This is a genomic window from Pseudomonas huaxiensis, assembly GCF_003231275.1.
Lineage (GTDB): Bacteria > Pseudomonadota > Gammaproteobacteria > Pseudomonadales > Pseudomonadaceae > Aquipseudomonas > Aquipseudomonas huaxiensis.
Window position 1 is genome coordinate 288,358 of record NZ_QKVL01000002.1, and the last position, 83,921, is coordinate 372,278.

At 62.8% G+C, this 83,921-nt stretch carries 79 protein-coding genes and 1 pseudogene (1 of these 80 running past the window's edge); 40 read left to right on the plus strand and 40 right to left on the minus strand.

The genetic code is table 11. The features are described 5' to 3' along the window. The 4 genes from DM374_RS04500 to DM374_RS04515 all read left to right on the plus strand — a co-directional run. On the plus strand, positions 1-668 hold the 3' portion of the coding sequence (locus DM374_RS04500; RefSeq protein WP_110968800.1) for an aldo/keto reductase. The gene continues 322 nt to the left of window position 1, outside the view; 668 of the gene's 990 nt are visible here — the last part of the coding sequence; its start codon lies beyond the left edge, outside the window; the stop codon is at positions 666-668. A gap of 6 nt (positions 669-674) precedes the next feature. Beyond that, positions 675-1,466: a carboxymuconolactone decarboxylase family protein gene (locus DM374_RS04505; RefSeq protein WP_110968801.1), complete on the plus strand. Its 792-nt coding sequence runs from the start codon at positions 675-677 to the stop codon at positions 1,464-1,466. Beyond that, positions 1,463-2,530, plus strand: coding sequence for an alpha/beta hydrolase (locus DM374_RS04510; RefSeq protein ID WP_110968802.1), 1,068 nt, complete (start codon positions 1,463-1,465; stop codon positions 2,528-2,530). Before DM374_RS04505 ends, DM374_RS04510 begins: the two co-directional genes overlap by 4 nt. A gap of 74 nt (positions 2,531-2,604) precedes the next feature. Then, positions 2,605-3,498: a LysR family transcriptional regulator gene (locus DM374_RS04515; protein WP_110968803.1), complete on the plus strand. Its 894-nt coding sequence runs from the start codon at positions 2,605-2,607 to the stop codon at positions 3,496-3,498. Here the strand turns inward: DM374_RS04515 and DM374_RS04520 are convergent. Continuing rightward, positions 3,486-4,466: a D-2-hydroxyacid dehydrogenase family protein gene (locus DM374_RS04520; protein WP_110968804.1), complete on the minus strand. Its 981-nt coding sequence runs from the start codon at positions 4,464-4,466 to the stop codon at positions 3,486-3,488. The two genes, DM374_RS04515 and DM374_RS04520, sit on opposite strands and share 13 nt — an antisense overlap. Positions 4,467-4,703: 237 nt before the next feature. On the opposite strand from DM374_RS04520, the gene DM374_RS04525 reads away from it, so the two are divergent. Beyond that, a complete protein-coding gene (locus tag DM374_RS04525) occupies positions 4,704-5,012 on the plus strand; it encodes a hypothetical protein (protein ID WP_110968805.1) in 309 nt (102 codons plus the stop codon). A gap of 1 nt (position 5,013) precedes the next feature. On the opposite strand, the gene DM374_RS04530 is transcribed toward DM374_RS04525, so the two are convergent. Next, positions 5,014-5,919 (minus strand): LysR family transcriptional regulator, encoded by a 906-nt coding sequence (locus DM374_RS04530; RefSeq protein WP_110968806.1) that lies wholly within the window; start codon positions 5,917-5,919, stop codon positions 5,014-5,016. A gap of 152 nt (positions 5,920-6,071) precedes the next feature. Between DM374_RS04530 and DM374_RS04535 the strand changes: the two genes are divergently transcribed. Further along, positions 6,072-6,530 carry a hypothetical protein gene (locus DM374_RS04535; RefSeq protein ID WP_110968807.1) on the plus strand — a complete coding sequence of 153 codons (459 nt, stop codon included), beginning with the start codon at positions 6,072-6,074 and terminating at the stop codon, positions 6,528-6,530. 85 nt (positions 6,531-6,615) lie between these two features. Here the strand turns inward: DM374_RS04535 and DM374_RS04540 are convergent, their stop codons facing one another. Further along, positions 6,616-7,167 (minus strand): hypothetical protein, encoded by a 552-nt coding sequence (locus DM374_RS04540; protein ID WP_110968808.1) that lies wholly within the window; start codon positions 7,165-7,167, stop codon positions 6,616-6,618. A gap of 208 nt (positions 7,168-7,375) precedes the next feature. Between DM374_RS04540 and hxsA2 the strand changes: the two genes are divergently transcribed. The 6 genes from hxsA2 to DM374_RS04570 all read left to right on the plus strand — a co-directional run bounded on the left by hxsA2 (position 7,376) and on the right by DM374_RS04570 (position 11,915). Then, the gene (gene hxsA2 / locus DM374_RS04545) at positions 7,376-7,681 is read left to right on the plus strand and encodes a His-Xaa-Ser repeat protein HxsA2 (RefSeq protein ID WP_110968809.1); all 306 of its coding nucleotides are present in this window, start codon (positions 7,376-7,378) and stop codon (positions 7,679-7,681) included. Continuing rightward, a complete protein-coding gene (gene hxsD / locus DM374_RS04550; RefSeq protein WP_110968810.1) occupies positions 7,681-7,986 on the plus strand; it encodes a His-Xaa-Ser system protein HxsD in 306 nt (101 codons plus the stop codon). The genes hxsA2 and hxsD overlap by 1 nt, the downstream gene beginning before the upstream one ends. Next, entirely contained in the window at positions 7,979-9,436 is a 1,458-nt protein-coding gene (hxsB, locus tag DM374_RS04555; RefSeq protein ID WP_110968811.1) for a His-Xaa-Ser system radical SAM maturase HxsB, read from the plus strand. Before hxsD ends, hxsB begins: the two co-directional genes overlap by 8 nt. Beyond that, positions 9,430-10,608, plus strand: coding sequence for a His-Xaa-Ser system radical SAM maturase HxsC (hxsC, locus tag DM374_RS04560; protein WP_110968812.1), 1,179 nt, complete (start codon positions 9,430-9,432; stop codon positions 10,606-10,608). The genes hxsB and hxsC overlap by 7 nt, the downstream gene beginning before the upstream one ends. A gap of 207 nt (positions 10,609-10,815) precedes the next feature. Further along, entirely contained in the window at positions 10,816-11,220 is a 405-nt protein-coding gene (locus DM374_RS04565; protein ID WP_110968813.1) for a hypothetical protein, read from the plus strand. Between the two features lie 71 nt (positions 11,221-11,291). Then, a complete protein-coding gene (locus DM374_RS04570) occupies positions 11,292-11,915 on the plus strand; it encodes a glutathione S-transferase family protein (protein WP_110968814.1) in 624 nt (207 codons plus the stop codon). 173 nt (positions 11,916-12,088) lie between these two features. Here the strand turns inward: DM374_RS04570 and DM374_RS04575 are convergent, their stop codons facing one another. The 3 genes from DM374_RS04575 to DM374_RS04585 all read right to left on the minus strand — a co-directional run bounded on the left by DM374_RS04575 (position 12,089) and on the right by DM374_RS04585 (position 16,068). Beyond that, positions 12,089-14,506 (minus strand): TonB-dependent siderophore receptor, encoded by a 2,418-nt coding sequence (locus DM374_RS04575; protein ID WP_110968815.1) that lies wholly within the window; start codon positions 14,504-14,506, stop codon positions 12,089-12,091. Positions 14,507-14,587: 81 nt separating this feature from the next. Further along, positions 14,588-15,535 (minus strand): FecR domain-containing protein, encoded by a 948-nt coding sequence (locus tag DM374_RS04580; RefSeq protein ID WP_110968816.1) that lies wholly within the window; start codon positions 15,533-15,535, stop codon positions 14,588-14,590. Next, a complete protein-coding gene (locus tag DM374_RS04585; RefSeq protein WP_110968817.1) occupies positions 15,532-16,068 on the minus strand; it encodes a sigma-70 family RNA polymerase sigma factor in 537 nt (178 codons plus the stop codon). Before DM374_RS04585 ends, DM374_RS04580 begins: the two co-directional genes overlap by 4 nt. A gap of 199 nt (positions 16,069-16,267) precedes the next feature. Between DM374_RS04585 and DM374_RS04590 the strand changes: the two genes are divergently transcribed. The 3 genes from DM374_RS04590 to DM374_RS04600 all read left to right on the plus strand — a co-directional run bounded on the left by DM374_RS04590 (position 16,268) and on the right by DM374_RS04600 (position 20,292). After that, positions 16,268-16,783, plus strand: coding sequence for a sigma-70 family RNA polymerase sigma factor (locus DM374_RS04590; protein ID WP_110968878.1), 516 nt, complete (start codon positions 16,268-16,270; stop codon positions 16,781-16,783). Continuing rightward, complete coding sequence (locus tag DM374_RS04595; RefSeq protein ID WP_110968818.1) at positions 16,770-17,759, plus strand: FecR domain-containing protein; 990 nt, start codon at positions 16,770-16,772, stop codon at positions 17,757-17,759. The genes DM374_RS04590 and DM374_RS04595 overlap by 14 nt, the downstream gene beginning before the upstream one ends. A 121-nt stretch (positions 17,760-17,880) precedes the next feature. After that, entirely contained in the window at positions 17,881-20,292 is a 2,412-nt protein-coding gene (locus DM374_RS04600) for a TonB-dependent siderophore receptor (RefSeq protein WP_110968819.1), read from the plus strand. An 88-nt stretch (positions 20,293-20,380) separates the two neighbouring features. Here DM374_RS04600 and DM374_RS04605 read toward each other — a convergent pair whose 3' ends face one another. Together DM374_RS04605 and DM374_RS04610 are read right to left on the minus strand one after the other, a co-directional pair. Further along, positions 20,381-20,677, minus strand: coding sequence for an AzlD family protein (locus DM374_RS04605; protein ID WP_110968820.1), 297 nt, complete (start codon positions 20,675-20,677; stop codon positions 20,381-20,383). Then, a complete protein-coding gene (locus DM374_RS04610; protein ID WP_110968821.1) occupies positions 20,674-21,384 on the minus strand; it encodes an AzlC family ABC transporter permease in 711 nt (236 codons plus the stop codon). Before DM374_RS04610 ends, DM374_RS04605 begins: the two co-directional genes overlap by 4 nt. 119 nt (positions 21,385-21,503) lie before the next feature. Here DM374_RS04610 and DM374_RS04615 point away from each other — a divergent pair, with 119 nt between their 5' ends. Both DM374_RS04615 and DM374_RS04620 read left to right on the plus strand, forming a co-directional pair. Next, positions 21,504-22,415 (plus strand): LysR family transcriptional regulator, encoded by a 912-nt coding sequence (locus DM374_RS04615; protein ID WP_110968822.1) that lies wholly within the window; start codon positions 21,504-21,506, stop codon positions 22,413-22,415. Further along, a complete protein-coding gene (locus DM374_RS04620; protein ID WP_110968823.1) occupies positions 22,405-23,106 on the plus strand; it encodes an alpha/beta fold hydrolase in 702 nt (233 codons plus the stop codon). Before DM374_RS04615 ends, DM374_RS04620 begins: the two co-directional genes overlap by 11 nt. A gap of 67 nt (positions 23,107-23,173) precedes the next feature. On the opposite strand, the gene DM374_RS04625 is transcribed toward DM374_RS04620, so the two are convergent. Further along, complete coding sequence (locus DM374_RS04625; RefSeq protein WP_110968824.1) at positions 23,174-24,106, minus strand: LysR substrate-binding domain-containing protein; 933 nt, start codon at positions 24,104-24,106, stop codon at positions 23,174-23,176. Positions 24,107-24,196: 90 nt separating this feature from the next. On the opposite strand from DM374_RS04625, the gene DM374_RS04630 reads away from it, so the two are divergent. Both DM374_RS04630 and DM374_RS04635 read left to right on the plus strand, forming a co-directional pair. Continuing rightward, the gene (locus tag DM374_RS04630) at positions 24,197-25,141 is read left to right on the plus strand and encodes a DMT family transporter (RefSeq protein ID WP_110968825.1); all 945 of its coding nucleotides are present in this window, start codon (positions 24,197-24,199) and stop codon (positions 25,139-25,141) included. A gap of 101 nt (positions 25,142-25,242) precedes the next feature. Beyond that, on the plus strand, positions 25,243-25,581 hold the full coding sequence (locus DM374_RS04635; RefSeq protein WP_110968826.1) for a hypothetical protein: 339 nt from the start codon (positions 25,243-25,245) through the stop codon (positions 25,579-25,581). A gap of 197 nt (positions 25,582-25,778) precedes the next feature. Here the strand turns inward: DM374_RS04635 and DM374_RS04640 are convergent, their stop codons facing one another. After that, positions 25,779-26,006, minus strand: coding sequence for a hypothetical protein (locus tag DM374_RS04640; RefSeq protein ID WP_110968827.1), 228 nt, complete (start codon positions 26,004-26,006; stop codon positions 25,779-25,781). Between the two features lie 25 nt (positions 26,007-26,031). On the opposite strand from DM374_RS04640, the gene glsB reads away from it, so the two are divergent. Beyond that, entirely contained in the window at positions 26,032-26,952 is a 921-nt protein-coding gene (gene glsB, locus DM374_RS04645; RefSeq protein ID WP_110968828.1) for a glutaminase B, read from the plus strand. Between the two features lie 42 nt (positions 26,953-26,994). On the opposite strand, the gene DM374_RS04650 is transcribed toward glsB, so the two are convergent. After that, positions 26,995-27,924, minus strand: coding sequence for a LysR family transcriptional regulator (locus tag DM374_RS04650; protein ID WP_110968829.1), 930 nt, complete (start codon positions 27,922-27,924; stop codon positions 26,995-26,997). Between the two features lie 280 nt (positions 27,925-28,204). Here DM374_RS04650 and DM374_RS04655 point away from each other — a divergent pair, with 280 nt between their 5' ends. Continuing rightward, positions 28,205-29,641, plus strand: coding sequence for an NAD-dependent succinate-semialdehyde dehydrogenase (locus DM374_RS04655; RefSeq protein ID WP_110968830.1), 1,437 nt, complete (start codon positions 28,205-28,207; stop codon positions 29,639-29,641). Positions 29,642-29,702: 61 nt separating this feature from the next. Then, a complete protein-coding gene (locus DM374_RS04660) occupies positions 29,703-30,695 on the plus strand; it encodes an NAD(P)H-quinone oxidoreductase (protein ID WP_110968831.1) in 993 nt (330 codons plus the stop codon). On the opposite strand, the gene DM374_RS04665 is transcribed toward DM374_RS04660, so the two are convergent. Both DM374_RS04665 and DM374_RS04670 read right to left on the minus strand, forming a co-directional pair. Then, positions 30,692-33,676 (minus strand): autotransporter outer membrane beta-barrel domain-containing protein, encoded by a 2,985-nt coding sequence (locus DM374_RS04665; protein ID WP_110968832.1) that lies wholly within the window; start codon positions 33,674-33,676, stop codon positions 30,692-30,694. The genes DM374_RS04660 and DM374_RS04665 overlap by 4 nt on opposite strands. An 89-nt stretch (positions 33,677-33,765) precedes the next feature. Continuing rightward, positions 33,766-34,683 (minus strand): LysR substrate-binding domain-containing protein, encoded by a 918-nt coding sequence (locus DM374_RS04670; RefSeq protein ID WP_110968833.1) that lies wholly within the window; start codon positions 34,681-34,683, stop codon positions 33,766-33,768. A 135-nt stretch (positions 34,684-34,818) separates the two neighbouring features. Here DM374_RS04670 and DM374_RS04675 point away from each other — a divergent pair, with 135 nt between their 5' ends. From DM374_RS04675 to DM374_RS04685, 3 genes are all read left to right on the plus strand, one after another. Then, positions 34,819-36,117 carry an NAD(P)/FAD-dependent oxidoreductase gene (locus DM374_RS04675; protein WP_110968879.1) on the plus strand — a complete coding sequence of 433 codons (1,299 nt, stop codon included), beginning with the start codon at positions 34,819-34,821 and terminating at the stop codon, positions 36,115-36,117. Between the two features lie 58 nt (positions 36,118-36,175). Continuing rightward, the gene (locus tag DM374_RS04680; protein ID WP_110968834.1) at positions 36,176-37,264 is read left to right on the plus strand and encodes a polyamine ABC transporter substrate-binding protein; all 1,089 of its coding nucleotides are present in this window, start codon (positions 36,176-36,178) and stop codon (positions 37,262-37,264) included. Between the two features lie 152 nt (positions 37,265-37,416). Beyond that, entirely contained in the window at positions 37,417-38,640 is a 1,224-nt protein-coding gene (locus DM374_RS04685; RefSeq protein ID WP_110968835.1) for a hypothetical protein, read from the plus strand. A gap of 24 nt (positions 38,641-38,664) precedes the next feature. Here DM374_RS04685 and DM374_RS04690 read toward each other — a convergent pair whose 3' ends face one another. Together DM374_RS04690 and DM374_RS04695 are read right to left on the minus strand one after the other, a co-directional pair. Then, positions 38,665-39,306 (minus strand): DUF1109 domain-containing protein, encoded by a 642-nt coding sequence (locus tag DM374_RS04690; protein WP_110968836.1) that lies wholly within the window; start codon positions 39,304-39,306, stop codon positions 38,665-38,667. Then, positions 39,293-39,880, minus strand: coding sequence for a sigma-70 family RNA polymerase sigma factor (locus tag DM374_RS04695; protein ID WP_110968837.1), 588 nt, complete (start codon positions 39,878-39,880; stop codon positions 39,293-39,295). Before DM374_RS04695 ends, DM374_RS04690 begins: the two co-directional genes overlap by 14 nt. Before the next feature lie 654 nt (positions 39,881-40,534). Here DM374_RS04695 and DM374_RS04700 point away from each other — a divergent pair. From DM374_RS04700 to DM374_RS04745, 10 genes are all read left to right on the plus strand, one after another. Beyond that, positions 40,535-40,822, plus strand: coding sequence for a BufA1 family periplasmic bufferin-type metallophore (locus DM374_RS04700; RefSeq protein ID WP_110968838.1), 288 nt, complete (start codon positions 40,535-40,537; stop codon positions 40,820-40,822). A 16-nt stretch (positions 40,823-40,838) separates the two neighbouring features. Next, positions 40,839-41,672, plus strand: a complete 834-nt coding sequence (bufB, locus tag DM374_RS04705) for an MNIO family bufferin maturase (RefSeq protein ID WP_404821286.1) — start codon at positions 40,839-40,841, stop codon at positions 41,670-41,672. Further along, positions 41,669-42,424: an HvfC/BufC N-terminal domain-containing protein gene (locus DM374_RS04710; RefSeq protein ID WP_110968839.1), complete on the plus strand. Its 756-nt coding sequence runs from the start codon at positions 41,669-41,671 to the stop codon at positions 42,422-42,424. Before bufB ends, DM374_RS04710 begins: the two co-directional genes overlap by 4 nt. A gap of 9 nt (positions 42,425-42,433) precedes the next feature. Continuing rightward, positions 42,434-42,901 carry a DoxX family protein gene (locus tag DM374_RS04715; protein ID WP_110968840.1) on the plus strand — a complete coding sequence of 156 codons (468 nt, stop codon included), beginning with the start codon at positions 42,434-42,436 and terminating at the stop codon, positions 42,899-42,901. A 113-nt stretch (positions 42,902-43,014) separates the two neighbouring features. Then, positions 43,015-43,437: a nuclear transport factor 2 family protein gene (locus DM374_RS04720; RefSeq protein WP_110968841.1), complete on the plus strand. Its 423-nt coding sequence runs from the start codon at positions 43,015-43,017 to the stop codon at positions 43,435-43,437. Then, positions 43,434-44,186: an SDR family NAD(P)-dependent oxidoreductase gene (locus tag DM374_RS04725; protein WP_110968842.1), complete on the plus strand. Its 753-nt coding sequence runs from the start codon at positions 43,434-43,436 to the stop codon at positions 44,184-44,186. Before DM374_RS04720 ends, DM374_RS04725 begins: the two co-directional genes overlap by 4 nt. A gap of 5 nt (positions 44,187-44,191) precedes the next feature. After that, positions 44,192-45,439, plus strand: a complete 1,248-nt coding sequence (locus DM374_RS04730; protein ID WP_110968843.1) for an NAD(P)/FAD-dependent oxidoreductase — start codon at positions 44,192-44,194, stop codon at positions 45,437-45,439. Beyond that, on the plus strand, positions 45,436-46,248 hold the full coding sequence (locus DM374_RS04735; RefSeq protein ID WP_110968844.1) for a DUF1365 domain-containing protein: 813 nt from the start codon (positions 45,436-45,438) through the stop codon (positions 46,246-46,248). Before DM374_RS04730 ends, DM374_RS04735 begins: the two co-directional genes overlap by 4 nt. After that, entirely contained in the window at positions 46,223-47,482 is a 1,260-nt protein-coding gene (locus DM374_RS04740; RefSeq protein ID WP_110968845.1) for an SAM-dependent methyltransferase, read from the plus strand. Before DM374_RS04735 ends, DM374_RS04740 begins: the two co-directional genes overlap by 26 nt. Before the next feature lies 1 nt (position 47,483). Then, complete coding sequence (locus tag DM374_RS04745) at positions 47,484-47,972, plus strand: DUF2878 domain-containing protein (RefSeq protein ID WP_110968846.1); 489 nt, start codon at positions 47,484-47,486, stop codon at positions 47,970-47,972. On the opposite strand, the gene DM374_RS04750 is transcribed toward DM374_RS04745, so the two are convergent. The 9 genes from DM374_RS04750 to DM374_RS04790 all read right to left on the minus strand — a co-directional run bounded on the left by DM374_RS04750 (position 47,922) and on the right by DM374_RS04790 (position 57,836). Next, complete coding sequence (locus DM374_RS04750; RefSeq protein WP_110968847.1) at positions 47,922-48,092, minus strand: DUF2256 domain-containing protein; 171 nt, start codon at positions 48,090-48,092, stop codon at positions 47,922-47,924. The genes DM374_RS04745 and DM374_RS04750 overlap by 51 nt on opposite strands. Next, a complete protein-coding gene (locus tag DM374_RS04755) occupies positions 48,089-49,627 on the minus strand; it encodes a cryptochrome/photolyase family protein (RefSeq protein WP_110968848.1) in 1,539 nt (512 codons plus the stop codon). The genes DM374_RS04750 and DM374_RS04755 overlap by 4 nt, the downstream gene beginning before the upstream one ends. After that, positions 49,620-50,162 (minus strand): DUF3833 domain-containing protein, encoded by a 543-nt coding sequence (locus tag DM374_RS04760; protein WP_110968849.1) that lies wholly within the window; start codon positions 50,160-50,162, stop codon positions 49,620-49,622. Before DM374_RS04760 ends, DM374_RS04755 begins: the two co-directional genes overlap by 8 nt. A gap of 1 nt (position 50,163) precedes the next feature. Then, entirely contained in the window at positions 50,164-50,712 is a 549-nt protein-coding gene (locus DM374_RS04765) for a chalcone isomerase family protein (RefSeq protein ID WP_110968850.1), read from the minus strand. Between the two features lie 221 nt (positions 50,713-50,933). Then, positions 50,934-52,541, minus strand: a complete 1,608-nt coding sequence (locus DM374_RS34045; protein ID WP_095155326.1) for a GMC family oxidoreductase — start codon at positions 52,539-52,541, stop codon at positions 50,934-50,936. 54 nt (positions 52,542-52,595) lie between these two features. Beyond that, positions 52,596-53,813, minus strand: a complete 1,218-nt coding sequence (locus DM374_RS04775; protein WP_110968851.1) for a mandelate racemase/muconate lactonizing enzyme family protein — start codon at positions 53,811-53,813, stop codon at positions 52,596-52,598. 1 nt (position 53,814) lies between these two features. After that, on the minus strand, positions 53,815-55,134 hold the full coding sequence (locus tag DM374_RS04780; RefSeq protein ID WP_110968852.1) for an MFS transporter: 1,320 nt from the start codon (positions 55,132-55,134) through the stop codon (positions 53,815-53,817). Between the two features lie 126 nt (positions 55,135-55,260). Next, a complete protein-coding gene (gene aldA / locus DM374_RS04785) occupies positions 55,261-56,685 on the minus strand; it encodes an aldehyde dehydrogenase (protein ID WP_110968853.1) in 1,425 nt (474 codons plus the stop codon). Positions 56,686-56,903: 218 nt separating this feature from the next. Then, entirely contained in the window at positions 56,904-57,836 is a 933-nt protein-coding gene (locus DM374_RS04790; RefSeq protein ID WP_110968854.1) for a LysR substrate-binding domain-containing protein, read from the minus strand. A 195-nt stretch (positions 57,837-58,031) separates the two neighbouring features. Here DM374_RS04790 and DM374_RS04795 point away from each other — a divergent pair, with 195 nt between their 5' ends. Further along, a complete protein-coding gene (locus tag DM374_RS04795) occupies positions 58,032-59,210 on the plus strand; it encodes a hypothetical protein (RefSeq protein ID WP_110968855.1) in 1,179 nt (392 codons plus the stop codon). Between the two features lie 173 nt (positions 59,211-59,383). Here the strand turns inward: DM374_RS04795 and DM374_RS04800 are convergent, their stop codons facing one another. The 5 genes from DM374_RS04800 to DM374_RS04820 form a co-directional block, all read right to left on the minus strand. Beyond that, positions 59,384-59,575, minus strand: coding sequence for a DUF1737 domain-containing protein (locus DM374_RS04800; protein WP_110968856.1), 192 nt, complete (start codon positions 59,573-59,575; stop codon positions 59,384-59,386). A gap of 45 nt (positions 59,576-59,620) precedes the next feature. Then, entirely contained in the window at positions 59,621-61,432 is a 1,812-nt protein-coding gene (locus DM374_RS04805) for a glycoside hydrolase family 15 protein (RefSeq protein ID WP_110968881.1), read from the minus strand. Positions 61,433-61,519: 87 nt separating this feature from the next. Continuing rightward, a complete protein-coding gene (locus DM374_RS04810; protein WP_110968857.1) occupies positions 61,520-63,910 on the minus strand; it encodes a TonB-dependent siderophore receptor in 2,391 nt (796 codons plus the stop codon). Between the two features lie 85 nt (positions 63,911-63,995). Then, positions 63,996-64,913, minus strand: a complete 918-nt coding sequence (locus tag DM374_RS04815) for a FecR family protein (protein ID WP_110968858.1) — start codon at positions 64,911-64,913, stop codon at positions 63,996-63,998. 5 nt (positions 64,914-64,918) lie between these two features. Further along, positions 64,919-65,425 carry an RNA polymerase sigma factor gene (locus DM374_RS04820; RefSeq protein ID WP_225422444.1) on the minus strand — a complete coding sequence of 169 codons (507 nt, stop codon included), beginning with the start codon at positions 65,423-65,425 and terminating at the stop codon, positions 64,919-64,921. 212 nt (positions 65,426-65,637) lie between these two features. Between DM374_RS04820 and DM374_RS04825 the strand changes: the two genes are divergently transcribed. From DM374_RS04825 to gabP, 4 genes are all read left to right on the plus strand, one after another. Continuing rightward, the gene (locus DM374_RS04825; RefSeq protein ID WP_110968859.1) at positions 65,638-66,123 is read left to right on the plus strand and encodes a sigma-70 family RNA polymerase sigma factor; all 486 of its coding nucleotides are present in this window, start codon (positions 65,638-65,640) and stop codon (positions 66,121-66,123) included. Next, positions 66,120-67,061 carry a FecR domain-containing protein gene (locus tag DM374_RS04830; protein ID WP_110968860.1) on the plus strand — a complete coding sequence of 314 codons (942 nt, stop codon included), beginning with the start codon at positions 66,120-66,122 and terminating at the stop codon, positions 67,059-67,061. Before DM374_RS04825 ends, DM374_RS04830 begins: the two co-directional genes overlap by 4 nt. A gap of 97 nt (positions 67,062-67,158) precedes the next feature. Then, a complete protein-coding gene (locus tag DM374_RS04835) occupies positions 67,159-69,606 on the plus strand; it encodes a TonB-dependent siderophore receptor (RefSeq protein ID WP_110968861.1) in 2,448 nt (815 codons plus the stop codon). A 569-nt stretch (positions 69,607-70,175) separates the two neighbouring features. Next, a complete protein-coding gene (gabP, locus tag DM374_RS04845; protein WP_110968863.1) occupies positions 70,176-71,579 on the plus strand; it encodes a GABA permease in 1,404 nt (467 codons plus the stop codon). Positions 71,580-71,769: 190 nt separating this feature from the next. Here the strand turns inward: gabP and DM374_RS04850 are convergent, their stop codons facing one another. The 11 genes and pseudogenes from DM374_RS04850 to DM374_RS04900 all read right to left on the minus strand — a co-directional run. Beyond that, complete coding sequence (locus DM374_RS04850; RefSeq protein ID WP_110968864.1) at positions 71,770-72,906, minus strand: OmpA family protein; 1,137 nt, start codon at positions 72,904-72,906, stop codon at positions 71,770-71,772. Positions 72,907-72,929: 23 nt separating this feature from the next. Then, positions 72,930-73,370, minus strand: a complete 441-nt coding sequence (gene tssE, locus DM374_RS04855; protein WP_110968865.1) for a type VI secretion system baseplate subunit TssE — start codon at positions 73,368-73,370, stop codon at positions 72,930-72,932. Between the two features lie 3 nt (positions 73,371-73,373). Next, positions 73,374-73,909: pseudogene (tssJ, locus tag DM374_RS04860) on the minus strand (type VI secretion system lipoprotein TssJ). Beyond that, positions 73,890-74,987: a type VI secretion system baseplate subunit TssG gene (gene tssG, locus DM374_RS04865; protein WP_110968866.1), complete on the minus strand. Its 1,098-nt coding sequence runs from the start codon at positions 74,985-74,987 to the stop codon at positions 73,890-73,892. Before tssG ends, tssJ begins: the two are co-directional and overlap by 20 nt. After that, on the minus strand, positions 74,951-76,720 hold the full coding sequence (tssF, locus tag DM374_RS04870) for a type VI secretion system baseplate subunit TssF (RefSeq protein ID WP_110968867.1): 1,770 nt from the start codon (positions 76,718-76,720) through the stop codon (positions 74,951-74,953). The genes tssG and tssF overlap by 37 nt, the downstream gene beginning before the upstream one ends. 24 nt (positions 76,721-76,744) lie before the next feature. Beyond that, positions 76,745-78,331, minus strand: coding sequence for a type VI secretion system protein TssA (tssA, locus tag DM374_RS04875; RefSeq protein WP_110968868.1), 1,587 nt, complete (start codon positions 78,329-78,331; stop codon positions 76,745-76,747). Further along, the gene (locus tag DM374_RS04880) at positions 78,328-81,669 is read right to left on the minus strand and encodes an ImcF-related family protein (RefSeq protein WP_404821288.1); all 3,342 of its coding nucleotides are present in this window, start codon (positions 81,667-81,669) and stop codon (positions 78,328-78,330) included. The genes tssA and DM374_RS04880 overlap by 4 nt, the downstream gene beginning before the upstream one ends. Further along, complete coding sequence (locus DM374_RS04885) at positions 81,653-82,768, minus strand: hypothetical protein (RefSeq protein WP_110968869.1); 1,116 nt, start codon at positions 82,766-82,768, stop codon at positions 81,653-81,655. Before DM374_RS04885 ends, DM374_RS04880 begins: the two co-directional genes overlap by 17 nt. Continuing rightward, the gene (locus DM374_RS04890) at positions 82,765-83,022 is read right to left on the minus strand and encodes a PAAR domain-containing protein (protein WP_110968870.1); all 258 of its coding nucleotides are present in this window, start codon (positions 83,020-83,022) and stop codon (positions 82,765-82,767) included. The genes DM374_RS04885 and DM374_RS04890 overlap by 4 nt, the downstream gene beginning before the upstream one ends. Then, a complete protein-coding gene (locus tag DM374_RS04895) occupies positions 83,019-83,549 on the minus strand; it encodes a DUF3304 domain-containing protein (RefSeq protein ID WP_110968871.1) in 531 nt (176 codons plus the stop codon). Before DM374_RS04895 ends, DM374_RS04890 begins: the two co-directional genes overlap by 4 nt. Then, the coding region (locus DM374_RS04900; RefSeq protein WP_157969659.1) for a DUF3304 domain-containing protein at positions 83,546-83,921 on the minus strand (376 nt) is incomplete at its 5' end. The genes DM374_RS04895 and DM374_RS04900, both read right to left, overlap by 4 nt.

The window sequence follows — 83,921 nt, forward strand, 5'->3', positions numbered from 1 at the left end:
AAGGTTCCTTGCGCAGGTTGAAGACCGATGTCATCGATCTGCTCTACCAGCACCGGGTCGATCCTGACATTCCCATAGAGGACGTCGCAGGCGCGGTGAAAGAGCTGATCTGGGAAGGCAAGGTCAAGCACTTCGGTCTCTCGGAAGCCGGCGCGCAGACTATTCGCCGCGCCCACGCGGTGCAGCCCGTCACCGCGTTGCAGAGCGAGTATTCGCTGTGGTGGCGCGAGCCGGAGCAGGAGACTCTCCCAACCCTCGCCGAGCTGGGTATCGGCTTCGTGCCGTTCAGCCCACTGGGCAAGGGCTTTCTCACCGGGGCGGTAGCGGCGGACGCCTCGTTTGGCAGCGACGACTTCCGCAGCATCGTGCCGCGCTTCAGCCCGCAAGCCCTGCAGGCCAATCAGGCGCTGGTGACCGTGGTCCGCGAACTGGCGGCGCAGAAAGCGGTAACACCCGCGCAGATCGCCCTCGCCTGGCTGCTCGCCCAAGCGCCCTGGATCGTGCCCATCCCCGGAACGACCAAGCTGCACCGCCTGGAGGAAAACCTCGGCGGCGCGGACATCACCCTCAGCGAAACCGACCTGCAGGCCATCGATTCGGCGCTGTCGCAGGTGCGCATCCTCGGCGACCGCTATCCCGAGGCGCTCAAGGCCCGCGTCGGGCGCTAGCGGAGGATGACGATGAACAACGCTCGTAGTTCGCGGCCCCGCACGGCGCTCTCCGCGCTATTGGCGATAAGCCTGGGGCTGGGAATGGCCCCGGGCATTGCCGCCCAAAACACCGAGGAGTCGCCAGCCATGCCCCGCACACAGCCTGCCCTGACGAAGCTGTCAGCCAAGCAACAGGCCATTCCACTGATCGCCGCGTTCATGGCCACAAGCGACATGCCCAGGCTCAACACTGCGTTGGAGCAGGGCCTGGACGCGGGTCTGACCATCAGCGATGCCAGAGAAATCCTGGTGCAGCTTTACGCCTATGTCGGTTTTCCGCGCAGCCTCAATGCCTTGAACGAACTGATGACCGTGGTCGAGGCGCGCAAACAGCGTGGCCTTCAGGATGCGCCAGGGCGTGAACCCAGCCGGACGATCGCGACCGGCGACGCCTTGCTGGCGGCCGGCACGGCCAATCAGACACGAATCTCGGGTGGTCCGGTAAAGGGCCCGGTGTTCGACTTCGCCCCGGTGATCAACCAGTTCCTCCAGGCTCATTTGTTCGGCGACATCTTCGAACGCGACAACCTGGACTGGCAAAGCCGGGAATTGGCCACAGTCGGGGCGCTGGCGGCAACGCCAGGCGTCGAACCCCAGTTGCGCTCGCACATGAGTGCGAGCCTTCGGGTCGGGCTGAGCGCAGAACAGTTGCATCACCTCTGCGCAGTGCTAGCCGAACGTGGCGATGAACAGTCAGCCAGGCGGGCGAGTACCGCGCTGGCCCAGGCACTTGCGTTATCAGGAGAAAAATCATGAGAAATACCCTTTTGAAAGCCTCGCTTATGGCCGCAATGGTCGGCCTCTCGACAGGCGAAGCCAGCGCCGCGGACTACAAGGCCAACCCGTTTACCCTGGCCTACGACGGCGCGATTGGGAAAAACCAGCCGGGCCAGGTCAACATCCATCCCGTCACCTACAAACTGAATGGCCTGGACATCGCCGCCAACGTCTACACACCAGCCGACTACGACCCGAAAAAGGCCTACCCGACGGTCGTCGTCGCCCACCCCAATGGCGGGGTGAAAGAGCAAGTTGCCGGCCTCTACGCGCAGCGCCTGGCTGAGCAAGGCTACATCACCATCACCGCGGATGCCGCCTACCAGGGCGCCAGCGCAGGGCAGCCGCGCAGTGTCGACAAGCCGGCGAACCGGATCGAGGATATCCATGGCATGGCGGACTTCATCACCCGCTATGCCGGGGTCGATGGTGAGCGTCTGGGGTTGCTGGGTATCTGTGGCGGCGGGGGCTATTCGCTGGCGGCCGCCGAGACCGACAAGCGCTTCAAGTCGGTGGCCACCATCAGCATGTTCAATTCCGGGCGGGTTCGTCGCAATGGCTACAACGACTCGCAACTGGACACCGTCCAGCAACGCCTGCAGCAGGCTTCCGCGGCCCGCGCCCAGGAAGCCGCCGGCGGCGCGGTGATCTACTCGGGCGACGTCAACCTGACGGATGAACAGGTCGCCAAACTGCCCTTCGACCTTTATCGCGAAGGCTACGCGTACTACGGGAAGACCCACGCGCATCCCAACTCGACCTTCAAGTACACCACCAGCAGCCTGCTCGACCTGATGCGCTTCGACGCCACCGACCAGATCGAACTGATCGACCAGCCCCTGCTGATGATCGCCGGCAGCAAGGCCGACAGCCTGTATATGACCAAGGACGCATTCGCCAAGGCGACCGGCACCCAGAACAAGGAACTGTTCATGATCGAGGGCGCGACCCATATCGAAACCTACTGGGTGCCGCGCTATGTGGACGCGGCGCTGGGCAAGTTGACGGCGTTCTACGCTAAAACCCTGTCTGATCCGCGTTGAGCGCACTTCAGCTTCGCCATGCGGGACCGGGCTGCATCGGATAATCTCGGGCGTCTCATGAGAGGTTTTCACCCATGTACCGTCCCAACCTCAACGACCTGCAAGCCTTCGTGGTGATTACCCGCGAGGGCAGCTTTACCCGCGCGGCGGCGCAGCTCGGGGTTTCGCAGTCGGCCCTGAGCCACACCCTTCGCGCCCTCGAAGCGCGGCTCGGGGTGCGGCTGCTGACCCGCACCACCCGCAGCGTCTCGACCACCGAAGCCGGTCAGCGCCTCTACCTGTCCATGGCGCCGCTGTTTGCCGAGATCGATCAGGAACTGGCGGTGGTCAGCGAGTACCGCGACACCCCGGCCGGCACCGTGCGCATTTCGGCATCCGAGCATGCGGCGAACAACATCCTCTGGCCCGCATTGCAGAAGGTGCTTCCCGACTACCCGGACATCCACGTCGAAATCACCGTCGACTATGCCCTCACGGACATCGTCGCGCAGCGCTATGACGCCGGCGTGCGGCTGGGCGAACAGGTCGCCAAGGACATGATTGCCGTGCCGATCGGCCCGTCGTTGCGCATGGCGGTGGTGGGTTCGCCCGGGTACTTCGAAAACCGCCCTGCACCGCTGGTGCCGGGCGACCTTGCCAGCCACAACTGCATCAATCTGCGCCTTCCCACCCACGGCAGCCTGTTGCAGTGGGACTTCGAGAAGGACAACCGCGAACTGAAAGTCCGCGTCGAAGGCCAATGGACATTCAACAGCAGCCTGCCCATCCTGCGCGCCGCGATTGCCGGGTGCGGGCTGGGTTTCCTGCCGGAGGACATGGTGACCAAGGAAGTGGCCGATGGGTCGCTGGTGCGGGTGCTCGAGGACTGGTGCCAACCGTTTGCCGGCTACCACCTCTACTACCCGAACCGCCGCGAGCATTCCTCGGCGTTCCGGGTGGTGGTGGATGCGCTGCGTTACAGCCGCTGAATGCCCAGGGCCTGCGGGTTCGCGACGTTCTTCGGTTCACCGGCAAAGAACGCCCGCACGTTGTCGAAGGCATCGCCGAAGTAAAGCGCGTAGCCGTTTTTCTCCACGTATCCCAGGTGCGGCGTGCACAGCACACGGGAGTGGCGCAACAGGGGGTGGCTCGGGTCGAGCACCGGTTCTTCCTCATACACATCCACGGCGGCAAAGCCCGGCCGCCCGGCATCGAGCGCCTGCAGCAAGGCGCCGGGGGCGATCAGTTCGGCGCGGCTGATGTTCACCAGCAAAGCGTCGGCCTTCATTCTCGACAGGTCGTCGAGGGTCACAATATGCCGCGTGCGCTCGGACAGGCGCAGGTTGAGGCTGATGATGTCCGACTCGGCGAAGAACGCCTCGCGCGACGCCGCAGCACGATGTCCGTCGGCTTCGGCAGCGGCGCGGCTGCTCTCACTGCCCCACACCAGCACCGACATGTCGAACGCCTGGGCATAGCGCGCCAGCCGCTGGCCGATCTTGCCGTAACCCCAGATCCCGAGAACCTGCCCCGCCACCGCCTGGCCCAGATTGACCTGCCATTGACCACGCCTGAACCCCTCGATGGCCGGCACGAGCTGACGCCGCGCATTGAGGATCAGCGCCCACGCCAGCTCCGCCGGCGCCACCGGCGAGCCACGCCCCTCGGTCACGACGATGCCGCGCGCGGTGCAGGCGTCCAGGTCGAGATGGCCGGCGACTTTGCCGGTCTGGCTGATCAAGCGCAGTTTCGGCAGCCGGTCCAGCAACGCGGCATCGATACGGGTGCGCTCGCGGGTGAGCACCAGCGCGTCCGCCTCGGCGAAGCGTGCGGCCAGCTCGTCCAGCGAGGCCGGTTGTCGCTCATGAAAGACCGTGACCTCATGCCCGGCCAGCAGCCTGTAACAGTCGAGGGTGCGGATCACGTTCTGGTAGTCGTCGGGGATGACAATGCGCATGGTGATGGGAGCCTGCCGGTTGTGTGGGGTTAGACGATAGCTGAATGCCGAAGGATAACGGGAGATGTGGGAAGCGCGGCGACCAGCCCGCTAGACTCAATGGCACAATCCTTGGTACTGATTTGGTCGACAGTGAAGTAAAGGAGATCGCGACATGACCCAACGGCTGCTGAACCTGCGCCTGACGCCAGGGCCTGCCTTGGACAGAGAGGCGACAATGCTGGCGGAGAACCGCTTATGAGCTTCGCGGATGTGCTGTATCGCGGACCGGTTGACCTGACGCTGACCTATGGCGAGGTCGGCGGCCTTGGCCGGGAGGCGCAGCGCCTGGGGGCCGATCTGGTGCTGAGCCGCCGCACCAAGGATCGCCCGCTCGCCGTGCTGTTGCCCAAAGCGCTGTACCTCGATGTGCTCAAGGGGCCCAGCCGCGCTCGCCTGACCCTGCCAGACGGACGAGTGTTCGCCGGGCGTGTGACCGAGCGCACCGGTAATGGCGAGTATTTCGAACTGGTCGAGGACGGCGAGTGCGTGCAGAGCACTGATTGACTCAAGCGCTGGCCTCGCACAGCGCGCGAATCTTGCGCCGCAGCCACTGGTGCGCGGGATCGTTCTGGAAACGCGGGTGCCACGCCTGGGTGAACAGCACGGTTTCCAGCGGCATGGGCAAATCAAACAGGCGGATGCGCAACCCGGCCGCCAGCGCACTGCGCGCCAGATGCTCGGGCAATGGCAGCAGCAAGTCCGAATCCTGCAAGGCGAACAACGCGGTAAACGGCGTGGAGACCACCAGCGCGACATGCCGGCGCAACCCTTCAGTCTCCAGCGCAGTGTCGATCGGGCCAACGGTTTTGCCGCGCCGCGAGACGCCGATGTGATCCCAGCGGGTGAGCCGTTCAGCAGTGATGTCGTCATCGAAAATCGGATGGTTCTCGCGGGCGATGCCAACAAAGGTCGTGGTGAACAGCGACTGCACGCGGATTTCCGGCCCGAGCTTGCGCGAGGCACTGATGAACAGATCAATGCGGCCACTGCGCAGCGCCTCGTCGTCCACGTCATCCTCCTCGGGTGAAAAACGCAGCATCGCCCGTGGCATCTCGGTTGCTATCGCCTCCAGCAACCGGCCCGAATGGAGACCCACGAACGCGTCGTTAGCGCGCACGTTGAAACGCCGATCCAGCGTTTTCAGATCAACATCGGCGGTGGGCTTGAACACCTGGGTCGCCTGCTCGACCGCCGCGCGCACCTGCTCGCGCAACGCCAGCGCCCGCGGCGTCGGCACCAGCTTGCGTCCCGCCTGCACGAACACCGGATCACCCAGAGTCTCGCGGATACGACTGAGGGTGCGGCTCATCGCTGGCGGACTCAGATTCATCCGCCGAGCCGCGCCGACCACACTGCCCTCCTCCAACAGGATGTCCAGCGCGAGCAGCAGGTTCAGGTCGGGGTGCTCCATCGAGGGTCTCATCTCAGTTGCGTTAAACGGAATGTCAGGGCAATACCAATGCACCAAGTGGCATGCAAATACCAGTGCGGTGTGCGCATGGGTGAAGTGCGTGGGAAAGCATTTACCGCTCAGGGGCTCGAGATGAGGATGGCTCCTCACCTATGTCGCACCTTTCCGTTCTGGAGCTGATCGTGTCGAACTTCACCTTGTCGGTCCATGCCACCGATACCTATCCCGTCATTCGTTTCCTTCCGCAGGCGGCCTTGCCCGGTTACGCCTCCCGATGGTTGGAGGACATGGGCAAACTGCTTGCCGCCGGGGTGCCTTTCGCGGTGGTCTACCCGGAAGGCTCGCAGCAGGAAGGCCATGAGGATCGCAAGGTTCGGGGGCTGTGGTTGAAGCAAAACCGCAATGAATTGGCGGCGCTGTGCAGGGTGCTGGTCAGTGTTGAGCCTGATGTGCAGAAGCGTGAGGCGATTCAGGGGCAGTTGGCTGGGGTTAGTAAGGCTTTTGGTGTGCTGCAGGTGGTTGCTGCAACGGAGTTGGAGGCGTTGGGGGTGGCTCGGTCTTATGTCGCGGGTTGCGCGGTGGGGGGTTCTATGACGGCGTCCAGTATGTGATGTTCATTCGAGACGACGCTCGCCACTGCCGAAGGGCACCAGACAGCGCACAGAAGCGGGACGAGCGACTGGCCAACGTCGTACGTTATTGTTTTGCAATCTCAGCAGGTTTTTTTAGCGGGAAGATCACTTCATGAGTTTCCATATTTCGAATCTCGGAATTGATAGTGATCTGGCTCATGCCATCAAAGGTAGAGAAATCCACGATGTAGCGTTGGCCAGCCTGGAACTCCAGGTCGCGAACACCAAAATCGCATTTACCGCCACCAGTGCCCAGTGCATTCATGGATACCCAACACCAGCGCAGCGAATGCTTGCCTGGCGTCAAACGCAGTGCCTGCTTGCCAGATATGTCGAGGATCGATCGCCGCCCGGCACCCTCCAGCAGTTGGTCATCTACGTGAGTGGCCAGTAACAACCGATGAAATTTCACTCCCAGACCGCGATAACGGATGGTGGCGAAATACACCACCGGCGCATCGACCGCGTTATTGGACAGGTCATACGGCCTCATCAGTTCAGGTGCCCAATCGCCCTGATAATCCTTGTAGTGGTAGTTGGAGCACGCAGTTGTCAGACCGGCAATCAACAAGATAGTCGGGAGCCTGAGGCACGACAAAAATGACGACGAGTACATTGTTCTTCCTTGATTTTCTGGTCTGCAAGAATACAGGAGTGTGAGCCAGCAACTCCTCAAGCTGGCGGAAATCCAGAGGCCGGCAGCTGAATCCCAAGAGCTGCGCCTAGTCCAGTGAGTGTGTGCAATCTCGACTAGTGGCACTTTGACTCACACAGAAACGTCTATATAGTGCCTACATAACCACACCAACTACAGGGACGTTGAGATGAAAAAGCGTGAATTCCTGCTGCCGCTTGCCGCTCTTACTGCTGCCGTAACCGCCAGCCCAGCAACGGCCTCCATTGCCGCGCCCCACACCGATATAGCAGAAGAAAGCCTCGCCATTGAGACCGAAGCCGCGACACTCCCAATCATCCACGTTGGGGAGCAGATGGTCACCGGTCGCCAAGGTGACAATCTCTTCAGCTTCATCCTTAAGCGTGGTGAAAACGGCCAAATGTTCGCCGCCCACCACTCACACAGCTCGCATGCTTCCCACAGCTCTCACAGCTCGCATTACTCGAGCCGATGATGGCTGGCCTCACTGAACTGACCTTCGACAGTAAGCTGTATAGGGCTGAAGCAGTCCAGAAGGCGGCATACCGCGCTATGCACGCTTTTACGCTTGACTTGAAAATTGATGGCGAAAATATTCTCTGCAGATTGGTGGGCAACATCACAACCGAACAGGGCGCCTTCGAACGTGCCGTCGAGGAGTTCAGGAAGGACGTACTCGATTACGAATTGCGCGCACAGTTGCAAGCTGAAACCGCCCCCATTCGCAACCTCATCATGGGGTTGGCATTTTCCAACGCCAAGTTGAACCGAGGTGAGTAAGTTCCAAGGGCTGGATGCCTACACTCGGCAAGATGGGTACGAACTGCTGCCGCTCAAGTTCGACCGCCTTACAGGCAATGATTACGTTATCACCAACATGACCGGCGAACACCTGGTGGTACCGACGCCAGAGTTACATGCCCTTCTCTCAAAAAGCCTTCCAAAAGAGCATCCGCTCTACGCATCGCTCCGTGCCAAACATTTCATCCGGTATGCCGATGAGCAGGCGCCACTTGATCTACTCGCTTTGAAACTGCGTACGAGGCTATCGCGACTGACGGGGTTTACCAGCCTACACATCTTCGTGGTGACACTGCGATGCGACCACAGTTGCCCTTATTGCCAAGTTTCACGGCAAATGGACAACGAGATCTCTTTCGACATGACGCCCGACATGGCTGAGAAGGCTCTGGATTTCGTCTTCCGCTCTCCCAATCCTGCGATCAAGATAGAGTTCCAAGGCGGCGAGCCGCTCTTGAATTTTGAGATGGTGCGCTTCGTGGTGGAGGCTGCCAACCGAAGAAATCTAGAAGAGAAACGTGATCTAGAGTTCGTCATCGCAACCACGTTGTCGTTAATCACCGACGATGTTCTCGCGTTCTGCCACGATCACGACATCATCCTTTCGACGTCACTCGATGGCCCAGCAGATCTGCACAATGCGAATCGTCCTCGTGTCGGCCGTGATAGCTTCGAACGCTTCGAAACAGGTCTAGCCAGAGCCCGCAACGCACTAGGGGTAGATAGGGTCAGCGCTCTGATGACAACCACGGATAAAAGTCTGTCTCGTGTCCGGGAAATCATCGACGAGTACGTTCGACTAGGCTTCAACGGTATTTTCCTACGCACACTATCTCCGTATGGATTCGCGATAAAGACCCGCAAGTTCATGACTTACGATACTGAGCGGTGGTTGGAATTTTATAAGGAAGGCCTAGCTTATATCCTTGAACTAAACAAGGCCGGCATTCCTTTTGTTGAGCACTACGCATCACTGATACTCAAGAAGATGCTAACCAGTAATGACCCGGGCTATGTCGACCTAATGAATCCTGCGGGCGCTGGTATAGCCGCAATCGTCTTTAACTACGACGGTTCCGTATATGCCTCGGACGAGAGCAGGATGCTTGCAGAGATGGGGGATCAGACGTTCCGGCTGGGCGATATCCTTACTGACAGCTATGAAGACATCATTCTCTCTGATGTGTTGCTCGATTCTCTGGAGCAATCTTTTACTCTAAGCGCGCCAATGTGCTCTGACTGCGCCTTTGAACCCTATTGCGGCGCCGAACCTGTATTTCATCACGCCATCTTCAAAGATGTCTTGGGCAGAAAGGCTGACTCCCCATTCTGTAAGAGAAACATGTCGATTTTCAAACACCTGATTGGCCTGATGCAGTCAAGCGCATCTATTCGTCGTCTGTTCATGCAGTGGGCTAACGCATGCTGAAACTCGCCGGAAAAGTCGGAAGAATCCAACTAATCGAAGCCCAGAGTCGACCATTGTTGCTGCAGGTCAGCACCAATCCGGCGCTCCCAATGGTGCTGCGCGCGACTAGAGCGTTCTTGGTTTCTACTCGGAATTTGCCTGAAGGCTATCAGCACTATCTGATCCCTGAGTCTCTTGAATTGCATGCGAGAGAACTAGAAGGGAAGAACTCATTCACCCTGCTGCCCAACGACTATCACTACCTGGGACACGACGACATCATCCGTCTGGAAGGCCAGGCAATTCGGGTACTTTTCAGAGCCAACTCCGGTCATAACTCACTGCTGGTGACCGAACAGTGCAACCATTACTGTCTGATGTGCTCCCAACCCCCGAAAAAAATTGATGACAATTGGATCCTCACTGAACTCGAAGCGCTTATCCCTCTCATCCCCAGGGAAACACCCGAGGTAGGTTTCTCAGGTGGCGAGCCTACACTGGCCGGGGATCGATTTATTAATCTCATCCGAATGATGAAGTCGTACCTGCCAAGAACTGTCGTACACGTTCTATCAAACGGCCGTACGTTCGCGGATGAGCGCTTTGCTCGACAATACGCGAAGATTAATCATCCTGACATCATGATCGGAATCCCGCTCTACTCTGATGACCCCAGCTTGCACGATTACATCGTTCAAGCGCCGGGGGCATTTCAGGAGACCGTTCTGGGAATCCTCAACCTTAAGCGCCTCAGTCAAAAGGTTGAGATTCGGATAGTGCTGCACAAACAGTCAATCAGCCGCTTGCCACAGTTGTGCGAATACATTGCGCGAAATCTTCTGTTCGTTGATCACGTGGCACTGATGGGCCTGGAAATGACTGGATTTACGCGTGCCAATCTTGACGCCCTGTGGATCGACCCCGCGGACTATCGAGAAACTCTAAGTGAGGCCGTAGGCATTTTGGCAGCCTATCGCATGAACGTGTCTGTTTATAATCACCAACTGTGCCTTGTGAACGAAGACGTACTCCCCTACTACCGCAAGTCCATAAGCGATTGGAAGAATGAGTACGTTCCAGAATGTGAAGGCTGCGCGCGCAAATCTCAATGCGGTGGTTTCTTCTCTTCTGGCGTCCGCAATGGATACAGCAACGCGATCACCCCTTTTCCTTCTGTGGTGTCCGCCCACTGAGTAGCTTAGGCCCGACTCGCTCCTAATATAGCGCTTTGCAAATAAACCTTATGAAGACCCGAGCATCGCTTTAACACACACGCGGCTTAGTGACGTGTCTCAACTTAGGCATAGTCCGCTCCCCTTATTCCATGTAAGCGCGCAACTTCGGCAACCTCGCACGATGTCCGATACCATACCCACCCCACCTGACCAACAGACAACCCAGTGCCACACCCCTCCCTCACCATCAGATCACTTTTCGCCCTCTGCCTCCTCGTCGCAACAGCCAACCACCTACATGCCGTCATCGAACACGGCTGGCTCTGGGACTACGGCTACGGAGCAACCACCGGCCTGCCAAGCCGTCTGTTCTGGGGCGGGCTCACGCTTCTCGACCCGATAGCCGTGCTGCTGTTGTTCATCAGACCAAACACCGGCATTGCACTGACCGCAGCGATCATAGTGGCCGATGTCATTCACAACTCGTTTTACGTGGCCTCGCATCAACAGTGGCTGGAGCCTTTCTATATTTCCCAGGTCGCATTCCTTGTCGCGGTGTTGCTGTTGGCACCCCTTGCCTGGCATCGCACTGCCTCAGACTCAAGCCCCGCTCGCTCAGCCGGCACATAAACGACACGCCATCCTTGACCGCATTATTTCCGCCGTAGAGGATTACCGCTCCCCGAAACAAGGACGAGAACATGGTGCGGATATTAGGCAGAGCGTCTTCCATCAATGTGCGCAAGGTGTTGTGGACCTGTGCCGAAATCGGCATCCCATTCGAGCGAGAGGACTGGGGCAACGGTTTCAAGCCGGTCAACACGCCGGAGTTCCTGGCCCTGAACCCCAACGCCATGGTGCCGGTCATTCAGGATGGTGATTTCACACTGTGGGAGTCCAACACCATCATTCGCTATCTGGCGACGCGCTATGGCGAGGCCGCGCTTTATCCGGCCGAGGCGCGAGCGCGGGCGGGCGTCGATCAGTGGATCGACTGGCAAGCCTCCGATCTGAACAGGTCCTGGAGTTATGCGTTCATGTCGCTGGTCAGGCAATCGCCTTCGCACCAGGCTCCTGAAGCGCTCGCCGCCGGGCTCGCGGAGTGGGCACGCTACATGGGGATACTGGATCGGCAACTCGCGAAAACCGGCGCGTATGTCGCCGGCGAACACTTTTCACTGGCGGACATTCCCATCGGCCTCTCGGTCAATCGCTGGTTCGAAACGCCCTTCGATCATCCGCACTTGCCGGCGGTGAGCGACTATTACGAGCGGCTGAGCGAACGCGCCGGGTTCCGCCTGCATGGACGAAACGGAACGCCTTAGGTAATGCCAGTCAGTTCCCTTCGCGAGCGAGCTCGCTCCTACAAAAGCGGCGCGCCTGTAGGAGCGAGCTTGCTCGCGAAGGGCCGCAAAGCGGCCCCAATTGATTTAACTGAGTGATCCTTGGACTCAGCGCCCACCACAGAGTGAGCGCCCATTGCTCTCTCGCCCTCCCCTTACCAGTCGTGACTCAACGTCGCGATCACGTTACGGCGATTTCCGTACAGCACCGAATCCTCATAGAAGCCGGGCTCGAAGTAACGCTTGTCGAACAGGTTGGTGCCAGTGATCGAAATCTTGCTGCCGGTGAGCCCGACCTTGCCCAGGTCGTAGCGCAGCGTGGCATCGGTCAGGGTGTAATGCGCGACTTTCAGGGTGTTCTGGATATTCTGCGAAGACCCCATATACCGCTGACCAATCCCCGCACCGACACCGTCGAACACGCCTGCATCGATCGTGTAATCAAGCCAGACGCCAGCCGTATGGCGCGGAATGGCCCGCGGGGTGTTGCCTTGGTAGCTGGTGTCTTCAGTGATCTGGGCATCGGTGTAAGCGTATGACGCGAGCACATTCAGGTTGCTTGTCAGGCTGGCCTTGCCTTCGACTTCGATGCCACGGGAACGCACTTCGCCACTCTGCACCGAATAGCCCGAATTGAGCGGATCTGCGGTGGTGACGTTTTTCTGGGTCAGGTCGAACGCCGATACCGTGACCGAGCTGTTGTAGCCGGGCGGCTGGTATTTGATCCCGACTTCGTATTGCTTGCCTTCGGTGGGTTTGAACAGCGTGCCGGAAATATCGGCATTCGGGTTGGGCTGGAACGAGGTGCTGTAACTGACATAGGGCGTGATGCCGTTGTCGAACAGGTACGCCAGGCCGATACGCCCGGTGAATTTATGGTCGCGCTGCCGGGTGTCGGTCTTCTCGGTGCCGAAGTACAGGCCCTGTTCATGGCCCTCGGCCCAGTCTTGGCGGCCGCCGATGGTCAACGTCCACTGGTCCAGCTTGATCTGGTCCTGCAGGTACAGGCCGACCTGCTGCATCTTGCTGCGCTCATCGCGCTGCAAAGGGTCGTACCAGATCGCCCCGCCGCCATAAACGGGGCGGTACAGGTCGATCATTTCGAAGTCGGGATCCGGGTCACCGTTGCGGCGGGTTTCTGCGGCTTTGTAATGGGAATAGTCGATACCGGCGATCAGCGTGTGCTGTATCGGTCCGGTGTTGAAGCTGCCCTGGATATTGTTGTCGACCATGAACGTGTCGCTGTTTTTCGGGCGGTACTGCAGCCCGACATCCTGCGTACGTCCGTCGTCGTTGAGCACGGCATCCGGGCCACTGGAAAGGTAGCCGACCCGGGAATGCATGTAGCGCAGGTTCTGCTGGAACTTCCAGCCGTTGTCGAACAGGTGCTCGTAGATCGAGCCGACCGAGGTGGTTTCGACGTGGTAATAGCTGCCCTTCCAGCCCAGGTTGATATCCGAATCGATATGACCGTTGGGGCTCTTGAGCACCGTACCTATTGCTGGAAAACTCTGTTCCGAACCGCCAGTTTTGGTCTTGTTGTAACTGGTGAGCAGGGTCAGGGTGTTGGCGTCGTCGGGTTTCCAGGTCAGCGACGGTGCAATGTAGGTGCGATCGTCAGGTGAATGATCGACCTGGGTGCCACTGTCGCGCTGCAGCATCACCACACGCCCGAACAGGGTGCCGGCGCTGTCCAGTTGGTCGCCGATATCCAGCCCGAACTGGCGACGCTCGAAACTGCCCCCTTGCACTTCCACATGGCGGATCGGCGTTTCCTGTGGCCGCTTGCTGGTCATGTTGACCACCCCGCCCGGCGCCATCTGCCCGAACAGCACCGAGGCCGGCCCCTTGATCACATCGAGGCGCTCAAGGCCGAAGGTCTCGAAATTGGTGTCGTACTGGTTGAAGCCTGAACGCAGCCCGTCCTGATAGATACCGAACAGGTTGAACGCGCGAAAACCGCGCATGAAGATGTCCGGCGCGCCCTGGCCGCCTGCGTAGTCGAGCACCCGGATGCCCGGCGTGTAGGCCACGGCGGAGTTGAAGTCCTGCACGCCGCGCTGGTCCATTTCGTCGCGGGTGATCACCGAGATGCTCTGCGGAATTTCATTGATCGGGGTATCGGTCTTGGTGCCGACCGTCGTGCGCTTGGCCACGTAACCGGCCACCGGCCCCGTGCCGTTTTCCTGGGCCTGGCGGCTTGCGTCGATCTCGACCGGCTCGATCTCGATCGAGGCGTCGCTGCGCGGCAAGGGCTCCAGCACATACACGCCATCGCCCTGGGACACCGCGCGCAGCCCGCTGCCCGACAACAGCCGGGCGAAACCGGTGGCAAGCGCAACGTCGCCTTCCAGTCCCTGGCTCTGCCGCCCCTGCACCAGCGCAGGATCAATGGCGAGGTTGATGCCCGCCGTCGCCGCAAAGCTCGAAAGTGCTTGCCCAAGCGGGCCCGCCGGGATGGAGAAATGCTGAGAAGACGCCGCCATCAACGCCGGGCTCGCGAGCACACTCAGCGCCAGGGTGGCACCGCGCACCGCGCAGGCAAGGGAAGAATAACCAGATGAAAAACCCATGAACGCTCCGTATCGATAAGACCTGTTTGCTGAAAGGACACGCCAGCGTTGAAAAACAGGACAGGCGATACGAAACTTTTTTCAGACCGACCGGGGCTGCAGCGTGACCCAATAGCGCGTCCGGTACACCACACTGACCGGCAGGGCCCGAGCCACGGCGCTGAGCACCAGATCGGTATCACTCAATTGAAAGGCGCCGCTGATAAGCAGGTCGGCAATCTGCGGGTCACAGCGCACCCAACCGGGCCGATAACGGTTCAGTTCCCGGGTGAACACCGCAAGCGGCATGCGTTCTACCCGCAGCACGCCCATGCTCCAGCCATCGGTGCCGGGCACGAGCGGCTGCGCGACCATCACCTCCTGGCTGTCGAAACGAGCCTGGTTGCCGGCGCTCACGCGGGTGGCCTCGGCGCGGCTGTTCGGACAGATGTCGACCGCACCGCCAAACACACAGACCAGACTGTCGTCGTCTTCAAGGCGAACGCTGAAGCGTGTCCCGACGGGGTACACGTTGCCCTGCTCGGTCTGTACCCGCAGCGGCCGGTTGAGTTGATCCTGCCCCGTGGAGACCAGCACTTCTCCCGAACGCAGGCGGATCAGCCGCTGCTGGGCATCGAAGACGATATCGACGGCACTGCCGGTGTTCAGGTTCAGACGGGTGCCATCGGGAAGGTCGATCTGTCGCTGCTCGCCGACCAGGGTTCGCTCGTCCGCCGACCAGGCGCCATGGCGCCAGACCATCAACGCGGCAGGCCCCGCAGTCATCAGCAGTATCAGGGCCTTGAGTCCGGCGCGGCGACTCAGTCGGTCGGCGCGATCGAGCGTGCGCACCCCGACACCTTCCGGAATTCCCTTCCATTGCTGGCTGACTCGCTGGGCAAGCTGCCAGGCACGTTCATGATCGGGGTGCTGAGTGCGCCACTGCTCGAAGCGCTTTCGTTGCGCGGCATCAGGCCCAGCCTCGTGCAGGCGGATGAACCAGCGCGCCGCCTCGCGAACCACGCTTTGCTCCAGTGGCGCCTCGCTCATAACGCCTCGGTCATCGCCAGCACCATGCACTGCTCCATCGCCTGGGTTAGATAACGCTGCACGGTCCGCACCGTGACATTCAGCATCTGGGCGATTTCGGCATAGGTATGGCCATCGAGTTGCGACAACAGAAACGCACGGCGCACCGCCGGCGGCAGGCCATGCAGCAGTGTGTCAACCGCCTGCAGCGCTTCCCGGATCAGCCATTGCTCCTCGACCGACAGCCCGGTTTGCTCGGTGTATTCAGCCAGCGTCTGCAGCCAGGCCTCCTCGACAGAACGCCGCCGGTGCAGATTGAGCATGAGCCGCCTGGCCACCGTCGCCAGATAGGCTCGCGGCTGACGAAGGTCCGGCGCCAGTGGCGTGGCTGAAGTGCGAAACAGGCGCAGAAAGGTGTCCTGCGCCAGATCGGCGGCATCGCTGCGGCAGCGAATACGCCGATACAACCAGTTCTGCAGCCAGGAATGGTGATCGACATAGAGAACCGTGAAATCGCGATGCAATACCGACTCGCGCGACGATGCGCCATCCATTGGAAGACTTCCTGATATTTAGATGCAAGTGCAGACGGTAATTGGTCGCAAATGTTAGCAACGTGCCGGAGCACTGACAACGGCCGGTGAGCAGGCCGAGCTAACCTCCGCAAACACTGGGCACACCCGCATTTGCCTGACGCCTATTGGCGTGAGTAGAATGCGACTAATTATCAATCATGTACTTTTCGGGATGCCGATGCGCAGCGACGATACGCTAGGTACTGCAGATCTGGGGCTGCTCTATCGCACCCACCACTCGTGGTTACACGGCTGGCTGAGCCAACGCACGGGATGCCGCGAACACGCGGCGGACCTGGCGCAGGACACGTTCGTGCGTCTGCTCAAATCCCGTCAATCAAGCCCCTTGCGCGAACCACGTGCCTACCTGAGCAGCATCGCCCGCGGACTGATGATCGATCAGTATCGCCGTCGCGAACTCGAACGCGCCTACCTGGAAAGCGTCGCGTTGCTGCCTCAACAAGAGGTGCCCTCGGCAGAAAGCCGGCTGCTGATTCTTGATGCGCTCGAGCGGATAGACCGAATGCTCGACAGGCTTAAACCAAGGGTTCGCCAAGCGTTTCTGCTTGCCCAGCTCGACGGTTTGAGCTGTACGCAGATCGCCGCAAAGCTGGGCGTTTCCCGCGCGACGGTGGAACGCGACCTGGCCAAGGCCCTGCAACATTGCTATCGCTTGCGCTATGTCGATGCGTGAGCCGAAGGCGCTGGATCAGGCGGTTGTCGACCAGGCGATCCACTGGCTGGTGTGCCTTCGCTTCAATCAGGCCGATGAGCAAACACAACGCACATTTGAACAATGGCTGCTGCAGCGCCCGGAGCATCTGTTGGCGTGGCAGCGTGTGGAAACGCTTGGGGATGAATTCGCCGGCATCCCGGCGAAACTGGCCCGACAAACCCTCAATGGCACCCACCGGGGAATGCGTCGACGGCAAAGCCTGAAACTCCTGGGCCTGTTGGCCACTGTTGGCGGCGCGGCCTGGCTCGGCCGGGATTACACACCACTGCCGGCCATGCTTGCACAGCAGCACAGCAACACCGGCGAGCAACGACACGTCCAGTTCGATGATGGCAGCCTTATTCAGCTCAATAGCGACAGCGCGGTCGACAGCGATTACGACGCCCAGCGGCGCCTGATCATTCTGCGCCGTGGCGAAATCATCGTGAATGTCGGCGCCGATCAACACTCGGCGCAAGCCCGGCCGTTCTGGGTACAAACACGCGACGGGATCATGCGCGCCCAGAGCACCCGCTTCCTGGCGCGCGAGCGTGATGACGGCACCCTGCTCGCAGTGCAGGGCGGCGACGTCACGGTGTTCCCTGGCTCCAGTCACACCCTTGCCGGCAGCGACAGCAACAGCGTCCAGGCCGGACACCAACTGCTGTTCACCGCCAACGGCGCCCGTGAGTTCAGGGATAACGGCCTCGATGTATGGAGCTGGAGCGACGGGGTGATCAGCGCGCGCGGTATGCGCCTCGGTGATTTCGTTGTGGAGTTGTCGCGCTACCGCCCCGGCGTTTTGCGCTGCACCGAAGCGGTTGCTGATCGTCAGGTCTCCGGTACCTTTCAGCTCGCCGACAACGATCAAGTCCTGGCATTGGTCGCGCAGTCACTGCGCTTGCGCGTCGATTATCGGACCCGTTATTGGGTGACGTTGACCGCTGCCGGCTGAGTCCTTCTTCACCTCATTCCTGACTGGAAAAATAAATGAGGTGATTTCTTATTCTCGCTCGACCTGTAAGGAAGGCCGAAACACAGGCCAGTCTGCCAATACCCTTCCATGGAGCGAAAAAATGAGTTCGTCCCCGGTTCCACAGCGCCATCCCTTAAATATTGCCTTACGCAGTGCGATCCTGGGTTTGGTCGTGAGCAGCTACGCCCTGCCGTCGCTGGCGCAGTCTTCAACCGCTGAGCCGCGCAATCAGGTCCAGCACTGGAACATCGCGGCCGGCCCACTGGCCCCGGCGCTTGATCGCTTTGCCCGCGAGGCTGGTATCAGCCTTTCCTTCGATGCGGCGAGCGTAGCGAACCGTACTACCTCGGGCGTGAACGGCACATTCGACACCGCAGCAGCCCTGTCATCGCTGTTGCAAGGGAGCGAGTTGCAGATCGAGCAGCAAGGCCCGAATGCCTACCTGCTGATCCCTCAACCAAAGGCTGCCGGCCCGCTCGAACTCGGTGCCACCGACGTCGAGGACTTCCGCCTAGCACCCCTGATCGTGAATGCCAAGGTCAAGGTGAATGCCGACGACGACACCAACTCGGTGGTCGCCAAGGAACTCTGGGTCGGCGGCAAGGTGGCGACCAGCATTCTCAACACGCCCGCCTCCGTTTCGGTGGTTACCCGCAAGGAAATGGAGCAACGCAGCGTCAGCACCACGGAAGAAGCGTTGCAATACACCCCGGGCGTGATCAGCGACTTTTATGGGTCGGATGACCGCAACGACTACTTCCAGATCCGCGGTTTCCAGGCCACTACCTACCGTGACGGCCTGACCTTGAGTTCGATGCGCGGCGTCCGCGAAGATCCTTTCGCCTACGAGCGCATCGAGATCCTGCGCGGCGCCAACTCCACTCTATTTGGCCCGGCGGATCCTGGTGGCTCGGTGAACTTCGTGAGCAAACAGCCGCGCTTCGAGCAGTTTGGCCAGGGCTATGTGACCTACGGTTCCTTTGATCATATCGAGACAGGCGTCGATGTCGGGGATGCGCTCAACGACGATAAAACCGTAGCCGGCCGCTTTACCGCCAAAGTGCAAAACAGCGACCGCGAGTACGACCACTCGCAGGACGACAACCGCTTGGTAATGGGTGGTCTGACCTGGGCGCCCACCGATTACACCTCGGCGACCATGGTCCTGGACTACCTGAAAACCGAAAGCTCGCCGAACAGTGGCGGCTACCCGCTGGACAAGGAATACGACCGCAGCGACTTCTATGGTGAGCCCGGCTTCAACTACCACAATGTCGAGCGCACCAGCCTCAGCGGCAACGTCACCCACGACTTCGACAACGGCTTCGTGCTGCGCAGCAACCTGCGTTACAGCAAGCTGACCGACGATTATGGCTACGTTTACCTGAGCGATAACGCCTCGCGCGTCGGCACCACGATTCCCCGTTATCTGCTGGGAACGGACAGCGATGCCAACCAGTTCAACGGCAACCTGATGCTGCAATACGACGCCCGCTTCGAGAACATCGACAGCAGCACCCTGGTAGGCGTTGAGTATCTCGACTCGTCGACCAAAGAGCGTTCCGTTTACGACCTGGCGTCCTCGATCGACATCGCCAACCCAGTGTTCACCGGCGTTTCAAGCGCACTCACGCCGTACACCGCGAAAAAGAGCGACACCACCACCAAGGCGGTCTTCCTCCAGCAGAACCTGTCGTTCTATGAGCGTTTCATCGTTACCGCCGGTGTGCGCAACGACTCAATGGAACTGTCCAGCAAGGGTTACAACCAGTTCTCCAGCCCTGTGCAATTCGATGATAACGACAACTTCTCCGAGACCTCCTACCGCGGTGCGCTGACCTACATCGTCAACGATGAAGTTTCCACTTACGTGAGCATGGTCGAGTCCGTCTCGCCGCCCCAGGTGGGTGTTACACCACAGACCGGCAAACAGTACGAAGTGGGCGTGAAGTATTCGCCGATGGGGATGGATGCACTGTTCTCGGCGGCGATTTACGACCTGACCCAGGAAAACGTCACCATCGCCGTGGTGCTGCCGAGCGGCATCATTGAACAGCAGACAGTGGGCGAATCGCGGATGCGCGGCCTCGACCTGGAAGCCAAGGCGCAAGTGACGCAGAACGTCAGCCTGGTTGGCGGCTACTCGTACATGAAGTCAGAAGTTCTGCGCGGTTCGTTGTACGACGGCAGCTCCCTCAAGGGCAATGAGTTCACCACCGCACCGAAGCATTCCGCTTCGCTGTGGAGTTACTACAGCGTGCCCGGCACGGACGTCAGCGTCGGCCTCGGCGCGCGCTATGTCGGAGCGTATTACCTGAATGCCGCCAACACCGGCAAAAGCGACGGCACCACGTTGTTTGACGCTGCTTTCAACTACCAGATTGCCAAGGGTACCGAGCTTGCGGTGAATGTCAGCAACTTGCTGGATGAGCAGCATGTGGTGGGTTCAGGTACGGCGAACTTCTATAACCCGGGGCGGGAGGTTACGGCGAAGGTGAGTTACAACTGGTAAGGCGTTTTCCCGGTAGGAAGTGGTGCCCGCTGGAAAGCGGGCACTGCTGACTCGAGCTTTCATAAAAACAGACAATTAAAGTTGACACCTACAGCACCCACCGAAGCCCCGCCAGCGCTCCCACGGCAATCGCGACAGTGAACAGCATCGGCAAGCGCCAGGCGGCAACCAGTGTGATGGCCAATGCGATCAGCTCTTCAGGATGAGGTGAAACGAAGTGTGGCGCGATCACCGAAATCAGCACGCATCCCGGTGCTGCCTCCATTACCGCGCGGGCACGCGGCCCGAGCTTGCGTTTGCGCAGCAGCAGATAACCCGCGAGGCGTGTCGCATAGGTGGCTGACGCCATGCCCCCAATCGTCAGCAAAGCCGACATGCTGATCATGACGCTATCGCCCGAAGGTAAGTGAACAGCATTCCGGCAATGACGCCGGCAAATACGAACCAGGCACCAGGCACCGTGAGGTAGACAAGAATCGCAACCCCCAGGCTGATCAACCAGGAACAAGCCAACCGCGGCCCTTTCCACATCCCCCTGAGCAGCACGATGAAGACCGCCGGGAACGCCATCGCAAAGCCATAGGCTTCGATGTTGCCCAGTGCCGGTCCGACCGCAGCGCCGATCAAGGCAAAACCGACCCAGACCGGGTAGAACGGCAAACAAGCGCCACAGTAGTAGGGCCAACTGAAAGCTGCTTGCTGTTGCGCCGAGGACCTCCTCAGGGTATCGGCATAGCTGATCGCCCAACCCTCGTCCGCCATGAAGAACAAGGCCGGAATCACCTTGCGCTTGGGCAAGTGCTGGAGATAAGGCGCCAGCGCCGCCCCCATTACGATATGGCGGCTGTTGATCAACAGGGTAATGAGCACGATCGTCAGCATCGGCGGCACCGCCCCCCATAACTTGATGGCGGCGAACTCCGAGCCGCCGGCAAAGTTGAGGCCGGTCATCGCCCCCACTTCAACCAGTGACAAGCCGACCTGCGAAGCTTGCGCACCGAGAACCATTGCATAAGGGGCAACCGCGAACATGACCGGGAGGGCATCCCTCGCCCCTCGCAGGATCTCGCTTCTATCGTAGGGGTCGGTCATGGGCGGCTACTCACTGCATCACTGTCGTTGTGGTTGCAAGGAGTGTGAATGCGGACGGATCACCCAGAAAAGCGAATATCTGTTATACAGCGCATTCGATTCTCGAATGACTGAATACGATGATTCATTCCAAGGATTTGCAGATCGATTGGTTGCGCACGTTTCTGGCGGTCGTGGATACCGGTTCCATGACTGCGGCGGCGCGCCAGGTCGCCCGATCACAGTCAGCGGTGAGCATGCAGTTGAAAAAACTGGAGGACAGCCTCGGTCGTCCGCTGTTCAAGCGCGAGCCGAGGCAACTGACGTTGACTCCTGCCGGGTATGACCTCCTCGGCCACGCCCGCAAGCTGCTCGAAGCCCACTCGACGATGGTCGATGCGATGCACGGCGGTGCGGTCTCCGGGCGCGTTACTTTGGGTGCGCCGGTTGACTATGCACTGACGTATCTGATGCCCGCCCTGCGCAGCTTCATGACCCGCTTTGGCGAGGTCGAGGTCACATTGGTCTGCGAAGACTCTGCAAGCCTCTGGGCAAAGGTCGACCGTGGCCAGGTCGATCTTGCCTTGGTAACCCGCGATGGCCCTTCGCGGGGCGAACTGCTGTTCAGAGAAGCGTTGGTATGGGGCGCCGCCGAGCAACATGAAGCGTGGAAGCGCAGCCAACTGCCAATAGCCGTGCACGGGCTCAGCGAGCGCTTGCGCACGGCAATCCTTGCCGCTATTTCGGGTTTGGGCCGTGAGTATCGAGTGGTCTACAACAGCCCCAATGTGAGCGGCCAGTTGGCAGCGATGGAAAGTGGCCTCGCTGTGGCCGTGGTCACTCGTTGCAGCTTGCCAGCGCACCTCAAGGTGCTGGATACCCGGCACGGTCTGCCAGAATTGCCGGTGGCGGATGTCGTGTTGACCCGAAGCCGAGACTCGAAAGGCTCACGCGGTGTAGATGCGCTGTACGCACATGTTGCAAGCGCGTTGCGCGATCCACTCCGCGATGGACCTGCCCACGCCCCCAGGGATGATAAATATGCCCTGTGAAAGTGCTCTGCCATTGGTGCTGATTCCCGGCTTCATGCTCGACGAGTCGCTTTGGAACGAGGTAGTTGAACACCTGCCATTCAAGCGCAAGGTTCATCGGGCGAACCTGCTCCAGGGGCATACAATTGCTGAGATTGCTCAGAACATCGCAGCCGACGCACCTCCAAGGTTTGTCCTGATCGGTTTTTCACTGGGCGGCTATGTTGCAAGATCCTTGGTACAGCAGTTCCCAGACCGGGTGGCGGGCCTTGTGTTGATTGCAACGTCACTACGCCCGGACACACCTGTGCAGCAGCGGCTCAAGCAAACTGCGGTGAAGGCATCTGCACAAGGGCAGTTTCGTGGTTTGAGTTCGGTATCGATTAGCCAATCGGTTAACCCACTCCGGGCAAACGACAACGCGTTGATTGGCCGCATTCGTGAAATGGGTCAGCGAATGGGCCACGACGTTTTTGCCAGACAATCCCTGCTGGTCAGGAACGAAATTTCGTCCTGCACTATCCATTGCCCGACCCTGATCATTGCCGGTGCGCAGGACAAACTGAGATTGCCTGAAGAGGCACGGGAGCTGCGTGACGCAATCCCGGGAGCCCGTCTCGAAGTCGTGGAAGAGTCAGGCCACATGATTCCATTGGAACAGCCTGAAAAACTCGCCCTGTTGATATCGCACTGGTTGGATTCGATGGGCTGAAAGTACGAGTAGCCTGCGTATGATTGCCCTCTTCCGAGTGACACCTGTGACCGCTTGCCTTGGCTGGTCAGTCGCCCATTGATCCGAGGAGCCACTGCCGAAAAATCTCGGCAGAAGCTGAGCGCTTGCGATGCTTGAGCGATACCAGGAATTCTCCATTACCCGTCACGCATTCGAAAGGTGTCACCCGCTGCAACTCGCCCTTCGCCAGCGCTTCCTCTGCCATGAACGTCCAGGCCAGGCCGATGCCCATACCCTGCTGAACGGCTCGATAAGCCAATGTCAATTGGTTGAAGACCGGAGCTTTGTCGCGCGCAGCATAGTCGATGCCAAAGTGGCCGAACCATTGATGCCAGTCCAGGCACTGCCAGGCGCACGTATCGATCTGCACCAAATTGGCCTGAGCCAATTGTTCCAGGGTGTAGATTCCAGACACGTCCAATGAAGGATGAGCCACGGCGTAGACGATTTCCGGGAGCAGGAAATCGCTATCCAGCGAGGGCCATTCGCCAGAACCATAGAGAATGCCCACGTCAAAATCATTGAGGCTGGCTTCATCGAATTCGTTGATCGCGTGAACGTGCACGGCGATGTCCGGGTAGGCCTTGTTGAATTCGATCAGCTTCGGAAACAGCCAGAATTGGGCCAGTGCATGGGTCGCCAGCACCGAGACGGCGTTGGACTGATGCACGTTGCGAATTCGCGTGACGCTTTGGTACATCGTGGTGAGGAGCACGTTGACCGTCATCAGCAGCTCATCGCCTGCACTGGTCAACTTGACGCCTCTCGGTTTTCGCTCGAAGAGCGGGACGCCCATACACTCCTCAAGCTGGCGCATCTGTTTGCTCACCGCGCTCTGGGTAAGAAACAGTTCGCCGGCGCCCGTGAAGCTGGCATGCCGTCCCACCGCCTCAAACGTGATCAGGGTTTCCAATGGAGGCAAAGTACGCAGGTAACGGTTAATGGGGGTTCTCCAGAGCGGGTGATTGCACCTACCCATTCCTCACAGGAATGGGTAGCCAACTTCTTATCGCAGGTTGCGCCTACAGACCATGGCTAGAATGCCGCTAAATGGCTTGTCAGAGCAGCGATGATGAACAGTGGAATTGTATTTGCGATTTTGGCGGGTGCCATCTGGGGAGGGGTGATTATCGCCCCTTCGTTACTGCCGGAATTCAATGCTGTGCTGATCAGCAGCGTCCGGTTTGCGCTGTACGGACTGATCTCGCTCCTCGTAGCCTTACCGATTGCATCCCGCATGCTCTCGAAGTTGACGCGCCGCGACGCCTTGACGCTGCTTCGCCTTTCATTCACCGGGAACATCCTGAACTACGCGCTGCTGGGTGCTTCCGTACAACTGAGCGGGGTGACTGCCGCCGCCCTGATCAACGGCATGATGCCGGTTGCCATTACCTTTCTGGGGCGTGGCGATGCAGGATCCCTGCCCCTGACCAAGCTCAAACTGCCCCTGTTGATGATATTCCTGGGCATCGTATCGGTCAGTCTCGAACACTCAACTGCCGGGACAGCGAATACCTCACTGTCTTCTCAGTTGCTGGGGCTGGCCTGCGGGTTCAGTGGGGTGGTCTGTTGGTCTTGGTACGCGACTCACAATGCCCGTTATTTAAAGCAAAGCCATTTCAACAGCAGCGAGTGGTCGACGCTGTTGGGCATCGTAACGGGCGTCGTGGCGGTGGTGTTCAGCATCGCGGCCCTGATCCTGTTCCCGAAACTGCTACCCACCCGTGTGGAAAGCAGTCGCTGGATGGCTCTACTGTGGGTCTGTCTGTTCCTGGCACTCTGCGGTTCGTGGGTTGCGAATGGGCTGTGGAATGCCTGCTCGCGCCGAATGGCCACATCATTGAGCGGACAGATGATCGTGTTCGAAACGCTGTTTGCCTGTGTATACGGTTTTCTGTTCAGCCAGCGAATGCCAGGCTTGATGGAGGTGACATCAATCGTATTGTTGGTGGGTGGGGTCGTCTGGGCGGCGAAGCGTCACCGAACGGTGCCGTTGGAACATGCTGAGCCGTAGCCGCTGGTATCAGGTGGGCGAGTGGTCCACCATTTCCAAGCCGCGAAATCACTTGTGGTACTGACAAAACACTCTGAACACCTTAAAAGTCCGGGAGCTGCATGAGTTTCGATATCGTCCTTTTGAAACCAGTGAACCTGAATGCATCCGACTTGGCTGACATAGAGGAAGTAACTGAGGTAGGCCCCAGTGCCGCTGTTCTCGCACTGCTGGAACAAGTATTCCCGGGATGCACCCAAGAGGTATTTACCAAAGGGGAATCATTTTCGGTCGAGTCAAGCCTGGCTGGAGATCCCGTAACCTCCATCCACATGACGCTCAGATTTGGCTCGGCTTGGTCCGAGTCAGATCATGACGACTTCTTTGCGCCTCTTTCCAACCTCTGCAAAGTGCTTGAGTTGCAGGCGTATGCCATGACTGACAACTCACGTATTGCATGACATCGGTCATTTCGGGAAAAGCGGCAATCGCGGTTCACCCCCTGAACGCGCCCGGTTGCTGATTATTGAACAGGTGCTCGGCGGAGACCTAACCCCGAGCGCCCTGCCCGCTCAAGCCCGATGTGGATACCCTGCCCACCAGCCGCCAAAGCGCTGTAGCCTCATCCCGCTCAATAACCCCCTGCACTTCAAGCCGCTCAAGCGTCTCCACCGCCCGTTGATAACCAAACAACGCGATCCTGAACCATCGAGATGCCAAACGTCTCATGCGCTTTCAAGCGCTCCAGGAGCTCCAGGTCGTTCATGTTTTCTGTCCTTTCATGAAGGGTGTAATCGTGGAATTGTCCGAAGCCCTTCAGGGGGTCGATTTGCGTCAGCACAACCAACAATGTGCTCCACCCCCAACCACCATCGTCTGAACCCACACCCCCGCACTCCAGGCATTTCCCGATGCAAGCACTGTTGCAAGACATCCTCGACCAGGTCCGCCCGCTACTCAGCCAAGGCCAGGTGGCGCAATACATTCCTGCCCTCGCTCAGGTAGATCCCAACCAGTTGGGCATCGCCGTGCACGGCCTGGACGGTCAGGTGCATTGCGCGGGCGATGCGCAGACCCCGTTCTCGATCCAGAGCATTTCCAAGGTGTTCAGCCTGGTCCAGGCGATCGGCCACAGCGGCGAGGCGATCTGGTCGCGGTTGGGCTACGAGCCGTCCGGGCAGGCGTTCAATTCGCTGGTGCAACTGGAAGCGGAAAAAGGTAAACCGCGCAATCCCTTCATCAACGCCGGGGCGCTGGTGATCTGCGATATCAACCAGTCCCGCTACGCCACACCAACGCTGTCGATGCGCGACTTCGTCCGCCGTCTGGCGGGCAATCCGCGCATCGTCAGCGATGCGCTGGTGGCCGAGTCCGAATACCAGCACCGCGCGCGCAACGCCGCCATGGCGTATCTGATGCAGGCGTTCGGCAATTTCCATAACGATGTCGACGCAGTGCTGCGCAGCTACTTCCACCACTGCGCGCTGTCGATGAACTGCGTGGATGTGGCCCGCGCTTTTGCCTTTCTGGCCAACAGCGGTTATTGCCCACACAGCGGCGAACAGGTGCTCAGCCCGCGCCAGGCGCAGCAGGTCAACGCGATCATGGCCACCAGCGGGCTGTACGACGAGGCCGGCAACTTTGCCTACCGCGTCGGCTTGCCGGGCAAGAGCGGCGTGGGCGGCGGGATCGTCGCGGTGGTGCCGGGACGCTACAGCATCTGTGTGTGGTCGCCCGCACTCAACGCCTCGGGCAACTCGCTGGCGGGATTGCGCGCGCTGGAATTGCTGAGCGAGCGCATCACCGGATCGGTGTTTTCGGCGGTGCCTTGAGCAGTCAGGCCAGACACCGAACTGTCAGCCTGTTGCCAGCCGTCATTGATCGACAAAGGCCTGTGCAGTCGCCGCCAATTGGCCGCCCACCCGCGTTTTCAGCAGGTCGATGAAGCAGGTGATTTTCGCGTCTACATGCTGGCGAGAGGTGTAGACGGCATACACGTTGCGCTCCTGGGTGTGGTAGTCCGGCAAGACCCGGATCAGCCTTCCCGCGCGCAGATCCTCAATGGCCGAGAAGCCCGCCAGCAAGCCGATCCCGGCGCCCTCCTGAATCGCCACCGACATCGCCTCCATGTCGTTCACCCCGAAGCTCGGCCCGGCCGGTGTGAACACCGTACTGCCGCGCGTGCTCTCCAGCGCCCATTCATCCCGGGGGTAGTCGACCGTACTCAGCAACAGGCACTCATGCTCGCTTAGTTGCTCCGGTGTCGAAGGTGGTGCATGCCGCGCAAGATAGTCGGGCGAAGCAACCAGAACGCAATGACTGACCCCGATTTTCTGGCTGACATAGGCGGAGTCCGGCAGCGCACGGGCAATCAGTATCGACACATCCAACTGGTCCTCGAGCAGATTCGGCATGCGCTGGGAAAGCAGTAATTCCACCGTGACCTGGGGAAACGTCCGGCGGTATTCGATAACGGCGGCGGTCACCAGATGCCGCGCCAGCCCCGGCACGCAGTGCACCCGCAGTGTGCCCCGGGGCTCCAGCAACGCGTTGCGCGCCTCGGCTTCCGCGTTGTCGAGATCCGCCAGGATCGTCGTGCAGCGTTCATAGAAACGCCGACCTGCATCGGTCACCGAGAGGCGCCGGGTCGAGCGTTGCAGCAGACGGGTATCGAGCGACTGTTCGAGGGCGGAAACCGCCCGGGACACGTTGCCGACGGTTGAGTCGAGATGATTCGCCACCGCGGTGAAACTGCCCATTTCGACCACTTTGACGAACACCGACATGTTCGAGAGTTTGTCCATTACCCACCTTCTTTACGGCCTGTTGCACTACCCGCAGCGCCAGCAGCGCTGTTCACGCGCCCCTGTCATCACCGCGGACGCCAGGCATCGAGGCCGCATCATGAGGGCAGTCGCAACACGCCGCAACACGCCGGCCACGGGATATTGCTGCTGCGCACAACAGTCATTCCCAACCTCGCTACTAAATCCCGGGCGTTCGGCTTCATAGACTGGCGGCACAGGCACCGCCACGGGGCCTCCCCAGCGCAGCCTCTGCGCCCAACCGACGAAGACTCTCGCCATGCACACGCCTTACGACTCGCTCTATCTGTTTATCGCAGGTGAATGGATCACCTGCGCTGATCGCCAAACCGCCAGCGTCATCAACCCGGCCAACCGCCAGGAAATCGGCCGCGTACCGCTGGCCACCGCGGCTGACCTCGACCATGCATTGGCCGTCACCCAGAAGGCCTTCGCGGTGTGGCGCAACACACCACCGGCGCAGCGCGCACGGGTGCTCAAGGCTGCGGCCGAACTGATTCGCCAGCGGGTCGAGTCCATCGCCACGCAAATGACCCTCGAAGAAGGCAAACCGCTTACCGAAAGCCGCGATGAAGTGCTGCGCGCCGCCGAGTACTTCGAATGGTTCGGCGAAAGCGCTCGGCGAATCGATGGCCGCGTGGTGCCCTCGGACCGCCCGGGTGTGCTGCAACTGGTCAAGCGTCAGGCCATCGGCCCGGTGGCCGCCTTCACCCCCTGGAACTTCCCCGCCATCACCCCGGCCCGCAAGCTCGGCGCCGCGCTGGCCGCCGGCTGCAGCGTGATCATCAAACCCGGCGAAGAAAGCCCCGCCACCGCTCTGGCACTTGCCCGGGCACTGGATGACGCGGGGTTGCCCAAAGGTGTGCTGCAAGTGGTCTTCGGGGTGCCGGACCAAGTGTCGCGCCATCTGATTGCCTCGCCGGTGATTCGCAAGGTGACCTTCACCGGGTCGGTGCCGATTGGCCGCCTGCTTTCGGCGCACGCGGCCGAGGGCGTCAAGCCGATCACGCTGGAGTTGGGCGGTCATGGGCCAGTGCTGGTGTTCGACGATGCCGATGTCGAAAAGGCGGCACGGGAAGGCGTGGCTAACCGCTTTCGCGGCACCGGCCAGGTATGCATTTCATCGACGCGTTTCCTGATTCAGCGCGGCGTGTACCAGCAGTTCGTCGATCAGTTCGTGACAGCAACGCTCGCCCTGAAGCTGGGCGATGGCCTGCACCCCGACACCCAGGTCGGCCCCCTCGCCAACCCGCGGCAAATTGCCAAGATGGTGGAGCTGGTGGCTGACGCCGTGGCCAAAGGCGCACGCGTTCTAGCCGGCGGCAAGCGCCTGCCACGCGAGGGCTTTTTCTTCGAGCCGACGGTGTTGGCCGATGTGCCGATGAACGCCCGGATCATGCACGAAGAACCCTTCGGCCCCATCGCGGTACTGATGCCGTTCGACACCCTGGAAGACGGACTGGACGAAGCCAACCGCCTGCCCTACGGGCTGTCAGCTTATGCGTTCACCACCAGTGCGCGCACCGCCATCGACGTCGCCGACGGGCTTGAAGCCGGCATGATCGGCATCAACCAGTACCGCATCGTCGCCACCGAGCTGCCCTTCGGCGGCATGAAGGAGAGCGGCCACGGCTCGGAAGGCGGCATCGAAGGCATCGAGCATTACCTGACCCACAAATTCATCAGCCAGGTGTGAGGCCACGGCCAACGCCAGCCCCCTTGCCAGACACCTTCATCCACGCGGAGACACACTCACCATGAAAGCCATTACCTTTGAAACCTTCGGCGACGCTGACGTCCTTGAACTGACGGAAGTGCCGAACCCGCAAGTACGCCCCACCGACCTGCTGGTGCGCGTCCATGCCGCCGGGGTCAACCGCGCAGACCTCACCCATCGACGCGGTGGCTACGGGCGCCCTGACTTCGGCGACTCGACGATCATCGGGCTGGAAATCGCCGGCCAGGTGATCGCCAAAGGCAGCGCCGTCAGCGGCTTCGACATCGGTGACCGGGTCATGGGCGTGGTCGGCGGCGGCGCTTACGCCGAACTGGCGCGGATCGACTACCGCATGGCCATGCCCATCCCTGCCCAGCTGGATTACGTGTACGCGGCCGCCATTCCCGAAGTGTTCGTCACCGCCCACGAGGCGATGCTTCATCTGGGCCGGCTCACGTCCGGGGATTCGGTGCTGATTCACGCTGCCGCTGGCGGAGTGGGCTCGGCGGCGGTGCAACTTGCCTACGCCAGCGGGGCGACCGTGTACGCCACCACCGACGGCAGCAAGCGCTCCCGTGTCGAGCACCTCGGCGCCGACGTGGTGATCGACCACAAGAACGAAGATTTTGCCCAGGTCATCGCCGACAAGACCGAGGGGCGAGGCGTGGATGTGATCATAGATTTCATCGGCGAGCCCTACTTTGCCCGCAACATCGCTTCACTGGCCAACGGCGGCAGACTGATCCAGGTCGGGATATTGGGCGGCGGCGGCGAAGTGAGTGTGGAGTTGACGCAGATTCTCTACCGCCATCTGCAGATCATGGGCACCGTGATGAAGTCCCGAACCCAACCGGAGAAACACGCGATGATCGAGCGGTTCCGCGCGCACTGGCTCGACCGCTTTGCAGGCGCGGGCGGCCTTGAGCCGGTGGTCGACAGCACCTTCGCACTATCGCGCGCGGCCGACGCGCACCGACGCATGGAATCGTCGGCGAACGTCGGCAAGATCATCCTGACGATGGATGAGGCTTAGAACTTCATCTCCCACTGCCCCATCAGCGCATGATTGCGGCTGTTGCTGCCCAGTTCGCCGCTGTACCCCAGCCCGATCGACTGCCGCGCACTGACGCCGAGGGTTACGCCTGCTTCAACCACCAGGCTGTCGCGATCCAGCGCACTGCCTTCGACGCTGAACGCATCGCCGCCAGCGAGGAAGGCCTGACGGGTGCGGGTGTCGAGGCTGCCGTAGGTGTGGCGCCAGCCGAGGCTGGCGCGTGGGGTCAGGCTCATGCCGTTGTCCAGTTGGCCAAGGTGAGCGAGGCGCACACCGAAGGTGCTGCTGAGGTTGTCCTGGGTGTCGGTGTCCACTGCCAGTGCGGCGTCGCCGCCCTTTTCGCGGTAGCCGTCGCGGTGGTAGCGCTGGTAGCCGAGGTTGGCAAACGGCTCGGCACTGAAGCGTCCGCTGCCCAGGGCGTAGCCCAGTTCGGCGAAGGCTTGCTGGCTGTCGGCGTCGTAGTCGCCCTTGATCCGTTCGTTGAAACCGCTGAAGACCAGGCTGCGTTTGCTGTCGCCGTCGTGGGCGCTGTAGGCGGCGCCCAGGCGCAGGGCCAACGGGCCGCTCTGGCGCAGGGCGTAGACGCCGGCGTGCCAGCTATTGACCTTGCCGTCCAGGCTGGTGGCATCCAGCCGAGTACGCGAGTAGCCGCCCAGCACGCCGAGACGCCAGTCGCTGCCCACCGCCCAGTCCAGGCCAAGCACCAGGCCGCCGGTGCGTTGTTCCAGGGCGCTGCCGCCATGGCTGCCGTCAACCTTGCCGTAGCTGCCGAGGGCCTGGGTCCACAGCCGGCCGCGGGCATTCGGGTCGTTCAAGTCACGCACGCCTTGTGGCAGACCGGTGGCCGCGAGGACCGGGGTGTCCCGTTCATCGAGGCCGACCAGCAAGCCCGCCGTGCTGCCCATCGATTGCATCGCACTGAGCATGCTGCCGCCGACCTGGGCGCTGCCGGCCAACGTCGCGCCGGCGAGGTTGGCGGTGCTGCTGCCGCTCAGTTGTTCGATGGCGTTGCCCGCGGTGGCGGTGGAGGTATTGAGCAGCGCGTTGTACAGCGCGCTGTCGCTGCCGAGGCTGCCCAGGGTGCGGGCGGCGGCGCCGCTGTTGGCGTTCTGGGTGTACTGGGCGAACGACACGTCGTTGCGGGTGTAGTCCAGGCCCACCGAGGTGCCGCTGTAGCTGAGGCTCGGGGTGAGGAAGGCGTAGTCGCTCTCGACCTTGCCGAAAGTGCCTTGCACCGCGCCGGCGTTGAGCACGGTGTAGTGGCTCTTCCATGGGTACTCGCCCGCCGACGGCTGCACATGCAGGGTCGCGCCGTTGAGGCGGGCGGTACCGCTGACGGCGATCGGCGCGCTGCTGCCGTCGGCGTTAACGCCATACACCAGGCTCGCGCCGCTGCCAAAGTTGAGGTCGCCCTTGACCGTGGCCACGCCCAGCCCCTTGTTGGTCAGCAGGCTGCCGTTGACCGTCAGGCCGCCGACCGAGCCGCCACCGGCATAAACGCCACCGGCATCCACCACCAGCGCGCCGAGGATGCTGCCTTGGTTGACCAGGGTCGCGCCGGCGGTGACGCTGCCGCCCTGGCTGAAATCGTTCTGGCTGCTGAGGGTCCAGCGACCGCCGCTGACCACCAGCTTCTCGAAGTTGGCGCTGTTGCCAAAGCTGCCGCTGCCGTCGAGAGTCAGGGTATCGATCCCCGCCCCGCCATCCACCAGGCCGTTGAAGACACCGCCGGTGGTGACGATCAGGTGGTCGTTGCCGCCGCCCATGCTCAGCGCCAGGCCATTGCCGCCAGTGAGGGTGCCGCCGTTGGTGACGGTGTCGTCGTAGTCGCCGATCAGTTTGATGGCAAAACCGCGCTCGCCTTCGATCCGGCCGTAGTTGGTAATGGTGGTCGCGGCGACGCCGGCGCCTTCCGCGCCGTCATCCACCAGGATGCCGTTGTCGACGCTGCGGATCACGCCCGTGGCGGTGTTGACGATGCTGCCGCCGCCCATGGCGATGCCTTCGCTGCCGTTGGGCCGGCCGCCGCTGTCGACGCCTTTGGCACCGAGGCCCTGGATCGTGCCTTCGTTGTAGATATGGCCGATCAGGTCGATGTCCACACCGTCACCGTCGCCGTTGATCTTGCCGTCGGCAATCGCGCCGGTGATCACCCCGCCGGCGTAGTTGAACACGGTACCGGAACCGTCGGAGCCGAAGCCCGAGCCGTTGCGCCCGGTGACAGTGCCGTAGTTGTACAGGGTGGCGTCGGTCTTCAGGTCGATGCCGTGGCGGTCGGCGCTCACGGTGCCGTAGTTGTAGACGGTAACGCCGGTAGATTCGCCGATCTTGATGCCGTCGTACTTCTGGTCCTTGCCGTCCTTGTCCTGCGGTGCGGTGTCGGTGCGGATCAGGCCGTAGTTGGTGATCACCGCGTTGGAGCCGGTCTTGATCGCGTCGTTGCCCACCGAGTGGATCACGCCCGTGGCTTCGTTGGTCAGCGTGGTGGTGAACTTCGGATTGTTCAGGGTTTCCAGGTCGATCGCCTGGCCATCCACGGTGGACTCGATGGTGCCGGCATTGACGATCTTCAGGCTGCCGCCGGCAACCGGGTTGGTCTGGATCCGCAGGCCGTCGTTGGTGCCCTGGATCAACGCACCCGCGCGGTTGTTGATGACGAAGTGGCTTTCGTCCTCGCCATCGCTCTTGGTGTCGATGCCGCGGGCGACAGTGGAGCGGATGATCCCGGCGTTGTCCACGCTGACCGTGGTGCCGCTGGTTTGCTTGGGCAGGATCACGCCGTCATCGCTGCCGGCAACGATGCTGCCCTGGGCGGTGACCTTAAGTGTGTCGCCCTTTTTCAGCTCCAGCGTGTCGCGGGTGGCGCTGCTGATCAGGTAGTCCTTGGCGAAACCGGACGGGGCAAAAGAGGCACTGGCGAGTGCGACGCAGAGGGCAAGGCGATGCGGCGTGAAGAGCATGGTGAGCGACCGTTATCCTTATTGAAAGGCGCTCAATATGGCAATGAGATATGACGGTTTGATTGATCGGCTCTATCGAACGAAGCCGATCAGTTGACCTCGTCCCGCGAGCCGGTCTGCTCCAGTTGTTCCTCGAACCAGCGCAGCACCGCCTGGCAGCCGGGGTGCGCCGCGCCACTGTCCCTCAGCCACAGCGCATAGACGCCTTCGGTCTTCAGCGGCTCGCCGAACGGCACGATCAGGTCGCCGCGGGCCAGCGCGTCGTGGGCCAACATGCGGTCGGTCATCGCCACGCCGAGGCCACGGGCCGCCGCGTCGAGGGCCAGGTCATCGAGGTTGAATTGCAGGTGTTTGTAGCTGCGCGGGTGAAGATCCGCCTGCGCTTGCAGCCATTGGGTCCATTCGTGGCGCGCGGTCGAGCCGTGGATCAGCGCATGGCCGGCCAGCTCGTCGAGGGAGCGCGGCGGCAACTGACCGTCGCCCAGCACGGGCGCGCAGACCGGAATCAGGTATTCGTCGAACAACGGCGTCAGCGGCCGACCATCGAGGCCTTCGCGCAGGTACAGCACGTAGGCGTCACAGTCGCCGCTGGTATCCACCACTTCGCCGCTGACCGTCTCGATCGACAGGCATAGTTCCGGGTTGGCCGCGTAGAACGAACTCAGCCGCGGCAACAGCCAGCGCACCGCCAGCGAGACGAAGATTCGAATGCGGAACGGTCGCTCCGCCGACGGCGGTGCCAGCCGTTCGCCCAGGGCGCGCAAGTCCTTGAGAATCGCGCAGGACAGCCCATACACCTCACGCCCCGCTTCGGTCAGCGCGACCTTGCGGCTGGTGCGGTCGAACAGCGCCACCCGGTAATGCTCTTCCAGTTGCTGGATCTGCCGGCTGACGGCGCTCTGGGTCAGGTGCAACTGGCGAGCGGCCTCGGTAAAGCTGCTGCTGTCGGCGACGTGGACCAGCGCCTGCAAGGCCTGGAGCGACGGTGTGCGAAAGAAGTTATCCATGCGTTTTCAGAATGCTTGAATGAATTTTTAACGTTAGAAGACCGCCGCCAACGCTCGTAAATTAGGGCTTGTTCAGCGTCTGGCGATATAAATTCCAATAAGCCAGGCGCATTGATTGTGGAGAGCCCGATGTCAATTGACAACCGTTGTGGATGGATCGCGCTGGCCGGCGAATCACCGCCCCGGCCGCGCCTCGAGCGCAACCTTCAGGCCGACTGGCTGATTATCGGCGGCGGGATCACCGGGTTGTCGGCGGCGCACAGCCTGGCGGCGCAGTTCCCCGACCAACACATCGTCCTGCTCGACCGCCAGCGCGTGGCGCAAGGCGCCTCGGCGCGCAACTCGGGTTTTGCCGTCAGCCACGAACTACCGGCGGCAACCGAGCTGCTCGGCACGCCCGGTTTCAACGGTTATCAGGTCGCCTCGCGGATTGGCGTGGCGGCCGGCCAGGAACTGCGCCGGCGCATCGACGAACTGGCCATCGACTGCGAATTCGATGACGGCGGTTATCACTTCGCGGTGCACAAACCGGAGCACCTGCGCCACGCCGAAGCGGCCATCGAAACCCTCGCTGCGGTCGGCGCCGACGCCCGCTACCTGGAAGGCGACGCCTTGCGCAGTCGCCTGGGCAGCGCGTTCTACGCCCGCGCCATCCATTGCGCCGGCGGCAATGCGTTGCTGCAACCGGCACGCTATGTGCGCGGCCTGGCCGACAGCCTGCCGTCCAGCGTGAAGGTATTCGAGAACAGCGCGGTGCTCGACCTGCAGCGCAGTGGCGGCCACTGGCACGCACGCCTTGAAGCCGGCGAAGTCCGGGCGACGCGGGTGCTGGGCTGTGTGGGTGCATTCGTGAACCGGGTCGGCGTGCGGCGCAGCGGCACCTTCCCGCTCGAACTGAGCGCCAGCATCACCCGGCCGCTGACCGAAGCCCGATGGCAAAGCCTGTTTGCCGAGCGCACCTGGGGCGTGCTGTCGACCTTGCCGGGCGGCGCCACGGTGCGCCTGCTGCCGGGTCGGCGCCTGCTGATCCGCAATACGGTGGAATACCGCCAGGCCGACCTCGACCGCGCCGGCTTGCAGCGTCGCCAGCATGAACACGTGAAGGGTTTGCAAAAGCGCTTCCCCGGCCTCGACGCCAGGGACCTCGAATACACCTGGACCGGCCACCTGAGCGGCACGCGCTCCGGCGAGCCGTATTTCGCCCGGGTCGACCAGGACTTCTACGCCGTATCTGGCTGCAACGGCTCGGGCGTGGCCCGCGGAACACTGTGGGGCCGCTTGCTCGCGGACATGGCGATCGGCGCCAGCTCGCCACTGCTCAACGATGTCCTCGGCCAGGCCCATCCCGGCTACCTGCCGCCACGGCCCTTCTTCGACGTCGGCGCGGTTGCGCGCATGGCCTGGGAAGTGCGCCGTGCCCGGCTGGAACGTTGACGAACCCGGCGCTCGCGCCCCTTGCCACAACACTTGCAACAACAAAAGAGAGAGCAAGATGATCACACGTACCTGCCTGCTCGCCGCCTCGGCGGCGCTGCTCAGCCTCGCGGCCCACGCCGCCGACAGCGTCAATATCGCCAACTGGAGCGGCTACGTCGCCGATGACACCCTCACCGAGTTCACCCGGCGCACCGGCATCCAGACCACCTACGACCTGATCGACAGCAACGAAACCACCGAAGCCAAGTTGATGACCGGCGGCAGCGGCTACGACCTGGTCAGCCCGTCCAACCACTTCCTGCCCCGGCTGATCAAGGCCGGCGCCATCCAGGAACTGGACCGCAGCAAGCTGCCCAACTGGAACAACCTCGATCCCAAGCTGATGAAGCTGCTGGAAAGCAGCGATCCGGGCAACCGCTATGCGATCCCGTACATGTGGGTCACGGTGGGCATCGGCTACAACGAAGACAAGATCAAGGCGATCTTCGGCAATACCGACGTCACCCAGTCCTGGCAACTGCTGTTCGACCCGGAAAACATCCGCAAGCTCAGCCAGTGCGGCGTGGCCTTCCTCGACAACCCGACGCAGATCCTGCCGATCACCCTGCGCACGCTGGGGCTCGACCCCCACAGCGAAAGCCCCGCCGACCTGAAAAAAGCCGAGGCCGCGCTGCTCGCGGTGCGTCCTTCGATCAGCTATTTCCATCAGTCCAAGTACGTCAGCGACCTGGCCAACGGCAATATCTGCGTGGCCATCGGCTTCAGCGGCGACGTGCTGCAGGCGATGAGCAGCGCGCAACATGCCAACAACGGCGTGCACCTGAACTACAGCATCCCCCGCGAAGGCTCGACCATCGCCGTGGACATGGTGGCCATCCCGAAAGCCGCGCCGCACCTGGACGCCGCCTACGCCTACCTGAACTACCTGCTCGACCCGAAGGTGATGGCCAGCATCAGCAACGCGGTGCAATACCCCAACGGCAATGCGGCCTCGCTGCCTTATCTGGACCCGGCATTACGCGACAACCCGGCCGCCTATCCGCCGCAAGCGGTGCTCGACAGCCTGTTCCCGATCCAGACCTTGACGCCCTCGGGCATGCGCCTGAGCACACGCTTGTGGACGCGGGTCACCAGCGGCAAGTGAGTCATCCAGCGCTTTCAGCCGCCCATTTGGCGGCTGAAAGCGCTCTTTATTACCCGCAACTGTAGGACCCTTCACATAATCGGCAATGAAACTTTACCGGCACTCGCCCTCTAAGCATGATCGACCGCCCGCACCCATGGAGGATCTTGCGTATGCTCGGCGCCCTGCTCGACAAAGTCTTCAACCGTCCCCTCACCCAGGAAGGGTTCGCCCGAACGTTCATCAAGGCCGCGCGCGACGCCGGCTTCAGTGGCCCCCTCACCTACGCGCCGGACGACTTCCGGATCGAACACAGCGATGGCGCCTACTTCAATCTGCACAACGCCTTCCGTGATTATCAGAAAGCTGAGCGCCCGCATCGGGCCGCAGCGCTCAACGGCTACATAGCGACCTTGCTCAGGGCCCGCGACACCGGGCCGCGGTCGTTCGAGGAGGTCAGGTCGTTGTTGCGCCCGGTCGTTCGCAACCTCGGCATGCTTGAAGAGGTCCGCCTGCACACCGTCCGTACCGAAGGCCCGGATGCGCCGTACAGCGTGGCCCAATTGCCGGTGGGCAAGGACTGCGTGGCGCTGCTGGCGGTCGACTCTCCCGAAGCCACCTCCACGCTGACCAAAGGCCCCGAGGAACACTGGGGCGTGAACATGCAACAGGCCATGGCGATTGCCATGGACAACCTGCGCGCAACCACCGCGGATGCCTTCGATGAGGTCGTGCCGGGGCTGTATGTCGGGCACTGGGGTGACGGCTACGACACCAGCCGCGTGCTGCTGCCGGACGTGTTGCAGCGAGCGCCCATCAAGGGCCGGCCGGTGTTCATGATCCCTACCACGGATGTCTTGCTGGTGGCGGGCGACAAGGACGAGGAGGCCATCCTGCACATGGTCGAAGTCAGCCAGAAAACCATGGAAAACGGCCGCACGCTGTCCAGCCAGGTCTACACCTACGACGATCAGCGCATCGTGCCCTTCCCGCCTGGCAACGAAGCCCTGGAAATACGCCGTGCAAGCCTGGAGCGCGTGATGCTGCAAGGTGCCTATCACATGCAGAAGGAGTTGCTGGACAAGATCCATGAAGCGCACCAGCAGGACCTGTTCGTCGCGACCTACCAGCTTTTCCGTCAGTCCGAAGACGACGTCCGGACCTTCTCGGCGTGCAGTTGGACAGAAACCGTCGACACCCTGCTGCCGCGTACCGACCGCGTCGCGCTGGTGCAGTTGCGTGAAGACGGCACGGCCGATGGCCGGGTGGTGGAATGGGACGATCTGGAAACCCATCTGAGCGAATGGCTGGAGCCGATGGACGTCTACCCGCCGCGCTACCGCACCCTCGGGTTTGCAACGCCCGAGCAACTGAGCCGGTTGACGCCGCTCACCTGACTTCAGCGTCCCTTGCTGCGCGGGTCACCAGCGCAGCAGGCGCGGCCCGAGCAGCGCGCCGAGCACCGTCGGCAGCAGCATCCCCAACAGATACCAGAGCCCCCAGAACGGCACGCCCATTTCCGGGCAATGCAGGCAATAGACCAGCGTTGCCGTGGCGCCGGCCAGCAGGCCGCCGGCGGCACCAGCATGGCGCAGGCGGGTCGGCGCCAGACCGCGCAGGGCCCAGAACACTGCGATGAAACTGGGTGCCGACAGCAAGGCAATATTCAGCGGGCAGGTGCGCCAGGTACGGCCGAAAATAAGGTCGGCGCGGGCCTCGACCGGCGCGCCGGCCAGACTGATCGCGGCCCCCGCCCAGACCAGTACCAGCGGCAACCCGAGCAACGCCCAGAGTGCGCCACCCTTGACGCCGGGGCGGGCCAGGCGCTGGGTCAAGCCGATGCCGAGCAACGCCAGGCTACCGGGCAAGGCGACCTTGGCCCAGAACAGCGGCGTGCGTGCGACCTCGGCCAGGTCGCTGCGCACCCCATAAGTAGCGACGAGCAGCAACAGCGCGCAGGCCACACCGCCGAGCAGCGCGAGGCTCAGGCGCCTGGCCAGCGCATGGCGATCCACCGGTCCTTCGCCGGCGGCCAACAGGGAAATCAGTTCATCGGTCTTCATGATCGCCTTTACCTCGAATCAGCCTGGCGAGAGCCTTGAGCCCTCGGTGTATGCCCACCTTGACCGCAGGACCGGAAAGCCCGGTCAGACGCGCGGTTTCCTCGACCGACAAGCCCTCCAGCTTGACGTGGACGATGGGCAGGCGCTGGCGGTCCGGCAGTTGCCCGAGCAGCTTGCCCAGATCGCGACTGGCCTCGGCCGGCGCTTCATCGCTGGCGGCGAACAGGTCGCTGTCGTCTTCCAGCACATCGTGCAGCGAGTCACGCCGCGCGTAGCTGCGAAAGTGATCGGCCAGCTTGTAGCGGGCGATCGCCTGAACCCAGACGGTCAGCGGCTGTTGCGCCTGGTAGGTGTGACGGGCGTTGTGCACCGCCAGCAGCACTTCCTGCAGCAGGTCTTCGACTTCCGTCGGGCGCTGCGCCAGGCGCCGCCGCAAAAAGCCGCGTACATGCACCGCCAGTGCCGCGAGGAATTCGCGATACGCCACGGCGTCGCCAGCCAGCCCGTTCAGCAGCAATTTCTGCAGTTGGGACTCGCGCTCGTCCAGCACGTCCTGTGAGTTAGTTCGTTGCATCGGCCGCCAGGGTTACACAAACAGTGGGTTTATTTTTATCGAAGCATCTCCGAGGAGTGCGGCGCAAGCGCGGGGAACGAATTCATCACTACAGGTGGCTGGAAGGCTCTTGTCAACAGACCGAGGAATGGCCACCAGGCGCTAGCCGACAATTCTTTAGCGCTCTCAAGATCGAGCGCCGCCCGCGCGGCGCATCGCGAGCAAGCTCGCTCCTACATTTGTTGCAACGTGCCATGGCCTTTGAGAGTTGGGTTGCCAGCCCTTGGCACCTGACGATGAATCGCAGGGAAGCTGTTGAGGTCGACTCGAAACCGCGCCGTACAAACAAAGCGCTCAACTATGGCCTGACAGGCATAGGTACGTTGCAACAAATGTAGGAGCGAGCTTGCTCGCGATGCGCCGCGCGGGCGGCGCTCGATCTCGAGAGCGCTGAAAAGTTGTCGGCTAGCACCTGGCCGCCATTACCCGATTTCCTGACTATCGCGTCATGGTCTTCAGGCAGTCCCAAGATATGAAGTCATCCATGCACCTGAGGACGCCAACAGACAAACCTCAAAAAATATTTTCAGGGTGCTGTAACCCGATCGGCCAACGCGGCGAATTACTCCATGAGCCGCTGGTAGATCACCACGGTCCATCCCCTGGAGAAACACCATGAACAACTTCACCCGCCTTACCGCCGCCCTCGCCCTCGCTTCGCTGGCCGGTGCCGCCATGGCCGATGACACGACAACCAAAGCCGCCAGCGGCGCCGCCATGGAGAAGTGCTACGGCGTCGCCATGGCCGGCAAGAACGATTGCAAAGCCGGTGCCGGCACCACCTGCGCCGGCAGCTCGAAGAAAGACTACGACGGCATGAGCTGGAAAAACGTCCCGGCCGGCACCTGCACCTCGATCAAGACGCCCACCGGCATGGGCTCGCTGACACCCACTCAGCACTAAGCGCAGGCCACCGACCATGAACGGCATCAACACAATGGGCGCCGGACTCGGGCTCAAGGCCGAACACTACGCGCAAGCCCTGGCGTGCGAGGCTGACGGCCTGTGGTTCGAGGTCCATCCGGAAAACTACATGGTCGGTGGCCCACGCCTGGCGTGGCTGGAGCGGATCGCCGAACGGCATCGGCTCTCGCTGCACGGTGTTGCGCTGTCGCTGGCGGCCGACGCCGAACCGGATGCGGCGCACCTGCGCCGCCTGCGGGCGCTGATCGACAGGGTCAGGCCGGCGCTGGTATCGGAGCACCTGGCCTGGTCGACCTGGCGCGGCCAGTATCACCCGGACCTGCTGCCGTTTCCGCGCAGCGACGAAGCCCTGCAACGCATCACCGACAATATTCTGCGCACCCAGGACGCCCTGGGGCGCTGCATCGCCATTGAAAACCCAAGCCATTACCTGCGCCTCGACGGCCACGATCGGGACGAAATCGACTTTCTCGGCGAACTGGTGCGGCGCACCGACTGCACCTTGCTGCTGGACGTCAACAACGTCCACGTCAGCGCGCACAACCTCGGTTTCAGCGCGACAGACTACCTCGCACGCTTTCCCGCCCAGGCCATCAGCGAGCTGCACCTGGCCGGACACAGCGAGGACGACCAGGGCGCCCTGTTGATCGACTCCCATGACGCCGCTATCGCCGAGCCGGTCTGGGCCCTTTACCGGCAATTGATCCAGCGCATCGGGCCACGTCCCACGCTGATCGAACGCGACGGCAATATCCCCGCGTTCAGCGAATTGCTGGGCGAACGCGATATCGCCCAGGCCATCCTCGACCAAAACGGAGCCGCACCATGAACCTGACCCTAGGCCAGTTCCAGGATGCCTTCGTCGCCTCGCTCTATGGCAACCCTGCAGAGGAGTTGGCGGCACTCACCGACCAGCCGGCCTTCGCGGTGTACCGCAATACCGTGCTGGCCGGCGCCGTCGACGCGTTGTGCGCCAACTTTCCCAGTGTCGAGCGGCTGGTCGGCCACGACTGGATGCACGGCGCCGCAGCCGCCTATGCGCAACTCTCGCCGCCGGGCGATCCACGGCTGATCCGCTACGGCGCCGGCTTCCCGGAGTTTCTCGATGAGCAGACCGGCGCTCAGGGTACGCCCTGGCTGGCGGACGTTGCGCGCCTGGACTTCGACTGGGCGGTGGCCTTCAGCGCGCCCGTCGACCCCAGCCTCGACCTCACCGAACTGGCCGGCATGGACGCCGCCGATCTTGCCCACTGCCACCTACGCCCGCGCCGCGGTGTGCGCTGGCGCTGGTTCCCGCTGCACCCGGTGTTCAGCCTCTGGCGCCACAACAGAGAGGGTCTGGACTGGCCGCCCGCACAACCGTGGATCGCCGAAGGCGCGCTACTGACGGGCGACGCCGACGGCGTCAGTCATCACCCGCTGGACGCCGGCGGCTGCGCCTTTCTCGATGCCTGCGCTGCCGGCCATGCCCTCGAACAAGCCGCCTTGCTCGCGGAACAAACCCAACCCGACCTGGACTTCAACGACCTGCTTGGCCGACTGCTCCAGGCCAGGGTCTTCCTGCCCCTCTCACTTGCCTGAGGTTTCGCCATGGACATCACTCACCCCGCCGCAACCAACCGCTCGCTGCGCCAGCGCTGGAACCGTATCGCCGACTACCTGCAGCACCTGCTGAGCGATAACGTGTTGTGCCTGGTGGCGCGATTGGGCATTGCTTCAATCTTCTTCCTTTCCGGCCGGACCAAGGTCGAAGGGTTCCTGAGCATTACCCCCAGCACCTACGAACTGTTCCAGAGCGAATACACCCTGCCGCTGGTCTCGCCGTGGCTGGCAGCACATCTGGCGACCTATGCGGAACACCTGTTCCCGCTGCTGCTGGTGCTCGGTCTGTTCACCCGTCTGTCGGCATTGGCGCTGCTGGGCATGACCCTGGTGATCGAAATTTTCGTGTATCCCGATGCCTGGCCGGTGCACCTGTCCTGGGCGGGGTTGCTCCTGCTGCTGGTCGCCCGCGGCGCCGGGGCGATTTCGTTGGATCGGCTGTTGCACTTGCGCTGAGCGGCGCGCGAGAAAAACTGTACAGGGAATTTGACTTGTACAGTTTTAGTCATACGCTCTAGGTATACCTGTACAAGATTTGTATTTTGTACAAGATTGCCTCGGAGATGCGAATGCCCAGCTACCTGCAATCCTTTGCCAACCGCTTTGCCACGCTGGATGCGGGCAGCCTCTCGCGGCTGGATGAGTTGTACAGCGACACCATCGTGTTTCGCGATCCCCTGCACGAAATCAACGGCCTGCCGGCACTGCGGGCCTACTTCGACCAGCTCTACGCCAATGCGCAGGACATCCGCTACGACTTCCACGACCTGGACGAAGCCGGCACCGGCCGCGGCTACCTGCGCTGGACCCTGCACTTTCGCCACCCGCGCCTGAAGGGCGGCAAGCTGATCAGCCTGGACGGTTGCAGCCACCTGCGCTGGACCGATCGCGTTCACTTTCACCGCGACTACTTCGATGCCGGCGCCCTGCTCTATGAGCACCTTCCAGTGATGGGCAGCGTAATCGGCTGGCTCAAGGGCCGGCTGGCATGAGCCGCTGCTGGCTGACCGGTGCCAGCAGCGGCATCGGCGCCGCGTTGGCGCTGCGCCTGCTGGAGCAAGGCCATCAGGTGGCGCTCGGCGGTCGCAACGCCGAGACGCTGGAGCCGCTGGCCCTGCGCTTCCCCGGCCAGGTACTGCTGGCCACGGGCGATGTCAGCGACCCGCAGCAGGTCGCGGCCATCGTTGCCCGGATCGAACAGGCCTGGGGCGCACTCGACCAGGTGATTCTCAATGCCGGCACCTGCGAATACCTCGAACCCGGCCATTTCGATGCCGCCGTGGTGGAACGGGTACTGCGCACCAACCTGCTGGGCGTCAGTCATTGCCTGCAGGCGGTGCTGCCACTGCTGCGACGCGGGCAACAGCCGCATCTGGTGGTGACCGGCAGTTCGGTGACCTGGCTGGCCTTGCCGCGGGCCGGCGCATATGGCGCGTCCAAGGCGGCGCTGCGCTACCTGATCGAGTCGCTGCGCATCGAGCTGATCACCGAAGGCATCGACGTCACCCTGGTCAATCCGGGCTTTGTCGACACCCCGCTGACCCAGCGCAACGACTTCCCCATGCCACAGATCTGGAGCGCCGAGCGCGCCGCGCGGCATATCGCCGAACGCTTGCCGCGGCGCCCGCTGGAAATCAATTTCCCGACCCTTTTCACCCTGGTGCTGCGTCTGCTCGGCGCACTGCCGGCCCGCTGGCGCCTGAAGCTGGGCCAGCGCCTGGCGCGCAACGAACAGGACTAGAACCCATGCGTATCGCCATCATCGGCAGCGGCATCGCCGGCCTGACCTGTGCCCATCTGCTGTCCCGACACCACGAAGTCACGGTGTTCGAGGCCGCCGACTGGATCGGCGGCCACACCCACACCGTCGATGTGCAGTGGCAGGGCCAGCACTACGCGGTGGACACCGGTTTTATCGTGTTCAACGACTGGACCTACCCCAATTTCATTCGCCTGCTCGATCACCTCGGCGTAGCTTCGCGGCCAACCGAAATGAGCTTCTCGGTACACGACCCGCAAACCGGCCTTGAATACAACGGCCACGACCTCGACAGCCTGTTTGCCCAGCGGAGCAACCTGCTGTCACCGGGGTTCTGGGGCATGCTGCGCGACATCCTGCGTTTCAACCGCCAGGTGCTGGCCGACCTCGACAGCGGACGCATCGACGCCGCCACTACCCTCGGCGACTACCTGCGGGCGCAGCGCTACGGCCAGCGCTTCATCGACCACTATGTCGTGCCCATGGGCTCGGCGATCTGGTCGATGTCGCGCGCCGACATGCTCGGTTTTCCCCTGCAATTCTTCGTGCGCTTCTGCCGCAACCACGGCCTGCTGTCGGTGAGCAATCGCCCGCAGTGGCGGGTGATCGAGGGCGGCTCGCGGGGTTATATCGAGCCGCTGTGCCGCGCCTTCGTCGGCCGGATCCGGCTGAACTGCGCGGTGACGCGGGTCAACCGCGACGACGGCGGCGTAACCCTCACGTGCCCCACCGGGCCCGAGCGGTTCGACAGCGTAGTGTTCGCCTGCCACAGCGACCAGGCGCTGGCGCTGCTCGATACGCCCAGCCGGGCCGAACGTGAAGTGCTCGGCGCCCTGCGCTACGCCAGCAACGAGGTCGTCCTGCACACCGATACACGCCTGCTGCCGCAGCGCCGCAAGGCCTGGGCCAGCTGGAACTATCGCCTCGGCGGCACGCCGCAGGCACCGGCTGCCCTGACCTACGACATGAACATCCTGCAGGGCATCGAGGCGCCGGTGACCTTCTGCGTGAGCCTCAACCAGACCGCTCAGATAGACCCGGCGCAGATACTCGCGCGCTTCGACTACGCCCACCCGCAATACAGCCTCGCGGCGGTGGCGGCGCAAGCGCGTCACGCCGAATTGCAGGGCCGGCAGCACAGTTACTACTGCGGCGCCTACTGGGCCAACGGCTTCCACGAGGACGGCGTGACCAGCGCGCTGCAGGTCGCCGAACACTTCGGAGAACACCTGTGAACAGCAGCCTGTGTCACGGTTGGGTCAGCCACCGGCGCCTGACGCCGCGAGTCCACGCGTTCCGCTACCGGATCGGCATGCTCTACGTCGACCTGGACGAACAACCGCAACTGCTCGGTCTGTCACGCTGGCTCGGCACCTCGCTGCTGGCGCCGTTGAGCTGGCGTGAGCGCGACTTCCTGCCAGCGCTGACCCGGCAAGGCCAGTCGCTGGCCGATGCCGCGCGAACCCTGGTTGGCCAGGCCACCGGCGAAACGCCCGAAGGCGCCGTGCACCTGCTGACCCAGCCGCGCAGTTGGGGGCTGTCGTTCAACCCGGTGAGCTTCTATTTCTGCCATGACCGCGACGGGCGCCTGGCGGCCATCCTGCTCGAAGTGCGCAACACGCCGTGGCGCGAGCGCTTCCACTACGTGCTGCCGGTGCAGGCCGGGCGACCCCGGCAGTTCGCGGTAGCGAAAGCCTTTCATGTCTCGCCTTTCATGCCGCTGGACATGGATTACCGCCTGCGCTTTTTCCTCGATGCGCAGCACATTCGCATCCACATGGAGAACTGGCGCGAGGGCCACAAGGTGTTCCAGGCCGACCTCGCTCTCAGCCGCCAGGCACTCACGGCCACATCTCTGCGCCGCCATATTCTGGCGTTTCCGTGGATGAGCCTGCGCACGGTGACCTCGATCTACTGGCAGGCGCTGCGCCTGCTGTTCAAACGCACCCCACTGCATGACCACCACGCCAGCCAGGACAGCCTGGGACTTGGCCGACCCACCCGTGAGGAGTCCGAGCATGTCCATTCCCACCCTGACCGTTAGCAAGTCCACCGGGCTGAGCCCGTTGCTCGGCAGTCTGGCCAGAACCGCGGTGCTCGCGCAACTGCGGCGCTTGCGCCAGGGGCACCTGCGCCTGATCTACAATGACCGCCAATGGACATTCGGCGACGCCGACAGCCCATTGCAAGCCGAGGTCGAAATCACCGACGAGGCGGCCTGGAGCCTGGTTGCCAGCAACGGTTCGATCGGCGCCGGCGAGGCGTACATCCACGGTTACTGGCGCAGCCCGGACCTGGCGGCGCTGACCCGCCTGTTCGTCGCCAACCTGGAGGTCCTCGACGCCCTCGAAAGCGGTCTGGCGCGCCTCGGTCGCCCGGCGCTGCGCCTGCTGCACCGGCTCAACCGCAACAACCGCAGCGGTTCCAAGCGCAATATCCTCGCCCATTACGACCTCGGCAATGCGCTGTTCGAACGCCTGCTCGACCCGACCATGATGTACTCGGCAGCGCAGTTCGAAAGCCCCGAACAAAGCCTTGAGCAGGCGCAGTTGAACAAGCTCGAAGGGATCTGCCGCAAGCTCGACCTCAAGGCGGATGAGCACCTGCTGGAAATCGGCACCGGCTGGGGCAGCCTGGCCATTCATGCGGCCACGCACCATGGCTGCCGGGTCACCACCACCACACTCTCCGACGCCCAGTACGAACACACCCGGGAACGGGTGCGAGCACTGGGCCTGGAGCAACGCATCACGGTGCTGCGCGAGGACTACCGCGACTTGCGCGGAAGCTTCGACAAGCTGGTGTCGATCGAGATGATCGAAGCGGTCGGCCATCGCTACCTGCCCGCCTATTTCCGCCAATGCGCCGCGCGGCTGAAGGAAAACGGCCTGATGCTGCTGCAGGTCATCACCATCCGCGACCAGCGCTACGCCCAGGCACGGCGTTCGGTCGACTTCATCCAACGCTACATTTTTCCCGGTGGCGCCCTGCCCTCGCTGAGCGTGCTGCTGGATACCGCCAGCCGGCAGACCGCGCTGAACCTGATCCACATGGAAGACTTCGGCCAGGATTACGCGCGCACCCTGCGGCACTGGCGCGACAACCTGAACCAGTCACGGTCCGCGCTGCTGGAACTGGGGTATGACGAAACCTTCCAGCGGCTCTGGGAGTTCTACCTGTGCTACTGCCAGGGCGGTTTCGAAGAGCGGGCAATCGGCGTCGCCCAATTGCTGTGGGCTGGCCCGACTGCGCGGCGAGCGCCGCTGCCGGGCGCCTGAGGTGTCCCGCGCCTGGCTGCTCGGCAATGCCCTGTGGCTGCAGGCGGGTTGGTGGGGCTGCGTGCTCGGTGCACAGCGGCCCTGGCTGTTGTTGCCAGTACTGATCGGCCTGTTGATTCATGTGCGCTATTGCGACAACCCGAAAGCCGAGTTGGCGGCGCTGCTGCGGGTCGGCCTGGCGGGTTGCCTGCTGGACAGCGGACTGGGGGCGACAGGCGTTTTCGCCTTCGACCAGACGCCGCTTCCGCTGTGGCTGGCACTGCTCTGGCTGGTGCTGGCCAGCGGCATGCGCCACAGCCTGGCGTGGGCCGCACGTCCGCTCTGGTGGGGGGCTTTGCTGGGGATGCTCGGCGCGCCGCCGGCCTACCTCGCCGGCGCCCGTCTTGCCGGTATCGAACTGCCGCTGGGCAGCCTCAACACCGCACTGCTGCTGGCGCCGTTATGGGCGCTCTGGCTGCCGTTGTGCCTGCGTCTTGCCGCGTGGCGCTGAGCGCCGACAGCGCTCCGAGCAGTAGCGCACCTCATCCCAGCATTTGGCCCAGCGTTTGCGCCAAGTGAACGGTAGCCCGCACACCGCGCAGCGCTTGCTTGGCAGCAGCGCCTTTTTCACAGCGCATCCCCGGCATCCAGCCGCGCCAGCAGCGACTCGCCGCGCTGCCACAACGCGTCACGGCGGGCGCTGTCCATGGCGTCCAGGCCCCGGTAGATCATGCTTAGGCGCGGGTTGTCGGCCAGCGGCTGGCGGTGCCGCATAAGGAAATGCCAGTACAGGGCGTTGAACGGACAGGCGTCCTCCTCCACCGCCCGCTCGACCCGATAGCGACAGGCACCGCAGTGGTCGGACATGCGCTGGATATAGCGCCCGCTGGCGCAGTAGGGCTTGGACCCGAGGTAGCCGCCGTCGGCATGCATCACCATGCCCAGGGTGTTGGGCAGCTCAACCCAATCGAAGGCATCCAGATAGACCGCCAGATACCACTCGCAGATTGCCGACGGCACGATGCCGGCCAGCAACGCGAAGTTGCCGGTGACCATCAGCCGCTGAATATGGTGAGCGTAACCCAGTTCCAACGTCTGGCCGATCACTTGCGACATGCAGCGCATGCCGGTCTGTCCGGTCCAGTAGAACTCGGGCAGGGCCCGCTGGTTGCCGAAGGCATTGAGCTGCGCGTACTCGGGCATGCGCAGCCAGTAGATGCCATGCACGTACTCGCGCCAGCCGATCAATTGGCGGATGAAACCCTCGGCCGCATTGAGCGGCACCCGCCCCTGGCGATAGGCAGCATCGACGTCGGCGCACAGTTGGCGGACATCCAGCAAACCGATATTCAGTGCCGCGCTGATGCGCGCATGGAACAGAAACGGCTCGCCCTCAGCCATGGCGTCCTGGAAGTCGCCGAAGGCCGCCAGGCCGAAGTCGAGAAAATGCTGCCACAGCGCCTGGGCCTGGTCGTGGGTCACGGGGTAGTCGAAGGCTTCGACGCTGCCGTAGTGGTCACGGAAGCGCTCGCGCACCAGGGCGATGACCTCCTGGGTGATCGCGTCACGCTCGAAATGCGCCGGAAACGGTCCGCGCAGCCCACGCGGCAACGCCTTGCGGTTGGCGCTGTCATAGTTCCAGGCGCCACCGGCCGGGCTGCCGTCGGGCTCGACCAGCAGGCCGCTGCGTTTGCGCATGCCACGGTAGAAGTGTTCCATGCGCAACTGCGACTGGCCCGCCGCCCAGCGGCCGAACGCCTGACGCGAACAGAGAAAACGCCGGTCCGCATGCCACACCAGCGGCAACCCGCTTTCGCGCAGGGCCTGCTGCAGCCGCCACTCGCCGCATTCGGTCAGGTGCACTTCGTCCGCGCCGAACACCTCACGCCAGCGGCGCAGTTCGCCGGCGATGCTGCCGCTGTTATCCGGGGCGTCCAGATGCACGTACTGCACCCGCCAGCCTTGCTCACGCAGGGCCTCGGCGAAATGACGCATGGCACTGAAGATCAGCACGATCTTCTGCGGGTGGTGGGGCACGTAGCGTGCTTCACCCTCCACCTCGGCCATCAGCAGCACGTCGCGGGCGGGGTCGAGGGCGCGCAGCGACGCCAGGTCGAACGACAATTGGTCACCCAGCACCAGGCCGAGCCGGACAGCTTCAGTCACCCGCGTTCGCCTCCGGCAGGCGACGGAAGAACAGCGTCACCTGCCCCACTTCCACGCCGAATTTGCGCATGCTGGTGCGATTGATCAGGGTGTCTTCGTCCATCAGGTACATCCAGTCGTCCATATCCAGCTCCCAGTGCCGACCATCGACCGGAACGTCCAGACGATAGCGCCAGTGCAGCGCGTTGCCGGCCACTTCACCAACGGCCTCGCCGATCACATCGCCGGCGCGCCCGCGCCAACGGCCCTGGCCTTCCGGTGTCAGCGTCCAGGTACGCTGCTGGCGGGTGCCGTCGCTGTAGACGAAACGTTCATCGAGGATCAGCCGTTCACCTTCGCGGCGACTGTCGACGCGCACATGAAAACGCTTGGTCACCTCCCCGGAGCGGTTCTGCACCATGCCCCAGGCCTGGACCGGGCGCGAGAAGAACGCCAGCAGGTCCAGACTGGGCTGTTCCTTGGCGTAGGTCTGCACATCGACGTTGCCGCAACTGCCCAGCAGCAGGCAGCCAAGCAGGATCAGGATTCTGCGCATGTCACTCTCCTCGATCGACCTGCCCCAGCAGGCGCTGGCGCAGTTGTGGATCACGGGCCCGCGGGTCCAGCCAGATGGCGAAGAACGCACGGGCAAAGGCGGCGTCGTCAATCTCGCGGCGCAGCTCGCCGTCGACATAGAAACGGCAGCCGCGTCCCGGCAGATACAAGCCGATGATACGCATGCCGGGCCGCACATCGACAAAGGCGCCGTTCATGGCCTCGGTCCAGCGGTCCAGGGTGGCGGCGTCCAGCGTCTTGTCGCCGAGGCGGCGCATTTCTTCGAGGCTGGCTTCGACCAGTGTGTCCCGGGATAGCGAGCGGTGGTAGATGAGTTCCAAGGCGAAGGGCCGCTGCAAGTCGGGGGGCGTGAAGGGGCTCCACAAGCGGGCGCTGTAGAGACGCAGGCCAAACCAGGTGAATTCTCCGCTGCCCACCAGCCGGGCGTCGGGCAATGCGGGCCGCCAGTCGGCGGCGGCGTTGGCGGTCAGCGCCAGCAGCAGGGAGAGCGATACCAGGGTTCGTCGCCTGCGATTGCTGGTGCTCGCCATGTGAAAGAACCTCGAAAGCGCTGCGAAATATTGTACAAGTATATTCTCTTGTACAACTTTCGCTTGGGCGGGTTCATTTCTGTAGAGGTTTTCTTGCTGGCTGGCAGATGGTCGGTGTTCTCAGGACCGAGCGCCGCATCGCGAGCAAGCTCGCTCCTACAGGTCACACATTTGGCACGGTAGGAGCGCGCTTGTCGGGGCGACGATCCGTCGCGAGATGATCAGGCATCCGCCAACACCAGATCAGCCCCCTTCTCCGCCACCATCAGCACGGCAGCATGGGTGTTGCCGGAGGTCACATTGGGGAAGATCGACGCATCGATCACCCGCAGCCCATCAAGGCCGTGCACTTTCAGGCGTTTGTCCACCACCGAGCTGGCTTCGTCGGCGCCCATGGCGCAGGTGCCGCACAGGTGGTAGATCGAGCCGCTGTTCTCGCGGAAGTACGCCAGCATCTGCTCGTCGCTGTCCACCGCCGGGCCCGGCAGCACTTCTTCGACGGTAATGCCCTTGAGCGCCGGAGCCTGCATGATCTTGCGCATCAGCCGGCTGCCCTGGATCACCTCGTCGATGTCCTTCTCGGTGCTCAGGTAGTTGGGGTCGATCAGCGCCGCATCGCGGGGGTTGCCCGAGGCAATTTCGACATGACCACGGCTGGTCGGCCGGCACGGGTTGAAGCACAGCAGGAAGCCGGAGTACGGCTCGGGCTTGAGGCTGGCCTTGTTGTTCTTCGGGATCTGGTACGACAGTGGGTTGAAATACAACTGCAGATTGGGGTTCTGCTCGCCCTCCTGACCACGGAAGAAACCACCCGCCTGGTTGACGCTCATCGCCAGCGCGCCCTTGCGCGTGAACAGGTATTGCAGGCCCAGCTTGAGCTGGCCGAGCAACGAGCCGAGCTGGTCGTTGAGGGTCGGGATATTGGCCTTGTAGTAGTAGCTGACGCACAGGTGGTCCTGCAGATTGCGGCCCACCGCCGGCAGTTGCCTGACCTGCTTGATGCCGTGCTTGTCCAGCAGGGCGCGGTCGCCCACCCCGGACAGTTGCAGGATCTTCGGCGTGTCGACGGCGCCGGCGCAGAGGATGACTTCCTTGCGCGCGATAAAGCTGCGGCTGACACCGTTCTGGCTGACCAGCACGCCACTGGCCCGCTCGCCTTCGAACAGCACCCGGTCGACCAGCGCATGGTGTTCGATCGTCAGGTTTGCCCGGCTCAACGCAGGGTGCAGGTGGGCGAAGCTGCTGGAGCAGCGCTGGCCGTTACGGGTGTTGACGTCGTAGATGCCGGCGCCTTCGAATTTCGGCCCGTTGAAGTCTTCGCTGCGCGGGTAGCCCAGCTCTTCGCAACCCTTGAGGAAGACGTCGCAGATCGGGTGGGTCTGGCCCTTCATCGGGGTGATGCTGATCGGCCCGCTGCCGCCGTGGTAGGCGCTGTCGCCCAGCGGGTGGTTCTCCAGCTTGCGGAAGTACGGCAGCACGTCCTTGAAACCCCAGCCGTCGTTGCCATTGGCCGCCCAGTCGTCGAAGTCATGGGCCTGGCCGCGCACGTAGATCATCGCGTTGATCGAACCCGAACCGCCCTGCACCTTGCCGCGCGGGGCGTAGATGGCGCGATTGGCGAGTTGCTTCTGCGGCTGGCTGTAATACATCCAGTTGAAGGTCGGGTTGTAATACATCTTGGCGAAACCGACCGGGATCTTGAACCAGAACGAGTCGTCCTTGCCGCCCGCTTCCAGCAGCAGCACCGAGTGCTTGCCCGAGGCCGACAGCCGGTTGGCGAGGACGCAACCGGCAGCACCCGCGCCGGCGATGATGTAGTCGTAAGTCATGCAGTTACCGCGTAAGTCAGAGTGAGCGCCGCCCGTTGCCGGGCGAGCGTCGGGTCAGCCCTTGGCCGGCGAAATGTCGCGCACGTCGGCCGGGGTTGGTGCCATTTGCAGGTGCAGGCGCTGGCCGGTGTAGGGCGTGTGCTTGCGCACCACGTCCATGTTCAGCTCGACACCCAGGCCCGGTTCGCTGGACGGGATGATGTAGCCGTCTTCCCATTGCAGCGGCCTGGTCAGCACTTCGGCATGGAAGCCGCCCCAGGTCTCGATGCTTTCCTGGATCAGGAAGTTCGGCGTGCAGGCAGCGAGCTGGAAGCTGGCCGCCGCGCCGATCGGACCGTTGTAGAGGTGCGGGGCAATCTGCGCGTAGTACACCTCGGCCAGGCTGGCGATCTTCTTCGCCTCCAGCAGACCGCCGCAGCGCGCCACGTTCATCTGCAGGATCGACGCACCGCCGGCCTGCAGCAGCTTGAAGAACTCGTACTTGGTGGTCAGCCGCTCGCCGGTGGCGATGGGGATGCTGGTCTTGCTGGCCACCTGGGCCATGGCGTCTTCCTGGCCCGGCGGGATCGGCTCTTCGAACCACAATGGATCGTACTTCTCCAGGCGCTTGGCCAGGCGGATCGCCGAAGACGGCACCATTTGCCCGTGGGTGCCGAACAGCAGGTCGCACTTGTCGCCCACCGCCTCGCGGATCTTGCGGCAGAAGGTTTCGCAGCGCGCCAGCACTTCCAGGGATATCTGGTGCCCGGAATAGGCGGTGTACGGGCCCGCCGGATCGAACTTCACTGCGGTGAAGCCCTTGTTCATGTTCTGCACCGCGCATTCGGCGGCCAGGTCCGGGTCATCGTAGTCGTACTCGCCCTGGCTGTTGACCGGGTACAGGTAGGTGTAGGAACGCAGGCGCTCGTGCACCTTGCCGCCGAGCAGTTCGTAGACCGGCTTGTTCGCCGCCTTGCCGATGATGTCCCAGCAGGCCATTTCCAGGCCGCTGACCACGCCCATCATGGTCAGGTCCGGGCGCTGGGTGAAGCCGCTCGAATAGGCCTGACGGAAGAAACGCTCGATGTGGTGCGGGTCCTGGTCGAGCAGGTAGCGCTCGAACACGTCCTCGATGATCGGCAGCATGGCCTTGGGGCCGAAGGTGGCAGCGTAGATCTCGCCGACGCCTTCAATGCCGCAGGCAGTGCGCAGCTTGACGAACAGCCAGTACATGCCGCCGATGTGTGGGGGCGGTACGGCGACGATATGGGTTTCGAGAGCGACGATTTTCATCTCAGGCACCTGTGTTCTGAAGTCGGTTGTTGCGCTTGACCCGGGCCCGCAGTGCCACCGCGGCCAGGGTGCCGATCAGGCCCACGGCGCCGATGTAGCTGAAGTACAGCTTGTAGCCCAGGGCGCCAGGGTAGTGTTCGGTGAGGTAACCGTTGATCAGCGGAATGAAGGTGTCGGGCAGGTAGCCGACCACCGAGACGATGCCGATCGCCAGGCCGGTGATGCGCAGCGGAATGGCGCAGGTATCGAGGATTGCCCAGTACAGGCCACGGATGGCGTAGGTCATCAGGCCGATGAAGATCACCGTGGCGATCAGCAGGCCGAGACTGTTCAGCGCCGGGAAGACGATCAGGCCGAAGATGCCCAGGGTGGCCAGGAGCATGGCCACGATCAGCACCGAGACGTTGCTGAACTTGTCACCCAACCAGCCGCCACCGATGCCGCCGATGGGGCGCATCCACAGCTTGATGGTGGTGATGGTGCCGGCCATGACGGCGGTCATGCCGCTGCCTTGCAGGTAGTCGGAGAAACTGTAGGTGGCCCAGAAGATGTGGTAGCCGCAGAACACAATGGCGGTCACCAGCCACAGCTCGGGGATCCTGACCAGGGTCGCGAGGTCGCTCAGCAGGTTGAACTTGCCCTTCTCCACCGCCTCGGTGCTTTCCATGGACTTGGGGTCCTTGAGCAGCACCAGTACGCAGCCGATGGCGATACAGGTGAAGGAGTACAGGTAGACCACGTGCTTGAAGCCTTCTGCGACCGATTCGCCGCGGGTTTCGGTGGCAAAGGCGAACAGCGCCAGGGCCACGGTGGCCAGCAGCGCCTCCACCAGACCGCGGCCGCCGTCGAGGATGCCGAAGAAACGGCCCTGCTCGGAATGCCGGGCGATCATCTTGACCCGCTTGAGCACCGAGGCCCAGAAGGTCAGGCCGGTGGTCAGGCCCCAGCAGCCGAAGATGATCAGCAGGCCGGTCATCGACGGCGCAGTGGAATACCACAGGCCCAGCGCGCCGGTGGCCACCAGCGAGAAGAAGATCAGGAAACGCGGGGCGATGCGGTCAGCCAGCCAGCCGCTGGGCAGGTAGCTGAGCAGGAAGATGGTGCCGAGCATGGAGTACAGGTAACCCAGCTCGCTGTGGTTGATCTGGAATACCTCGAGCATGGTGGTCTGGTAGACCTGCCGCAGGTAGAGAATCGGGTAGATCGCGCCGGCAGCGAGCACCAGCAGCATCAGTTGGAAATAGCGACTTCCCTTGTCGCTGGCGCCCGCGACGGGGACGGCGGAATCCTGGACAGCAGCATTGGCAGCATGCTTGGACATTCTTGGAGCCTCATTGTTTTTATTGGTATAGCGGGTTCGCAGCTACAAGCTTCAAGCTGCAAGCCACAAGTAAAGGCACAGCGCGTGCTGCTTTTACTTGCCGCTTGAAGCGTGGAACTTGCGGCTTCAGTAATTCATGACCACCAGTCGGGTCTGGGTGAATTCGAGCATTCCGTGCTTGCCGTCATCGCCGCCCAGGCCCGAGCGTTTCCAGCCGGCGTGGAAGCCCTGATACGGGTCGGCCGGGGTGCGATTGACGTACAGCTCGCCGGCCTCGATGGCGGCGGCCACCTTCATGGTGGTGCGGTAGTTTTCGGTGTAGAGCACCGAGGACAGGCCGAACTGGTGGTCGTTGGCCATGTCCAGCGCCTGGTCGATGCTGTGGTAGCGCAGCAGCGCCAGCACCGGACCGAAGGTTTCTTCCTGGACGATTTCCATGTCCTGGCGGCAGTGGCTGAGCAGGGTCGGCGGGTAGAAATGGCCCGGGCCCTGCGGAATGAAACCACCGGTTTCCAGCACCGCGCCGGCCGCGACCGCGCGCTCGACCATGGCGTGGATATTGCGCCGGGAGGCAGCGTTGACCAGCGGGCCCATCCGCTGCGGTTCCTCGGCGCGGTCGCCGAAACGCACCGCGGCGAATTTCTCCTTGAGCAGCGCCAGCAGGCGGTCGTGCACGCTGTCGTGGGCGTAGACCCGCTCCACCGCCGTGCACAACTGGCCGCAGTGGGTGGTCTTGGAACCGACAATATCGTTGGCGGCCTTTTCCAGGTCGGCATCGGCTTCGACGATCACTGGCGTCTTGCCGCCCAGTTCCAGGGACGGCTTGGCGATGTTTTCCTTGCAGTAATCGAGGACGATGCGCCCGGCGTTGACGCTGCCGGTCAGGGTGATCAAGCCCACCGCCTTGTGGGTGCAAAGGCTGGCAGCGGTGGCGTGGTCCATGGTCAGGATGTTCAGCACGCCCGCTGGCAGGCCGGCCTGTTGCGCGGCGCGGGCGATTTCAAACGCCGACAGCGGCGTGTTGTTGCTCGGCCGCACCACCACGGTATTGCCGGCGATCAGCGCCGGAGCAACTTTGCGCAGCAGGGTGTAGACCGGGTAGTTGAACGGAATCAGGCAGGCCACCACGCCGATCGGCTCGCGGTGCAGGAACAGACGTTCGTCGGGGGTATCGCTGGGGATGATCTCGCCTTCGATGCGCCGCGCCCACTCGGCGTGGTAGCGAGTGATTTGTGCGGCGTAACGGGCCTCGTTGCTGGCGTCTTCCAGGCTCTTGCCGGACTCGGCGGCCAGCGCCTCGCCGATCTGCACGGCATGGGCGTCGAGGGCGTCGGCGAAGGCGCGCAGGTGCTCGCCGCGCTCGATGCTGGTCAGCTTGCCCCAGGTCTTCTGCGCCACGGCAGCGGCGTCGACGGCGGCGATGGCCTCCTCCACGGTGGCCGCGGCGACCTGGCCGACCACGCTTTCCGTGGCCGGGTCCTGCACCGCAATCAATGCCGCGCCGGCAGGCTCGATAAAGTGGCCATCAACAAAATTTCGCTCGATTCGCATCGTGGGTTGCCCATCGTTGTCACGTTGTTATTGACGGGCAGTGTTGTGATTCGGGGGCGGATGGACAAACGATTAATAGCGCAGGGAAACATTCGAAAAATGCATGTTAGTGGGTGTGCTTCAGGAGGCCATCGCTGGCAAGCCAGCGCCCACAGTGTTAATGGCAACTGAACCCGGTGGGAGCTGGCTTGCCAGCGATGGCCCCCTGAAAAGCCACCTCAAACAGCCGGATTAGACGGTTCCAACTGCCGCTGCGCCAGCCAGATCTCTTCCTGCAACCACTGGCTGAACAACTGCAACTGCGGCGCATCGCGCTGTTCCGGGCGGGTCACCAGCCAGTAGGACTGGTGACCGTCCACATGCACATTGAGCACCTGGGTCAGCCGTCCGCTGGCCAGTTCCGGGGCGACCATGTGCCAGTCGGCGATGGTGATGCCCAAACCGTCCACCGCAGCACGGATGGCCAGGTCCAGCAGGTCGAACTCATAACCGCCCTGGGTATCCACGCCGCTGATGCGGGCAGCGTCCAGCCAGTGTTTCCAGGTGAGGTAGCGCTGGTCTTCGCGGGCCAGCACATGCAGCAACGTCATGCGGTTCAGGTCGATGCCCTGCTCGTCTTCCTCCCGGGCATACAACGACGGCGCACACACGGCGATATGCCGCTCCTGAATCAGTAACGAGCTGTCCAGGCCATCCCACTCGCCATTGCCGAAGCGGATCGCGCAATCGAGGGTGGCGGTTTCCGCGAGGCTGTCCTGCAACCGCGTGGTAATGCTCAGTTCCAGTTCCGGATGGCGCTCGCGCAGACGTCCCAGCCGTGGCATCAGCCAGCGGCTGGTAAAGGTCGGCGGGGCATTGAGGTGCAGGCGGTTGGCGTGGGTTTTCTGCTGGATGCTGCGCACGGTCATTTCGATCTTGTCGAACGACTGGTGCAGCGCCCGCAGCAGCACGCGCCCGGCATTGGTCAGTTCAAGATGATGATGCCGGCGTTGCAGCAGGTGCTCGCCCAGTTGCTCTTCCAGTTGCCGCACCTGGCGGCTGACCGCGCTCTGGGTGACGTTGAGCAACTCGGCGGCGCGGGTGAAGCTGCCGGTGCTACCGGCCACTTCGAAGGCTTTGAGTGCGTTGAGACCTGGCATTTTGCGTTTCATGGAAGGCGCTCGGAAGACGGCTGACAAGGTTTGCAGTATTCCACGCGGCAAGGACTCTTCCTACAAAGCCGACAAAATTCTCAGGCAGTAACCTGCGTTAAACGCAGGTTTGTCCCCCGATTTAATCGTTTGTCCCGCAAAGGCTCGATGGCAACACTGCGCGCGTCTCACATAACAATAAACGAGAGCCGCCACATGCCCTTCACCGCTTCCCTGCGCTTGCAGTCCGTTTGTCTTGCCGCCTTGTCCAGCCTCGCCGTCCCGGCGATGGCGGTGCAGGTCACCGACCACCTCGACCTCGGTGGCGCCGTGCGCGCCCGTTGGGACTACGACCCGGACCGCGACATCCAGAAGTTCAACTTCGACACCGCCTTCCTCACTGCCAAATACACCTCCGACACCTGGATCGGCGCCGCCAAGTACCGTTTCTACGGGCGCGCTTACCCGTACAAGTACACCAATAATGTCGGCGACGTGGCGTTTGCCGAAACCGCCTGGGTCGGCTACCGCTTCAACCCGGACCAGCAGATCCAGGTCGGCCTCAACCAGATTCCGTTCGGCCTGCAGCCGTACTTCGGCAGCACCTTCTTCGAAACCCTGGGCAACGTCATCGGCCTGGAAGATGTCGAGCAGATCGGCGCCAAGTACATCCAGCAGGTCGGCGACTGGAACATCCAGGCCGGCTACTACCTGCGCCCGGCCTGGCAAGGCAAGGGCACCAGCAATGGCCGCACCTATTCCACTGTGGTGTCCTCGGCCGACAGCTACGTCGAGGACGGCAGCGACAACCGCGAGCGCAACACTGCGGTGCTGCGCCTGGCCAAGGCCGTGCAGCTGGGCGACTGGAAATCCGAGGTCGGCGTGTCGGGCATGACTTCCACGCTGAAGAACAACGACACCGGCGACGACGGCCGGCGCAATGCCGTGGCGGTGCACTACCTGGGCAAGAACGGCCTGTGGGGCGTGCAATTGATGGCGGCGCGGCAACAGATGTCGCCGCGCAATGAAGGCACCGATGAAGTGGTCACCTTCGGCGGCTACGACGGCACCTTCAACGTCGCCAGCCGCGGCAACTTCTACGTTGCCGACCTCAGCTACGACGTCGACGGCAAATACCTGTTCGACCAGCTCAGCGGGATCAAGCTGTACGCCAACTACAGCGCCTTCGACAAATCCGCCTCGGGCTTCGACACCTCCGAGCGGCTGATCCTTGGCTCGTCGTTCTCACTGAGCAAATTGTGGATCGCCACCGAATGGCTGATCGGCAAGAACGATCCCTATATCGGTGGCAGCAGCTATGCGCAGAGCCTGGGCGCTGGCGGCAGTGATCAGTGGGAGAACCAGGTTTACGTGAATATCGGTTACTACTTCTAGAAGCGGCTGGAGCGGAGCTGCCAAACACATGCTCTATTTTGGCGCATCGCGAGCAAGCTCGCTCCTACAGGGGCATTCGCGGGTTCAGTGACCTGTAGGAGCGAGCTTGCTCGCGAAGCGCCGGATCGACCAAGACAGACACATGCCGTGCTCATCCGATCTCATAACCCCAACTACCGCCCCGGCCACACCACCGCCTGAGCCGCGATCACATGCTGCTTGCTCGCATCGAAGGTGATGCTGGGCGAGCCATGCAACTCGTACCCCAGCGCAAGCATTTCGGAAATGCGCTGGCAGAACGCGGAATCGTCGCGGCCGGTGATCAGGCGATAGACCGGCAGGCCATTGGGTGGCGTCGAGCTCATGGGGCTTCCTTGTGTACCAGGGGATCAGGCCCGCGATCATAGCACTCAGCTATTACCGCGGTGACTGTCCTCCCCGCCAATCGCCCGCGCCGCCCGTATCAGCGACAGATGCGTCAGCCCTTGCGGCAGGTTGCCCAGGTACTGGCCACTGTCGGGATCGACCATCTCGGCGTAGATCCCCACCCCGCGCCCCAGACCCTCCACCGCCTTGTCGAACGCGTCCTCGGCCCGCGCTTGCTGGCCAAGCAAGGCCCAGGCCTCGATCAACCAGAACGTGCAGGCAAGGAAGCAACCTTCCTCCAGCTCGACCTGGCTGTAACGGTAGTGAAAAGCACCCCGCCCCAACTCCCGCTGCACCGCCTCCAGAGTGCTGCGCAAACGTTCCCGCTCGGGGTAGCCGAAGCGCACCGCGAGGGCGATCGAGCCGTCGAGCCGTTCGCTGTCCGGGTAGAACTGATACCCCTGCAGCGTCTCGCTCCAGCAATGGGCCTCGACCCAGGCGTGAACACGCTGGCGCTCACGGTCCCAGCGATCACGGCACGTGGTAGGCAGGTGGCCGTGGTCGGCCAGCTCCACCGCGTGGTTGAGGGCCTGCCAGCAACTGATTTTCGAAGTGGTGTAATGGCGAATCTCCGGCAGTTCCCAGATGCCGGAATCGGGCTGGCGCCAGGTATCGGCGCACTGGTCAGCGAAACAGCACAGCAGCTTCGCGCTGCGGGCATCGAGGACGTTGCCGCAAGCGATGAAACTGCGCACCGTCTCGAAGATATCGCCGTAGATGCCGTGCTGGATCTGCCCGGTGGCATTGTTGCCGACCACCGGCGGCGAGTATTTGTAGCCGGGCAACGGCAACGCACGTGCGCCCTCGCCCACCTCGCCTTGCAGCGTGTAGAACACCCGCACGCCGTGCTCGCTCAGGCGGTGCAGCAGCCAGGTCAGAGCCGCCTTGGCTTCGGGCTGGGCGCCCATGGTGAGGAAGGCTTCGATGATGTAGCCGGCGTCCCGCACCCAGGCGAAGCGATAGTCATAGTTCTTGGTGCCGCCGATGCGCTCGGGCAGCGAGGTGGTGGCCGCGGCCATGATCGCCCCGGTGGGCGAGGACAGCAGCAGCTTGAGCGCCAGCGCGCTGCGCACCACCAGCGTCTGGTACGGGCCGTCATAGCTCAGGCATTCACTCCATTGCAGCCACTCGCGGTGCGAACCGTCGATGCGCGCGTCGATCAGTTCGAGGCTCGGCACCACCAGCGGTTCATCGCGCCCGCTGACGATGGCCATGACCACCTTGTCGCCGGCCGCCACGCGCACCTCGGCGCGCACGCCAAGGTCGTCCTTGCGCTGGATCTGCAATTGCTCGCTGTAGATGAACATGCCGAGGATATGGCCGGCGTGAAACACGCAGCCGTTGCCGGTCGGGGCGAGAAAGGGCGAGACGGTGTCGGCCTGGGTGCCGAAGTCGATCTTCACCGCGAAATCGACCTGCCCTTCCATGCCTTCCAGGCGCCGCCCCAGTTCCCCCCAAGGCAAACGCCCGGCCGGGCCGCTGTTGAGCGACTCGACCAGGCGCACACGACCGCTGTCAGTGATGAACAGGGTTTCCAGCACGTTGCTGCCCGGCAGGTAACGGCGCTCGACGCGGTACGCCTGCTTCGGCGTAATCGCGAAGTAGCCGCCGTGGTGCGGCGCCAGCAGGCGATCGAACAACGGCGGCGAGTCCATGTGCGGCACGCACCACCAGTCGATCGAACCGTCCCAGCCCACCAGCGCCACCGAACGCCCGTCGCCAAGCGCCGCATACCCTTCAAGGGGTAGCCAGCCACCCGCATCGCGTTGCGGTTCGCCATGCTGGATGCCTTGCATCACGCGGTCTTCCACGGGGTCGCTCCGAAGTGAGAGGTGTTTCCTTCGGACCGGTGGAGACGCCGGCAAGTTCGGCTGGATCGCGCCTCAGAACTTCGCCCGCAACGCCACGTTGAAATTGCGTGGCTCGCCGTAGAAGTTCCAATAGTTGTCGTTGCCGATGGTCTGGATGTACTTCTTGTCGAAGACGTTATCCAGGTTGTACTGCACTTCAAGATGCTCGTTCAGCTCGTAGATCGCGTGCAGGCTGGTCAGGGCGTAGCCGCGCTGCTGGATCTGGTAGTTGGCCTCGCGGTTGGTGATCTTGCTCTGGGCGTACACGCTGCCGCCCACCCGCGCCTTGTTCAGCACACCCGGCAGGCGATAGTCGGTGGCGATCTTGAACAGGTGCCGCGGTGCCAGCGACGAGTAATCCTCGCCCTTCTGCTCGCCGCCAATGTACTTGGACTGGACGTAGGTGTAGCCCGCCGACAGGTTCCATTCCTCGGTCAACGCGCCGTTCACCTCCAGCTCAACGCCGCGGTTGCGGACTTTCTCGGAAGGCTCGTAGCAGTTGCATGGCAGCAGGTATTCGGCGCGACCGGTCTGGTCGGCCTGGAACAGTGCGACGCTGGCGTTAAGGCGCTTGTCGTAGAACTCGCCCTTGAGGCCCAGCTCGTAGTTGCTGCCGGTCATGGGGTCGAGGATCGAGCCGCTGGAGTCCAGGTTCGCCTGCGGCTTGAAGATTTCGGTGTAGCTGGCGTAGGCGGAAAGGTTGTCGCTCAGCTCCTGCACCAGGCCGGCGTAGGGCGTGATCTCGCGGTTTTTCGCGTATTCGGTGTTGCGCGGGATGCCGGTGGTGTTGGTCATGTTCTCGGTCTTGAACCAACTGACCCGGCTACCGACGATGAACCTGGTGCTGTCGGTCAGGCTGAAGCGCGCGGCGCCGTAGACCCCGGACTGCTCCTGGGTGATGTTGTACTTCCACATATTGGCGTTGAGCCCGGTCGGCTTGGGCGGGTTGAAGCCGGACAGGTCGTTCATGTCGAACTGATAGCCGTAACCGGCATCGCGACCGCCGTGGTAGTCGAAATCGTCCTTGCGCAGGTTGGCGCCCAGCACCAGCTCATGGCGCCGCCCCAGCAATTCGAACGGCCCGGTGGCATAGCCGTCGACGCTGGTCTGGGTGTCGTCATAGAAGAAGTGCCGCGGATTCAGGCTGAAGCGGTCGCCGCTGACGCGCCAGGTGTAGTTGCCGAGAAAATCCGACTTGGCCTTGATGTGGTTGGCGGCGACGATCAGTTTCCAGTCGTTGTCGAAGCTGTGCTGGATGTCGGCGAAAAAGGTGGTGTTGTTCTTGTTCAGCTTGTTCCACTTGCCGGTGAGATTGGTCGAGCGCGACAGCGGATAGAACGTGCCGTCTTTGGCGGTTGGCAGGGCCGACCAGTCATAACCGGAGTTGCGGTCCTTCTGATAGGAAAAACCCAACGTGGCCATGGTGCTTGCCGACAGGTCCATTTCGACGATGCCGTAGAACAACTGGTTTTCTTTTTTCACGTTGTCCATGTAGCTGTTGGCGTCGTTGTAGCTCATCACCGTGCGCCCGCGCAGCGTGCCCTGCTCGTTCAGTGCCGACGATAAATCGACCAGGGTGCGGTAGTTGTCCCACGAGCCCACCGAGGTTTCCACCAGCGCCTGGGGTTCGGCCGTCGGCCGCTTGCGCACCAGGTTGATCGCCGCCGATGGCGTGCCCGCGCCTTCGGTCAGGCCGGTGGCGCCGCGTACCACTTCGACGCGGTCGTAGATATCGGTGGCCGGTTTGGAGATGGCGTCCATCGAATAGGCGTTGCCGATGTTGGTGGGCACGCCGTCGATCTGCAGGCTGTCCACCAACTGGCCGCGGGACTGGTACAGCGAGCGCTCGCCGCCGTTCTTGATGACGATCACGCCGGTGGTGTTCTGCAGCACGTCGTCCAGGTCCTTCATGTTCTGGTCGTCCATGCGCTGGCGGGTAACCACGGTCACCGACTGCGGGGTTTCGCGCTGGGTCATGTTCAGCCGCGTGGCGGTGGTGGTCGGGCCACGGCTTGCGTACGAGGTGCTGCCCTCGGTGACGCTCCCCGCCACCGCGCCGGTCACCGACGTGGCGCCCAACTGCACGGCATCCCCTTGCACCGCGGCCTTTTCCAGCATGACGCTGCCGGCGCCGGTGGTGTGCCAGATCAGCCCGCTGCCCTGCAGCAAACGCTGCAACGCCGCCTCGGGTTCCTGGCTGCCACGCACGGCCGGGCTGCTCAGGCCCTGCACCAACTCGCCGTTGTAAATCACCTGCAAACCGCTCTGCTCGGCCAACTGGTTGAGCGCCGAACCCAGCGACTGCGCGGGAATATCGAAGGCAACCGGCTCGGCCCAGGCCAGCGCGGGCAACAGGCCCATCAGCAGCGTGGCGCGGCGCAAGGCGACGACGAGTGGACGGATACCGGTGGTGACGTGACGCATGTAAATCTCCCTGGCGAATGCAACGTATTATCGTTTTCGCCAAGGAAGACGGGTGACGAACGCAGACCCGTAAAAAATTTTCGATTCAGCGTGGCTGCATCACCAGCACATAATCGGTGTAGCGCTTGATGGTCAGGGGGAACGCCTGTTCCAGGGTGGCCAGGGCGTCGTCGAGGCGGTCGAGGCGGAAGGTGCCGCTGACCCGCAGCCCGCGCAGGTTGTCGTCGCCGATCAGCAGGTAGCCGGGGCGGTAGCGCTGCAACTCGGCGAGCACGTCTGCCAGCGGTGTCATCTCGAACACCAGCCGGCCATGCTGCCAGGCCAGGGCCTTGGCGGTATCGACCGGCTGCTTCGCCAGCAACGCCCCGCCCTGCCAGGTGACCTGTTCGCCGGCCGCCAGGGTGACCGCCGCAGCATCACCCTGCACCGCCACCCGGCCTTGGGCGACGGTGACTTGTATGCCGTTGTCCTGTTTACGCACCGCGTAGACCGTGCCCAGCGCCGTGGCACTCAGGTCACCGGCCGCGACCCGGAACGGCCGCTGCGGATCGTGCGCGACTTCGAACAGCGCCTCGCCCTTGCGCAGGACGATCTCGCGGCGGTCATCGTGCAGGGTGACATCCACCGCCGAATCGACGTCGAGGAGGATTCGCGAACCGTCGGCCAACGTAATGCGCTGCTGTTCGCCACGGGCGGTGCGGTAGTCGGCATCCCAGGCCTGTTGCCGGACCAGACCGAGGCTCACGCCGATCACCAACACCGCCGCCGCAGACCAGCGCCACACCCGCGGGGTGCGGGTTCGCTCGACCGGCAATTCAACCTGTCCCGCGAGCTGCCACAACCGCCGGGCTTCGACAAACGCCTGCTGGTGGTCCGGGTGCTCCTGGCACCAGGCGCGCGCGGCCTCGACGTCTGCCGGGCTGGCATCGCCCGACGTCAAGCGCACCACCCAGGCATGGGCAGTGGCGTGCAATGGACGGTCGGGATGGTGGGTATCGGACATGGCGGTCAACGCTGAAGACTTCGGCGCAAAAAGTCCAGCGCACCGGCGAGGCTTTTCTCCACCGTACTGAGGGAAACACCCAGCTCACGGGCGACATCCTTGTGCGCCATGCCCTGCAACCGGCACTTCAGGAAAATGCTTTTGGCCGGCTCGTCCATGCGTTGCCAGGCCGCGTTCAGTGCTTCCAGCTCCTGGCTGGCGGCGACGGTATCGATGAGTTCGGGGCTTTCCCCGGTGACTTCGAAGAGATAGGCCATACCTTGATCGTGACGCTCCCGGGACACCCGGCTGCGCAGGTGGTCGATGGCCAGATTGCGACCGATACGGAAGATAAAGGCGCGCAGGTTGTCCACCGGCTTGCGCGGCCGCTGGCTGAGCATGCGCAGGTAGGTTTCCTGAGCGAGGTCGGCGGCGGTCTCGGTGCTCTGCAGTTGCCGATAGAGGAACACCCGCAACTCACGCGCATGCGCCTTGAAGGCCCGCTCCAGTTCTTCGGTGGTCATGCTCGACATGGCGGCCCATTGTCACTGCGGTGCGAGGGCGCAGACTCTATCGAGAACCATTCGCAAATTCAATCTATTCGTCGGCGCGGCTTATCGCCGTCTTCCACAGTTCCATTTGCAACTTGATCTCATTAGTATTGCGACCCGTTCCTATCCGCATCGGGTTATCAGGGAGTTCCGGGGTGTCCAGAACCTTGCCGCCGCCTTCAACGCACGATGACATGCACTGCCTCTACCGCGACCACAGCAGTTGGTTGCGCGGCTGGCTGCGTCGGCGTCTGGGTGATGGCGAACGGGCCGCCGACCTGACCCAGGACACGTTCCTGCGCCTGATCACCGGCACGGTGGTGCATCCGCTGCGCGAGCCGCGCAATTTCCTCGCCACCGTGGCCAAACGGGTGATGGTCGATCACCTGCGCCGGCGCACCCTGGAGCAGGCCTATCTCGCCGCCCTGGCCCAGGAACCGGAGTTGCTGGAAGTGTCGCCGGAAGACCGCGTGCTGATGCTGGAAACCCTTTTGCAACTCGATGCCATGCTCGACGGCCTCGGCCCCAAGGTGCGGATGGCGTTTTTCCTCGCCCAGCTCGATGGCCTGCCGTATGCGCAAATCGCCGAGCGGCTGGGCGTCTCGCTCAGTTCGGTGACCAAGTACATCGCCAGGGCCACCGAGCAATGCCTGCTGTTCATTCTGGACGCACGGACATGAGCCCCGCCGGTCAGCGCCTGGCCCTGCGCGATGCGGCGCAGTGGCATGCACGCCTGGGCGCCGCGCCGGAATGCCTGCACACCCGAGACCAATGGCAGGCCTGGCACCAGCAAGACGCTTTGCACCAATGGGCCTGGCAGCAACTGGAGAATTTCCGCGCCGAACTGTGCGGCGTGCCGTCCGGCCTCGCGCGGCGCACCTTGGCCACCGACCTCGCGCAACCGGCGCGGCGCACCCTGCTCAAGGGCCTGGTGCTGGGCCTCGGCGTGTCCGGGCTGAGCTGGACGGGCTATCGCCAGGCGCCGCTGTGGCTGGCGGACCACCGCACCGCCACCGGCGAACGGCGCAACCTGACCCTGGAAGACGGCACCCGCCTGACCCTCAACACCGCCAGCGCTGTGGATATCCGCTTCGACGAGCGCCAGCGCCTGATCATCCTGCGCGCAGGCGAGATCCTTCTGGAAACCGGCAAAGACCCGCGTCCACTCAAGGTGCGCAGTGCCCACGGCGAGATCCGCGCGCTGGGCACTCGCTTCAGCGTGCGCCAGCAGGACGCGCAGACCGAAGTCGATGTGCTGGAACACGCCGTCGCCGTGCGCAACCAGCCGGGAGGTGCTGAAGTCCGGGTGGAAGCCGGCATGGGCCTGCGCTTCGGCCTGGGTCCGCTGCCGTCGCCGCAACCGTTCGACCCCAACCGCGCCGAGTGGGCGCACGGCCGGCTGGTCATCGATGGCTGGCGCCTGGGCGATGTGCTGGAAGAATTGCAGCGCTACCGTCCGGGCGTTATCACCTGCGCCGACGCGGTCGCCCACCTGCGGGTGTCCGGCGCCTACCCGCTGGACGACACCGACCGCGCCCTGGCCGCCCTCGCCCAGGTGCTGCCGATACGCATCGACCAGCGCAGCCGTTACTGGATGCGGGTGCGCGGCCTCGCCTGAGTCGATGAGAAAAATAGTTTTACCGGCATTGACGATTGCCCCCTGCTCGCACGACCCCTCCTCCAAACCTGCCTCAATGCACTTGAAGGAGCGCTGCATGTCTCACCGCGAAACCCGTCATTCCTTTGCCCGCAAGCCGCTGGCCGTCGCCGTACTCGGCGCCGCCTTGGCGTTGCAGGCCGGGATCATCCAGCCGTTGAGCGCGGCCGGCCTGGCCAATGCGCAAGAAGCGCAGCGCCACTACGCAATCAGCGCCGGCCCGCTGGGCGCGGTACTCAGCCGCTTCGCCAGCGAGTCGGGCGTGGTGCTGTCGTTCGACGCCCGCCTCACCCAGGACAAAACCAGCCCCGGCCTGCAAGGCAGCTACAGCATCGAGCAAGGTTTCGCCCAACTGCTGCAAGGCAATCAGCTGCAGGTGACCCGCAGCGGCAACGGTGATTACGTGCTGCTGCCACGCGGCGCCGACGACGCCCTCGAACTCGGCGCCACCAACATCGACGCCAGCGGCCTGGGCGCCACCACCGAAGGCACCGGCTCGTACACCACCGGTTCGACCAGCACCGCGACCAAGATGAACCTGTCGATTCGCGAGACACCGCAAACCATCACCGTGGTCACCCGCCAGCGCATGGACGACCAGCACCTGGGCAGCATGACCGAAGTGCTCAACCAGACGCCCGGCATCACCATGTCCCAGGACGGCGGCGAGCGGTTCAACATCTACTCCCGCGGCAGCGGCATCAACACTTACCAGTTCGATGGCGTGACCACCTTCCAGGACAACCAGACCCGCAACATGCCCAGCACCCTGCTGGACGTCGCGCTATACGACCGGATCGAAATAGTCCGCGGTGCCACCGGCCTGATGACTGGCGCCGGCGACCCGAGCGCAGTGATCAACGTGATCCGCAAGCGCCCGACCCGCGAGTTCAAGGCCCACGTTCAGGCCGGAATCGGCTCGTGGGATTACTACCGCGCCGAGGCGGATGTTTCCGGGCCGTTGACCGACGACGGCAAGCTGCGCGGTCGGATCGTCGCGGCCGAGCAGAACAACCACACCTTCATGGACTGGTACAGCCAGGACCGCAGCGTGCTGTATGGCGTGCTGGAAGCCGACGTCACCGATTCCACGCTGGTGCGCTTCGGTATTGATCGCCAGACCTACAAAGTCAACGGTGCACCGGGGGTTCCGCTGCTCTTTAGTAACGGCCAGAAAACCCACTTTTCCCGCTCGAACAGTTCAGATGCGCGCTGGGGTTACGACGACTACCAAACCACCAACTACACCCTCAATGTCGAGCAACAACTGGCCAATGACTGGCAGTTGAAGGTGGCGGCCAACTACATGGATGTTGATCGCGACGCCTTTACCTCGTACGTCTCGTCAACTACCAACCGGTCCTGGCTGGCGCCGGACGGCTCGACCGCCATCAGCGCTGGCGTGGTCACCGCCAAGCAGTACCAGAAAGGCGTGGACACGACGCTCCAGGGCCCCTTTGAACTGCTTGGGCAAACCCACGACCTTATCGTCGGATTCAACTACCTGGAGTACAAAAATAACCACCGGGGCGATGGCGGCCCGGATGTCGATATCAACTACTTCACCTGGAAAAACCAGAGCCCCAAGCCGAGTGACGACGAAATCGAGCCGGGCATCCAATACGACGTGTTCAACCGCCAAAGCGGCTATTTTGCCGCCACACGCCTCAACTTCACCGATGAACTGCACCTGATCCTCGGCGCCCGCGCTTCGACCTACCGGTTCGACTACAACCTGCAAGTCGTCGACAGCAGCCGGCCGGCCGCCACTTATTCGATGCACGAACGCGGGGTGGTCACGCCCTATGCGGGCCTGGTCTACGACCTGACGCCGGAGCAATCGATCTATGCCAGTTACACCGACATCTTCAAGCCGCAAAGCAACACCGATGTCACTGGCAAACCGCTGGACCCGGAAGTCGGCAAGAACTACGAAATGGGCTGGAAAGGCGAGTTCTTCGAGGGTCGCCTGAACGCCAACCTCGCCGCGTATCTGGTCCAACGCGACAACTTCGCCGAAGCGACTGACGAGCTGACACCGAGCGGAGCGACGGCCTACAAGATGGTGGACGGTGCGCAAACCAAAGGCGTGGATGTTGAGCTTTCGGGTGAAGTCGCCACCGGCTGGAACGTCTACACCGGCTACAGCCACACCCGCACCGAAAACGCCGACGGCGTGCGCCTCACTACCCAGTTGCCGATGGACACCTTCCGCTTCTGGAACACCTGGCGCCTGCCGGGCGAGTGGGAAAAGCTGACACTGGGCGGTGGCGTGAACTGGAACTCCAGCTCGTCGCTGTACTTCTCCCGCTACAACAGCCGTATCACCCAGGACGACTACTTCGTCGCCAGCCTGATGGCGCGCTATAAGTTCAATGAACACGTGACGGCGACCCTCAACGTCAACAACCTGTTCGACGAGAAGTACTACGCCGGGATGGCGGGCAGCTACGGACATTACGGTGCGCCGCGTAATGCCACGGTGAGTGTGCGGTACGACTTCTGACTGCACAGGCACGGCTCTGACGGGAGCGCGCAGCGCCGGTCCCACCGCTCATCAAACCGGGCTGAGCCGCCGCCCATGTGACCGAACAATGGGTGGCAGCTGTACGCAGGTTGGTCAACCGGGGTTCGAGGAAACCGGCGCACCCGAAGGTGCCCCGCGCACAGCCGCCATAACGCGAGACGGCGACCACCTAAGTGGCCGCCGAAGCGGAATGGACGCTTACGCGCCGTCGAACGTTCCAGGTGACCAAACCTGATCGCTGATGTGCAGCGAACGGCAAAGACCAGGCACGGATTCCCAGGGGCGCAACGGCTGATAAGGGCCGGAAGCATGATTGGGAAATTCCCTGGACGGAAGTCGGACGTAGCCTGAATTTCGTAGCTTTATGCAACACCTGCCCCGCCGCCCTCTGGCATGCCGATGTCGCTTTCAGTCATGAATGCGGCAAACCCAGGCATTAGACGCTCCCCATGACAGCGATAGCTTGCCAGTCGGGGGATCGCCCGTGCTGCGGCGCCTCCCCCGTCGTGCCGTTTCATAACAAGTCCAATAACAAAAAGGCCTTCAGGATGAATACATCTACCCAGCGCGATCGCGCCGAACTGGCGCAGGGTTTCAAGCCGCGCCACGTCACCATGTTGTCCATCGCCGGGGTCATCGGTGCCGGTTTGTTCGTCGGTTCCGGCCACGCTATCGCCGCCGCCGGCCCCGCCGCTATTCTCGCCTACATCATGGCCGGCAGCCTGGTGGTGCTGGTGATGCGCATGCTCGGTGAAATGGCGGTCGCCAGCCCCGATACCGGCTCCTTCTCCACTTACGCCGACAAGGCCATCGGCCGTTGGGCCGGGTTCAGCATCGGCTGGTTGTACTGGTGGTTCTGGGTGCTGGTGATCCCGATCGAAGCCATCGCCGCCGGTGTAGTGCTCAACGCCTGGTTCCCGCAGGTCGATGCCTGGCTGTTCGCCCTCGGGCTGACCGTGGTGCTGACCACCACCAACCTCGCCAGTGTCGGCAAGTACGGCGAGTTCGAGTTCTGGTTCGCCATGCTCAAGATCATCGCCATCGTCGCCTTCATCGGCCTCGGCTTCTACGCCTTGCTCGGCGGTTTGCCTGGCCGCGAGGTGAGCGGCCTGAAGCAGTTGCTGGATACCCAGGGCGGCTTCGTGCCCAACGGCTGGGCGGCGATCATCGGCGCGCTGCTGACCACCATGTTCAGCTTCATGGGCACCGAAGCGGTAACCATCGCCGCCTCGGAATCAAGCAACCCCGCTGGCAACATCGCCCGCGCCACCCGTTCGGTGATCTGGCGCATCAGCGTGTTCTACCTGCTGTCGATCTTCGTGATCATCTCCATCGTGCCGTGGAATGACCCGCTGCTGCCGCTGCAGGGCTCCTACCAGCGCGCGCTGGAAATCATGCAGATTCCCTACGCCAAGCTGCTGGTGGACGGCGTAGTGCTGGTGGCGGTCGCCAGTTGCCTGAACTCGTCGATCTACATCTCGTCGCGGATGGTCTTCTCCCTGGCCAAGCGCGGTGATGCGCCGGGGTTCATCCAGCGCACGTCGTCTCGCGGCGTGCCGCGCGCGGCAGTAATCGTCAGCACCGTGATCGGCATGGTCACCACGGTGGTGAACTACTTCGCCCCGGCCCATGTGTTCCAGTTCTTGCTGGCCACCTCGGGTTCCATCGCCCTGCTGGTGTACCTGGTAATCGCCTGCTCGCAACTGCGCATGCGCGGCATCCTGCGCCGCGAAGGCAAGCTGCCGGAATTTCGCATGTGGCTGTTCCCGTGGCTGACCCTGGCGGTTATCGCCTTCATCGTGTTTGCGCTGGGCGTGATGTTCGTCATGCCGGCGCACCGGATGGAAGTGACGGCGACCCTGGCGCTGGCGGGAGTGACCGTGCTGCTGGGCGTGATGCGCGCCAGGCAGCATGAGGCTGTCGAGGCTGGGCGGGTGTTGGGCCGATCCTGATTGATTGGCTGTCAGCGAGGACCTCATCGCTGCGGTTCGGCACCCCGACAAGCCAGCTCCCGCAGGGTTTGCGTCAGGCTCGAAGCCGAGGCCAACCCGACACTGTGGGAGCCGGCTTGCCGGCGATTAGCATGGGTGAATACCTATCCACAGTCCTACGGCACGGGGCAGGGTTCTGAACAGGTTGCGGTCAGCGCTGGCCGACCACGGGCTGCACACAGGCGCCCGTGTGTGGTACCAGACGAATATCAACGCGGCGATTGGCGGCCCGGCCAGCTTCCGTGTCGTTGCTGGTGACCGGCTGGTTGGCGGCAAATCCCTGGATGGCAAAGCAACTGTCGGGGATATCCCCCATGCGCTGCATCCAGTCGCGTACTGCTACGGCACGAGCACGGGACAACTCGCGGTTCTTTTCGACATCGCCGGTGGCATCGGCATGTCCGGAGATGACGATCAACCAACCCGGTTGAGCCTTGATTTCGACCAACGCGGTTACCAACACTTTGGTCGAGCCGGGCTTGAGTTCCGCGCTTCCGGCACCGAACAGGCTCAGGCTATCCAACTGCACCGGCTGCGCAGGCACCTGCCTGCTGTCTTGAACGGCCAGCCAGTATTTCCAGCCAAACCAGGTGGCCGCGGCAATCGCCACCATGGCCGCGAACAGCCAAGCGGCCAGCCGGCGCTGCTTTGTCTGCAACACCTGGGCCTGCACATAAGGGTTGGGCGCTGGCGGAATGACCACGACCGGCATCACCCACGCCCGCTCCGGCATGGCTGTCGATGGCTGCAGGGCGACGCTCGCAGGCTCATAGCGCTGCATCCGCTTCACCAGGTTGCCAACCTGCCCCCGCACTGTTTGAAAGGCCGCCAGAGGCACCGGTACGCGCAGATCCAATTGCATTGCCAAACGGTCCAGTTCGTTATCCAGGCACAGCAGCGCAGGCAGGTCGTAGGCCTCCCACTCAGCCGTTCGCAGCAACGCCTGTAACCGGGCGAACAGCCAGGCGAGGATGTCCATACGAATGGATGTCGAGGCGGGCCACAATCCCGGCCATTGGCCAACGAGCGCCTCGATGAGTGCGACGCCCTCTGCCATGCCCCGCAGTCCGCAACGATGGCTTCGCGCCAAGGCGAAGGACGCCGCAGTTTGCAGCTCTACGCCATTTTGCTCGAACAGGCTCAGGCACAATTGTTCAACCCTGGCCCAATCCACATCCGGGCACGCAGGGTGGTCCAGTTTGACCAGCTCACCCTGCAACGCCTTGAGTTCATCGAAACCGCGTGGGTCGCCGCCCAGGCGAATACGCATTTCAAACAACGCTGTCATCCAGCATCCCTTCCATTAGAGATTCACGACTTCGACAGATAACCCTGCCGCTTGAGGTGGCGCACCACGACTTTTCCCCCGGGGATGAGGGTGGTGCCAAAGGTCACACGGTCGCCGCCTTTGAGTTGTGCCTCCAGAGTGTATTCAAGGTGGCCCGGACGAGACTCCGGTAGCAGCTCGACGTCGATCGTCAACAAGCGCGGCTCGTACTTGAGCAATGTCGCGACAATAGCGCTCTTGACGCTGTGCGCCGCCCCCGAAAGGCCCTGCAGAATCAGCCCCATGTCCGGCAGGCCATAATCGGGCAGATGAGCAAGTGTGCCCGCGCGGCTGTTGAGGATGCGATGCAGGTTGTCGAGGATCGACAGCGTCTGCTGATCCTGCTCGCTCACCTGGTACAGCTCCAGATCGCCCTGAAAGTTCTGCAGGATCATTTCATAGAGTGATGGGTTCAAGTCCGACACGCCTCACTCCTTGACCAGAGGCCGCAGGGTCAGGCGGTTGTCGCCCAGTTCGATGACGCGCGGCTGATCCGGGTCAAGATCGTTGCGGCGCAGGGTCAGACGCCATGTGTTGAGCTGTGTGTCGGGTGTGCGGAACAGTGCCACCACCGTAACGAACTCAGCATCCGGCGCCATGGGCAAGCTCAGTTGCGCGCCCTCCCAGGGCTCACCACGAGCGCTCGCTCAGTCAACAGATCTGCACCGAGCACACTGTCACTCTCCCCGAGCAGGCTCTCGTAGGTCGCCTTTTCAACAGCCTTGTTACTTCGCAGTTGGTAAACCCGCACCAGCGTTGGCACGGAAAGCCCTTTGGTCTCTCCCCGGTCGGTGTTGAGGGCGGCTCGGCCGCTGAAGTCCAGGTGCAGGTCTTTTACCTGTTTATAAAAAATGGCGCTGGCGGTGGATGTGGTGCTGTCAGCTACGGTCTGGGTCAACCCGCATCCGCCTAGCAACGCACTGGCCGTAGCCACCATCATGAAGTTAGAGGCGGTACGCCACATGCTGTATCTCCCTGTATTGGGGGTTGATTCGCAGACCGTGATAGCGGCCCAGGTTGATAGTGATAACGTCTTGTTTGGCGGCCTGCCGGGTGCTTTCTTTCAACCCCAATACAGCGGTCAGACCCAACAGCGTCGATGAACAGCCCAGTGCCGGGACCGGCAGGCTACGGACCGGTAGCGAGAGCTGTAGCTTCGCGGTACAGCGCCACCCCAGGTACACGCGCAAGAGCACCAACAGATCGTTGAGCAACTGACCTCCCGGCAACCACCCTCGAGCCTCCGCCGGGTCCTCGGTCATCAACGCCAGGTGCAACTGACTGTTGGCATCGTGTCCGGCCCCGCCCAAGGGCATGCCTTGCGAGAGGCTGACAGGTCGGCTGGCGGACAGACTGGCGGGATGTGCCAGGGCAATTTTCTGTGGCCAATGCGCCGTCACCTGCGCTCGCGTGTTGGGTGCCAGCAACTTGACCAACGCAGCAATACCTTCAGCATTGCGTGTGGGCAGTCGCATGACGCTGAGCAACGCGAGGAACCGGGATATCGGGGTGGCAATCTGCGCCGCCGTTCCGGGTATTCCCAAGCCGATCAGGCCCAGGAGGGACTGCGACGTTGCATCATTGCCGCCAGGTTCGAAGGTGGCCGGGTACGAGTACTTACGCCAGATGCGATAGAACTGGGTGAATACCCGGTGGTTGAAAATATCGAGGAATGCCTCCAGCGCCTCGTGCCCCTCACGTCGTTGGGCAATGTCGTCCAGATAGGTCGTCGGCAAAGGCGAATCGACACCGTACAGCCCCAGCAAACGAGTGCGCACCGTAGCGGGACGCTCAGGCAGCCGCTCATCGACTTCGATGGATTTCAGTTCGCCCGCCGGAAACCCCATGCCGGGATCGGGCCGGAAGCGCACCGGATCATTCAGCGGGTCGGACGTGCTGCCCAGCGGTGGGTGACCCGGCATGCATTGCTCCAGCAACTGGCAAAAGCGATACAGGCTGGCTTGCGCCACAGTTCCCTGCACGGCCTCCAGCAACCCCGCGGCTTTCAACCGGGAATACGCTGACTGTGGTTCTCGTTCCATCGCAGGCACTTTCCAGTAGGTTGCAGAATCAATGTGAGTTGGTTGCACAGGTGGATGTCGGCGTACAGGGCAAAGAAGCGATTGAGCATCTCGCCGAACAGACTGATATCGCCTTCCCCGGAAAAGCCATTGGCATCCAGGGTGACTTCTATATCCACGCCGCGTAGCAGGAAGCCCTTCTCGAACCGCTGGATCAGGTGGTGTTTGACATCCACAATCGCCTCCAGACGCCGGCGGTTCATCTCACTGCCCGTCCAGTCATACAAGGCCAGGGTGCCGCGCAATACTTCGGCGCTGTCGAGCATCGGCAAAAAATTCGAGCCCAGGTGGCTGAGCACACGCCAATGAAAACGATCACGGTTCGGTGGATAACATGGCAGCGTCGGCGCGCACAGATTCCGCACCCGCAAGCGTGTCTGGGTCGAGTGCACCGTCGTATCGAGCAACGTGCTTTGCAGCGCCTTGCGGGGCAATTGCCCGTTGGTGCCGGTCAAACGCAAGGACAGGCTCTCTTGCTCGTACAAGCCCTCTTTGTCGAAGCCATCCCCTCCCAGAATCAGCCAAGTATCATGCAGGCCATTGGCTGCACGCTTGAGCCGGGTATGGAAATAGCGCTCGGGGGCCTCGTCACGCAGCATCCCGCCCTTGTGCCGAAAACTGCTGAAGGGCACATATTCCAGACGCTCGGTTTTCCTTGAAGCAGTCACGCAGTCCACCGAGTAGATTTCGGTGTGGCCATCCTGAACGCGCATGGGTCGCAGCAGGTAATCACTCTGTAGCGGCGTCACGGCCAACGGATCGGCCTCCAGCGGGAAGAGATTGATCACCGGGACGACATTCAGGCGAAGGTGCTCGGTGCTCGGTGCGACCGCGTGAGGCCAGGGCTCGCTCAGCACGACTTCGAGTTCGAACCACGGGGTTCCCGCAGCCAGCTTCAGTTGCTCCAACCCATGAAGGGTGACGAACATGAACTTCTCGCGGAACGTGAAATATTCCAGGAGCAACTGATAACCGCTGAAGGCGCTGTCGCCCTTGGGCCACAACCGATCTTCGTCGGCAAAACCCTTGGGCGAGAAGTGGCCGGGCAGCGCTTGACGGTCTGCCTCTCCAGGAAAGCGAACGTACAACGCCTGGGCATTGAGTGTCAGCGCCTGATGCAGGGCACTGGCCAAGGCTGCGTCAGCGCTGAGGTAAAGGGGCAACCGACGAAGGTCGATCGCACTCCAGTCGACCAACGCTCCGCAGGAAAATCGCAAACGCAGCACCGAGCGACCGTCCGGCTCATGGCCAAGTCGCAAGGCGTCCAGGGCAAGCGGCTGCAGCGTCACGTCCTGGGTCGTGGTATAGCGGCAGCGGGTGCGCTGAGGGCCGATGGGCTGCGACAACACATCGAACCCCTTGGCGATCACCTCGCTGGATTCCATCTGTTCAAGTTCAGGGACCAGTTCGACGATCGACAGCGACGGTATCGTGCGCAAGTAATGAGGCCAAAGCAGGCTGACCAGCCCTTCGGTCAACTCCGGCAGGTCATCATCGAGCTTCTCCCGCAGCCGCCCCATCAGAAAGGCAAAGCCTTCGAACAGGCGCTCGACGTAGGGATCGTCAGCGCCAGGCTTGTCCAGGTTCAGGTGCGCAGCCCGCTCCGGGAACGCTTCTGCGAACTCCTTGCCGGCCTCGCGCAGATAGCGCATCTCGGCATCGAAGTAGCGCAGTTTCAGGTTTTCTGTACTCAAAGCATGCATCCTGATCGATAAGGGTTAAGCACAGAGCACTGCGGCGCGTACCGGGTCGATGACCACCAGCGCCGCCAGCAGCGTCTCCATACGGCGTGCCAACGCGGGTTTGTCGGCGTCATTGCGCTGGGCCTTCGACCGCAGCAGCTTGAGCAATCGCGCCTTGACCTCGAAGCTCAACTCGGGCTCCCACTCGGGCAGCGCCTGGCGTTGCCCGCAGTCGTCCAGTTCACCCAACAGGTGAGTGGCCAATTCACTCTTGCCATACTGCTCGGCCACGCGCGCCATCAGCAGGCGCAGCAGCCATCGCTCGCGTCCGGTCTGCACACCGGGGCGACTGGCCAGCCAGGCCAGTGCGTGATCGATACCATCGCTGTCCGCCTGGGCGAGCGCCTCGCTTTCCAGTGAAAGGATCCCGCCATCGCCGTGGGTCTCAACTGCCGCCGGTGCCGGCAACCACTGCTGACTCCGGTTGCCGCTCACATGCTGAGTGATCCACTCACAGGTGATCTCGTCAGCGAAGGGGGTGCCATCGTTCCAGCGCGACGCTTCGAGCCCGGGCAGGCGTTCGAGAAACATGCCCAGATCGCGCTTGACGATGTCAGCCCAGTGGTTTTGCGGGGCCGGCAATTTGCTCAGCGCCTGATACAGGTACCACTGCAAATCAAGCCAGAAGTGATTCACGCCTTCGGCATAAATCCGCTCGACCTGGTCGAGCAGCTCGTTCCACCCCTGCTGCAGGTACAAGCGCTTGAGCTGTGCCCGATACTCGCCACGAGGCGATGCCAGACGGGTCATGCCCGCAGCATCCTGAGGGGGTACTTGATGCACGGTGTCCCAACGCAGACTTCTCATCAAACGGTGGGCTGCCAGCCAGCCGTCAGGTTGCTCACGCAGATAAGCCGCCAACTCCCGACCGCCTTCCAACAGGTCGCGTCCGGAGGTAATCGGCGCGCGGTTCGGCCCGGCGCCTTGCAACTTTGCCGCATGCGCCGAGCTGTTCTGCGGCACCAGTGCGTCTACGCCACCGGACTGGACCAACCGCGCGGACAGGGCGCCATGAAGTGGCCCCAGTAGCGGACGCTGGTCTTGCGGCCATGTACCGAGCCCATGCTCCAACCAGGCGAGCGCGGCCACCGTACGCTCAGCCTCCGCTTTCACCACCTGAGGGTACAGTGAGAGGCTGTCCAGCACCTTGCTGCTGGCCAGCCACTCAAGGGCAATCTTGCGACTGTTGGGCCGAAGCGGGAGCACCTCCACGGCGTAACGCTCCACCAAGGCTGCCAGCAGACTCAAGCCATCGGCCAACCCAGCTTCCCCATCCTGGTGCAAGCGTGCCCACACGTAGTAGGTGGCTACGCGCAGGTCCTTGCAGGTGTGCGTCAGAAGCTTCTGTGCCAACTGCACAACACAGTCCACATTCGCACCGGAAAGCTTGTTGACCTCTTCCCGCATCCGCTGGAAATCATCGTCATACCCAGGATCCTCACCTGCTGGCGAGTCCGCATTAACAGGCAGCAACCACGCCTGCCAACGCTGTCCCTGCTCGCGAGCGAGGGCCAGGGGATCGCGCCCAGCCAGGCAGTTCTCGATCAAGTGCTGCAGGTTCATTTCGTACTCCCCACCTGTTCATGGCTCGACGGATCACCTTCCTGCGCAAGGAAAATCTGCTTCGGCAAGCTGAAGCCCCGCAGGTTGAGCAAGGTCAGCGGCCCCTTACCCAGTTCGGTACGCAGATTCCAGGTCAACTCCAGACCGTCAGGCGCCTTGATCACCACACGAAAGCGGCTGCCGCCATCATCCAGCACCGTTGTTTGCGCTTCTTCAAGCAGACGAATCAACCCCCAGGTGCCTTGGTAGTCCCCGAACAGACGCTCGCCCGTGCGAACGCTGGTCCAGCTCAGGCGCGCCCCCGGATAGTCGCTGTGGCCCGGCCAGCGAAAGCGCGGCCAGCTCTCGCGTTGGTTGAAGTAATGGTGCTTCTCGCCATTGAGGAGGAAGGTGGTTTGCACCACATCCAGCGCCGCCTTGCCCTGAAGCTCGAAACTCAAGCCCATTGCACCCTCGGTGTAGAGCACATCGGCCAGGTGGCTAAGCTGGTTGATCGCGGTCAGGAATTGCGGATTGAAACGCAGCCCCTGGCTATGGCGAACATCGACCACCCAGCGACTGCCTTCTTTGCGCAAGAGTCCCGCCAGTTGCTGCTGCAAGAACTGTTCGATGCGCCCGGAGTCGGCGCGAATCATCAGCCCCAGCATGGGCAGCGAGGCATCGCTGCTGGTGGCCGCGAACGGGTAGCGACCGACAAAAGCGTCCTGCCATTCGTTGACAACCGAGCGCTGCCACTGACGGTTCAGCGCCACTGCCGAGGGTTGCAACACGCGTTGCCAGGCCTGGTCCAGCGGCTGCACGAAAAGCGTCTGGCCCACCGTGCCCCACTCCGCGCCAAGGCTGGCGGCGAGCAGGCTACCGTAGGATCGGGTGTCGATCAGGTCAATGCTCTTGCCCTGGAACACGGTCTGCGCCAGCGCCTGGGTCATGGCTTGCGGGTCGGCGGCGTTGCTCACTTGCTGCAACTTCAGGCGCACGCCCGTGACCTGGGTGAGAAAAGCTTGCAGGCTCAATTGGTGATCGTCACGGCCGTCCGGGCTTTTGCCCAGCAGTGCCAGCAGCGGCCCGAAGGTTTCGTCCAGCGGACTGTCCAACTGCGCCGCCAGTTGCCCCACCAGCGGCGCCTTGTCCTGGCCGATCAGTTGCTGCGCCGATTGCAGCAGCGAGTCGGCCAAGGCCTGTTGCCGGCTGCCGGCACGGCCCTGCCAGGCCAGTGTGTCCATCAGCGCCAGCAGCGGCGACTGACGCACATCGCTCATCAGGGTCAACTGATCGATGACCTCGGCCAGGCTGCCGGCACGCTGCCAGCGCAGGCTGTTGAGAAAGCCCAGCCAGGCGCTGCTGTAGTCCTGAAAGTAACGCGCGGTAAGCTGCTCGCGGAGCACATCCGGGGACAGGTCAGCGGTGATGTCATGGTGAGTGTCGCTGAGCACCCAGTCGATTTCCTCGCGACGGGCCTCGGCGATATGCTCGATGGCCTCGCGCACCTGGCCTTCCCAGGCCTGGCGGGTGAACACGCCGGGGACGCTTTGCGCAGTGTCGAACAGGCGGGTGTCGGTGCCACCGAGCATCTGCGTCAGGCTCAGGTCCGGATAATGGCTGGCTGCGGCGTCGAGTACCTGTTGATACAGGCTGGCCTCGGCATTGCGCTGGCCTAGCTGACCGATCAGCACCTGGCGGACCTGCCCCAGCAGGCGTGGGTCCAGTTCCAGCGCCGGATGTGCCTCCAGGTGCTCGCCATAGAACTGCCACATCCCCGGCGTCAGCGTCTGCCACAGCCCTGGCGAAACGCCCGTGCGCTCAGGTTCCAGCGCCGTCATCACCCGTACCAGAAACGCCGCGTCGGCCTTTTCCGGACGGGCCATCATCAACCAGGCCTTGAGCTGGTCGTAGGCCGCGCCTGCGCGCCGGGCCCGCTCGGGGCTGTCCGGCGGCAGCTTCACCAATGCCTCCAGTTCGCCGCGCAACCGCGCCACGGCCGGGTCACGCAACAGTTGCCCATGGGCCTCGACATAACGCGGCCATAACGCGGCAAACAATGCATCGTTCTGGCTCAGGCCGAACCGCTGATACCACGGCGCGCCTTCGCGGGCGCGGTAATCCAGGCGCGCCAGTTCGCGGACCAGCGTGTCGAGCGCCAACACCTGCGAGTCGCCCTGCCCGGCCTGTTGCAGGGTCGCCAACGAAGCCTGCACCTCGGCGATCTGCATACGGTTGGTGGCGAACGACAGCAGCAGCCCGGCGCCCCACAGCAACGCCATACCCAGCAGCGCGGCGTGGGCGATACGTGGCGCCGACCAGCCGATACGACGGCTGCGAGGGCGGTCGTCGATCACCCCTTGCCAGGCCTTGTCCGCCAGCCACTGGTTGCCGAGTTGGGTGTTGGTACGGGCGGGAAACGCCAGGCTGAACCAGAGTCCGCGCAACGGTACGCCGCGCACCGAGCCGGTGAACCAGGGCGCCAATACGCGGCGCCAGCGCTGAATGCCTTCGGCCTGCAAGTCGCGGGACAGGCGCAGCAGGAAATCGTAGCGCTTGTCGTCGTGCATCTGCTTCAGGCCCTGCTCCCGCAGCGGCGCCAGTAATGCACTCAGCTTATGCTCCAGATGATTTGCCGAGGTCTTGCCCCGCAGCGTGCAACCCACCGCCTGCGAGGTGCGGCCCGGCTGCTGCCATCCGCTGTCGCAGACTTGCCAGAGGTACAGCGGTAGTTGCCAGCGCACTTCACGGGAAAGTGTGCGCAGTTGCTCCCGGCCCACGCTCATCGCTGCCTCATCGAGGCTCTGCTGACGGTTGAGGGCCCAGACCACGCCGTCGAGTCCGCGCCAGCGACTGAGGCGGCGCCAGAGTTCGATGCTGGCGGGCGCGGGCGTGTCGTGCAGGCTGCCGGCCCAGAGCAGGACGGTGCGCTCGCCCACCAACCAGCCTTGATCCTTGAGACCGGGAGCGATGGCTTCGATTTCGGTGGGCTCGCCAGTGACCAGCAGGAGGCGGTTTTTGCGGCGCCAGAACGGGCCGTGGAGGTCGCGCAGGTACCTCAACAGTTTGGTCTCTACGCCCTCCTGCTTTTTCAGCTTTGGCGGCGGTGGCGCTGCCGGGTCGTGGTTCACCAACTGGCGTACGCCGTCGTACATCACCTGCCAGACCACCAGCGCCACGATGAACAGCGAGGCCCAGGCCACCGCGGCAACGGGCACCAGTTCGCGCCACCGCGAACCGTCACCGGCCATGACATGCCATCCCGTGGCGATCAGCGCCACCACCACCGCCAGCGCGGCGGCCAACAACAGGACGGTGTGCAGCGCAGAGAACTTCGGATTTTCAGTGTGTTGAGTCATCAGGTACCACCACCCCCAGGCCCAGGGTGCAAGAAGGATCGTCGGCCAGCCAGGTGCTGGGGGTATTTTTCAGTGCGGTATGGGCGGCGGCCAGGCTCAGGGCAACCATCGCGCTCAGTTGTTCGAGTTCGCCGAAATTGACCTCCGGCGCAGGCTTGATCGGGTTCCATTCAAGGTCGGACAGTTCGGGGCCCTCGGTTCGGGCGAAGCTCGCGCACGCACTGGCAGGATGCTCCAGGCCGCTCTGCTGCAAGACACGCCCGGCCACATCTGCCAGGTCGTCGGTGTCCTTGACGAAGCCGTCGCCACGGGCAATGCGCACGCCGCCTGACTGGCCCAGCAGCCAGAGCACCGCCGCCTCTCCGGCGGGTAGCGGCTTGTCCTTGTGCGGCGCAACCGACTCACAGCCGGCGCAAAGCACCAAGGCATCTTCGGGCGCGTCCTGCAGGCGATCGATGATGCTGTCCAGGCTGTGCAAGCCCAGCCAAGGCTCGGGCTGCTCGGGGAGCACAAGTGTGAAACGACGACTCATCTCGCTGGCAAAGCTGTTCCATGCCGCGGGCGAGCCCTGCCAATAGCAGTACAGGACCGGCCCGCTGAAAGGCTCGGGATGTTGGGCGTGCAGTTGCAGGACAAGCCGTTTCGCCAGCGTGCATTCTCGCTCGGAGCGCTCCCGGGCAAACACCTGACTGACGCGCAACGCCCCGTCCTTCGCGATGGGTGGCTTGCGTTCGACCATGAACAGCGCCTCACGATGCTCGGGGGCGCTGCACGCGGGGCCGATCAGCACCATTTCCACCAGCGCCGCCTGTTGCCGGTAGCGGGTCCACCAGCGCTGCTCCACCTGCTGCGCGGCGACGCTGTAGCACTCGGCGTTGTGCCGGTTGAAGCGGTAGAACAGCGTCCGCAACAGCAGCGCCAACAGCCAGAGGGCCAGGACCAGAGCGCCGATCAACGGGAGCCATCGCTCGATAAGCGGGCGCAACAACACCCCAGCGCAACCCACCAGCGCCAGCACCAGCAAACCGCTGACCATCCAGCGCATGTAGCGCGGTGCCGGTCGCAGCGGCCAAGGGTCCAAGTGCGGCGCCGGCTTCATGAACTCACCTGTGTATCGACCAACGAACTGACCAGCGTACAACCGCACCGGCAGCGATGGCCGTCGAGCGCCACCGGCAGGTCGTCCATGGTCATCAGCGTGCTGCCTTCGGCGATGACGGTAAGGCCATGCAGGTTGCAGCGCACCTGGTCCCCGGCACAGGCGATGGGTTTGCCGTCGCAGTCGTAGCGGCCTTGCAGCACTTCGCCGCCAAACGGAAGCAGGGTATCGCCCACGCGAATGATGGTTTTCATCGTATTGCTCCTGATGCCGGGCAGGAGGTGGGCTCCGGCAGTTTCAACGGGGTTTTGATCGGGTATTCAGGGTGGCCGTAGCGATGGCAAGAGGTGGTGAGCTGGATTTCATCGCATGGCAGAAAGTGAATCGTGACGCCACAGACCTCCGACTCGGTGAACCTCGGAACAGCCACGATCCTGCTGTGATGGCGGGTCAGAGATTCAACATCCGCGACCCAAGCCCTGTATTTAGGCCAATCGGCATACCCAGGAAATCCGTCGGGATAAGCCACCCCGGTTGTCCAATCAACTTGCACTGTCATTCCAGACTCCCAGCGTGAGGGAAAACTGAAATGCCCTCCGCCGCCTCTTTGCCACGGCCCGATGGTGTCCAGCCCAGACCGCCCATCCACACTGAACTTGTTGATCGCCCAGTGGGTATGGTTAACCCCCTCGATGATTCCGGCCTGGGCAGCAGGGATAAACAACGCGCCGGCCAATCCACAAATGACAACGCGCCTTGCTTGAGTGAAGAAACTCATCATGAGGCGTCTCCGGTGGGTGAATGTCCGGTCGCAGGACATGACTGCGGCTCCGGCAGGTTGAGAGGCGTTTTGATGGGGTAGTGGGAGCTGCCGAACACATAACAACTGGTTGTGATCTGAACCTCGTCACAAGGTAAGAAATGCACCGTGACACCACAGGTTTTCGAAGCTCTGTATTCCGGCACAGGTATTACTTTGGAAAGATGGCGGGTTTGAGCATCGATCTTTCTCTCCCAAGCCAGATATTTCGGCCAATCGCTAAATCCAGGAGACGGGTCATAGGCCACACCCGTAGTCCAATCAACTTGGACCGTCAGACTTGGCGTCCACCGCGCCGGCATACTGAAATGCCCTCCTCCCCCTCTTTGCCAT

What these genes read in the sequence shown, in the direction of transcription:
- DM374_RS04585 (WP_110968817.1), bottom strand. Translation starts at nt 16,068, where the DNA reads ATGGATGGCGCATCGTCGCGCGAGTCGGTATTGCATCGCGATTTCACG.
- DM374_RS04625 (WP_110968824.1), bottom strand. Translation starts at nt 24,106, where the DNA reads ATGGGTAGGTGCAATCACCCGCTCTGGAGAACCCCCATTAACCGTTAC.
- DM374_RS04700 (WP_110968838.1), top strand. Translation starts at nt 40,535, where the DNA reads ATGAACAACTTCACCCGCCTTACCGCCGCCCTCGCCCTCGCTTCGCTG.
- DM374_RS04730 (WP_110968843.1), top strand. Translation starts at nt 44,192, where the DNA reads ATGCGTATCGCCATCATCGGCAGCGGCATCGCCGGCCTGACCTGTGCC.
- DM374_RS04570 (WP_110968814.1), top strand. Translation starts at nt 11,292, where the DNA reads ATGGTGCGGATATTAGGCAGAGCGTCTTCCATCAATGTGCGCAAGGTG.
- DM374_RS04670 (WP_110968833.1), bottom strand. Translation starts at nt 34,683, where the DNA reads ATGGATAACTTCTTTCGCACACCGTCGCTCCAGGCCTTGCAGGCGCTG.
- DM374_RS04690 (WP_110968836.1), bottom strand. Translation starts at nt 39,306, where the DNA reads ATGAAGACCGATGAACTGATTTCCCTGTTGGCCGCCGGCGAAGGACCG.
- DM374_RS04590 (WP_110968878.1), top strand. Translation starts at nt 16,268, where the DNA reads ATGCGCAGCGACGATACGCTAGGTACTGCAGATCTGGGGCTGCTCTAT.
- DM374_RS04850 (WP_110968864.1), bottom strand. Translation starts at nt 72,906, where the DNA reads ATGACAGCGTTGTTTGAAATGCGTATTCGCCTGGGCGGCGACCCACGC.
- DM374_RS04685 (WP_110968835.1), top strand. Translation starts at nt 37,417, where the DNA reads ATGCTCGGCGCCCTGCTCGACAAAGTCTTCAACCGTCCCCTCACCCAG.
- bufB (WP_404821286.1), top strand. Translation starts at nt 40,839, where the DNA reads ATGAACGGCATCAACACAATGGGCGCCGGACTCGGGCTCAAGGCCGAA.
- DM374_RS04660 (WP_110968831.1), top strand. Translation starts at nt 29,703, where the DNA reads ATGAAAGCCATTACCTTTGAAACCTTCGGCGACGCTGACGTCCTTGAA.
- tssA (WP_110968868.1), bottom strand. Translation starts at nt 78,331, where the DNA reads ATGAACCTGCAGCACTTGATCGAGAACTGCCTGGCTGGGCGCGATCCC.
- DM374_RS04725 (WP_110968842.1), top strand. Translation starts at nt 43,434, where the DNA reads ATGAGCCGCTGCTGGCTGACCGGTGCCAGCAGCGGCATCGGCGCCGCG.
- tssG (WP_110968866.1), bottom strand. Translation starts at nt 74,987, where the DNA reads ATGGAACGAGAACCACAGTCAGCGTATTCCCGGTTGAAAGCCGCGGGG.
- gabP (WP_110968863.1), top strand. Translation starts at nt 70,176, where the DNA reads ATGAATACATCTACCCAGCGCGATCGCGCCGAACTGGCGCAGGGTTTC.
- DM374_RS04800 (WP_110968856.1), bottom strand. Translation starts at nt 59,575, where the DNA reads ATGAGCTCGACGCCACCCAATGGCCTGCCGGTCTATCGCCTGATCACC.
- DM374_RS04575 (WP_110968815.1), bottom strand. Translation starts at nt 14,506, where the DNA reads ATGGGTTTTTCATCTGGTTATTCTTCCCTTGCCTGCGCGGTGCGCGGT.
- DM374_RS04820 (WP_225422444.1), bottom strand. Translation starts at nt 65,425, where the DNA reads ATGTCGAGCATGACCACCGAAGAACTGGAGCGGGCCTTCAAGGCGCAT.
- DM374_RS04710 (WP_110968839.1), top strand. Translation starts at nt 41,669, where the DNA reads ATGAACCTGACCCTAGGCCAGTTCCAGGATGCCTTCGTCGCCTCGCTC.
- DM374_RS04615 (WP_110968822.1), top strand. Translation starts at nt 21,504, where the DNA reads ATGATTCATTCCAAGGATTTGCAGATCGATTGGTTGCGCACGTTTCTG.
- DM374_RS04635 (WP_110968826.1), top strand. Translation starts at nt 25,243, where the DNA reads ATGAGTTTCGATATCGTCCTTTTGAAACCAGTGAACCTGAATGCATCC.
- DM374_RS34045 (WP_095155326.1), bottom strand. Translation starts at nt 52,541, where the DNA reads ATGACTTACGACTACATCATCGCCGGCGCGGGTGCTGCCGGTTGCGTC.
- DM374_RS04600 (WP_110968819.1), top strand. Translation starts at nt 17,881, where the DNA reads ATGAGTTCGTCCCCGGTTCCACAGCGCCATCCCTTAAATATTGCCTTA.
- DM374_RS04810 (WP_110968857.1), bottom strand. Translation starts at nt 63,910, where the DNA reads ATGCGTCACGTCACCACCGGTATCCGTCCACTCGTCGTCGCCTTGCGC.
- DM374_RS04505 (WP_110968801.1), top strand. Translation starts at nt 675, where the DNA reads ATGACGATGAACAACGCTCGTAGTTCGCGGCCCCGCACGGCGCTCTCC.
- DM374_RS04885 (WP_110968869.1), bottom strand. Translation starts at nt 82,768, where the DNA reads ATGAAGCCGGCGCCGCACTTGGACCCTTGGCCGCTGCGACCGGCACCG.
- glsB (WP_110968828.1), top strand. Translation starts at nt 26,032, where the DNA reads ATGCAAGCACTGTTGCAAGACATCCTCGACCAGGTCCGCCCGCTACTC.
- DM374_RS04680 (WP_110968834.1), top strand. Translation starts at nt 36,176, where the DNA reads ATGATCACACGTACCTGCCTGCTCGCCGCCTCGGCGGCGCTGCTCAGC.
- DM374_RS04530 (WP_110968806.1), bottom strand. Translation starts at nt 5,919, where the DNA reads ATGGAGCACCCCGACCTGAACCTGCTGCTCGCGCTGGACATCCTGTTG.
- DM374_RS04830 (WP_110968860.1), top strand. Translation starts at nt 66,120, where the DNA reads ATGAGCCCCGCCGGTCAGCGCCTGGCCCTGCGCGATGCGGCGCAGTGG.
- DM374_RS04605 (WP_110968820.1), bottom strand. Translation starts at nt 20,677, where the DNA reads ATGATCAGCATGTCGGCTTTGCTGACGATTGGGGGCATGGCGTCAGCC.
- DM374_RS04720 (WP_110968841.1), top strand. Translation starts at nt 43,015, where the DNA reads ATGCCCAGCTACCTGCAATCCTTTGCCAACCGCTTTGCCACGCTGGAT.
- DM374_RS04525 (WP_110968805.1), top strand. Translation starts at nt 4,704, where the DNA reads ATGAGCTTCGCGGATGTGCTGTATCGCGGACCGGTTGACCTGACGCTG.
- DM374_RS04535 (WP_110968807.1), top strand. Translation starts at nt 6,072, where the DNA reads ATGTCGCACCTTTCCGTTCTGGAGCTGATCGTGTCGAACTTCACCTTG.
- DM374_RS04650 (WP_110968829.1), bottom strand. Translation starts at nt 27,924, where the DNA reads ATGGACAAACTCTCGAACATGTCGGTGTTCGTCAAAGTGGTCGAAATG.
- hxsA2 (WP_110968809.1), top strand. Translation starts at nt 7,376, where the DNA reads ATGAAAAAGCGTGAATTCCTGCTGCCGCTTGCCGCTCTTACTGCTGCC.
- DM374_RS04620 (WP_110968823.1), top strand. Translation starts at nt 22,405, where the DNA reads ATGCCCTGTGAAAGTGCTCTGCCATTGGTGCTGATTCCCGGCTTCATG.
- DM374_RS04880 (WP_404821288.1), bottom strand. Translation starts at nt 81,669, where the DNA reads ATGACTCAACACACTGAAAATCCGAAGTTCTCTGCGCTGCACACCGTC.
- DM374_RS04765 (WP_110968850.1), bottom strand. Translation starts at nt 50,712, where the DNA reads ATGGCGAGCACCAGCAATCGCAGGCGACGAACCCTGGTATCGCTCTCC.
- DM374_RS04790 (WP_110968854.1), bottom strand. Translation starts at nt 57,836, where the DNA reads ATGAAACGCAAAATGCCAGGTCTCAACGCACTCAAAGCCTTCGAAGTG.
- DM374_RS04520 (WP_110968804.1), bottom strand. Translation starts at nt 4,466, where the DNA reads ATGCGCATTGTCATCCCCGACGACTACCAGAACGTGATCCGCACCCTC.
- DM374_RS04715 (WP_110968840.1), top strand. Translation starts at nt 42,434, where the DNA reads ATGGACATCACTCACCCCGCCGCAACCAACCGCTCGCTGCGCCAGCGC.
- DM374_RS04815 (WP_110968858.1), bottom strand. Translation starts at nt 64,913, where the DNA reads ATGTCCGATACCCACCATCCCGACCGTCCATTGCACGCCACTGCCCAT.
- DM374_RS04580 (WP_110968816.1), bottom strand. Translation starts at nt 15,535, where the DNA reads ATGAGCGAGGCGCCACTGGAGCAAAGCGTGGTTCGCGAGGCGGCGCGC.
- DM374_RS04695 (WP_110968837.1), bottom strand. Translation starts at nt 39,880, where the DNA reads ATGCAACGAACTAACTCACAGGACGTGCTGGACGAGCGCGAGTCCCAA.
- DM374_RS04775 (WP_110968851.1), bottom strand. Translation starts at nt 53,813, where the DNA reads ATGAAAATCGTCGCTCTCGAAACCCATATCGTCGCCGTACCGCCCCCA.
- DM374_RS04665 (WP_110968832.1), bottom strand. Translation starts at nt 33,676, where the DNA reads ATGCTCTTCACGCCGCATCGCCTTGCCCTCTGCGTCGCACTCGCCAGT.
- DM374_RS04610 (WP_110968821.1), bottom strand. Translation starts at nt 21,384, where the DNA reads ATGACCGACCCCTACGATAGAAGCGAGATCCTGCGAGGGGCGAGGGAT.
- DM374_RS04895 (WP_110968871.1), bottom strand. Translation starts at nt 83,549, where the DNA reads ATGATGAGTTTCTTCACTCAAGCAAGGCGCGTTGTCATTTGTGGATTG.
- DM374_RS04540 (WP_110968808.1), bottom strand. Translation starts at nt 7,167, where the DNA reads ATGTACTCGTCGTCATTTTTGTCGTGCCTCAGGCTCCCGACTATCTTG.
- DM374_RS04630 (WP_110968825.1), top strand. Translation starts at nt 24,197, where the DNA reads ATGATGAACAGTGGAATTGTATTTGCGATTTTGGCGGGTGCCATCTGG.
- DM374_RS04595 (WP_110968818.1), top strand. Translation starts at nt 16,770, where the DNA reads ATGTCGATGCGTGAGCCGAAGGCGCTGGATCAGGCGGTTGTCGACCAG.
- DM374_RS04890 (WP_110968870.1), bottom strand. Translation starts at nt 83,022, where the DNA reads ATGAAAACCATCATTCGCGTGGGCGATACCCTGCTTCCGTTTGGCGGC.
- DM374_RS04510 (WP_110968802.1), top strand. Translation starts at nt 1,463, where the DNA reads ATGAGAAATACCCTTTTGAAAGCCTCGCTTATGGCCGCAATGGTCGGC.
- DM374_RS04805 (WP_110968881.1), bottom strand. Translation starts at nt 61,432, where the DNA reads ATGCAAGGCATCCAGCATGGCGAACCGCAACGCGATGCGGGTGGCTGG.
- DM374_RS04740 (WP_110968845.1), top strand. Translation starts at nt 46,223, where the DNA reads ATGTCCATTCCCACCCTGACCGTTAGCAAGTCCACCGGGCTGAGCCCG.
- DM374_RS04795 (WP_110968855.1), top strand. Translation starts at nt 58,032, where the DNA reads ATGCCCTTCACCGCTTCCCTGCGCTTGCAGTCCGTTTGTCTTGCCGCC.
- hxsC (WP_110968812.1), top strand. Translation starts at nt 9,430, where the DNA reads ATGCTGAAACTCGCCGGAAAAGTCGGAAGAATCCAACTAATCGAAGCC.
- DM374_RS04655 (WP_110968830.1), top strand. Translation starts at nt 28,205, where the DNA reads ATGCACACGCCTTACGACTCGCTCTATCTGTTTATCGCAGGTGAATGG.
- DM374_RS04825 (WP_110968859.1), top strand. Translation starts at nt 65,638, where the DNA reads ATGCACTGCCTCTACCGCGACCACAGCAGTTGGTTGCGCGGCTGGCTG.
- DM374_RS04515 (WP_110968803.1), top strand. Translation starts at nt 2,605, where the DNA reads ATGTACCGTCCCAACCTCAACGACCTGCAAGCCTTCGTGGTGATTACC.
- aldA (WP_110968853.1), bottom strand. Translation starts at nt 56,685, where the DNA reads ATGCGAATCGAGCGAAATTTTGTTGATGGCCACTTTATCGAGCCTGCC.
- DM374_RS04780 (WP_110968852.1), bottom strand. Translation starts at nt 55,134, where the DNA reads ATGTCCAAGCATGCTGCCAATGCTGCTGTCCAGGATTCCGCCGTCCCC.
- hxsD (WP_110968810.1), top strand. Translation starts at nt 7,681, where the DNA reads ATGGCTGGCCTCACTGAACTGACCTTCGACAGTAAGCTGTATAGGGCT.
- DM374_RS04835 (WP_110968861.1), top strand. Translation starts at nt 67,159, where the DNA reads ATGTCTCACCGCGAAACCCGTCATTCCTTTGCCCGCAAGCCGCTGGCC.
- DM374_RS04760 (WP_110968849.1), bottom strand. Translation starts at nt 50,162, where the DNA reads ATGCGCAGAATCCTGATCCTGCTTGGCTGCCTGCTGCTGGGCAGTTGC.